Source organism: Amycolatopsis sp. NPDC039088, from assembly GCF_055598845.1.
Genome location: NZ_JBVKAE010000030.1, coordinates 1 through 111,032 on the forward strand (window position 1 = coordinate 1; position 111,032 = coordinate 111,032).

111 protein-coding genes (1 of these 111 running past the window's edge) are annotated in these 111,032 nt (G+C 69.1%); 64 read left to right on the forward strand and 47 right to left on the reverse strand.

Annotation, left to right across the window (positions count from 1 at the left end):
- Positions 1–137 precede the first annotated feature (137 nt).
- The 8 genes from ACZ7KI_RS31655 to lpdA form a co-directional block, all read right to left on the reverse strand.
- Positions 138–434: a hypothetical protein gene (locus ACZ7KI_RS31655; RefSeq protein ID WP_470276703.1), complete on the reverse strand. Its 297-nt coding sequence runs from the start codon at positions 432–434 to the stop codon at positions 138–140.
- 61 nt (positions 435–495) lie between these two features.
- On the reverse strand, positions 496–1,239 hold the full coding sequence (lipB, locus tag ACZ7KI_RS31660; protein WP_470276704.1) for a lipoyl(octanoyl) transferase LipB: 744 nt from the start codon (positions 1,237–1,239) through the stop codon (positions 496–498).
- Between the two features lie 10 nt (positions 1,240–1,249).
- Positions 1,250–1,864, reverse strand: coding sequence for a phosphatase PAP2 family protein (locus ACZ7KI_RS31665; protein WP_470276705.1), 615 nt, complete (start codon positions 1,862–1,864; stop codon positions 1,250–1,252).
- Complete coding sequence (locus tag ACZ7KI_RS31670; protein WP_470276706.1) at positions 1,861–2,745, reverse strand: TIGR01777 family oxidoreductase; 885 nt, start codon at positions 2,743–2,745, stop codon at positions 1,861–1,863. The genes ACZ7KI_RS31665 and ACZ7KI_RS31670 overlap by 4 nt, the downstream gene beginning before the upstream one ends.
- Before the next feature lie 37 nt (positions 2,746–2,782).
- The gene (locus tag ACZ7KI_RS31675; RefSeq protein WP_470276707.1) at positions 2,783–3,253 is read right to left on the reverse strand and encodes an ArsR/SmtB family transcription factor; all 471 of its coding nucleotides are present in this window, start codon (positions 3,251–3,253) and stop codon (positions 2,783–2,785) included.
- 22 nt (positions 3,254–3,275) lie between these two features.
- The gene (locus ACZ7KI_RS31680; protein ID WP_470276708.1) at positions 3,276–4,370 is read right to left on the reverse strand and encodes a serine hydrolase; all 1,095 of its coding nucleotides are present in this window, start codon (positions 4,368–4,370) and stop codon (positions 3,276–3,278) included.
- A gap of 192 nt (positions 4,371–4,562) precedes the next feature.
- Entirely contained in the window at positions 4,563–6,347 is a 1,785-nt protein-coding gene (sucB, locus tag ACZ7KI_RS31685; protein WP_470276709.1) for a 2-oxoglutarate dehydrogenase, E2 component, dihydrolipoamide succinyltransferase, read from the reverse strand.
- Between the two features lie 56 nt (positions 6,348–6,403).
- A complete protein-coding gene (gene lpdA, locus ACZ7KI_RS31690; protein WP_465505534.1) occupies positions 6,404–7,777 on the reverse strand; it encodes a dihydrolipoyl dehydrogenase in 1,374 nt (457 codons plus the stop codon).
- Positions 7,778–7,991: 214 nt separating this feature from the next.
- Between lpdA and ACZ7KI_RS31695 the strand changes: the two genes are divergently transcribed.
- Positions 7,992–8,336, forward strand: coding sequence for an oxidoreductase (locus tag ACZ7KI_RS31695; protein ID WP_465462883.1), 345 nt, complete (start codon positions 7,992–7,994; stop codon positions 8,334–8,336).
- A 7-nt stretch (positions 8,337–8,343) separates the two neighbouring features.
- Here ACZ7KI_RS31695 and ACZ7KI_RS31700 read toward each other — a convergent pair whose 3' ends face one another.
- Together ACZ7KI_RS31700 and ACZ7KI_RS31705 are read right to left on the reverse strand one after the other, a co-directional pair.
- A complete protein-coding gene (locus tag ACZ7KI_RS31700; protein ID WP_470276710.1) occupies positions 8,344–9,327 on the reverse strand; it encodes an SMI1/KNR4 family protein in 984 nt (327 codons plus the stop codon).
- Between the two features lie 82 nt (positions 9,328–9,409).
- Positions 9,410–10,912: a leucyl aminopeptidase gene (locus tag ACZ7KI_RS31705; protein ID WP_470276711.1), complete on the reverse strand. Its 1,503-nt coding sequence runs from the start codon at positions 10,910–10,912 to the stop codon at positions 9,410–9,412.
- Between the two features lie 112 nt (positions 10,913–11,024).
- Between ACZ7KI_RS31705 and ACZ7KI_RS31710 the strand changes: the two genes are divergently transcribed.
- Positions 11,025–11,900 (forward strand): hypothetical protein, encoded by an 876-nt coding sequence (locus ACZ7KI_RS31710; RefSeq protein WP_470276712.1) that lies wholly within the window; start codon positions 11,025–11,027, stop codon positions 11,898–11,900.
- Positions 11,893–12,519, forward strand: coding sequence for a DUF402 domain-containing protein (locus tag ACZ7KI_RS31715; protein ID WP_470276713.1), 627 nt, complete (start codon positions 11,893–11,895; stop codon positions 12,517–12,519). The genes ACZ7KI_RS31710 and ACZ7KI_RS31715 overlap by 8 nt, the downstream gene beginning before the upstream one ends.
- Here ACZ7KI_RS31715 and ACZ7KI_RS31720 read toward each other — a convergent pair.
- Entirely contained in the window at positions 12,516–12,827 is a 312-nt protein-coding gene (locus tag ACZ7KI_RS31720; RefSeq protein WP_470276714.1) for a hypothetical protein, read from the reverse strand. The two genes, ACZ7KI_RS31715 and ACZ7KI_RS31720, sit on opposite strands and share 4 nt — an antisense overlap.
- 117 nt (positions 12,828–12,944) lie before the next feature.
- Here ACZ7KI_RS31720 and ACZ7KI_RS31725 point away from each other — a divergent pair, with 117 nt between their 5' ends.
- A complete protein-coding gene (locus ACZ7KI_RS31725; protein ID WP_470276715.1) occupies positions 12,945–14,048 on the forward strand; it encodes a branched-chain amino acid aminotransferase in 1,104 nt (367 codons plus the stop codon).
- 143 nt (positions 14,049–14,191) lie between these two features.
- Here the strand turns inward: ACZ7KI_RS31725 and cobT are convergent, their stop codons facing one another.
- Positions 14,192–15,268, reverse strand: a complete 1,077-nt coding sequence (gene cobT, locus ACZ7KI_RS31730) for a nicotinate-nucleotide--dimethylbenzimidazole phosphoribosyltransferase (RefSeq protein WP_470276716.1) — start codon at positions 15,266–15,268, stop codon at positions 14,192–14,194.
- Positions 15,269–15,361: 93 nt separating this feature from the next.
- Between cobT and ACZ7KI_RS31735 the strand changes: the two genes are divergently transcribed.
- Entirely contained in the window at positions 15,362–16,042 is a 681-nt protein-coding gene (locus tag ACZ7KI_RS31735; protein WP_470276796.1) for an IspD/TarI family cytidylyltransferase, read from the forward strand.
- On the opposite strand, the gene ACZ7KI_RS31740 is transcribed toward ACZ7KI_RS31735, so the two are convergent.
- Positions 16,027–16,431, reverse strand: coding sequence for a hypothetical protein (locus tag ACZ7KI_RS31740; protein ID WP_470276717.1), 405 nt, complete (start codon positions 16,429–16,431; stop codon positions 16,027–16,029). The two genes, ACZ7KI_RS31735 and ACZ7KI_RS31740, sit on opposite strands and share 16 nt — an antisense overlap.
- A 170-nt stretch (positions 16,432–16,601) precedes the next feature.
- On the opposite strand from ACZ7KI_RS31740, the gene ACZ7KI_RS31745 reads away from it, so the two are divergent.
- The 3 genes from ACZ7KI_RS31745 to ACZ7KI_RS31755 are packed head-to-tail and all read left to right on the forward strand — an operon-like array spanning position 16,602 to position 18,419.
- Entirely contained in the window at positions 16,602–17,351 is a 750-nt protein-coding gene (locus tag ACZ7KI_RS31745; RefSeq protein WP_470276718.1) for a GntR family transcriptional regulator, read from the forward strand.
- Complete coding sequence (locus ACZ7KI_RS31750; RefSeq protein ID WP_470276719.1) at positions 17,348–18,199, forward strand: phosphoribosylaminoimidazolesuccinocarboxamide synthase; 852 nt, start codon at positions 17,348–17,350, stop codon at positions 18,197–18,199. The genes ACZ7KI_RS31745 and ACZ7KI_RS31750 overlap by 4 nt, the downstream gene beginning before the upstream one ends.
- On the forward strand, positions 18,192–18,419 hold the full coding sequence (locus ACZ7KI_RS31755) for a hypothetical protein (protein WP_470276720.1): 228 nt from the start codon (positions 18,192–18,194) through the stop codon (positions 18,417–18,419). Before ACZ7KI_RS31750 ends, ACZ7KI_RS31755 begins: the two co-directional genes overlap by 8 nt.
- Positions 18,420–18,474: 55 nt before the next feature.
- Here ACZ7KI_RS31755 and ACZ7KI_RS31760 read toward each other — a convergent pair whose 3' ends face one another.
- Positions 18,475–19,464, reverse strand: a complete 990-nt coding sequence (locus tag ACZ7KI_RS31760; RefSeq protein WP_470276721.1) for an aldo/keto reductase family protein — start codon at positions 19,462–19,464, stop codon at positions 18,475–18,477.
- Between the two features lie 55 nt (positions 19,465–19,519).
- Positions 19,520–20,176 carry a DUF3043 domain-containing protein gene (locus ACZ7KI_RS31765; RefSeq protein ID WP_470276722.1) on the reverse strand — a complete coding sequence of 219 codons (657 nt, stop codon included), beginning with the start codon at positions 20,174–20,176 and terminating at the stop codon, positions 19,520–19,522.
- A 143-nt stretch (positions 20,177–20,319) separates the two neighbouring features.
- On the opposite strand from ACZ7KI_RS31765, the gene ACZ7KI_RS31770 reads away from it, so the two are divergent.
- Positions 20,320–20,697 (forward strand): HesB/IscA family protein, encoded by a 378-nt coding sequence (locus ACZ7KI_RS31770; protein ID WP_465462869.1) that lies wholly within the window; start codon positions 20,320–20,322, stop codon positions 20,695–20,697.
- Positions 20,698–20,768: 71 nt separating this feature from the next.
- Here ACZ7KI_RS31770 and ACZ7KI_RS31775 read toward each other — a convergent pair whose 3' ends face one another.
- The gene (locus ACZ7KI_RS31775) at positions 20,769–20,957 is read right to left on the reverse strand and encodes a hypothetical protein (RefSeq protein ID WP_101609500.1); all 189 of its coding nucleotides are present in this window, start codon (positions 20,955–20,957) and stop codon (positions 20,769–20,771) included.
- Positions 20,958–21,097: 140 nt separating this feature from the next.
- Here ACZ7KI_RS31775 and ACZ7KI_RS31780 point away from each other — a divergent pair, with 140 nt between their 5' ends.
- Entirely contained in the window at positions 21,098–22,087 is a 990-nt protein-coding gene (locus ACZ7KI_RS31780; protein WP_470276723.1) for a carbohydrate kinase family protein, read from the forward strand.
- A gap of 168 nt (positions 22,088–22,255) precedes the next feature.
- Here ACZ7KI_RS31780 and ACZ7KI_RS31785 read toward each other — a convergent pair whose 3' ends face one another.
- Positions 22,256–22,909 carry an alpha/beta fold hydrolase gene (locus ACZ7KI_RS31785; protein ID WP_470276724.1) on the reverse strand — a complete coding sequence of 218 codons (654 nt, stop codon included), beginning with the start codon at positions 22,907–22,909 and terminating at the stop codon, positions 22,256–22,258.
- Positions 22,910–22,965: 56 nt separating this feature from the next.
- Positions 22,966–24,900, reverse strand: a complete 1,935-nt coding sequence (gene asnB, locus ACZ7KI_RS31790) for an asparagine synthase (glutamine-hydrolyzing) (RefSeq protein WP_470276725.1) — start codon at positions 24,898–24,900, stop codon at positions 22,966–22,968.
- A gap of 193 nt (positions 24,901–25,093) precedes the next feature.
- Here asnB and ctaC point away from each other — a divergent pair, with 193 nt between their 5' ends.
- Together ctaC and ACZ7KI_RS31800 are read left to right on the forward strand one after the other, a co-directional pair.
- A complete protein-coding gene (gene ctaC / locus ACZ7KI_RS31795) occupies positions 25,094–26,032 on the forward strand; it encodes an aa3-type cytochrome oxidase subunit II (RefSeq protein WP_470276726.1) in 939 nt (312 codons plus the stop codon).
- Between the two features lie 40 nt (positions 26,033–26,072).
- A complete protein-coding gene (locus ACZ7KI_RS31800; RefSeq protein WP_470276727.1) occupies positions 26,073–26,492 on the forward strand; it encodes a cytochrome c oxidase subunit 4 in 420 nt (139 codons plus the stop codon).
- A gap of 65 nt (positions 26,493–26,557) precedes the next feature.
- On the opposite strand, the gene ACZ7KI_RS31805 is transcribed toward ACZ7KI_RS31800, so the two are convergent.
- Positions 26,558–27,463 (reverse strand): DMT family transporter, encoded by a 906-nt coding sequence (locus ACZ7KI_RS31805; protein ID WP_470276728.1) that lies wholly within the window; start codon positions 27,461–27,463, stop codon positions 26,558–26,560.
- An 82-nt stretch (positions 27,464–27,545) separates the two neighbouring features.
- Here ACZ7KI_RS31805 and ACZ7KI_RS31810 point away from each other — a divergent pair, with 82 nt between their 5' ends.
- The gene (locus ACZ7KI_RS31810; RefSeq protein ID WP_470276729.1) at positions 27,546–28,508 is read left to right on the forward strand and encodes a GlxA family transcriptional regulator; all 963 of its coding nucleotides are present in this window, start codon (positions 27,546–27,548) and stop codon (positions 28,506–28,508) included.
- Here the strand turns inward: ACZ7KI_RS31810 and ACZ7KI_RS31815 are convergent.
- A complete protein-coding gene (locus ACZ7KI_RS31815; RefSeq protein WP_470276730.1) occupies positions 28,481–28,900 on the reverse strand; it encodes a cupin domain-containing protein in 420 nt (139 codons plus the stop codon). The two genes, ACZ7KI_RS31810 and ACZ7KI_RS31815, sit on opposite strands and share 28 nt — an antisense overlap.
- 53 nt (positions 28,901–28,953) lie before the next feature.
- Between ACZ7KI_RS31815 and ACZ7KI_RS31820 the strand changes: the two genes are divergently transcribed.
- Entirely contained in the window at positions 28,954–29,934 is a 981-nt protein-coding gene (locus ACZ7KI_RS31820) for a helix-turn-helix domain-containing protein (protein ID WP_470276731.1), read from the forward strand.
- A gap of 85 nt (positions 29,935–30,019) precedes the next feature.
- Here the strand turns inward: ACZ7KI_RS31820 and trpD are convergent, their stop codons facing one another.
- The 3 genes from trpD to ACZ7KI_RS31835 all read right to left on the reverse strand — a co-directional run bounded on the left by trpD (position 30,020) and on the right by ACZ7KI_RS31835 (position 31,945).
- Positions 30,020–31,051, reverse strand: a complete 1,032-nt coding sequence (gene trpD / locus ACZ7KI_RS31825; protein ID WP_470276732.1) for an anthranilate phosphoribosyltransferase — start codon at positions 31,049–31,051, stop codon at positions 30,020–30,022.
- 4 nt (positions 31,052–31,055) lie between these two features.
- Positions 31,056–31,466, reverse strand: a complete 411-nt coding sequence (locus ACZ7KI_RS31830) for a response regulator (protein ID WP_020630400.1) — start codon at positions 31,464–31,466, stop codon at positions 31,056–31,058.
- A 62-nt stretch (positions 31,467–31,528) separates the two neighbouring features.
- Positions 31,529–31,945: a hypothetical protein gene (locus ACZ7KI_RS31835; protein ID WP_470276733.1), complete on the reverse strand. Its 417-nt coding sequence runs from the start codon at positions 31,943–31,945 to the stop codon at positions 31,529–31,531.
- A 95-nt stretch (positions 31,946–32,040) separates the two neighbouring features.
- On the opposite strand from ACZ7KI_RS31835, the gene ctaE reads away from it, so the two are divergent.
- The 5 genes from ctaE (at position 32,041) to ACZ7KI_RS31860 (ending at position 36,711) form a co-directional block, all read left to right on the forward strand.
- Positions 32,041–32,664, forward strand: coding sequence for an aa3-type cytochrome oxidase subunit III (gene ctaE / locus ACZ7KI_RS31840; RefSeq protein ID WP_061983144.1), 624 nt, complete (start codon positions 32,041–32,043; stop codon positions 32,662–32,664).
- Between the two features lie 55 nt (positions 32,665–32,719).
- On the forward strand, positions 32,720–33,541 hold the full coding sequence (qcrC, locus tag ACZ7KI_RS31845) for a cytochrome bc1 complex diheme cytochrome c subunit (protein ID WP_470276734.1): 822 nt from the start codon (positions 32,720–32,722) through the stop codon (positions 33,539–33,541).
- Entirely contained in the window at positions 33,538–34,671 is a 1,134-nt protein-coding gene (gene qcrA, locus ACZ7KI_RS31850) for a cytochrome bc1 complex Rieske iron-sulfur subunit (RefSeq protein WP_470276735.1), read from the forward strand. Before qcrC ends, qcrA begins: the two co-directional genes overlap by 4 nt.
- A complete protein-coding gene (gene qcrB, locus ACZ7KI_RS31855) occupies positions 34,668–36,335 on the forward strand; it encodes a cytochrome bc1 complex cytochrome b subunit (RefSeq protein WP_470276736.1) in 1,668 nt (555 codons plus the stop codon). Before qcrA ends, qcrB begins: the two co-directional genes overlap by 4 nt.
- 85 nt (positions 36,336–36,420) lie before the next feature.
- Positions 36,421–36,711, forward strand: coding sequence for a DUF6086 family protein (locus ACZ7KI_RS31860; protein ID WP_470276737.1), 291 nt, complete (start codon positions 36,421–36,423; stop codon positions 36,709–36,711).
- A gap of 1,074 nt (positions 36,712–37,785) precedes the next feature.
- On the opposite strand, the gene ACZ7KI_RS31865 is transcribed toward ACZ7KI_RS31860, so the two are convergent.
- On the reverse strand, positions 37,786–38,070 hold the full coding sequence (locus ACZ7KI_RS31865) for an Lrp/AsnC family transcriptional regulator (RefSeq protein ID WP_470276738.1): 285 nt from the start codon (positions 38,068–38,070) through the stop codon (positions 37,786–37,788).
- 38 nt (positions 38,071–38,108) lie between these two features.
- Positions 38,109–39,830, reverse strand: a complete 1,722-nt coding sequence (locus ACZ7KI_RS31870) for a DEDD exonuclease domain-containing protein (protein ID WP_470276739.1) — start codon at positions 39,828–39,830, stop codon at positions 38,109–38,111.
- A gap of 96 nt (positions 39,831–39,926) precedes the next feature.
- On the opposite strand from ACZ7KI_RS31870, the gene ACZ7KI_RS31875 reads away from it, so the two are divergent.
- The 4 genes from ACZ7KI_RS31875 to ACZ7KI_RS31890 all read left to right on the forward strand — a co-directional run bounded on the left by ACZ7KI_RS31875 (position 39,927) and on the right by ACZ7KI_RS31890 (position 44,437).
- Complete coding sequence (locus ACZ7KI_RS31875) at positions 39,927–41,315, forward strand: NYN domain-containing protein (RefSeq protein ID WP_470276740.1); 1,389 nt, start codon at positions 39,927–39,929, stop codon at positions 41,313–41,315.
- Between the two features lie 123 nt (positions 41,316–41,438).
- Positions 41,439–41,681 carry a hypothetical protein gene (locus tag ACZ7KI_RS31880; protein WP_470276741.1) on the forward strand — a complete coding sequence of 81 codons (243 nt, stop codon included), beginning with the start codon at positions 41,439–41,441 and terminating at the stop codon, positions 41,679–41,681.
- A gap of 446 nt (positions 41,682–42,127) precedes the next feature.
- On the forward strand, positions 42,128–43,180 hold the full coding sequence (locus ACZ7KI_RS31885) for a C40 family peptidase (RefSeq protein WP_470276742.1): 1,053 nt from the start codon (positions 42,128–42,130) through the stop codon (positions 43,178–43,180).
- Positions 43,181–43,279: 99 nt separating this feature from the next.
- Entirely contained in the window at positions 43,280–44,437 is a 1,158-nt protein-coding gene (locus ACZ7KI_RS31890; protein ID WP_470276743.1) for a glycosyltransferase family 4 protein, read from the forward strand.
- A gap of 12 nt (positions 44,438–44,449) precedes the next feature.
- On the opposite strand, the gene ACZ7KI_RS31895 is transcribed toward ACZ7KI_RS31890, so the two are convergent.
- Positions 44,450–45,073: a nucleoside/nucleotide kinase family protein gene (locus ACZ7KI_RS31895; RefSeq protein ID WP_470276744.1), complete on the reverse strand. Its 624-nt coding sequence runs from the start codon at positions 45,071–45,073 to the stop codon at positions 44,450–44,452.
- A gap of 124 nt (positions 45,074–45,197) precedes the next feature.
- Between ACZ7KI_RS31895 and ACZ7KI_RS31900 the strand changes: the two genes are divergently transcribed.
- From ACZ7KI_RS31900 to ACZ7KI_RS31945, 10 genes are all read left to right on the forward strand, one after another.
- On the forward strand, positions 45,198–45,551 hold the full coding sequence (locus ACZ7KI_RS31900; protein WP_470276797.1) for an SRPBCC domain-containing protein: 354 nt from the start codon (positions 45,198–45,200) through the stop codon (positions 45,549–45,551).
- A 25-nt stretch (positions 45,552–45,576) separates the two neighbouring features.
- Positions 45,577–46,785 (forward strand): cytochrome P450 family protein, encoded by a 1,209-nt coding sequence (locus tag ACZ7KI_RS31905; RefSeq protein WP_470276745.1) that lies wholly within the window; start codon positions 45,577–45,579, stop codon positions 46,783–46,785.
- A 25-nt stretch (positions 46,786–46,810) separates the two neighbouring features.
- Positions 46,811–48,091, forward strand: coding sequence for an adenosylmethionine--8-amino-7-oxononanoate transaminase (locus ACZ7KI_RS31910; protein ID WP_470276746.1), 1,281 nt, complete (start codon positions 46,811–46,813; stop codon positions 48,089–48,091).
- A gap of 238 nt (positions 48,092–48,329) precedes the next feature.
- Positions 48,330–50,588, forward strand: a complete 2,259-nt coding sequence (locus ACZ7KI_RS31915) for a bifunctional SulP family inorganic anion transporter/carbonic anhydrase (protein WP_470276747.1) — start codon at positions 48,330–48,332, stop codon at positions 50,586–50,588.
- Between the two features lie 436 nt (positions 50,589–51,024).
- The gene (locus ACZ7KI_RS31920) at positions 51,025–53,238 is read left to right on the forward strand and encodes a SulP family inorganic anion transporter (protein WP_470276748.1); all 2,214 of its coding nucleotides are present in this window, start codon (positions 51,025–51,027) and stop codon (positions 53,236–53,238) included.
- 109 nt (positions 53,239–53,347) lie between these two features.
- Positions 53,348–54,070 carry a dethiobiotin synthase gene (gene bioD / locus ACZ7KI_RS31925; protein ID WP_470276749.1) on the forward strand — a complete coding sequence of 241 codons (723 nt, stop codon included), beginning with the start codon at positions 53,348–53,350 and terminating at the stop codon, positions 54,068–54,070.
- A gap of 84 nt (positions 54,071–54,154) precedes the next feature.
- On the forward strand, positions 54,155–55,171 hold the full coding sequence (bioB, locus tag ACZ7KI_RS31930; protein WP_470276750.1) for a biotin synthase BioB: 1,017 nt from the start codon (positions 54,155–54,157) through the stop codon (positions 55,169–55,171).
- Complete coding sequence (gene bsaP, locus ACZ7KI_RS31935; RefSeq protein WP_470276751.1) at positions 55,158–55,361, forward strand: biotin synthase auxiliary protein BsaP; 204 nt, start codon at positions 55,158–55,160, stop codon at positions 55,359–55,361. Before bioB ends, bsaP begins: the two co-directional genes overlap by 14 nt.
- Before the next feature lie 96 nt (positions 55,362–55,457).
- Positions 55,458–56,063 carry a DUF2567 domain-containing protein gene (locus ACZ7KI_RS31940; RefSeq protein WP_470276752.1) on the forward strand — a complete coding sequence of 202 codons (606 nt, stop codon included), beginning with the start codon at positions 55,458–55,460 and terminating at the stop codon, positions 56,061–56,063.
- A gap of 45 nt (positions 56,064–56,108) precedes the next feature.
- Positions 56,109–57,173 (forward strand): M48 family metallopeptidase, encoded by a 1,065-nt coding sequence (locus ACZ7KI_RS31945; protein ID WP_470276753.1) that lies wholly within the window; start codon positions 56,109–56,111, stop codon positions 57,171–57,173.
- A gap of 47 nt (positions 57,174–57,220) precedes the next feature.
- Here the strand turns inward: ACZ7KI_RS31945 and ACZ7KI_RS31950 are convergent, their stop codons facing one another.
- On the reverse strand, positions 57,221–57,937 hold the full coding sequence (locus tag ACZ7KI_RS31950) for an LON peptidase substrate-binding domain-containing protein (protein WP_470276754.1): 717 nt from the start codon (positions 57,935–57,937) through the stop codon (positions 57,221–57,223).
- A gap of 40 nt (positions 57,938–57,977) precedes the next feature.
- Complete coding sequence (locus ACZ7KI_RS31955) at positions 57,978–58,613, reverse strand: NUDIX hydrolase (protein WP_465505492.1); 636 nt, start codon at positions 58,611–58,613, stop codon at positions 57,978–57,980.
- Positions 58,614–58,735: 122 nt separating this feature from the next.
- On the opposite strand from ACZ7KI_RS31955, the gene nadA reads away from it, so the two are divergent.
- Genes nadA through ACZ7KI_RS31975 form a run of 4 tightly spaced genes read left to right on the forward strand, consistent with a single transcriptional unit; the run spans position 58,736 to position 63,501 of the window.
- Positions 58,736–59,746, forward strand: coding sequence for a quinolinate synthase NadA (gene nadA, locus ACZ7KI_RS31960; protein ID WP_470276755.1), 1,011 nt, complete (start codon positions 58,736–58,738; stop codon positions 59,744–59,746).
- The gene (locus ACZ7KI_RS31965) at positions 59,743–61,398 is read left to right on the forward strand and encodes an L-aspartate oxidase (RefSeq protein WP_470276756.1); all 1,656 of its coding nucleotides are present in this window, start codon (positions 59,743–59,745) and stop codon (positions 61,396–61,398) included. The genes nadA and ACZ7KI_RS31965 overlap by 4 nt, the downstream gene beginning before the upstream one ends.
- Positions 61,395–62,285 carry a carboxylating nicotinate-nucleotide diphosphorylase gene (gene nadC / locus ACZ7KI_RS31970; protein WP_470276757.1) on the forward strand — a complete coding sequence of 297 codons (891 nt, stop codon included), beginning with the start codon at positions 61,395–61,397 and terminating at the stop codon, positions 62,283–62,285. Before ACZ7KI_RS31965 ends, nadC begins: the two co-directional genes overlap by 4 nt.
- A 46-nt stretch (positions 62,286–62,331) precedes the next feature.
- Entirely contained in the window at positions 62,332–63,501 is a 1,170-nt protein-coding gene (locus tag ACZ7KI_RS31975; RefSeq protein ID WP_470276758.1) for a S8 family serine peptidase, read from the forward strand.
- A gap of 63 nt (positions 63,502–63,564) precedes the next feature.
- Here the strand turns inward: ACZ7KI_RS31975 and ACZ7KI_RS31980 are convergent, their stop codons facing one another.
- From ACZ7KI_RS31980 to ACZ7KI_RS32005, 6 genes are all read right to left on the reverse strand, one after another.
- A complete protein-coding gene (locus tag ACZ7KI_RS31980) occupies positions 63,565–63,942 on the reverse strand; it encodes a hypothetical protein (RefSeq protein ID WP_470276759.1) in 378 nt (125 codons plus the stop codon).
- 11 nt (positions 63,943–63,953) lie between these two features.
- Complete coding sequence (locus ACZ7KI_RS31985; RefSeq protein WP_470276798.1) at positions 63,954–65,300, reverse strand: alpha/beta hydrolase; 1,347 nt, start codon at positions 65,298–65,300, stop codon at positions 63,954–63,956.
- Positions 65,301–65,329: 29 nt separating this feature from the next.
- Entirely contained in the window at positions 65,330–66,640 is a 1,311-nt protein-coding gene (locus ACZ7KI_RS31990) for a WXG100 family type VII secretion target (protein WP_470276760.1), read from the reverse strand.
- Entirely contained in the window at positions 66,637–67,041 is a 405-nt protein-coding gene (locus tag ACZ7KI_RS31995; protein ID WP_465462828.1) for a hypothetical protein, read from the reverse strand. The genes ACZ7KI_RS31990 and ACZ7KI_RS31995 overlap by 4 nt, the downstream gene beginning before the upstream one ends.
- A gap of 110 nt (positions 67,042–67,151) precedes the next feature.
- Positions 67,152–67,454 (reverse strand): hypothetical protein, encoded by a 303-nt coding sequence (locus ACZ7KI_RS32000; RefSeq protein WP_470276761.1) that lies wholly within the window; start codon positions 67,452–67,454, stop codon positions 67,152–67,154.
- 21 nt (positions 67,455–67,475) lie between these two features.
- On the reverse strand, positions 67,476–67,817 hold the full coding sequence (locus ACZ7KI_RS32005) for a WXG100 family type VII secretion target (protein WP_073848466.1): 342 nt from the start codon (positions 67,815–67,817) through the stop codon (positions 67,476–67,478).
- A 229-nt stretch (positions 67,818–68,046) separates the two neighbouring features.
- Between ACZ7KI_RS32005 and ACZ7KI_RS32010 the strand changes: the two genes are divergently transcribed.
- Together ACZ7KI_RS32010 and ACZ7KI_RS32015 are read left to right on the forward strand one after the other, a co-directional pair.
- Positions 68,047–69,000, forward strand: a complete 954-nt coding sequence (locus tag ACZ7KI_RS32010; RefSeq protein WP_470276799.1) for a hypothetical protein — start codon at positions 68,047–68,049, stop codon at positions 68,998–69,000.
- A 79-nt stretch (positions 69,001–69,079) separates the two neighbouring features.
- Positions 69,080–69,853 (forward strand): hypothetical protein, encoded by a 774-nt coding sequence (locus ACZ7KI_RS32015; RefSeq protein ID WP_470276762.1) that lies wholly within the window; start codon positions 69,080–69,082, stop codon positions 69,851–69,853.
- A 68-nt stretch (positions 69,854–69,921) separates the two neighbouring features.
- Here ACZ7KI_RS32015 and ACZ7KI_RS32020 read toward each other — a convergent pair whose 3' ends face one another.
- Positions 69,922–70,620: a S1 family peptidase gene (locus ACZ7KI_RS32020; protein ID WP_470276800.1), complete on the reverse strand. Its 699-nt coding sequence runs from the start codon at positions 70,618–70,620 to the stop codon at positions 69,922–69,924.
- Between the two features lie 295 nt (positions 70,621–70,915).
- Here ACZ7KI_RS32020 and cpt point away from each other — a divergent pair, with 295 nt between their 5' ends.
- Positions 70,916–71,503, forward strand: coding sequence for a chloramphenicol phosphotransferase CPT (gene cpt, locus ACZ7KI_RS32025; protein WP_470276763.1), 588 nt, complete (start codon positions 70,916–70,918; stop codon positions 71,501–71,503).
- A gap of 148 nt (positions 71,504–71,651) precedes the next feature.
- Here cpt and ACZ7KI_RS32030 read toward each other — a convergent pair whose 3' ends face one another.
- From ACZ7KI_RS32030 to ACZ7KI_RS32040, 3 genes are all read right to left on the reverse strand, one after another.
- Positions 71,652–72,734, reverse strand: a complete 1,083-nt coding sequence (locus tag ACZ7KI_RS32030) for an HNH endonuclease signature motif containing protein (RefSeq protein ID WP_470276764.1) — start codon at positions 72,732–72,734, stop codon at positions 71,652–71,654.
- 826 nt (positions 72,735–73,560) lie between these two features.
- Complete coding sequence (locus ACZ7KI_RS32035; RefSeq protein ID WP_470276765.1) at positions 73,561–73,911, reverse strand: hypothetical protein; 351 nt, start codon at positions 73,909–73,911, stop codon at positions 73,561–73,563.
- A gap of 111 nt (positions 73,912–74,022) precedes the next feature.
- Entirely contained in the window at positions 74,023–74,487 is a 465-nt protein-coding gene (locus ACZ7KI_RS32040) for a hypothetical protein (RefSeq protein WP_470276766.1), read from the reverse strand.
- 193 nt (positions 74,488–74,680) lie between these two features.
- Here ACZ7KI_RS32040 and ACZ7KI_RS32045 point away from each other — a divergent pair, with 193 nt between their 5' ends.
- The 3 genes from ACZ7KI_RS32045 to ACZ7KI_RS32055 all read left to right on the forward strand — a co-directional run bounded on the left by ACZ7KI_RS32045 (position 74,681) and on the right by ACZ7KI_RS32055 (position 77,825).
- On the forward strand, positions 74,681–74,881 hold the full coding sequence (locus ACZ7KI_RS32045) for a hypothetical protein (RefSeq protein WP_470276767.1): 201 nt from the start codon (positions 74,681–74,683) through the stop codon (positions 74,879–74,881).
- Between the two features lie 661 nt (positions 74,882–75,542).
- Positions 75,543–76,496, forward strand: a complete 954-nt coding sequence (locus ACZ7KI_RS32050) for an erythromycin esterase family protein (protein ID WP_470276768.1) — start codon at positions 75,543–75,545, stop codon at positions 76,494–76,496.
- Between the two features lie 273 nt (positions 76,497–76,769).
- Positions 76,770–77,825: an aminoglycoside phosphotransferase family protein gene (locus ACZ7KI_RS32055; protein ID WP_470276769.1), complete on the forward strand. Its 1,056-nt coding sequence runs from the start codon at positions 76,770–76,772 to the stop codon at positions 77,823–77,825.
- Between the two features lie 2 nt (positions 77,826–77,827).
- Here the strand turns inward: ACZ7KI_RS32055 and eccCa are convergent, their stop codons facing one another.
- Complete coding sequence (eccCa, locus tag ACZ7KI_RS32060; RefSeq protein ID WP_470276770.1) at positions 77,828–81,769, reverse strand: type VII secretion protein EccCa; 3,942 nt, start codon at positions 81,767–81,769, stop codon at positions 77,828–77,830.
- A 155-nt stretch (positions 81,770–81,924) separates the two neighbouring features.
- On the opposite strand from eccCa, the gene ACZ7KI_RS32065 reads away from it, so the two are divergent.
- The 6 genes from ACZ7KI_RS32065 to eccD are packed head-to-tail and all read left to right on the forward strand — an operon-like array spanning position 81,925 to position 87,369.
- Positions 81,925–82,701, forward strand: a complete 777-nt coding sequence (locus ACZ7KI_RS32065; RefSeq protein WP_470276771.1) for a WXG100 family type VII secretion target — start codon at positions 81,925–81,927, stop codon at positions 82,699–82,701.
- A 25-nt stretch (positions 82,702–82,726) separates the two neighbouring features.
- Positions 82,727–83,779 (forward strand): hypothetical protein, encoded by a 1,053-nt coding sequence (locus ACZ7KI_RS32070; protein ID WP_470276772.1) that lies wholly within the window; start codon positions 82,727–82,729, stop codon positions 83,777–83,779.
- A 17-nt stretch (positions 83,780–83,796) separates the two neighbouring features.
- Positions 83,797–85,146 carry a WXG100 family type VII secretion target gene (locus tag ACZ7KI_RS32075; protein ID WP_470276773.1) on the forward strand — a complete coding sequence of 450 codons (1,350 nt, stop codon included), beginning with the start codon at positions 83,797–83,799 and terminating at the stop codon, positions 85,144–85,146.
- Positions 85,147–85,151: 5 nt separating this feature from the next.
- Positions 85,152–85,670, forward strand: a complete 519-nt coding sequence (locus tag ACZ7KI_RS32080; RefSeq protein WP_470276774.1) for a hypothetical protein — start codon at positions 85,152–85,154, stop codon at positions 85,668–85,670.
- Positions 85,667–85,996 (forward strand): YbaB/EbfC family nucleoid-associated protein, encoded by a 330-nt coding sequence (locus tag ACZ7KI_RS32085; protein WP_470276775.1) that lies wholly within the window; start codon positions 85,667–85,669, stop codon positions 85,994–85,996. Before ACZ7KI_RS32080 ends, ACZ7KI_RS32085 begins: the two co-directional genes overlap by 4 nt.
- Positions 85,993–87,369, forward strand: coding sequence for a type VII secretion integral membrane protein EccD (gene eccD, locus ACZ7KI_RS32090; RefSeq protein ID WP_470276776.1), 1,377 nt, complete (start codon positions 85,993–85,995; stop codon positions 87,367–87,369). The genes ACZ7KI_RS32085 and eccD overlap by 4 nt, the downstream gene beginning before the upstream one ends.
- A gap of 155 nt (positions 87,370–87,524) precedes the next feature.
- Here eccD and ACZ7KI_RS32095 read toward each other — a convergent pair whose 3' ends face one another.
- The gene (locus tag ACZ7KI_RS32095; protein ID WP_470276777.1) at positions 87,525–88,598 is read right to left on the reverse strand and encodes a type VII secretion protein EccE; all 1,074 of its coding nucleotides are present in this window, start codon (positions 88,596–88,598) and stop codon (positions 87,525–87,527) included.
- 148 nt (positions 88,599–88,746) lie between these two features.
- Here ACZ7KI_RS32095 and eccB point away from each other — a divergent pair, with 148 nt between their 5' ends.
- Genes eccB through ACZ7KI_RS32110 form a run of 3 tightly spaced genes read left to right on the forward strand, consistent with a single transcriptional unit; the run spans position 88,747 to position 91,561 of the window.
- Positions 88,747–90,171 carry a type VII secretion protein EccB gene (gene eccB, locus ACZ7KI_RS32100; protein ID WP_470276778.1) on the forward strand — a complete coding sequence of 475 codons (1,425 nt, stop codon included), beginning with the start codon at positions 88,747–88,749 and terminating at the stop codon, positions 90,169–90,171.
- Positions 90,172–90,185: 14 nt separating this feature from the next.
- The gene (locus tag ACZ7KI_RS32105) at positions 90,186–90,908 is read left to right on the forward strand and encodes a response regulator transcription factor (protein ID WP_465505467.1); all 723 of its coding nucleotides are present in this window, start codon (positions 90,186–90,188) and stop codon (positions 90,906–90,908) included.
- Complete coding sequence (locus ACZ7KI_RS32110) at positions 90,905–91,561, forward strand: response regulator (protein WP_465505466.1); 657 nt, start codon at positions 90,905–90,907, stop codon at positions 91,559–91,561. The genes ACZ7KI_RS32105 and ACZ7KI_RS32110 overlap by 4 nt, the downstream gene beginning before the upstream one ends.
- On the opposite strand, the gene ACZ7KI_RS32115 is transcribed toward ACZ7KI_RS32110, so the two are convergent.
- Positions 91,558–92,451 (reverse strand): SMP-30/gluconolactonase/LRE family protein, encoded by an 894-nt coding sequence (locus tag ACZ7KI_RS32115; protein ID WP_470276779.1) that lies wholly within the window; start codon positions 92,449–92,451, stop codon positions 91,558–91,560. The two genes, ACZ7KI_RS32110 and ACZ7KI_RS32115, sit on opposite strands and share 4 nt — an antisense overlap.
- A 68-nt stretch (positions 92,452–92,519) precedes the next feature.
- On the opposite strand from ACZ7KI_RS32115, the gene ACZ7KI_RS32120 reads away from it, so the two are divergent.
- Positions 92,520–93,008 carry an Lrp/AsnC family transcriptional regulator gene (locus tag ACZ7KI_RS32120; protein ID WP_470276780.1) on the forward strand — a complete coding sequence of 163 codons (489 nt, stop codon included), beginning with the start codon at positions 92,520–92,522 and terminating at the stop codon, positions 93,006–93,008.
- On the opposite strand, the gene ACZ7KI_RS32125 is transcribed toward ACZ7KI_RS32120, so the two are convergent.
- The gene (locus tag ACZ7KI_RS32125; RefSeq protein WP_470276801.1) at positions 92,956–93,750 is read right to left on the reverse strand and encodes a carbon-nitrogen hydrolase family protein; all 795 of its coding nucleotides are present in this window, start codon (positions 93,748–93,750) and stop codon (positions 92,956–92,958) included. The two genes, ACZ7KI_RS32120 and ACZ7KI_RS32125, sit on opposite strands and share 53 nt — an antisense overlap.
- A gap of 84 nt (positions 93,751–93,834) precedes the next feature.
- Here ACZ7KI_RS32125 and hisD point away from each other — a divergent pair, with 84 nt between their 5' ends.
- The 6 genes from hisD (at position 93,835) to ACZ7KI_RS32155 (ending at position 103,308) form a co-directional block, all read left to right on the forward strand.
- Complete coding sequence (gene hisD, locus ACZ7KI_RS32130; RefSeq protein ID WP_470276781.1) at positions 93,835–95,160, forward strand: histidinol dehydrogenase; 1,326 nt, start codon at positions 93,835–93,837, stop codon at positions 95,158–95,160.
- A complete protein-coding gene (locus tag ACZ7KI_RS32135) occupies positions 95,157–96,257 on the forward strand; it encodes a histidinol-phosphate transaminase (protein WP_470276782.1) in 1,101 nt (366 codons plus the stop codon). The genes hisD and ACZ7KI_RS32135 overlap by 4 nt, the downstream gene beginning before the upstream one ends.
- Positions 96,254–96,853, forward strand: coding sequence for an imidazoleglycerol-phosphate dehydratase HisB (hisB, locus tag ACZ7KI_RS32140; protein WP_007029930.1), 600 nt, complete (start codon positions 96,254–96,256; stop codon positions 96,851–96,853). Before ACZ7KI_RS32135 ends, hisB begins: the two co-directional genes overlap by 4 nt.
- A 117-nt stretch (positions 96,854–96,970) precedes the next feature.
- Positions 96,971–97,126: a hypothetical protein gene (locus ACZ7KI_RS32145; protein WP_465505461.1), complete on the forward strand. Its 156-nt coding sequence runs from the start codon at positions 96,971–96,973 to the stop codon at positions 97,124–97,126.
- A gap of 57 nt (positions 97,127–97,183) precedes the next feature.
- Positions 97,184–97,765, forward strand: a complete 582-nt coding sequence (locus tag ACZ7KI_RS32150; RefSeq protein ID WP_470276783.1) for an NADAR family protein — start codon at positions 97,184–97,186, stop codon at positions 97,763–97,765.
- Positions 97,766–97,830: 65 nt separating this feature from the next.
- Complete coding sequence (locus ACZ7KI_RS32155; RefSeq protein WP_470276784.1) at positions 97,831–103,308, forward strand: WD40 repeat domain-containing protein; 5,478 nt, start codon at positions 97,831–97,833, stop codon at positions 103,306–103,308.
- Positions 103,309–103,359: 51 nt separating this feature from the next.
- On the opposite strand, the gene ACZ7KI_RS32160 is transcribed toward ACZ7KI_RS32155, so the two are convergent.
- Entirely contained in the window at positions 103,360–105,534 is a 2,175-nt protein-coding gene (locus ACZ7KI_RS32160; protein ID WP_470276785.1) for an MMPL family transporter, read from the reverse strand.
- A gap of 159 nt (positions 105,535–105,693) precedes the next feature.
- Here ACZ7KI_RS32160 and ACZ7KI_RS32165 point away from each other — a divergent pair, with 159 nt between their 5' ends.
- Both ACZ7KI_RS32165 and ACZ7KI_RS32170 read left to right on the forward strand, forming a co-directional pair.
- Positions 105,694–106,263, forward strand: a complete 570-nt coding sequence (locus ACZ7KI_RS32165) for a TetR/AcrR family transcriptional regulator (protein ID WP_470276786.1) — start codon at positions 105,694–105,696, stop codon at positions 106,261–106,263.
- 46 nt (positions 106,264–106,309) lie between these two features.
- Positions 106,310–107,221, forward strand: a complete 912-nt coding sequence (locus ACZ7KI_RS32170) for a prenyltransferase/squalene oxidase repeat-containing protein (protein WP_470276787.1) — start codon at positions 106,310–106,312, stop codon at positions 107,219–107,221.
- Here ACZ7KI_RS32170 and ACZ7KI_RS32175 read toward each other — a convergent pair.
- Together ACZ7KI_RS32175 and soxR are read right to left on the reverse strand one after the other, a co-directional pair.
- Complete coding sequence (locus ACZ7KI_RS32175; protein ID WP_470276788.1) at positions 107,178–107,726, reverse strand: RNA 2'-phosphotransferase; 549 nt, start codon at positions 107,724–107,726, stop codon at positions 107,178–107,180. The genes ACZ7KI_RS32170 and ACZ7KI_RS32175 overlap by 44 nt on opposite strands.
- 61 nt (positions 107,727–107,787) lie before the next feature.
- Positions 107,788–108,249 carry a redox-sensitive transcriptional activator SoxR gene (gene soxR, locus ACZ7KI_RS32180; protein ID WP_465505454.1) on the reverse strand — a complete coding sequence of 154 codons (462 nt, stop codon included), beginning with the start codon at positions 108,247–108,249 and terminating at the stop codon, positions 107,788–107,790.
- A 53-nt stretch (positions 108,250–108,302) separates the two neighbouring features.
- On the opposite strand from soxR, the gene ACZ7KI_RS32185 reads away from it, so the two are divergent.
- The 3 genes from ACZ7KI_RS32185 to ACZ7KI_RS32195 are packed head-to-tail and all read left to right on the forward strand — an operon-like array spanning position 108,303 to position 110,328.
- Positions 108,303–108,995, forward strand: a complete 693-nt coding sequence (locus ACZ7KI_RS32185) for a transketolase (protein ID WP_470276789.1) — start codon at positions 108,303–108,305, stop codon at positions 108,993–108,995.
- Between the two features lie 4 nt (positions 108,996–108,999).
- Positions 109,000–109,890 carry a transketolase family protein gene (locus ACZ7KI_RS32190; RefSeq protein ID WP_470276790.1) on the forward strand — a complete coding sequence of 297 codons (891 nt, stop codon included), beginning with the start codon at positions 109,000–109,002 and terminating at the stop codon, positions 109,888–109,890.
- Between the two features lie 9 nt (positions 109,891–109,899).
- Positions 109,900–110,328 (forward strand): NUDIX domain-containing protein, encoded by a 429-nt coding sequence (locus ACZ7KI_RS32195; protein WP_470276791.1) that lies wholly within the window; start codon positions 109,900–109,902, stop codon positions 110,326–110,328.
- Here ACZ7KI_RS32195 and ACZ7KI_RS32200 read toward each other — a convergent pair.
- Both ACZ7KI_RS32200 and ACZ7KI_RS32205 read right to left on the reverse strand, forming a co-directional pair.
- Positions 110,314–110,982: an NIPSNAP family protein gene (locus ACZ7KI_RS32200; RefSeq protein ID WP_470276792.1), complete on the reverse strand. Its 669-nt coding sequence runs from the start codon at positions 110,980–110,982 to the stop codon at positions 110,314–110,316. The two genes, ACZ7KI_RS32195 and ACZ7KI_RS32200, sit on opposite strands and share 15 nt — an antisense overlap.
- A gap of 42 nt (positions 110,983–111,024) precedes the next feature.
- A protein-coding gene (locus tag ACZ7KI_RS32205) for an acyl-CoA dehydrogenase family protein (protein WP_470276793.1) crosses the window boundary here: on the reverse strand, positions 111,025–111,032 show its final stretch. Its footprint extends 1,165 nt past the window's final position; the window shows 8 of its 1,173 coding nt (coding positions 1,166–1,173); the start codon falls outside the window, past its right edge — the gene reads right to left on this strand; its stop codon occupies positions 111,025–111,027.

The window sequence follows — 111,032 nt, forward strand, 5'->3', positions numbered from 1 at the left end:
TCCTCCACACTCGGACCCCGCAGGCATCAGCGATGCCACATCCGGACCACCAAGAACAGTGCCGACCAGCAACTCTGCGACTTTGCCGGGACCCTTGGGGTTCAACCGAGGAAAGAGGGCCTTCACGCGCTTACAGGTCACTCGATGTCGACGCCGATGTCCAGGATCTTCGCCGGCCAGCTGATGGTGAGGTGGGACTCCGCCCCGTGGACGGCCCATTCGCCCAGCGCGTTGCCGCAGACCGGGCTGCAGTTGTACGCGGTGACCCGGTACCTGTGGTCGCCGTACGCGGTGCAGGTCGCCCAGGCGTACTTCGCCCCGTCGTGTCCGCCGGTACAGCCTGGCGGCGGTGTGGCCGACGCCGCCACGGGCAGGCTCACCGAAGTGGCGACCGCGATACCGGCCGCCGCGAGAACGCGCGAAAACTTGCGCATGACTTCCTCCCAGTACGACCACCGGCCTGTCCGGCGGTCGTACCGGTGATCTTTGCAGAGATCAGTTCTGCAGCGCGAAAGTGACGCCAGGAGCGGCCGGCGCTTCGGGGCGCGGCAGCCAGCGCTCGTCGCTCACCGGGAGATCGCCTTCCAGCGCCGCGAGTACGGCTTCGCGCGCCATCGGCAGCACCGACGCCACGGTGACGTCGCGGTCGAGTTCGTAGGAGAGCGACGTCACGCCGGCGTCCCGGATGCCGCACGGGACGATCTTGTCGAAGGCGCCCAGATCCGGGTTGCAGTTCAGCTCGAAGCCGTGCATGGTCACGCCGCGCTGCACGCGGATGCCGATGGCGGCGATCTTCCGCTCGACGCCGCGGTCGTCGGCCGGGATCCAGACGCCGCTGCGGCCCTCGACCCGGCCGGTGTGCACGCCGAGCTGGTCGCAGACGGTGATCAAGGCCTCTTCGAGACGCCGCACGTAGTGGACGACGTCGATCGGGTCGGCGAGTTTGACGATCGGGTAGCCGACCAGCTGGCCGGGCCCGTGCCAGGTGATCTTGCCGCCGCGGTCGACGTCGATCACCGGGGTGCCGTCGGTCGGCCTGTCCTCGGCTTCGGTGCGCTTGCCCGCGGTGTACACCGACGGGTGCTCCAGCAGCAGCATGGTGTCGGGACCTTCGCCGTCGGCACGGGCGGTCACGTGTCGGCGCTGGAGTTCCCAGGCCTCGGTGTACTCGATCGTCCCGATCTCACGGACGTCGACGGGCTCGGTGGCGGCACGGCATGACGTGGTCGAAGAGCTCACGCCAGCGACACTACGCCGGGTCCCGTGGCAGCGGCAGCAGGCCCAGCCCGGCCGCCGCGATCAGGCCGACGCCGCCCACCGCCAGTACGGATCCCGCGGTGTCGGTCAGCCAGTGCACCCCCAGTACGACGCGGCAGAGCGCGCCCACGACCGTGGCCGCGACGGCGATCGCGATCGCCAGGCGCACCAGATGCGGGCGGGTCCACGCGCAGAGCAGGACGGCGACGAAGCCGGTGCAGGCGACGGCGACGACATGCCCGCTCGGGTAGCTCAGATCGGGGAATTCCCGAGGTCGCTCCCGGTAGAACACCGGTTTGGCGATCAAGCTGGTCATTCGGCACAGCAGCAGGACGACGGCGAGTTTGACGCACAACGTCGTCAGTTCCCGCCGTCGCCAGGCGAGTACCGCCAGCACCGCGCCCAGCGCGAAGGGCAGGACCGGGCCGAGCACGTTCGTGACCAGGCCTGCCACCTGTCCCGCCGGCCGGGCGTACTGCCCGTGGAACGCGTCGGCGAGTGCGACGTCCACCGGCGGCGGGCGGTCGTCGACGAACAGGCCGAGCACGATGAAGCCGATCAGCAGCAGGGCTCCGGCGAGGGTGTACAGACCGCGCCGCAGGGTCATGTCGCGGCGGCCAACGCGTCCTCGAGGGTCGGGTGACGGAACTGGTATCCCGCCTCCTCCAGCGCCCGTGGCATGGCGCGCTGTCCGAACAGCGCCATCTCCTCGGCCGCCTGCCCGAGCGCGATCTTCATGGCGAACCCCGGGACTTGCCAGAACGCCGGGCGGTGCACGGCGCGGGCCAGCGCCTTCGTGAAGGCGGCGTTCGTGGCGGGCTGCGGTCCGCTGAGGTTCACCGGACCGGAGAGCGATTCGTGCTCCAGCGCGAAAACGATCGCCCCGACCTCGTCGTCGAGCGAGATCCACGGCATGTACTGCTTGCCGTCACCGAGTTTCCCGCCGAGTCCGAGCCGGAACAGTGGCCGCAGGACGTCGAGGAGCCCACCCTTGCGGGCGAGCACCAGCCCGGTGCGGATGCGCACGACGCGGGCGCCCGCGGTGGTCGCGGTCTCGGTCGCGCCTTCCCACGCGGTGCAGAGCCCGGCGAGGAAACCTCGCCCCGCCGGACTCGATTCGTCCACAACGGACGGTCCGGGGTCGCCGTAGTAACCGACGGCGGAGGCGTTGACCAGAACGGGGATCCCGTGTTCGGCGACCGCTTCCGCGAGCACCTCCGTCGGTTCGACCCGGCTGTCGAGCAGTACCTGTTTGCGGGCCGCGCTCCAGCGTCCCGGCAGCAGCGGAGCACCCGCCAGGTTCACCACGGCGTCGATTCCGTCGAGCGCGCCGTCGGCGATCTCCCCGGCAGGGGGATCCCAGCGGCGTTCGTCGTCGGCCCGCTCCTCCCGGCGGACGAGCCGGACCACTTCGTGCCCGGACCCGCGCAGCCGCGCCGTCAGTGAGGTGCCGATCAGTCCGCTCGCGCCCGCGATCAGAACTCGCATGATTCGATCGTGTCGTATCGCCGATCCGGCCGCACGTTCAGGTCTTCAGTTGCCCGGCGACGTCGGACGCGGCGGTGAGCAGCACCAGCACCGGGATCGTCGCGGTCGGGCGCAGGCGGTAGCTTCCGCGTTTGTCCTGCTCGACGATCCCGGCTCCGGTCAACGCTTTGAGGTGGTGGTAGAGCTGGCCGGGGGAGCCGAGGTCGGCGGCCTCCTGCAGGGCGGGCGCGGTCTGCGCGCCCTGTTCGGCCAGCGTCCGCACGAGCGCCACCCGCGCGGTGCTGGACAGGGCCGCGAGCACTTCGACCCGCGGCCCGTCCGCCTTCGCCAGCACCACGCCCGGCGGCACCTGGATGGACCAGGCCAGCTCGACGGGTTCGGTCAGCTCGCCGTGGTAGGCCACGACGCCGCCCGCCCGGGCGGGCGGCGTCGTGGCCTCCTGCTGTCCTTCGAGCGCGGCGACCCGTTCTTCGAGTGCTGCTATCCGGTCGGCGAGCTCAGCGTTCATACCGGTTTATCTACACTGTCGGTCAGCCGAGTGCGCGCCGCAGGGCGGCGAACCGCTCAGGGACGGACAGTGCCGAGATGAGGATGTCGATGAGCGGCGAAGCGTTCACCTGGTCCTGATCGCTCACGTCGGTGAGGAGTACGGCCGCGGTGCCTGCCCGGCCGCCGGGCCAGCGCACGGACAGTCCGACGGTGAGGGTGCGCGGCAGGCTTCCGGCCTTGAAGAGCACTTCGCTCGCTCCGGGCGGCACGCGATCGGAGAGCGGCAGCGCGAGGATTTCGCGGGCCAGCGTTCCGCCGGGGTGGTACCTGCCGAGTGCGAGACTCCGGTGGAGCGAGAACAGCTCCGAAGCCGATCCTTGGCCGTGCCCCTTGACCCACGGCCACTGCTCCTCGGCGGTCTGGGGCATGCTCGGCCAGCGCTCGAACGCCTCGGCGCGGAAGGCGGGATCGCGGACGAACCGGCGCGCGACCGCGTCGCCCATCGCCCGCCGGACCACGACCGGGCTGCCGGGCGGGGGCGCGTATTCGGGCATCATCAGCATCAGGACCTCGCCGCCGAGCGAGCGGGTGTCCGGCCTCGTCCAGCCGCCGCGCGCCGCCGCGAACCGGAGGGCGGGATCGCCGAGCCGGGTGCGGAGGTAGTCCGCGGCGGCGTTGTCGCTGAACAGGATCATCGCTTCGGGGATTCTCGCCAGCGGGACACGCTGCTCGGGATCCTTCGCGATCCCGTAGTCGTCGCAGGGGATACCCAGCCAGTTGAGCGCCTGGAAATGCGCGCGGCCGTCGGCGACGAAGGGGTGGTGGGCGTCCCAGTCGCCGACCCTGATCTGTTCTCGCGGAGCGAGCCTGCCCTCGGCGACCGCGATGGCGTACGCGCTGACGTGGACGACCTTGACCGACGAAGCCAGCAGCCGCCGGACGTCGGCGTTGAGGGCGGCCCGGCGGCCCGCGCCGTCGTCGATCGCGACTGAGACCGAGTTCCGGTGGGCGGCGATCCAGTCGAGCCAGCCTTGTTCCGTCGTCGTGTCCGGGACGGCGGCGCTCGCGGTTCCCGGCAGCAGCAACGCCGCCGATCCCGCCGCGGCGCCCGTCAGCAGATGGCGTCTGGTCAGCATGGGTGATCCTCCCTCTTGTTTTCCGTAATTCCGGAATACTAGAGTCGGAGGTGGCTGTCAAACCCGCGCGTTTAGTCCTCTGAACGCGGTCTTTGCGCGCGCAAGTACGGCGTTCAGAGGACTAAACGCGGGAAAAGGAGAAGGCCCCCGCCCCGCCGAAGCGGGACGAGGGCCTTCAGGGACTACCGGAGATCAGAGACCGAGCTCGTCCTCGAAGTTGCCCTCTTCCAGACGCTGCTTGATCGTCGTGACGAAGCGGCCCGCGTCGGCCCCGTCCACCAGGCGGTGGTCGTAGGTCAGCGGCAGGAACGCCATCGACCGGACGGCGATCGTGTCGTTGCCGTCGGCGTCCGCGATCACGACCGGACGCTTCACGACCGCGCCGGTGCCGAGCATGCCGGACTGCGGCTGCACGATGATCGGCGTGTCGAACAGGGCGCCGTTGGAGCCGATGTTCGTGATCGTGAAGGTGCCGCCCGACAGCTCGTCCGGCTTGATCTGGCCCGAACGCGCGCGGCCTGCCAGGTCGGCGATGCGGTGCGCGAGACCGGCGAGGCTGAGCTCACCCGCGTCGTGGATGACCACCGACAGCAGACCCTTTTCGGTGTCCACCGCGATCCCCAGGTGCACCGCACCGTGGTAGGTGATCTCCTTCGTGTCCTCGTTGTAGGACGCGTTGACGTTCGGGTGCTGCTTGAGCGCCTCGACGGTGGCCTTCGCGAAGAACGGCAGGAACGTCAGGTTGACGCCCTCGCGCTCCTTGAAGGCCGCCTTCGCCCGCTGACGAAGCTTGGCGATCTTCGTGACGTCCACCTCGTGGACCTGCGTGAGCTGCGCGGAAACCTGCAGCGACTCGCGGGTCTTCGTGGCGGTGATCTGCCGGATCCGGCTGGCCTTCTGCACGGTGCCGCGCAGTGCCGCGAGCTCCGGCGAAACCGCGGCCTTGCGCGGAGCCGACGGCGCCGCGGCAGCCGGGGCGGCGGCGGGCTGAGCGGCGGGAGCCGGGGCTTCCTTCTGCTTGGCCTCCGCCGCCGCGAGCACGTCCTGCTTGCGGATGCGGCCACCGACACCGCTACCGGTCAGCGACGACAGGTCGATGCCGTGCTCCGAAGCGAGCTTGCGGACCAGCGGCGTCACGTACGGTCCACCGTCCGAACCGTTGCTCGCCGCGGCGGCCTTGGGTGCCTCGGCCTTGGGGGCCGGGGCGGCCTGCGGAGCCGGGGCGGGCTTCGGCGCGGGAGCGGCTTCGGCCTTGGGCTCGGGCTTCGGTTCCGGCTTGGGTTCCGGCTTCGGCTCGGGCTTGGGCTCCGGCTTGGGTTCGGGCTTGGGCTCCTCGGCCTTCGGCGCCGGGGCGGAACCGGCCGCGCCGATCACCGCGAGCACGCCGCCGACCTCGACGGTCTCGTCCTCACCGGCGCGGATCTCCAGCACGGTGCCGGCGACCGGGGACGGGACCTCGGTGTCGACCTTGTCCGTGGAGATCTCGAGCAGCGGCTCGTCGACCTCGACGCTCTCGCCGACCTGCTTGAGCCACCGGGTGACGGTGCCCTCGGTGACGCTCTCGCCCAGCTCGGGCAGCTTCACCTCGGTGCCTTCGCCGCCGGCAGCCGGCGCGGTGTCCGGCTGGGACGGCGCGGAGGCCTGCTCCTGCGCGGGCTCCGGCTCAGGCTCGGGCTCGGGTTCCGGCTGCGCTTCGGAGGTGTCCTCCGAGGAACCGGACGACTCCGGCACCCCGCCGGTCCCGTCGTCGATGACGGCGAGCTCGCCGCCGACCTCGACGGTCTCGTCCTCCTGAGCGCTGATCTTCACGACCTTGCCGGCGACCGGGGACGGGACCTCGGTGTCGACCTTGTCCGTGGAGATCTCGAGCAACGGCTCGTCGACCTCGACGGTGTCGCCCTCCTGCTTCAACCACCGGGTGACGGTGCCCTCGGTGACGCTCTCACCGAGCTCCGGCAACGTGACGGAGTAGGCCATCGTTCGCTGACTCCCTTGATATGTCTTGCTTGGTCTGGTTCTTCGACGGTGAGACGTCAGCTGTGGACGTGCAGCGGCTTGCCCGCCAGGGCGAGGAACGCTTCACCGAGGGCCTCGGTCTGGGTGGGGTGCGCGTGGATCAGCGGGGCCACGTCCTCGGGGAACGCCTCCCAGCTGTAGATCAGCTGCGCTTCGCCGATCAGCTCGCCGACGCGGTCGCCCACCATGTGCACGCCGACGACCGGCCCTTCCGGGGCCTTGATCAGCTTGACCCCGCCGGAGGTCTTGAGGATCTGGCTCTTGCCGTTGCCACCGAGGTCGTAGGTGAAGGTGGTGACGTCGGAGCCGTACTTCTCCTTCGCCTGCGACTCGGTGAGACCGACCGAAGCGACCTCGGGGTGCGAGTAGGTGACGCGCGGGATTCCGCTCTCGTCGATCACGCGCGGCTCCTGGCCCGCGATCTCCTCGGCGACGAAGATGCCCTGCTGGAACCCGCGGTGCGCGAGCTGCAGGCCGGGGACGATGTCGCCGACGGCGTAGACGTTCGGCAGGTTGGTGCGGAGACGGTCGTCGGTGAGGACGAAACCGCGGTCCATCTTGACCCCGGCCTCTTCGTACCCGTGCCCGGCCGAGTTCGGGCCGCGGCCGACGGCGACCAGCAGAAGGTCGCCTTCGAGCGTCTCGCCGGATTCCAGCGACACGCTGACGCCGTTGTCGTCCTGCTTGGCGCCGGTGAACCGCACGCCGGTCTTGAAGGCGATCTTGCGGCGGCGGAAAGCGCGCTCGAGCTGCTTGGACGCGTACTCATCCTCGTTCGGGACCAGGCGGGGCAGCGCCTCCACGATGGTGACGTCGACGCCGAAGGACGCCCACACGGACGCGAATTCGACACCGATGACACCACCGCCGAGGACGATGACCTTCTTCGGGATGTAGTCCAGCGAAAGCGCCTGCTCGCTCGCGATGATGCGGCCGCCCAGCTCCAGGCCCGGCAGCGTCTTCGAGTACGAACCGGTGGCGAGGATGACGTTCTTGCCCGTGTAGCGGGTGCCGTCGACCTCGACGGTCGTGCCGCCGACGAACGTCCCGGTGCCCTCGACGAGGTTCACCTTGTGCGCTTTGGCCAGGCCCTGGAGGCCCTTGTACAGGCGGGCGACGATGCCGTCCTTGTACTTGTTGACCCCGGCGATGTCGATGCCTTCCAGCACGGCCTTGACACCGAAGGTCTCGGCGTCGCGGGTCTCGTCGGCGACCTCCGCCGCGTGCAGGAGGGCCTTGGTCGGGATGCAGCCTCGGTGGAGGCACGTCCCGCCAAGCTTGTCCTTTTCGATCAGGGTGACGGAAAGGCCCAGCTCGGCCGCGCGGAACGCGGCGGCGTAGCCGCCCGATCCGCCACCCAGGATCACAAGGTCGGCGGAGGTGTCGGTCACTTCAATAACTCCTCGGCAAGCGGTAGGGGTGGTGCTCTGGCGCCGCTCCGCGCGGTATACGCGCGCGCGGACACTTGCCATCTTGTCACTACGCGCGGCGGCCCTGCGACCTAGGCCGCGTCCTGTGACCCACGGGACACGGCGGGCCGGGGTCACCACGGTGACCACACGTCCGAGTCGGGATAATGGACATTGGACGCGAGTGGGAAGTGAGGTGGTCGGAGTGGGTCTGTTCGACTCGCTGCGCCGGCGCTCTAAAGGCGGGCAAAAGCCCGGTACGCTGCGGAAAGCCTCTTCAAACGACTTCAAGCACCTGGAAGAGTGGTCCGCCTCCCGGACCGGTGTCGAGGCGTATGTGGAGCCCAAGACCAACGTCACCGAGACCACAGTCGTCCTCATCGCGCACGACGGTGAGTGGACGCGGCGCCGGATCGACAGCTTGGACGCGGCGCAGCAGTTCGGCCGCAAACGATCGATCCCCGTGTACGAGGTGGCACGGGTCGGCTACCCGAAGCGGATGCGGGAGTACACCGAGCGGAAGAAGCGCGGCGAAGTCTAAGCGGGGCTCAAGCCGACTGCGCCAGCAGAAGCAGGTGCCGCTCCATCAGCGCCTGGAACGTCGGATGCACCGTCGTGCCCAGCGCCGGATCGATCTCGACCGTGCGCCACTGCTCATCGGCGGCGGTGAGCAGTACCACGGCCGGGTCGGAGATCACGACGACCGTGCCCTCCGCGCGCAGTTCGGCCGTCCCGAGCAAACGCGGGAAGACGACGTCGGCGGGGAGGCCGTCGCAGGTCAGCAGGAACTCCCGGTAGTCGGCGGGCAGCCGGAGCCCGAGGCGTGCTTCGGCCGCGTCGACGTTCCTGGCCGACGCCGCCGGGGGCGCGGTGCCGACGCCGCGCAGCCGGAGGATGCCCGCGACCGTCTCGCGCCAGCCGCCGGTATCCGGTGGGTAGCGCTGATACAGCGCCGCGACCAGGGACCCGGCGCACACTCCCGGCCAGTCGCCGAGCCCGAGCGGGTCGGCTCCGGCGAGGAGGCGCGGCGCGAGCCGCCGTGACGCGGCGAGCATGGCGACGTCCGGGCGCGCCTGTCGTGAGGCGATCTCCGCCCAGGTGTCGAGGTCGTCTCGCGCGACGGCCTCCCGCAACCGGTCCGGCCGGGACGGTCCGAGGTGCGACACCGCCTCACCGATCGGGGAGCCACTGAAGAGACCGTCCAAATCGGACACGCGCCGGGCCAGGTGCGTTTCGTGCGCGCGCTCCTCGGCATCGAGGTCGAGCGGGGTCAGCGCCGCGGCCCACTCCGGCCGCCCGCCGTTCGCTTCGAAGAGCATCGCCCACGCGCGCGCCTGGACGGCTCCGGGGACGAGGGCGGTGACGGGACGTTCGGTGAGTGCGTGCCAATGCGTGATCAGCCTGTCGGCCTCCGCCATCGCCCCGGACGCGGCGAACAACAACGCGGCGTGTCCGATCCGGTCGTCGAGCGTCGCCTCGTCGCCGCTGAGTACATCCCTGATCGCGCCTTCGAGATACGCGTCCCTGTCCACGGAACCGACCCTGCCATGCGCGTGAAGGCCCCCTTCCCTCGGCCGAGGGAAGGGGGCCTTCACGCGCGTTCGGGGTGAGAGATCAGCCGTTGGCGGCGATGTCCGCGAGGACCGCGGCGATGGTGCGGACCGGGACGCCGGTGCCGCCCTTGCCGGTGTAACCCCACGGCCCGGCGGTGTTGAACGACGGGCCCGCGATGTCGATGTGCGCCCAGGGCAGGCCGTCGGCGACGAACTCGCGCAGGAAGATGCCCGCGGCGAGCATGCCGCCCCAGCGGTGCCCGGTGACGTTGGCCAGGTCCGCGAGGCGCGAGTCGAGGTCGGCGCGCAGCTCCTCCGGCAGCGGCATCGCCCAGCCGCCCTCACCGGTCGCCTGCGCGATCGCGGCGATCCGGTCGCGGAACTCGTCCGAGCCCATGACACCGGCGGTGCGGTTGCCGAGCGCGACGACCTGCGCGCCGGTCAGCGTCGAGGTCTCGATCAGGTAGTCGGGGTTCTCCTCGCCCGCGCGCACGATCGCGTCGGCCAGCACGAGGCGGCCTTCGGCGTCGGTGTTGAGCACCTCGACGGTCTTGCCGCCGTACATGCTGAGCACGTCACCCGGCCGGTACGAGGTGGCCGAGGGCAGGTTCTCCGCCAGCGGGATGTGCGCGACGACCTCGAGCGGGTACTTCAGCTTCGCGGCGAGCACCACGGAGGCGAGCACGGCGGCCGCGCCCGACATGTCCGAGGTCATGTGGTCCATGTTCGCGGCGGGCTTGATCGAGATGCCGCCCGAGTCGAAGGTGATGCCCTTGCCGACGAGCGCGACCTTCTTCGCCGCCTTCGACGGCTTGTAGGCGAGACGCAGCAGGCGCGGCTGGCGCGAGGAACCGCCGCCGACACCGAGGATGCCGCCGAAGCCCTTGCGCTTGAGCGCCTTCTCGTCGAGCACCTCGAACTCGAGGTTGTTCGCCTCGGCCAGCGTCTTCGCGCGGTCGGCGAAGGAGGCGGGGAACAGGTCGTTCGGCGGGGTGTTGATCAGGTCGCGGGCGATGATCACCGACTCCGCGATGAGGGTGGCGGCCTTCAACGTCGCCTTGTGGTCCTTGGCGGTGCCCTCTTCGGGACTCACGAAGTCGACCTTGGCGACCGGGCCGTCGCCCTTCTCGGAGCGGTATTCGGTGAAGTTGTACGCGCCGAGCGCGGTGCCCTCGACCGCGGCCTGCAGATCGATCGCCGACAGCGTGACGAACGCGCGCTCGGTGCCGCTCAGCGCCCGCGCGGCGGCACCGGCTCCCCGGCGGACCTGCTCGGCGGTGACGCCGTCCGCGCCCGCCTTGCCGAGCCCGACGGCCAGCACGACACCGGCGGACAGCTTGCCCAGCGTCGGGACCTTGACGACCTCGTCGGCCTTGCCGGACGCGCCCAGCGTGCCGAGGACGTCGGCGAGCTTGCCGTCGAAGGCGGCATCGGCGACGGAGGAGCCGGCGGCGAGCGCCAGACCGTCCTCGCCCTGGAGGGTGCCGATGACGACGACGTCGGCTCGCGTCTTGGCAAGCGCCGCTTCGGCGTTCTCGGTCAGGGCAAGCTTCGGCACGGTCACTTCTGGCTCCTCGCGCGTTCGCGGTGGGTACCGGGCGGCCGCCCGGTCGGATCGTGAGCCATGCTAATGACAGTCGGACCTGGGGTAACAGCGGGGCCGACCGGATAACTGGATGTTCTGGAAGGGAGACGGCGTGCGGCTGGCCGGCGGTCTGCTCATCGCGCTCGCGGTGGGCACGTCCGGAGCGGACTATTGGGTACTTCTCGCCGCCGTCGTCGCGGCCGTGCTCGCCGTCTCGGCGGAGGCGCTGTTGCCGCCGCCGGGGGATACCCGGCCCGACCGGATCGCGGCCGCTGTTTCGCGGCTGGGCCTGGTGCCGGTCTTCGCCACGACGTTCGGGCACTACCTCTTTCCCACGGCGCCGGGAGCCGCCGCCGCGGCGTTCGCCGTCGTGGTCGCCGTCGCCGATCTCGCCGGGGTCCGCCTCGGTGACTACGCCGCCCGGTGGGTCACCGGCCTGCTGCTGGCCGCGGCCGCCGCCCTGCTCGCGATCTGCCTCGGGATCCCGCCCTTGGCCCAGTTCATCGCGCCGGACCCGCCGTCGGTGTCCGGCCTCGGCCTCGCCGTGCTGGTGCTGCTGCCGTTCCTGCTGCCCCGCCGTCCCGGCGCGGGCCGGGCGGCCGCGGTGGGTGCCGTGGCCGTCGCGATCGTCGCCGTCGCGCTCTACCAGCTGGGACCGATCCGGCTCGGGCTCTCGGTGACGTCGTTCCGCGAACTCCTCGCCGCGGCCGACGCGGTCTCGCTGCTGCCGGTGCTGACCGTGGTGGTCGCCGTGGCGACCGTGCCCGTCGCGGTGGACGCCTTCACCGACGGCCGGGAACGGCTTTCCCCGGAACGTCCTAAGGCGACACTCGCTTGTGGACTGATCGTGGCCGTCGCCTCGGCCTTCGCTGGGCCGGTCGTGGCCCTCGGGCTCGCGGGAGTGGGAACGCTCGCCGAACTGGTTCTGCGGGTCCGCGCCCGTGGGTACCGTTCAAGGCGTGCGTGATCCCCACTGGACCCCGGGTGACACGGTCGTCGAACGGTTCCTGCGACCGGACGGTTCGATCGGCCAGCATCATCCGCTGCGCGTCGTCGCCGACGACGGCACCGTGCTGCTCGGCTGGCTGCCCGCGGACACCCCGATCATCGGCAGCAGACTCGCCGACGGGCGGCTCTTCCGAGAGGCGCCGCTCGAGGAGCGGTTCCGGGTGCCGAGGGTGCGCGTGGCCGACCTCTGGCGCGACACCTCGACGCTGCGCCGGATCGCCGACGACGAATGGTCGTCGGTCTGGTGGTTCTTCGACGCGGACGGGCATTTCTTGAACTGGTACGTCAACCTCGAGGTCCCGCTGGGGCGCACGTCGTCCGGGCCGGACCGGATCGACGGCATCCTCGACGTCGCCGTCGAGCCCGGCGGACGCTGGCGGTGGAAGGACGAGGCCGAGGCCGAAGAGGCCGTCCTCGCCGGCCGGATCACCGCCGGGCAGCTCGAGCGGCTGCGGGCCGAGGGCGAACGGATCGGGGCGCTCGCGGACGCCGGCCGGTTCCCCTTCGACGGGACGTGGACCGACTTCCGGCCGGAGCCGGACTGGCCCGCGCCCGGCCTGCCGGACGGGTTGCTCTAGCTCACCTGCAGGAGCAGTAGCAGCATCAGCACGACGTTGAGCACCGTCAGGATGACCACCGACTTGGTGGACAGCTCGCGCGGGAACACCTTGCCGTGGATGCTCTTCCACCAGAAGATGCCGAAACCGGCGGCGACCAGGCCGAGGAACGCACCGAAGCCGCTGTCCAGCAGGGCCCAGCCGTCCATCATCAGCACGCCGGTTCCGAAGGTCAGCAGTACCGCCGTCGCGAACGTCTTGATGTCGGCCCCCGTGCCGGAGGCGGCGGGCTTGGCCGGGTGAGCGGGCTGCATGGGGTTTAACGTCACTCCGCCATCCTAGGGGCGTGAGGCCTCGCGTGTTCGTCGCGACGGACAGATAGCGGGAGGTAAAGATATGCGGACGTCCGACTAACGTGGGTCCGACCAAGCGTTATCGTCATAGTCATGACGACCTCGACGCAGTTCACCCACCTCCCGCACCCGAGCCCCGCGAGCCCGGAACGCGTCGCGGACGTATTGGCCGCACCCGGCTTCGGCCTGCACTTCACCGACCACATGGTGACCGTGAAGTGGAGCGCCGAGCAGGGCTGGCACGACGCGACCGTCGGTCCGTACGCGCCCTTCACGCTGGACCCGGCGACCTCCGTGCTGCACTACGGCCAGGCGATCTTCGAAGGTCTCAAAGCGTACCGCCAGCCGGACGGGACGATCGCCGCGTTCCGGCCCGACGCGAACGCGATCCGCTTCCGCAACTCGGCCGAGCGTCTCGCCATGCCGCAGCTGCCGGTGGAGGTCTTCCTCGACTCGATCCGCGAGCTCATCGCGGTCGACTCCCGTTGGGTCCCGACGAAGCCGGGCGAGTCGCTGTACCTGCGGCCCTTCATGATCTCCACCGAAGCCGGGCTCGGCGTCAACCGGCCCGCGAACGAGTACCTCTACGCGCTGATCGGCTCGCCGGCGGGCTCGTACTTCTCCGGCGGCGTCAAGCCGGTGAGCGTGTGGCTCTCGACCGAGTACGTGCGCGCGGTCCCTGGCGGCACCGGCGAGGCCAAATGCGCCGGTAACTACGCGGCGTCGTTCGTGGCGCAGGCGCAGGCCGTGGAAAAGGGCTGCGACCAGGTCGTGTGGCTCGACGCGGTCGAGCGGCGCTGGGTCGAGGAGATGGGCGGGATGAACCTGTTCTTCGTCTTCGGCTCCGGCGAGGAGGCCCGCGTCGTGACCCCCGAACTGACCGGTTCGCTGCTGCCGGGGGTGACCCGGAAGTCGCTGCTGGAGCTGGCGAAGTCGTTCGGTCACCAGGTCGAGGAGCGGCGGATCTCCACCGACGAGTGGGAGAAGGCCGCCGCTTCGGGTGAGCTGACCGAGGTGTTCGCCTGCGGGACCGCGGCGGTCATCACACCGGTCGGGCACGTGAAGCACGCGGGCGGCGAGTTCTCCGTGGCGGGCGGCCAGCCCGGTGAACTGACGATGAAGCTGCGCGGCGCGCTGACCGGAATCCAGGAGGGCACCCGGCCCGCTCCGGAAGGCTGGATGTACCCGCTGGGCTGACCTGCCGCCTTCGAGCCCCCGCGCGCGCCATGAAAGGTCCTTTCCTTGCAATTTTGCAAGGAAAGGACCTTTCATGGCACTTGAGGGGTGGGGCGAACCCGCATTTAGAGGACTAAACGCGGAAGACGATGTGCCGAAGAGCGTCAGGAAGCGGGCGCCTCGATCAGCGGCCCGCTCACCCCCGCCTGCTCGTGCGTGGCCATCTCCGCGAGCACCCGCGTCGCCATGAACACCAGCGGCAGCGCCGCGACCGCGCCCGTCCCCTCACCGAGACGTACGTCCAGGTCCAGGATCGGGTCCAGGTCGAGGTGCTCCAGCGCCAGCGCGTGCGCGGGTTCGCCGCCGCGCTGGCCGGCGGTCCACCATTGCCGCGCGCCGGGGACGAGCTCCTCCGCGACCAGCGCGGCCGCGGCGGCGACCAGGCCGTCCAGGATCACCGGCGTCTTCCGGAGCGAGGCCTGCGCGAGGAACCCCGCCATCGCGGCGATGTCGGCGCCGGCGGCGGTGCGCAGCAGCGCGACCGGGTCGGCCAGTACCGTCCTGGCCCGCCGCAGCGCGTCTCGGACCGCGGCGGCCTTGCGCATCCAGGCGTTGTCGTCGATCCCCGAACCGCGGCCCACGACGGCCACCGGTTCGCTGCCGGTCAGCGCCGCGACCAGTACCGAGGCCGGGGTGCTGTTCCCGATTCCGAGGTCGCCCGCGATGAGCAGGTCGGCCCCGCCGTCGACCTCGGCGTCGGCGATCGCCCGGCCCGCGCGGACGGCGGCGCGTGCTTCGGCGTCGGTCAGCGCGTCTTCGACGTCGATCGAGCCGGATCCGCGCCTGACCTTGAACTCGCCGATCGACCGCGTCGCGGGGGCGTCGCTGTCGACGGCCATGTCGATGACGCGGACGCTCGCTCCCGCCGAGGCGGCCAGCACGTTGATGGCCGCGCCGCCGGTCAGCATGCTGCCGACGAGTTGCGCGGTGACCTCGCTCGGATAGGCCGACACACCTTTCGCGGCGATGCCGTGGTCTCCGGCGAACACCACGACCCGCGGCCGGGTGAAGGGGCGCGGCGGCGACTGGCCCTGGCAGGCCGCGACCCACACGCCCAGCTCTTCCAGCCTGCCCAGCGACCCCGCCGGCTTGATCAGTTTCGAGTGCAGGGCGATCGCCGCCGAGCGCGCGTGTTCATCAGGCTGCTCGACTTCGGCGAATTCGAGGATATCGTCGTCCAACGCCCTGCCCCTTCGGATCGCTTCGGTGGCCGCGCCCAACCTACCGACCCGCCTGTGCCAGAGTTGCCTGTGGCTCAAACGAAGGCCGCCGGAGTGGTGCTCGCGAGCGGAGCGGGCACCCGGGTCGGCGCCAAGCTCAACAAGGTTTACCTGCCCGTGGCGGGCAGGCGGGTGGTCGCGTGGTCTCTCGACGCCTTCGCCCGCGTGCCCGGTATCGACGTGCTCGTGCTGGTCATCCGGCCGCAGGACACGGAACTCGCGCGGGAAGTGCTGGCCGAGCATCCAGGTGAGGTCGAACTCGTCCACGGCGGTGCCACGCGTCGGGATTCGGAGCTGAACGCCTTGCGCCACTTGGCTTCCCGGATCGAGAGCGGAGAGATCGACGCGGTACTGCTGCACGACGCGGCCCGCCCGCTCGTCACCTCGGAGCTGATCGCGGACGTCCTCGCCGACACGCGGCGGTACGGGGGAGCGGTGCCGGGGGTCGCGGCCGACGACATCGTGCGCGTGGACGGCGACACCGTTTCCGGTGCGCTGCCCGGCGCGATCCGGGTGCAGACGCCGCAGGGTTTCCGCGCAGCGCCGTTGCTCGAGGCCTACGAAACGGCCGAGCGTGAGGGTTTCGTCGGCACGGACACGTCTTCGTGCATGGAAAGGTTCTCCGCGCTACCGGTGCGGTGGGTTCCCGGCAGCGCGGAGAACCTCAAGATCACCTACCCGCACGACCTCGTTGTCGCCGAGCAGGTGATCGGCCGAGGTCAGGGATCGCCCTGATCGGCGGTGGCTCCGTTCGCTGGCAGGACGGTGGCCGGGTGGCGCGCGTCCTTGGGGATCACGCAGTCCGGATGTGGTTGCAGCAACTGGATCGGCGCGCCGGGATCGCCGGGCGGTGGGATGGTGAGCACCGCGCGCAGCGTCCAATCGGCCGTCGAGTGGTATTGCCACGAAACGAGCGCGGGCTGGAAGACGTCGGTGTCCGGGAGGGTCGTGACCCGGAAGGCGCTCGCCCGTTCCTCACCGCGCAGGATGAGGACGTCGGCACAGGTGTCCCACTGGAAGACCGCGGCACAGACCTCGGGTTCCTCCCGGGGGCCGAAGATGTAGACGACCCACCGGCGTCTTCGAAGCTCTTCGAGCAGTTCGTCGATGCTCAGGTGGTTCATCGAGCCCCCTAACGGGTTTCGGGAACTCTGCGGAGAGTAACAGGTGTACTAGAGCACCGTCCAGAATGTGTACTAGTACGTAATAATGGGGTGTGAGCAGGATCCTTGGTGCTCGCCCATTGGTGTGCTAGAACGCTTGTGCGCACCGCGCGACCTTGTGAGGAGTCACCTTGCCCGCCGTCGACCGACCTGAACCGCCGTATCTCCAGATCGCGGGAAACATTCGCGACGACATCGTTTCGGGCAGGCTCAAGGAAGGCGACGCGGTCCCGTCCGCGCGTGAGATCGCCAGAAACTGGAACGTCGCCATGGCGACGGCGATGAAGGTCCTCTCGACGCTCCGCGCCGAAGGTCTGGTCCGCGCGGTCCGCGGCGTCGGGACAGTGGTGCAGACCAGAGCGCTGCACCGCTCCGCGCACGACCGGACGATCTCGATCGCGAGAACCGGCAAGGTCTATCCGCCGGGCCACTACGCGAAAATCCGTGAGGCCGGGCTGCTCCCGGCGCCGGAGCGGGTGGCGGGCGCGCTCGGCATCGAAGAGGGCGCGCCCGCGATCCGGCGGCGGAGGACGACCTACGCGGGCAACGAGTCGCCGGTGTCGACGTCGGTCTCCTGGTTCGACGGCGCGCTCGCGGCCAAGACGCCGTTGCTGTTCGAGACCGAACGGATCGTCGAAGGCACGGTGAAATACGTCGCGGACCGGACGGGCCGGCGCCTCTCCGCCACCCGCACCCAGCACGCCGCGGGACTCGCGGGTGCCGAGGAGGCGGCGGAGCTCGGCGTGCCCGAAGGCTCGGCGATCTTGTTGAGCCGCAACAGTTTTCTCTCCGCGGAAGGCGACGTACTCGAGTACGGCGAATCGGCGGCCTTGCCGAACCACTGGGTTTTCTACGAATACAACATCGAGGACGGGGCATGAAGCACATTCACGCGGGTAAGGTCCGGGACCTTTACGAAATCGACGGCGACATTCTGCTCGTCGCGTCGGATCGCGTTTCGGTCTACGACGTCTCGCTCCCGACCCCGATCCCGGACAAGGGCTCGCTGCTGAACCAGCTTTCCGCCTGGTGGTTCGAAAAGATGGCCGACGTGGTGCCGAACCACGTCATCTCCACGACCGACGTCCCCGCCGAATTCGCCGGCCGCGCCATGCGGTGCAAGCCGCTGAAGATGATCCAGGTCGAATGCATCGCGCGCGGTTACCTCACCGGTCTCGGCATGCGCGAATACCGGCGTGACGGCAAGGTTTCCGGCGTCGAACTGCCGGCAGGGCTCGTCGAGGCGGACAAGCTGCCCGAGCCGATCTTCACGCCCACGACGAAGATCTCCGACACCGGCCACGACGAGTTCATGACCTTCGCCGAGGTCGTGAACGACATCGGCAAGGAGACCGCGGACCGCATCCGCGATCTCACGCTCGAGGTCTACACCAAGGGCGCGGAACACGCGGCGAAGAACGGCATCATCATCGCCGACACCAAGCTCGAATTCGGGTTCGACGCCGACGGTGTGCTGACGCTCGGGGACGAGGTCCTCACCTCGGACTCGTCCCGTTTCTGGCCTGCCGACGACTACGAGCCAGGCCGCACGCAGCACGCGTTCGACAAGCAGTTCGTCCGCGACTGGTCCGCGAGCACCGGCTGGGACAAGACACCGCCGGGGCCCGCCATCCCGGACGAGATCGTCAAGGCCACCCGCGAGCGCTACACCGAGGTCTACGAGAGGATCACCGGGAAGACCTGGGTGCCCGGCGGTGGCCATGCCTGACCAGCAGGTCTACGACCCGTACCGGCTGATCGACGACGTCGAGGGACTGCTGATCCAGCGGGGTCACCGGCCGGAGCGGGTCGACGGCCGGGCGGGCGACCGCGTCGCCGGTGCGAGCAGGTTGTTGCGGGGCTTGGGAATCGAGCCGCTCCGCGCCCCCGGTGACGCGCTCGACCTCGACGGTCAAAGGGCGTACCAGACGCGCGTCCACGGCGACTGACGCGTTCAGCCGGCCAAGTGCGGGAAAAGGCACTTGGCCGGCTGAGCACGGGGGATCAGGGGCTGCGGGTCAGCGTCGGGTCGGTCTCGACGACGCCGTCGAGGGCCTCGTCGATGGCGGCGAGCAGATCCGCGTCCAGCTTCACGCCGGCCGCCTTCACGTTCTCGTGCACCTGCTCCGGCCGCGAAGCGCCGATGATCGCCGAAGCGACGTTCGGGTTCTGCAGCACCCACGCCACGGACAGCTGGGCCAGCGTGAGACCCGCCTTGTCCGCGATCGGCTGCAGCCGCTGCACGCGTTCGAGGACGTCGTCGTTGAGGAAGCGGGCGACCATGTTGGCGCCGCCCTTCTCGTCGGTCGCGCGGGAGCCCTCGGGCAGCGGCTGACCGGGCTTGTACTTGCCGGTGAGCACGCCCTGCGCGATCGGCGACCAGACGATCTGGCTGAGACCCTCGCGCTCGGACGCCGGGACGACCTGCGCCTCGATGACCCGCCACAGCGCGTTGTACTGCGGCTGATTCGAGACGAACGGCACCTTCAGCTCACGCGCGATCGCGGCGCCCTGCGTGATCTGCTCGGCGGTCCACTCCGAGACACCGACGTAGAGAACCTTGCCCTGGCGGACGAGGTCGGCGAAGGCGAGGAAGGTCTCTTCGAGCGGAACGGTCCGGTCGAACCGGTGCGCCTGGTAGAGGTCGACGTAGTCGGTGCCGAGCCGCTTCAGCGAAGCGTTCGCCGACTCCATGATGTGCTTGCGGCCGAGGCCCTGGTCGTTGGGGCCCTTGGGGCCGGTCGGCCAGTAGACCTTGGTGAAGATCTCCAGGCTTTCCCGGCGCAGGCCCTTCAGGCCGCGGCCGAGTACCGATTCGGCGGCCGTGTTGGCGTAAACATCGGCGGTGTCGAAGGTGGTGATGCCGACGTCGAGCGCCGCCTTGATACAGGCCTGGGCCTGGTCTTCTTCCACCTGGGACCCGTGGGTGAGCCAGTTGCCGTACGAGATCTCGCTGACATTGAGGCCGCTGCGGCCGAGGCGTCGGAACTCCATGGGCGCGACTCTACCCCAAGCCGTTAGTCACGCTAACGACCTGGGATTCGCCTGCTCAGACCTTGTCGCCGGGCTTGACGCGCGGCTTCGGGACACGCAGCTTGCGGATCTGGCTCGCGCGGATGAACGAGTACCAGCCGACCGAAACGCCCTTGACCGTCTCGTCCGGGAACTTCAGGCGGACCATCTTCGCGATCCGGCGTCCGCTGAGCACGCCCTCGACGATCATGCCGAGCAGCATCACAGTGCACAGCAGCGTCGCGTAGCGCTGCACCTCCGGGTACGGGAGGATCAGGGCGACGAACACCAGGATCGCGAGCGGCATGAAGAGGCCGAGCAGGTTGCGCCGGGAGTCGACGAGGTCACGGATGTAGGCCTTGACCGGGCCGCGGTCGCGCGGGAGCAGGTACTTGTCATCGCCCGCCATCATCTTCTCGCGGCGTTCCTTGGCGGCGTTGCGCTGCTTCGCCTTGTACTCCGGGTCGGACTTCGCGGACTTGCGGAGTTCCTTGTTGCGCTTCATCGCCTCCCGCATGGTGGTCGGCGGCGGCGCCACCGGACCACGGCGCTTGGCCTCGGCCTCACGCCGCTTGGGCGTGGCCTTGCCCTTTCCGGGCGTATAGGCCTTGGCCTGGACCTCGACGGCCTCGTTGTCGAGGGTCTCGGTGTCGGTCGTGGCGGAGTCTGTGGTGCTACGGCGCAGGAACCTCACCTCACCAGGGTAGTTGCAGGCGTCACGGTGCCACGCACCAGGCCGAGCGATATGTCACCATGGAGGGGAACAGATCGGGACTCCGAAGTGTTGGACCATGTGCAAGACGAGTACCCGCAGCGAGTTCGACCAGAGGGAGAACCATGACGACCGCTGAGCAGGCAGCAGCAGCTCAGGCCGAAACCGCCGAGGAGACCCACGGCGTCACGTTGACCGATGCCGCCGCCGCCAAGGCGAAGGCCCTGCTCGAGCAGGAGGGCCGTGACGACATGCACCTGCGCATCGCCGTCCAGCCCGGCGGGTGCGCGGGCTTGCGCTACCAGCTGTTCTTCGACGAGCGCACGCTCGACGGCGACCTGTTCCGTGACTTCGACGGCCTCCGCGTCGCCGTCGACCGGATGAGCGCGCCGTACGTGTCGACCGCCGTGATCGACTTCGTCGACTCGATCGAGAAGCAGGGCTTCACCATCGACAACCCGAACGCGACGGGTAGCTGCGCCTGCGGCGACAGCTTCCACTGACCGGCGTCGAGCATGAAGAAGGGCCGCGAACCTCACCCAGGTCGCGGCCCTTCTTCATGCCTGGATCGGGATCAGACGTAGGCGTCCAGATCGGCGACCTGGGCGAGACACCGCTCGTCGACGGTCCAGGGCGGAGCGATCTGCCGGGGCAGTGGCAGGTTCTCGGCCTGGAGGGACGAAGGGATGCCGGCACAGTCGGCGATGAGTTCGCCGATGGATTCCGGTTCGAGGTGATACGCGGAAGTGGTCACGAACGACAAGTTAATGACTCTCGTTCGAGTAGGACACCAATACCAACCGGTAGTGTTCATGGCCGTGCCTGAAGCAACCCGTATGGGGCATGACCTGCGGGTAACTTAGCCGTCCTCGTCTCACGAGGCCGACAAAACAAGGAGAACCGGTGGCAGACAGCGCCAGGATCGCAGTATCCGGCAGTATCGCAACCGACCATCTCATGCACTTCCCGGGCAGGTTCGCCGAGCAGCTCGTCGCCGAACAGTTGCACCGCGTGTCCCTGAGCTTCCTGGCCGACGACCTCGTCGTCCGGCGAGGCGGGATCGGCGCGAACATCGCCTTCGGCCTCGGTGTGCTGGGTCAGCGTCCCATCCTGGTCGGCGCCGTGGGCTCCGACTTCGCCGACTACCGGTCGTGGCTCGAGCGGCACGGCGTCGACACCGCCGGTGTGCTGGTGTCCGAGGTCGCGCACACCGCCCGCTTCGTCTGCACCACCGACGAGGACCTCTGCCAGATCGCCACCTTCTACGCCGGTGCGATGGCCGAATCCCGCAACATCGAACTGGAGCCGGTCGCCGCGCACGCCGGTGCGCTTTCACTCGTACTGATCAGCCCGGACGACCCCGAAGGCATGGTCCGGCACGCCGAGGAGTGCCGCCAGCGCGGTTACACCTTCGCCGTCGACCCCTCGCAGCAGCTGGCCCGGATGGACGGCGAGCAGGTGCGCGCCTTCGTCGAGGGCGCGAAGTACCTGTTCAGCAACGACTACGAATGGGAGCTGCTGCTCCAGAAGACCGGCTGGGCCGAGGCCGACGTCCTCGACCGTGTCGGCATGCGGATCACGACGCTCGGGGAGAAGGGCGTCGAGATCATCGGCAAGGACGGCCTCGCGCTGCAGATCGGCGCCGTCCCGGAGCGCGGCAAGGTCGACCCGACCGGTGTCGGCGACGGCTTCCGCGCCGGGTTCATCGCCGGTATCGAGGGCGGTCTGAGCCTGGAGCGCGCGGCGCAGCTGGGGTCGCTGATCGCCGTTCTGGTGCTGGAGACCGTCGGCACGCAGGAGTGGACCTTCCACCGCGACGACGCGCTGGGCCGCCTCAAGGAGGCCTTCGGTCCGGAATCCGCCGAGGAGATCGCCGCGGTCCTGCCCGCTTGACCTGATTCGACGCGCGTGAAGGCCCTCTTACCTCGGCTCAGCCGCGGGAAGGGGCCTTCACGCGCTCCGGGGTGAGTGGGGAGAATCTGGCGACGATGGAGGAATGGGGACGTTGAGTGTCCCGAATCCTCCATCGTCGATCCCGACATCTGCCGGGATCGGGAGCCTTCACGCGCGTCCGGTCAGGATTCCGGCGATCTCGGCGGGACGGGACACGTGCGGACAGTGCCCGGCGTCGACCTCGACGGCGGTGACGCCGAGCCGTTCCCGCGCCGCTCGCCGCATCCACTCGGGCCTGAGGGTGCGATCCCGGGTGGGGACGATCACCGTCGAGGGGATCTCCGGCGCGGGCCCGGCCGGGTGCACGGCGAGAACAGCGGGGTTGAACAGCCGCAAACTGTCCAATGCCAGGTGTTCGGTCTCGGCATCGCAGTCGTGGAAAAGGAACTCGGACGCCTTCGCGGGATCGGCCGTCGGATCCACGCCGATCCAGTCCGGTTGGAGCACGGTCCTCGCCTCGTCGCGCAGGCTCTTCCCGCCCGCGAAATCGGGGATGTAGGCGGCGAGCCACACCAGCGCCCGCGCGCCGAGCGCTTCGGCGATCGCGGGAAGCAGGACCCCGGAACCGGAATGGGCGACCACGACCGGCCGCTCGCCGACGTACTGTTCGCGCACGTGCTGCGCGTAACCCTCGACGGGCAGATCTTCCGGGGCCAGCAGGTCGACCGCGATCGCGTGGTGGCCTGCCGCGGTGAGCAACATGGCCACCCGGTCCCAGCTCGCGGGGCTCTGCGTCGTGCCGTGCACGAGGACGAAGTCCATGACTCCATGCTGGCCTCCACCGCGCGAACGGTGAAGGCCGGCATGGAGAGTCGTGACTAGAGTTTCACCGGGTAGACCGGCTCCGGCACCTCGGGCTTGATGCGGTTCTCGACGAAGATGCCGTGCCACAGCATGAACACCAGCAGCGCCCACAGCTGGCGGCTGCGGTCGAGCTGCCCGGCCTTGTGCTCGTCGAGCAGGGCCAGGACGGCCTTCTTGTCGAGCAGCTCGTCGGTCCGGGAGTCCGAGATGATGCCCTTGGCCCAGTCGTACATCTCGTTGCGCAGCCACAGGCGGATCGGCACCGGGAAGCCGAGCTTGCGCCGGTTCAGCACGTGCGCCGGGATGATCTTCGCCAGCGCCTGGCGCAGCGCGTACTTCGTGGTGCCGTGCGCGAGCTTCTGGTCGAGCGGGATGCTCGCGGCGACCTTGAACACCTCGGCGTCGAGGAACGGCACCCGCAGTTCCAGCGAGTTCGCCATGGTCACCTTGTCGGCCTTGACCAGGATGTCGCCGCGCAACCAGGTGTAGAGGTCGACATGCTGCATCCGCGCGACCGGGTCCCAGCCCTCGGAGATCTTGTACCAAGGAGCGGTGACGTCCTTGAACCCGACGCCTTCCTCATAAGTGCGCAGCACGTTGCGGAGCTGGTCGTCGCGGAAGTTGCGGGCGTTGCCGTAGTAGCGGTCCTCCAGCGGCAGCGCCCCGCGCCGCAGCAGGTCCTTGCCTCGGGTGCCCTCGGGGATCTTCGTGGAGACCTTGCCGATGATCTTCCGCATTCCGCCGGGGATCTTTTCGAACGGCGCCAGCGAGATCGGCTCGTTGTAGATCGTGTAGCCGCAGAAGAGCTCGTCGGCGCCTTCGCCGGACAGCACGGCCTTGACGTGTTTACGCGCCTCGCGGGCGATGAACCACAGCGGCACGAGCGCCGGGTCGGCCACCGGGTCGTCGAGGTACCAGACGATGAGCGGCAGCGCCTCCATCATCTCGTCCGCCGACACCGTGCGGACCACGTGCTTCACCCCGATCGCGGCTGCCGTTTCGGCGGCGACGTCGACCTCGGAGTAGCCCTCGCGCTCGAACCCGGTGGTGAACGCGATCAGGTTCGGGTTGTGCTCCTTGGCCAGCGTCGCGGTCGCTGTCGAGTCGATGCCGCCGGAGAGGAACGCGCCGACCGTGACGTCGGGGTCGGAGATCATGTGCTTGCCGACCGAGTCGCGCATCACATCGGCGATGCGCTCGTACAGCGCCTCCGCCTCGGCCTCGCTGTTGACCGGCTTCGCGGCGAACTGCGGGTGGAAGTAGCGGGTGAACTCGACCTCGCCGCCCGGGACGACCCGGAACGACGTGCCGGACTCGACGCGGCGGATCCCGGTGTGCAGCGACTCGGGCTCCGGCACGTACTGCAGCACCAGGTAGTGCTGCAGGGCCGTGCGGTCCAGCTTCTCCTCGACGCCGAGGACGCTCGAAAGCTCCAGCAGGCTCTTCTTCTCACTCGAGAAGGCGATCTTGCCGGGACCGGCGGAGTAGAACAGCGGCTTGATGCCGAAGGGGTCGCGCGCGCCGAAGACGACCTTCTCCTGGGAGTCCCAGATCATGAAGGCGAACATGCCGCGCAGCTTCTTCACCGCGTCGTCGCCGAGGTAGTGGTACGCCGCGACGATCGCCTCACCGTCGCCCTCTGTGGCGAACTTCGCACCGTGCTCGGCGGCCAGTTCGTCGCGCAGCTCGCGGTAGTTGTAGATCTCGCCGTTGAAGTTCAGCGTGTAGCGCTCAGGAGCCTCCGGCGGGCCCCAGATCAGCGGCTGGTGGGCGTGGTCGACGTCGATGAAGGCCAGCCGGTTGAAGCCGTACACCACTTCGGCGTCGGCCCAGGTGTCGTGCTCGTCGGGACCGCGGTGGCGCTGGCAGCGCATGGCGGCGTCGACCGCCTCGCGGGCGCCGGCCGCGTCGGCTTCGGTCGAACAGATCAGTCCAAGCAGGCCGCACACGTCTAGTTCACACACCTCTTGTTGGCCGAGCGGGGAGAAGGGCCCAGTATGCCCGGGTGGACGTACACCCGGATGTGGTGGGGGATACGCGTGTTGGGGTCACCCCTTAGTCAGCGCGGTGCCACAACTCGGCTAGGCTCCGCCATGTCACGAAGATCGGTCGAGGAGGCTCTGGGTGAAAGGGCAAGGCGCAGTGGGAAATCCAGAGCGCATCCCGGTTAAGCGGGCTGGTCGCGTCGCAGCGCTCGCCGCGCTGGTGATGCTGACCGCGACGGGCTGTTCCGGGGACGAGATCCTTCGCTTCGGCTGGCCTGTCGGGGTGACCCCGCAGGCGCACGACATGCGCACCCTGTGGACGTGGACGGTCGTCGCCGCGCTGGTCGTCGGTGTCATCGTCTGGGCGCTGATCTTCTGGACCGCGATCTTCCACCGCAAGAAGAAGACCGCCGACGGCGCGGAGGAGGAACTGCCCCGCCAGTTCCAGTACAACATCCCGCTGGAGATCTTCACGGTCGTCGTCCCGACGATCATGGTCTGCGTGCTGTTCGTCTTCACCGCGTCCACCGAGAACCGCGTGCTCGCCGAGACGGACAACCCGGACGTCACGGTCGACATCGTCGCGTTCCAGTGGAACTGGGAGTTCAAGTACAAGAGCGACTCCAAGAACCACGACGACCCCGAGATCACCACGGTCGGCAGCTCGACCGAGATCCCGCTGCTCGTCCTGCCGACGAACAAGACGATCCAGTACAACCTGCGGTCGGCCGACGTCATCCACTCGTTCTGGGTGCCGGAGTTCCACTTCAAGCGGGACGTCATGCCGGACCCGGAGAAGAACAACCAGGACTTCACCTTCCAGAACTCGATCGACCGGGAAGGTTCGTTCGTCGGCCGCTGTGCCGAGCTGTGCGGTACCTACCACTCGGGAATGAACTTCGAGGTCAGGGCCCTGTCGCCGGACAAGTACGCGCAGTACATCCAGCTGCGCGGCACGGTGAACCCGAAGAGCGGCAAGCCGAACACCGCGTCCGAGGCGCTGACGGCGATGAACTGCGGCGACCTGTGCGCGCCCTACGCCGTCACCACCACCCCGTTCAACACCGACCGCACCGCGCGGGTCGCGTCCAACTGACCCGGCTGTTCGAGCCCGAAACAGGAGTGAGGCAACGTCCATGAAGGTCGAAGGACGGATTTTCTTCCTCGTCGCGGTCTTCTCCGTCCTCGTGGCGGGTATCTACGCGTACATGACCGGAACGATGACCCGGGACGGCGTCGAGCCGGTCGGTGTGGTGGCCCTGATCCTCACCGGTGGCCTGGCCTTCCTGGCCGGGAGCTACCTGCAGTTCGTGGCGCGGCGCATCGAGCCGCGGCCGGAGGACCGGGAAGACGCCGAGATCAGCGACGGTGCCGGTGAACTGGGCTTCTTCAGCCCCGGCAGCTACTGGCCGATCGGTCTCGCGGCGGCCGCCGCGCTGACCGGTGTCGCGCTCGCGTTCTTCCACGTCTGGCTGCTGATCATCGCGCTCGGCCTGGTGATCGTCGCCATCGGCGGACTGGTGTTCGAGTACCACACCGGCCCGAACCACGAGTGACGTTCTGACGCCGAAAGCGGCGCCTGGGTCTTCGGACCGGGGCGCCGCTTTTCGCATTCAGAGGACTAAACGCGGGCTGTGGGGGTGTGGCCCACCTCGGGCTTTCCCACCTCGGGCTTGGCCGCTCGCTTCGGCGCGAGCGCCGCCGCCAAGACCGCCAGCATCCCCACGATCTCCGGCCACGTCGGCCGGTGGCCGTAGGCGAGGACGTCCACCACCACCGCGACCACGGGATAGACGTAGGACAGCAGCGCCACCGTCGTGGTCGGCAGCTTGCCGATGCTCGCGTACATCAGGACGTACATCAGCGCCGTGTGCACGGTTCCCAGCAGCACCAGCCACAGCAGGCCCGACGTGTCCGTGGGCAGCGGCGTGACGAGCAGCGCGGGGGCGAGCACGATCGTCCCGGTCACCAGCTGGATAGCCGCCAGAACGTGCGGACGCAGGTGCTTGAGCTGCTTCGCGACGAACGAGGCGCCGGCGTAGAGCGCGGCCGCGCCGAGCGCGAGGGCGATTCCCGCCAGCTCCACGGGTTTGCCGTCGGCACCGTGCGCGGACAGTGAGATAAGTGCCACCCCGCCGAACGCGATCAGCGCCCGGACCAGCTGGCTCTTCGCCATCTTCTCGCCGAGGAACGCCGCTGCGAGACCGACCAGCATCAGCGGCTGCGTGTGGTAGACGACGGTGCTCACCGAGATCGACGAAAGCGTGTAGGAGGCGAAGAGCAGCACCCAGTTCCCGACCAGGAACAGCCCGCCGAGGACGGCGAGCCACAGGTCGCGGCGGGTGAGCGTCCAGGGCCGGAGCCAGCCGCGCGCGGCGCTCCACACCAGGAGCAGCAGGCCGCCGACGAGGCTCCTCGCGAACGCCACAGCGGGCGCGTCGGCGCCGCTTTCGAGGACGACGGCGCCGATGGTGCCGGACAGCGCCATCGCGGCCGTCCACTGGAGGAGGGGGTTGTTCTTGTTCATGGGGACCACTTTCGACCCCGGGCGGCCGGTCGACCAGTGTCAGAGATGACATCGACCGCAAAACTTATGACACACTGCCGGAATGGATGTGAAGAAGGTCGCGGTGGTGCTCGCCGACCAGGTCTCGCCGTTCGAACTCGGTGTCGCGTGCGAGGTCTTCGGCACCGATCGCAGTGCCGACGGCATCGAGGGCTGGGACTTCGCCGTCTGCTCGCCCGGCGGTGAGAACGTCCTGAGCTGGTCCGGTTTCGGGCTGAACAGCCTGGAGACCCTGGACTTCGCCGCGTCCGCCGATCTGCTGATCGTCCCGACCTGCGCGCCGCGCAGTGCGAGCCCGCCGGAGCCGGTGCTGGAAGTCCTGCGCGACGCGGCGAGCCGGGGAGCGTGGGTCGCGGGCTTCTGCGCGGGTGTCTTCTCGCTCGGGTACGCGGGGCTCCTCGACGGGCGCAACTGCACCGTGCACTGGGTCTACGAGCAGGAGTTCCGGTCGCGTTTCCCGACGGCGAAGGTCGACCCGAAGGCGTTGTACGTCGACGACGGCGGCGTCCTCACCAGCGCCGGGACCGTCGCCGCCGTCGATCTCTGCCTGCATCTGGTGCGTGAACTGCGGGGCGTCACCGCGGCCACCACACTGGCGAGGCGGATGGTCGCGGCTCCGCACCGTGTCGGCGGGCAGGCGCAGTTCGTGCAGGCGCCCGTGCCCGAGACCGCCGCGCCGGATGACACCGTGCTCGCCGAGGCACTCGAATGGATCGAGCGACGGCTGGATCAGCCGTTCACCGTCGCGGAACTCGCCCGCCGCAGCGGTTTGGGGGAGCGCACGTTCCTGCGCCGCTTCTCGGCGGCCACCGGCACGACCCCGCACCGGTGGCTCACCGAACGCCGTCTCGATCGCGCGCAGGCGTTGCTCGAAGAAGGACGTCTGTCCATTGAGGACATCGCGGTCGCCTGCGGATACGCCTCCGCCGCGGCGCTGCGGCATCAGTTCGGCAAGCTCCGCGGCACCAGTCCCAGTGCCTATCGCAAGACGTTTTCCGTTGGCTGAGCGGAAATGTCGTGTCCGACGGTGACGTCGACGTACTCGGGGACCTCTTCGTGCGCATCGCCGACGGTCAGCGTCCCGGTCGGCTCGAACAGCAGCAACGACGCACCGTCCACTGAGGACGGTTTGTGGTAGGTGCCGCGCGGGACGACGAACACCGAGCCGCGAGGCAACGTGACGACGCGTTCGCCGTCCTCCTCGCGCAACGCGATGTCCAACGTGCCGTCGAGGACGAGGAAGAACTCGTCGGTGTTCTCGTGGACGTGCCAGACGTGCACGCCCGAGACCTTGGCGAGGCGGACGTCGTAGTCGTTGACGTGGGCGACGATCCGCGGGCTCCAGATCTCGTCGAATCCGGCCAGTGCGGTCGCCAGGTCGATCGGCTGCTTGCTCATGAGCTCGATCCTGGCCGCTGGACCGGCAGGGGAGTGAGTGCTAGGAATCGCATATGTCGCATCATTCCTCGCACAGGGCTTTTTCACACAAGGTCGCTCTCCTGGTCGACGAAGGGTCCAACCCCTTCGAAATGGGTGTCGCGACCGAACTTTTCGGCCTGCGGCGGCCCGAGCTGGAGCGGCCTTGGTACGACCTCACGCTGTGCGCCGCCGAGCCGTCCGTGCGCATGCATCTGGGGATGTTCACCCTCACCGGGGTTTCCGGGCTCGAAGCCGTGGCGTCCGCCGACACGGTGATCGTGCCCAACCGGCCCGATCCGGAGAACCCGGCCCGGGAGTCGGTGCTGACGGCCATCCGCGACGCTGCCGCGCGGGGCGCCCGGCTGGTGAGCTTCTGCACCGGAGCCTTCACCCTCGCGCAGGCGGGTGTGCTGGCCGGACGGCGCGCGACGACGCACTGGAAATGGGCCGGCCTGTTCCGAGCCCGGTTTCCCGAGGTGCGGCTGGAGCCGGACGTCCTGTTCGTCGACGACGGGGACGTCCTGACGGCGGCGGGCAGCGCGGCCGCGCTGGACCTGGGCCTGCACCTGATCAGCCGCGACCACGGCGCCGAGATCGCCAACGCGGTGAGCCGCCGCCTGGTGTTCGCCGGCCATCGCGATGGTGGTCAGCGGCAATTCGTCGAACGTCCGGTGCCGTCGGTGCCGGACACCTCGCTGGCGCCGGTGCTCGAATGGGCCCGCGAACGGCTGGACCGGCCGCTCACCGTCGCCGACCTCGCCACGCGGGCGGCGGCCAGCCAGGCGACGCTGCACCGGCGATTCCGGGCCGAACTGGGGACGACGCCGCTGGCGTGGCTCACGACGGAACGGATCGCGCTGGCGTGCCGGCTGATCGAACGCGGGGAGCAGCGGCTGGACCGGGTGGCGCGGGCGTCGGGTTTCGGTACCGCGGCGAACCTGCGTACCCAGCTTCGGCGGGCTACGGGGCTGACGCCTACGGCTTACCGGGCGCGGTTCAGTACCGCTTCTTGACCGACGCGTTTCGTCCTCTGGATGCGGTAGTTGCACGCGCAACTACCGCATCCAGAGGACAAAACGCGTGCCGTGACAGGCGGGGTCAGGCGAAGGCGATCCACCGGTTCAGCAGATCGGCCGCCGCACCCGAGTCGATCGCCGAGGCCGCCCGCGCGAGCCCGGTCGTCAGGTCGTCTTCCAGCGATCCCGAGAAACCGGTGAAAGCCGCCAGCGCGGCCGCCGAGTTGAGCAGCACCGCGTCCCGCACCGGCCCGGTTTTCCCGGCCATCACCTGGCGGAAGACCTCGGCGTTGTGCGCCGCGTCGCCGCCGCGCAGGTCGTCGGCGGTCGCCCGCGCGATGCCCAGCGCCGAAGGGTCGAAGCTGCGTTCGGTGATCTCGCCGCCGGAGACCACCCATACCGAACTGGTGGTCGTGGTGGTGATCTCGTCGAGCCCGTCGTCGCCGCGGACGAGCAGCACGGTCATCCCGCGGCGCGCGAACACCTCCGCCAGCACGCGGGTCTTGTCCTCGTACGCGCAGCCGATCAGCGAACTGCGCGGTTGCGCCGGGTTGGTCAGCGGGCCCAGCAGGTTGAACGTCGTCGGCACGCCGAGTTCACCGCGGGTCGGGCCGGCGTGCCGCAGCGCGGGGTGGAACTTGGGCGCGAAGCAGAAGCCGATGCCCAGTTCGTTCACGCTCCGCTGGACCGTCTCCGGCGGCAGGTCGATGGTGACACCCAGCTCTTCCAGCACGTCGGCCGCGCCGGACTTCGACGACGCGCTCCGGTTGCCGTGTTTCGCCACCGGCGCGCCCGCCGCGGCCGTCACCACCGTGGCCATGGTGGAGATGTTGACCGAGTTGGACCGGTCGCCACCGGTGCCGACGATGTCCACCGAAGGCCGGTCGATCGTCACCCGTCTGGCGTGCGCCAGCATGGCGTCGGCCATACCGGAGATCTCCGCCGGTGTCTCACCCTTCGCCCGCAGCGCGACGGCGAATCCGGCGATCTGGGAGGGCGTCGCCGTCCCGCTCATGATCTGGTCCATCGCCCACGCGGTGTCCTCTTCGGACAGGTCCGTCCGCGCGATGAGCTGGTTGAGCAGGGACGGCCAGGTCTTGGCTGCCGCGCTCATCGGGTCAGCCGTGCACGACCGGCACCCGCCGGGCGCGCAATACGTCGGCGACCGTCTCCGCGGCCGTCAGCGGGTCGAGCGGGTGGACCAGCACCGCGTCGGCCTGCGACCAGGTCGCGAGCCACCGGTCGTCCTTGCGCCGTACCGACACCACGATGGGCGGGCAATCCTCGATCTCGTTCTTGAGCTGGCGGGTCAGCCCGATGCCGCCGGTCGGCTGCGCCTCGCCGTCGAGGATGGCCAGGTCCACGTTGCCCGCGTCCATCTCGACGAGCACCTCGGAGATACCGGACGCCTCGGTGTAGTCCACCCGGCCGAGGTCGGCGGCGGGCCGGCGGCCGATGGCGTTGATGATCGCCTCGCGCACCTCCGCCTTGTGGCTGAACACCAGGATCCGCATCGCCTGCTCGCCCATGAGCGCGCCTCCGCCTCGTCTAGTCATCTCGACACCGGCGATGTTATCCGCCATGACCGACATCACGTGGACGCACCCGACGGCTGGAGCGCGTCCCAGCCCAGCGAATCGCCGCCGAGCCGCTGCGCGAGTCCCGCCATCCGTGACCGTTCCTGCGCGCAGTGCAGCGCGTCGAGGGTCTGGACGCGCAACGCGTGCGCCAGCCTGAAGCCGCCCTCCGGTCCCTGTTCCCGCAGCTCCCAGCCGTCCTGGGCGAGGATCGACGTCGCCTCCGCCACCTTTTCGGGCGGCAGTTTCAAGTGGTGGCGCAGGATCGCCGGTGCTTCGGCGACCCAAGCGGGTGATCTCGCCAGCACCGCGGAGTCCGCCTCGGCCGGGTCGAAAGCCGTCACGACGATCTCCACGCCGGGCGTGTCGACGGTCAGATCCGGGAGCTTCGGCTTCTTGACCAGGTCACGAAGCCGATCTAGTAAACCCATGAGTAGCCCTGTTCCCGCTTTCGTTCAGATGTGACCCGACACGCACGCGACTTGCCGTGGACCCACCCGGCGGGCCCCGTGCGTGAGAGGACATAATGCGACGCGTGACAACGGCAGCTCCCACCATCAGCCAGCGGGTCCACTCGCTGAACCGGCCGAACATGGTCAGTGTCGGCACCATCGTGTGGCTGTCCAGCGAACTGATGTTCTTCGCCGGACTGTTCGCCATGTTCTTCACCGTGAAGGCGCAGAACGCCTCCGGTCAGTGGCCGCCGCCGCTGCACGGTGAGCCCTTCCATCTGAACGTCGCGCTGGCGATCCCGTTCACGGTGATCCTCGTGGCCTCGTCGTTCACCTGTCAGTTCGGCGTGTTCGCCGCCGAAAAGGGTGACGTCTTCGGTCTGCGCCGCTGGTACATCATCACGTTGATCATGGGCGCGATCTTCGTCGGCGGCCAGGGTTACGAGTACCTCCACCTGATCGACGAGGGGATGACCATCCCGTCCGGCCCGTTCGGCACGGTGTTCTTCCTCGCGACCGGGTTCCACGGCCTGCACGTCATCGGCGGGCTCATCGCGTTCGTGTACCTGCTCATCCGCACCAAGCTGAGCAAGTTCACCCCGGCTCAAGCCACCTCGGCGATCGTCGTGTCCTACTACTGGCACTTCGTCGACATCGTGTGGGTGGGCCTGTTCGCGGTGATCTACATCCTTCCGTGAACGAAGCCGCCACCACGACCTATCGGCCTGAACTGACAGCAAGGGTTGCCGCAAGATGACCTCCAGCAAGGACAAGACGGATCGCCGCCGCTTCCGCGCGCGGTCCAAGCTGCACCGGCGGTTCGCCGGTGCGCTGGCGCTCGGGATCGCGCTGCTGAGCGTGGGCGGGCTGTACGCCGTCTTCGCCCCGGAGCCGCAGACCGCGCAGGCGCAGGGCGAATCCGCCCTCCTGCGCGAGGGCGAGAAGCTCTACAACAACACGTGTATCGAATGTCACGGGCCGAAGCTCGAGGGCGTCCCCGACCGTGGCCCGAGCCTCATCGGCATCGGCGACGCGGCCGTGTACTTCCAGACTTCGACCGGCCGCATGCCCGCGGTGCGCCAGGAAGCACAGGCGCAGCGGAAGCCGCCGAAGCTGAACGAGGCCGAGATCAACGCGCTGGGCGCCTACATCCAGGCCAACGGCGGCGGCGCGCAGCGTCCCGCCGAGAAGGGTGACGCGCTGCGTGGCGAAGACGTCGCGCGCGGCAGCGAGCTCTTCCGCCTCAACTGCGCCTCGTGCCACGGCTTCACCGGCCGCGGTGGCGCGCTCTCGTCGGGCAAGTTCGCCCCGAACCTGGACCCGGCCACGGAAGAGCAGATCTACACCGCGATGCTCACCGGGCCGCAGAACATGCCCAAGTTCTCCGACCGGCAGCTGTCGCCGGAGGAGAAGAAGGACATCATCGCGTTCGTGAAGTCCGTGAGTCACGGGAACAACTCACCCGGCGGTAGCTCGCTCGGCGGACTTGGCCCGGCTTCGGAGGGCGCGATCGCGTGGATCGTCGGGATCGCCGCGCTGATCGGCGTGACGTTGTGGATTGGATCGAAGGCATGAGCGCCGAAGGGCCGAAGCCGCCGACAGAGGCGGAGTTGGCGGACATGGATCGCGACCAGCTCGTCAAGCTGGGTACCGCGCTCGACGGGGTCGAGATCGTCGAATACCCGACGCCGTGGCCGGTCGAAGGGACCAAGGCGGAGAAGCGCGCCGAGCGCGCTGTCGCCCTCTGGTTCGTGCTGGCCGCGCTGTCCGGCCTCGCGTTCGTGGTCCTCGTCGCCTGGCCGCACTGGTTCGAGTACAAGGAACCGGGTACGACCGGTTACACCAAGTACACGCTGTACACGCCGCTGCTCGGGGTCTCCCTCGGGCTCGCCGTGCTCAGCCTCGGTATCGGCGTGATCCTCTACACCAAGAAGTTCGTCCCGGCCGAGGTCTCGGTGCAGGAGCGCGGTGACGGCGGGTCGAAAGAGGTCGACAAGGCCACGATCCTCGCCCAGCTGGCCGACTCGGGTAACCGCATGACCATCGCGCGTCGTTCGATGATCAAGCGGTCCGCGGGCGCCGGCGCCGGTGTGCTCGGCCTCGCCGTCGCGGCGCTGCCGATCGCGTCCTTCATCAAGGACCCGTGGAAGGACACCGAGAACCGCGACTCCCTGTGGCACTCGGGCTGGAAGAAGAACTTCCCGGAAGAGAAGGTCTACCTGCGCCGCAACACCGGCCGTCCGCACGAGGTCTCCCTGGTCAGGGTCGAGGACCTCGACGCGGGCGCCATGGAGACGGTCTTCCCGTTCCGCGAGTCCGAGCGTGAAGACGAGCACGCGCTCTCGGCCGCCTTCAAGCGGGTCGACAACCCGGTCATGTTGATCCGCCTCCGCCCGACCGACGCCGCCAAGGTCGTCAAGCGTCAGGGCCAGGAGGACTACAACTTCGGGGACTACTTCGCGTACACGAAGATCTGCAGCCACGTCGGCTGCCCGACCTCCCTGTACGAGCAGCGGACCAACCGCATCCTCTGCCCATGTCACCAGTCGCAGTTCGACGCGCTCCACTACGCCAAGCCGATTTTCGGGCCTGCTACGCGGCCGTTGGCCCAGCTTCCGATTACAGTGGACGAAGAGGGCTTCCTGATCGCGCGCGGAGACTTCAACGAGGCCGTCGGACCGGCCTTTTGGGAGCGTAAGTCATGAGTTCACTCACCACCCCGACGAAGGGGACGAACCCGGTCGAGAAGGCCGCGGGCGCTGGTGCGAAGTGGGCCGACGACCGGTATCACCTGGCCAAGGGCATGCGGCACCAGCTCAACAAGGTGTTCCCGACGCACTGGTCGTTCCTGCTCGGCGAGATCGCGCTCTACAGCTTCATCATCCTGTTGCTGTCGGGTGTCTATCTCACGCTGTTCTTCGACCCCTCCATGGAGGAGGTCGTCTACAACGGCAGCTACACCGGCCTGCAGGGCGTCGAGATGTCGCGGGCCTTCGCGACCACACTGGACATCTCGTTCGACGTCCGCGGCGGTCTGTTCGTCCGGCAGCTGCACCACTGGGCCGCGCTGATCTTCGTGGCCTCGATGATGGTGCACATGTTCCGGATCTTCTTCACCGGCGCGTTCCGGCGCCCGCGTGAGGCGAACTGGGTCATCGGTGCGCTGCTGCTGGTCCTGGGCATGTTCGAAGGCTTCTTCGGCTACTCGCTCCCGGACGACCTGCTCTCCGGTACCGGTATCCGCGCGACCCTGTCGGGCATCGTGCTTTCGGTGCCGGTCATGGGCACCTGGATCCACTGGGCGCTGTTCGGCGGGGAGTTCCCCGGCAACGAGATCATCCCGCGCCTGTACACGATCCACATCCTGCTGCTGCCGGGCATCATGCTCGGTCTGGTGGCCGCGCACCTCGCGCTGGTCTGGTACCAGAAGCACACGCAGTTCCCCGGCGTGCGCCGCAAGGAGACCAACGTCGTCGGCGTCCGCATCATGCCGGTCTTCGCGCTCAAGGGCGGTGCGTTCTTCGCGCTGGTCACCGGCGTCATCGCGCTGATGTCGGGTCTCTTCCAGATCAACCCGATCTGGAACATCGGCCCCTACAACGCGGCGCAGGTCTCGGCGGGTTCACAGCCGGACTGGTACATGGCCTGGGCCGACGGCATGCTGCGGATCTGGCCCGCGTGGGAGCTCTACCTCGGGAACTACACGGTCCCGGCGGTGTTCTTCCCCGGCGCGGTCGGGATGCCGCTGCTGATCGGTCTGCTGGTGATGTACCCCTGGATCGAGCGAAAGCTGTCCAAGGACACCGCGCACCACAACCTGCTGCAGCGTCCGCGCGACGTCCCGGTCCGGACCTCGCTGGGCATCATGGCCCTGACGTTCTTCGCGGTCATCATGCTCTCGGGTTTCAACGACATCATCGCGTTCGCCTTCGACATCTCGCTGAACGCGACGACGTGGGCAGGCCGGATCGGTGTCCTGCTGCTGCCGCCGATCGCCTACTACATCACCTACCGGATCTGCCTCGGCTTGCAGCGGGCCGACCGCGAGGTGCTGGAGCACGGTGTCGAAACCGGCATCATCAAGCGCCTGCCGCACGGTGAGTTCATCGAAATCCACCAGCCGCTCGGCCCGGTGGACGACCACGGCCACCCGTTGCCGCTCGAGTACCAGGGCGCGTCGGTGCCGAAGAAGATGAACAAGCTCGGCTCGGCCGGGCACGCCGTCGCGGGTTCGGTCTGGTCTCCGGACCCGGTCGAGGAGACGATCGCGCTGGAGCGCGCCCGGGCCAACGGGCACGGCAACGGCAAGGTCGACGACATCGGCGGCGAGCCCTCGCAGGAGCGCAAGGAGATCACCTCCGGGCACTAGCCCCGGGAGACACGCGTGAAGGCCCCCTTCCCTCGGTTCAGCCGAGGGAAGGGGGCCTTCACGCGTGGTGGGGACAAGGGGAGCGATGAGCTACATCTTCGAAGCGTCCGGCAAGACCGTGTGGAGCCCGGCGTTGCGGGTCGGCAAGCTGTTCGTGGACATGGCGGACAGCCTGTCCGGCAGCCACGGCGTGCCGCACGGGCTGTCGTTCATGGCGAGCGACTTCGTCATCCTCGACGTTCCGGTGTTCGCCGAGTTCACGCGGTCACTGGAAACCAGTTCGGTGCTGACCCATCAGGAGTACCGCGCGCTGGCGGGTGGGTTCGTGGAGATCTGCCGGACCATGCTGGCGGAAAGCCCCGGCAAAGTCGGGTAACTGCTGGTCGGTGCCGTTGCTAGCGCGGCTCAAGGCGAACGTGGCGATTCGGGTCAGAGCCAAGAGTGTTTTAGGTACCTACCGGGGGCGAGTTCGGTAGCGGCCGCGCCGTGAAGGCACCCTTTCCCAATACATGATGGCCCCCTTCCTTGCGCTAGGCGCAGGGTCCCGGCGAAGTCGCATAATTGCTGGTCGGCTCCGTTACTAGAGTGGGTCAAGGCGAACGTGTCGTGGCGTACCCGGCGGGAGCGGATTCACCCAAAAGGGGCCTCACCTGGCTCCCGACTGTCCATAAGGGACACTTCTCGGGACAAACGTGCCCGATTTGGGCGAGTTGCGGGGTGTGGCGAGGGGTCGTGAGTGATGTGGTCGTTCTATTGAGAGGTCACCCAAACGTGGCGTGCCCCGGCGTGGGTCCGGACCGGCTGACGGGAGCGGGGACGGCGACTGGTCTGTCCACAAAGGACCCTATTTGCACGGGTAAGTGTCCAACTTGGGCGGTATGCGTGGTTTCGCGGAGCGGGTCGTGAGTGCGAAGTAGGGTTCTAACCCTAACTAACACTCACGACCCCCTTCGAAACCGTAAATATAGGCATTAATCGGACATGAAGTCGTCCAATGGTGTCCCCTGTGGACAGTCAAGGAGGCCCCACTGTCTCAGTGGGGAGTCCTTGATTGCGACCAGTCCGCGAAGGCCTCCTTCGCTACCTTCAGGGTAGGGAAGGGGGCCTTCACGTCAGCGAGGCGATCACGCCATGTTTGCCTTACCCCTCAATAACCCTCATTAACACTCACGACCCCGCACGGAAACGTATAGAGCGGCATCAATCGGACAGTCGATCGGCTGGCGGTGTCCCTTGTGGACACTGAAGCCCACTGGCGTCCAGAATCAGGCCTGCCCTACCCCGGCTCGACCTTGATCAACGGAGGATCGGGGACGTTGAGTGTCCCTGATCTTCCGTTGATCAAGCTCCGCCACTGGTGCACGGCCCGTGACAATGCAGGAATAGCCGCCTGACCTGCAAGATCGCGACTTTGCCGGGCCCTGTTGCCGGCGGAGAGCCCCTGAGGGGTTCAGGCGCCTTCGACGCCGATGTCGAACGCGGACTCGCTGTCGGCCTTCGAGTACGAGCGGAACGCGATATGCGTGACGGTGCTCAGCACACCGGGGATCTTGCCGATCTTCGCCGGGATCAGATCCGCGAGGTCCTCGTGGGCCGAAACCCGGATCGAAGCGATCAGGTCGACGTCGCCCGCGCAGGAGTACACCTCGCGGACCCCGGCGATGTCCGCGATCGCCTGGGCCGCTTCGGGGATCGCATCGGCTTCGACCTGGATCAGCACGATCGCGGTGATCACGGGGGTCCTCCTACGTTGATGATTCCGTCGCCGCGATCCTAGCCCGCCACCTGTTCCAACGCCGTCGCGCTCGCCGCGAGATCCAGCCATTCCTGCCAGCCGCCCGCCACGGCGGCCGGTTCCGCCCAGGGGTGCGTGGTGCGCACGAGCCGGACGCCGGGGCGGGTCAGCCAGCGCAACAGGATGCGGACCTCCTCGGGAAACGCGCCGAAGAGCGGGCCGGGGCCGGGGAGCACCGTTTCCGCCGAGGCCACCAGCATCTCGACCACCGGCATCGGCGGCACCCCGCGCCGCGCGACCCCCGCCGACGCAAGCCTGCCGTGCCGGATCACCGCCAGTTCCCAGCCACCGTTGCCGTCCGGCCCCGCCGCGATCAGTTCCGGGATACCCGCCAGCGCCGACTGCCGGTGCGCCCGGCCGACCGCGCGGATCAGCCCGGCCAGCTGATCGCGGTGCTGGGCGGCTTGTTCGTAGTGTTCGGCCGCGGCGAGCCTGGCCAGCTGATCGGCGGCGGCCCGCAGCGGCCGCCCGTCCGTCCCGGCGATGAGCCCGGACACCGCCAGTACGCCGGGCCGGTACTCCTCGACCGTCTGGAGCCCCGCGCAGGGCGCGCCGCAGCGCCCTAATTCGGCGAGAACGCAGGGTTTGCCGTTCGGCGCGGTCGCGGAGATGCGCTGGGTGCACGTCCGCAGCCCGGAGGCGCCGGCGAGGGTGTCCGCGGCTGACCGGGCGTCCGTCTGGCTGCGAAAGGGCCCCAGCATCCCGTCTCGCGGCATGCGGACCACCGACAGGCGGGGGAACGCCTCCTCGGTCAGCGCGACCCACCAGGCGTTGCGTGGGTTCTTGGAACGGCGGTTGTACATCGGGCGGTGGGCGGCGATCAGCCGGAGCTCCCGGACCGCGGCCTCCAGCGCGTGCGCGCATTCGACCGCGTCGACCCGTTCGGCCAGCGCGACCATCTCCCGGATCCGCCCCCGGCTCTCCGAGCCGGTGAAGTACTGCCGGACCCGGCGGCGCAGGTCGGACGACGTCCCGACGTAGAGGACCTCGTCGCTGGGGCCGCGGAACAGGTAGACGCCGGGCCGCGACGGCAGGTGTTCGGCCAGCGAACGTTTGCGGCGCTGGGCCGGGGTCACCTCGGGCAGGTAGTCCAGTAGTTCTTCGAGGGTGTGAACACCGAGGTTGCCGACGCGTTCGAGCAACGCGTGCAGGACGTCCACTGTGGCCCGTGCGTCCGCGAGGGCACGGTGGTTGGGCGTCGTCCGCGCGCCGAACAGCGCGGCCAGCGCGGAAAGCCGGTAGCTGGGCGTCTCGTCGCGGGAGATGACCCGGCGGGCGAGCCGGACCGTGCAGACGACGGCCGTCTTCGGCCAGCGGTACCCGTGGCCTTCGCAGGCCGCGCGCATGAAGCCGGTGTCGAAGGGGGCGTTGTGCGCCACGAGTACGGCCCCCGAGATGAACTCGAGGAACGCCGGCAGCACGCGATCGATCCGGGGAGCGTCGTAGACCATCGCGCCGGTGATGCCGGTGAGCTCCACGATCTGCGGCGGGATCGGCATCCCCGGGTTGACGAAGGTGGCGAACTCGCCGAGGATCTCGCCGGCGCGGACCTTGACCGCGCCGATCTCGGTGATCCCGTCCGGACCGGGTTTCGTACCGGTGGTCTCCAGGTCGAAAACGACGAAAGTGGTGTCCCGCAAGGGGGTTCCGAGTTCGTCGAAGGCGAGTTGCGCCGCGCCGGGCCGCCGTCCGGTGTCCATGATCGGGCACAGTAGGGGCGGGCACCGACAATCCCGGGATCGTCGCACGCCGTCCCATCCAGCGCGCCCCGAGCCCGTGGGGCCTACGCTGGAGCGATGCAGCCGCAGCCCGCAGTGCCCGAACTGCCCGAGGACGCCACCGGCGGACCCTCGGGTGTCGTGGCGTCGGCAGGTGGGCACGAGGAGTCCGAAGAGGTCCCGGCCGACGGCTGGACGGCCTTGCCGGAGCCCGTACGCGAGCGGATCGCCGAGCTCGCCGCGGCCGCCGTCGGCAAACTGCCGGTCGCCGACGTGCCGAGGCAACTGCGCCCGGTCGCGAAGTTCGCCCCCGCGAAACGCGCGAAACTCGGCGGGACGGCGTTGCTCGCCGCGCTGGGGGAGTCGTCGCAGTTCCGGGTCGCGGTCACCGAATGGCTGCGCGACCACCGCAAGGACGCCCTCGACCCGAACGCCCCCGAATCCGTCGCCGCCGCGGCCGCCGCCGTGCTCCTCGGCGAGGCGGGCGCTGCCGGACGTGTCCGGCTGGTGGCGAAGAACGCCGACGAGACGGCGTTACGCGCCGAACGTGATGCCGCGCTGGCCCGCAACCAGCGGCTCGAGGCCGAACTGGCCCAGCTGCGCGAAGAGTTGCGCGAGGCCAAGGAGACCGCGGGTAACGCCAGGGGTGAACGCGAAGCCGAGGTCGAGAAACTGCTGAAACGCCTGCGAGAGCAAGGAGTCCAGCTGCGTCAGGCCAAGGACGCGGTCGCGGAGGCCCGCGCCGAACTGGAGAGCGGCGGAGCCGAGCGCGCCGAGGAGGTCAAGGCGCTGAAGGCCCAGCTGGACCGTGAGAGGCAGCGAGTCGCGGCAGAGAAGGCGCGGGCGGAGAAGGCCGTCACGGACGCCGAGATCGCCCGCCAGTCCGCTCGCGAGGCGCGTCAGGCCGACGAGGTCAGGCTCGGGCTGCTGCTGGACACGATCGAAGGCGCCGTCGGCGGGTTGCGCCGGGAACTTTCGGTGAGCGCGAGGGGTCAGCGCCCGGCGGACATGGTCCGCGGCGCGACGTCGGGGCTGGGCGCGGGCGGCAAGATCCAGGACGTCACCGCGCTCGACCGGCATCTCGCGCTGCCCAACGTGCACCTGATCGTCGACGGCTACAACGTCACGAAGACCGGCTATCCGGAATTGGCGCTTTCCGACCAGCGCGACCGATTGATCCACCAGCTTTCCGCGCTGGCCGCGCGGACCAGCGCCGAGGTGACCGTCGTATTCGACGGCGCCGGGGTGCTTTCCGTACCCGCGGCGGTGCCGCGCGGCGTGCGGGTGCTGTTCTCCGAACGCGGCGTGCTCGCGGACGACGTCATCCGGTCCCTGGTCGCGGCCGAGCCGCCAGGGCGGCCGATGGTGGTCGCGAGCACCGACCGGGCGGTGGCGGACTCGGTGCGGCGGAAGGGCGCGCATCCGGTGCCGTCGGCGGTACTGGTGTCGAGGCTCAGCCGGGTTTAGAACCGGTCGAGTACCTGAAGGCCTCCTTCATGTACCGCGGACGGCGGCCCACGTCGCGGCAGCCGAAACTGTCGGTGGTCGCTCTTAATGTGCACCTCACCACTGAATGTGAGGGAGCCCGATATGGACGACAAGGCTGTCGCCGATATAGCGGATATAGAGACGTTCGTCATCGATTGCGATCGCTGCGCGGTCCGGGGTGACGCATGTCATGACTGTGTCGTCAGCGTCCTCCTCGGCGCGCCCCCGTCGCTCGAATGGGACGCCGACGAGCGAAAAGCGGTCGACGTGCTCGCGGAAGCGGGGATGATCCCGCGTCTCCGGATGGTCCGGACGGTCGAGCGAGAGCGGCGGATGACGGCCTGAGACACGCCGCGACCGGGGCATTCGACGAGTGGTCGATCCGAGCGGGCGAACGGTAGGTAGTCGTAATGGTCCCCAGGATGTAACGCCCGTCACAACTTTCCGCTCATGCTGGTCCGAAGGTGTTTCGGCGCATCACGGAGAGTTTTTGCGGTCGGCGTGGTGGACGTGGTGCCTGTGGTTTCGTAACCTGTCCGAGATCTCGTGGCCGGAAGTCGTCGCCAGACGGCGACACGGGATCGCCACTGAAGCAGCTTTGTCGGGGAGTTGCACCAGAACCAGCCGGGCGCCAAACCTGTTGCGATAGCAGTCGGCCAGGTGCCGGGTGGGAACGCGGAGAACCGCGCGGGCCTCACGGCCGGCGACGCGGCTCCACGGAAGAGGGCCCCCGACCTCTTCGTCCCGGGTTCCGGAGTCAGTGGCCGACAGCAAAGGAGACACGCGCGACCGTGCAGTCGCATCCAGTCAAGCGCGTGGTGTCAGGAGCTTTGGCCGCGGCCGCGGTGATCACCGCAGTAACGGTCGCTCAGCCTTCCGCCACCGCTGCCCCAGTCCCCGCCCAACAACAGCCCCCGTCCGGTTCGGACGCGCTCGCCAAGTACCGCGACCTCGCGGCGCAGGCGGAGAAGGCGAACGAGGACCTCCTGAAGGCGAAGGACGATCTCGCCGCTAAGCAGGGCGAGCTCGACAAGGCCACCGCGGACGCCGCGGCGGCCAAGGACGCCGGAGTCAAGGCCGCCGGTGACGAGAAGACGTTCCAGGCCGAGGTCAACAAGTTCGCCGGTGCGTCGTTCACCAGCGGTGTGCAGCTGAACAAGCTGTCGTCGCTGCTGTCGGGCGCGTCGACCCAGGACTTCCTGGACCGCTCCTCGGCGCTCGAGGTCCTTGCCGCGAACAAGAACACCGCTCTGAACAACCTGAGCGGCGCCGTGGCCCAGGCCGCGGCTTCCGCGCAGAAGGCCGCGGACGCGCAGGCGGCGGCCACCGCCGCCCGTGACGCCGCCGCCAAGCTGACGACGGACATCGAGGCGCGGCAGAAGACGCTGAACGACCAGCTCAAGGAAATCGAGCGGGCCGGCGGCAACCTGAGCGCCGCGGACAAGGCCGCCCAGAAGGACAAGGGTGGCGCGTTCCCCAACCTGCCCGCTCCCGGCCCCGCTGCCGCGGCGGCGCTCTCCGCCGCGAAGAGCAAGCTCGGCAGCCCGTACGTGTGGGGTGCGACAGGTCCGTCGCAGTTCGACTGCTCGGGTCTGATGCAGTGGGCCTACAAGCAGGCCGGTCTTTCGCTGCCGCGGTCGAGCCGTCAGCAGTCCACCTTCGGCGCTCCGGTCGAGAAGTCGCAGCTTCAGCCGGGCGACCTGGTGTTCTACTACTCGCCCGTCTCGCACGTGGGCATGTACGTCGGCAACGGCATGATGGTGCACGCGCCGACCTCCGGTGACGTCGTCAAGGTGTCGCCGCTGCAGAACAACTACGTCGGGGCCCGTCGCCCGACGGCCTGACGAAGGAACCTTCGTCCCGTCACAGGGACTGTGAAAGGGGCGGTACCGCGCGGGCGGTGCCGCCCCTTTCGCGTGCCGGGGGCCAAGTAGCCTGCAGGGGTGCTGAGGACGCTGCTGGTGACCAACGACTTCCCGCCCCGGCCAGGCGGTATCCAGAACTACCTGAACTCGCTGGCCACCCGCCTGCCAGCGGACGATCTCGTCGTGTACGCGCCGTCCTGGGAATCGAGTACCGGCTCGCACACCGAGTTCGACGCCGCCGGCCCGTTCGAGGTGGTGCGTCATCCGACGTCCCTCATGCTGCCGACACCGGACGTGCTCAAGCGGGCCAAGGAGATCATGCGGGCCCGCGACTGCGAGGCCGTCTGGTTCGGCGCGGCCGCGCCGCTGGCGTTGCTGGGGCATCCGCTGCGCGCGGCGGGTGCCCGCCGCGTCCTGGCCTCGACGCACGGTCACGAGGTCGGCTGGTCGATGCTTCCGGGGTCACGGCAGGCGTTGCGGCGGATCGGCGACACCGTCGACGTGATCACCTATGTCAGCAAGTACACCCGGTCCCGGTTCTCGGCCGCTTTCGGCCCGATGGCGGGGCTGGAGATGCTCCCGTGCGGCGTCGACACCGCCCTGTACCGTCCCGATCCCGCCGCGGGCAAGGAGATCCGCGATCGGCACGGTCTCGGCGACCGTCCGACGATCGTGTGCGTTTCGCGGCTCGTGCCGCGCAAGGGCCAGGACATGCTGATCAAGATCCTGCCCGAACTCCGCAGGCGGCTCCCGGACGTGGCGCTGCTGCTCGTCGGCGGCGGCCCGTACCGCAAGACGCTCACCGGGCTGGTCGAGGCGCTGGGTGTCGAAGACAACGTGGTCATCACCGGATCGGTGCCGTGGAAGGAGTTGCCGGCGCACTACAACGCCGGTGACGTCTTCGCGATGCCGGCCAGGACGCGGGGGAAGGGCCTCGACGTCGAAGGACTCGGCATCGTCTACCTGGAGGCTTCGGCGACCGGGCTGCCGGTCGTCGCCGGGAATTCCGGCGGGGCACCGGAAACGGTGCTGGACGAGGTCACCGGGCACGTCGTCGACGGCCGTGACGAACAGCAGTTGCGGGAGACGCTGGCCGCGTTGCTGGCCGATCCGGTGCGGGCGCGGCGGATGGGGGCCGCCGGCCGTGAATGGGTCGCCGAACACTGGCGGTGGGACACCATGGCGAGCAGGCTTTCCGGCCTGCTCGACGGCGATCCGGTCGCGGCGGTGCGGTGACGGCGAGCGCCGTCAGGGTTCGTAGCGTGCCGGGTGGTTCGGGTCGTCGACGCGGATCACCATGTCGGCCAACGCCACCGGGTCGACTTCGGCTTCGTAGCGCTCGTAGGCGGGCAGTGCCCATTCGTCGGGCACCCGCCGCTTGAGCGCGGCGGGTGAAAGCCACAGGTGCACGCTCAGATCGAACGCGAGCCCCGCGCCGAACAGGAACTCACCGTCCAGCAGGACGACGCCGCCTTCGGGAAGTTCGACGCGTTCGGCGCGAGTGGCGCGGTCGCGCACCGGATCCCACAGCGACGGGAGGACCCGTCCGCTGCCGCCCTCGGCGAGCGGGTCGAGCACCTCGCGGCGCAGGGCGCCGAGGTCCAGCCAGTCGGTGTAGCGCGCGTCGGGGTCCTCCTTGCCGCGTTCGAAGCGCAGGGACGCGGGGCGGAGGAAGTCGTTCGCCGAGACCCGCAACGCCGCGTGACCGGCGACCCGCAGGGGATCGACCAGGGCGTCCGCGAGTTCTGTGGTGTTGGTCGCACCGGCCGCGCCGTCGACGGCGACCGCGATCCGGCGGCGGCCCGTGATCGCCGTGATGCGTTCGGTCAGTTCGGAGACCAGCAGAGCGGGAGAAATCGGACGGTAGCGCACAGAAAGAGATCCTCCACCCGGACCGGTGAACCTCGCACGGTACACCCGGTGGGAGGATGGGCCGGTGACGAGAGCAGTGGCCAAAACAGCCGGAAGTGGTTGGCAGGTAGGCGTTTCCCAAACCGTGCCGTACAGCGGCGCACAGGTGTGGGACTTCCTGGTCGGACGCGAGGGTGTGGAGATCTGGCTCGGCCCGGGTGCCGACCTCGGCCGTGAACTGGGCGCGCCCTACGAGACGGCCAACGGGACGACCGGCGAGATCCGCGGCCGTTCCGAGGGCGACAAGCTCCGGCTGACCTGGCGGCCGAAGGACTGGGATCACGACTCCACCCTGCAGATCACGGTGAGTGGCACCGAGCAGAAGACCACGCTCCGCTTCCACCAGGAATGGCTCGCGGGCGCCGACGAGCGGGAAGAACAGCGGGCATACTGGACCGAAGTGACCGAGCGAGTGGTGGCCGCGCTGGCCGAACGCTGACCGGCGCGCCGGGGGAGGCGTACCGATGCAGTCAGCCGGAGAACCGAAGCACCTGAACGAGGATCTTCTCCAGGACCCACACCGGATCTCCGCGCTGCTGCGGGAGGAGGGCCCGGCCCGCAAGGTCCGGCTGCCACGCGGCCTGGAAGCCTGGATCGTCACCGGTTACGCCGAGGCCCGCGCCGTGCTCGCCGATCCCCGCGTGCGCAAGGACACCGCCCAGGTGAGGCGGCTCTTCGAACGTGACGGCTTCGAATCCGGCGGTGACGACGCCATGCGCGCCCTGAACGGGCACATGCTCAACCTGGATCCGCCGGATCACACGCGGCTGCGCAAACTGGTCAACCAGGCCTTCACCTCGCGCACCGTCTCCCGGCTGAGGCCGAGGATCGAGCAGATCACCGCGGAACTGCTGGACGGGATCGGCGACGCGGAGCGCGTCGACCTGCTGCCCGCTTTCGCCGTTCCGCTGCCGATCCGGGTGATCTGCGAACTGCTCGGCGTGCGCGCGGGCGACCAGCCGGCGTTCGCGACGTGGTCGAATACGATGCTCGCCTGGTCGACGCCGGAGGAACTCCAAGCCGCGGCGGCGAAGATGCACGCGTATCTCGTCGACCTCATCGACGAGAAGCGCGCGAAGCCAGCCGAAGATCTCCTTTCGGGCCTGATCCACGCCAGTGACGAGGGCGATTCGCTCTCCGGGGACGAACTGCTGTCGATGGCGTTCCTTCTGCTGGTCGCCGGATTCGAGACGACGGTCAACCTGATCGCGAACAGCGCCCTCGCCCTCCTGCGCGAACCCGATCAGCTGGCCGCGCTCCGCGCCGATCCCGCGCTGCTGCCGGGCGCTGTCGAGGAGTTCCTCCGCTACGACGGCGCGATCCACCTGGCGACCATCCGGTTCACCAGCGAGCCCGTCACGGTCGGCGGCGTCGAGATCCCGGCGGACGAGTTCGTGCTGGTCTCCCTGCTCGGCGCCAACCGGGACGCCGAGCGGTTCGAAGACCCGGACCGGCTGGACGTCAAACGATCGGCGAACGGGCATCTCGCCTTCGGCCACGGCATCCACTACTGCGTCGGTGCCCCGCTGGCCCGGCTGGAGGCCGAGATCGCCTTGCGCGGTCTGCTGGAGAGGTTCCCGCGGCTGAGCCTGGACGCCGAGCCGGAAACCTTGCGGTGGCGGGAAAGCGCCCTGGTCCACGGGCTGAAGACCCTCCCTGTGCTGCTGCGCTGAGCAGGGCGTGTCGTAGGGTCGCGGGATGGACGCCGCAGAACTCCTCGCCCTCGACGCGGAACACGTCTGGCACCCGTACGGGCCGATGCCCAGCCCGATCGAGTCCCTGCTGGTCCGCGAGGCGAGCGGGGTGCGGCTCACCCTCGACGACGGCCGTGAGCTGATCGACGGCATGTCGTCCTGGTGGGCGGCCATCCACGGCTACCGGAACCCGGTGCTGGACGCGGCGCTGGCCGACCAGGCCGGCCGGATGAGTCACGTCATGTTCGGCGGGCTCACCCACGAACCGGCCATCACCCTGGCCAAGACCCTGGTGGACCTCGCCCCGGACGGACTGCGGCACGTCTTCCTGTGCGACTCCGGTTCGGTGTCGGTCGAGGTCGCCGTCAAGATGTGCTTGCAGTACTGGCAGTCGTTGGGGCACAAGGAAAAGCGGCGCCTGATGACCTGGCGCGGCGGGTACCACGGCGACACGTTCACGCCGATGAGCGTGTGCGACCCCGATGGCGGGATGCATTCGCTGTGGCGCGGGATCCTGCCGGACCAGCTCTTCCTGCCCAAGCCACCGGGCGCGTTCGACGACGAACCGGATCCGGCGTACCTCGAGCTGCTCGCGGACGAGGTCGAACGGCACGCGGGCGAACTGGCCGCGATCATCGTCGAGCCGGTCGTGCAGGGTGCCGGCGGAATGCGGTTCCACCCGCCCGCGTACCTGCGCGCGTTGCGGGAGATCACCGAGGCCAACGACGTCCTGCTGATCTTCGACGAGATCGCCACCGGATTCGGCCGCACCGGCCGGATGTTCGCCGCCGAACACGCCGGGGTGACCCCCGATGTCCTGTGTCTCGGCAAGGCGCTGACGGGCGGTTACCTGACGATGGCGGCGGCACTGTGCACGCCGCGGATCGCCGACGGCATCTCGCGCGGCGAACTGCCGGTGCTCGCGCACGGGCCGACGTTCATGGGCAACCCGCTGGCCTCGGCGGTGGCCAACGCCTCGCTGGGGATCTTGGCCGGAGGCGGGTGGAAATCCGACGTCCCGAGGATCGAGGCCGCGCTGAAAGCCGGGCTCGAACCCGCTCGCGAGCTGTCTTCGGTCGCCGACGTCCGGGTGCTCGGCGCCATCGGCGTGGTGGAACTGGACCATCCGGTGGACATGGCGGTGGCGACCGAGGTCCTGACCGCCAACGGGGTCTGGCTGCGGCCGTTCCGGAACCTGATCTACGCGATGCCGCCCTACGTTTCCGACGCCGACGACCTCGCGGCGATCACTTCCGCAATGGTGGCGGCCGCACAAAAAGCGTAAAAACGGCAAATTCAGCCCAAAGAGTGTGACGGCAGCCACAGGAAACCGGGAAGGCCACGCTCGGTACAGTGCGTGATCATCGGTTGATCTTGGTCAGGCGAACGGGCGAGTCCGATCGGGAGCGTCCGTGGGCGGTTTGTCGCAAAACGCCGCTACGTCCTAGTTCTTCGGTGCGCAAGCAAACCTGAGAATCCTTTGCATAGCAGACTTTTGCGCGTCGATCCGGTTTCCTGCCCCCATGATCGACATCGTTGGTGACGAGCACGACACCGGGCCTCCGGGCCGCCGCAACCCCACATCGACCCTCCTGAAGAACCTGCGCCACGACATCCCGGCTTCGGTCGTCGTCTTCCTCGTGGCCGTCCCTCTCTCGCTCGGCGTCGCACACGCCGCCGGAGCTCCCTTGCTCGCCGGACTCGTCTCCGCCGTCGTCGGCGGACTCGTCGCGAGCCTCTTCGGTGGTTCCGCCCTTCAGGTCAGCGGCCCGTCCGCCGCGCTGACCGTCGTCCTCGCGGAGACCATCGCCACCTTCGGCTGGGCCGCCACCTGCGCCATCACCGCCGCGGCGGGCGTGGTCCAGATCCTCTTCGGCGTCAGCCGGGTCGCCAGGGCCGCGCTGGCGATCTCGCCGGCGATCGTGCACGGCCTGCTCGCCGGAATCGGCCTGATCATCGTCCTCGGCCAGCTGCACGTCGTACTCGGCGGAGCGGCGCAGGGTTCCGCGATCGCGAACGTCCTCGCGCTGCCCGGTCAGCTCGTCGGCCACCACGACCAGGCCGCGCTGGTCGGCGTGGTCACTGTCGGTGTCCTGCTGGCGTGGACCCGGATGCCGGCTTCGGTGCGCCGCGTCCCCGGTCCGCTCGCCGCCGTCGCGGTGGCCACCGGCCTTTCCGTCGCGGCGGGGATGGACCTGCCGCGCGTCGACCTCCCGAACGGCCTGCCAGGGCTGGGTTTCGTCCCCGAAGCGCCGTCCGGTTCCTGGGTGGCGATCGCCGCCGCCGTGCTCAGCATCGCGCTCATCGCCAGCCTGGAAAGCCTGCTGTCGGCCCTCGCCGTCGACAAACTGCGCGACGGGCCGCGCACCGACCTCAACCGCGAACTGATCGGACAGGGACTGGCGAACGTCGCGGCCGGCTCGTTCGGCGGCTTCCCGGTCACCGGCGTCGTCGTGCGCACCATGACCAACTTCGAAGCGGGCGCCCGCACCCGGATGTCGGCGATCCTGCACAGTGCCTGGATCCTCGGCTGCTGCCTGTTCCTGACCGGCGCGCTGCGGCTGATCCCGCTCGCCGCCCTCGCCGGGCTCCTCGTCTACGTCGGCGCCAAACTCGTCAACGTCACCAGCCTTCGCGAAGTCCGCCGTCACGGCGACCTGCCGGTCTACCTCGCGACGCTGACCGGCGCGGTCGCCGTCAACCTGCTCACCGGCGTCGTGGCGGGGATCGCGGTGGGGCTCGTGCTCATGCTGCGCCGGATGCTGTTCTCCGGCATCCACGTCGAACCGGACGGCGCGCGGACCCGTGTCGTCATCGAGGGCGCGCTCACTTTCCTTTCCGTGCCGAGGCTCACGACCGTCCTCGCCGGAGTCCCCGAGCGTTCCGAAGTCACACTCGAACTCTTCGTCGACTACCTCGACCACGCTGCTTTCGACTGCCTGCGCGGCTGGCAGCGCGCGTACGAGCGCGCCGGGGGAGTCGTGATCGTCGATGAGATCGGGCATCCGTGGTTCGAACGGGGCAAGGCGGGCGTGCCGACCGTGCGGCGCGGCGTCGCGTCACGGGTGGTGCCGCGCTGGCTCGCGCCGTGGTCGGAATGGCAGGCGGAGCATCTCGAACTGCCGGGTCAGCGCGGCGGCAGTGTCCCGTTGTGCCGCGGTACTTCGGAGTTCCAGCGGCGGACGGCGCCGCTGCTGCGGCGAACCTGGGACGGACTGGCCAACGGGCAACGGCCGCATACGCTGTTCGTCACCTGTGGTGACGCGCGGATCGTGCCGAACCTGATCACCACCAGCGGGCCAGGGGACCTGTTCACCGTGCGGAACATCGGAAACCTCGTCCCGCACGCCAGTACCGAAGCGGATTTCTCGGTGGGGGCGGCGATCGAGTACGCCGTCGGGTTGCTGCGAGTGCGGGAAGTGGTGGTGTGCGGGCATTCCGGCTGCGGTGCGATGAAGGCGCTGCTCGGGGACGCGCCCGCCGGATTGGTGCGGCTGGGCGGCTGGCTGCGGCACGGCGAACAAACGTTGCGGCGCAGGGAAAGCGAAGGGCCGGTGCTGCTCGACGGCGCCCGTCCCGATCGCGAGGCCGATCAGCTCGCCCTGCACAACGTGGTGCAGCAACTGGAGAACCTGCGCTCGTATCCGGTCGTCGACGCCGCGCTGGCGCGCGGTGAACTCCGGCTCACGGGGATGTACTTCGACGTCGGGAAGGCGAACGTGTACCTGCTCGACGCGGCGCACAGGTCGTTCACTTCGGCTGCTTCGCCGGTGAGTTCGTAAGTACCCGAACTCCACACGGTCCCGCGCGACAGTCCCTGTGACGACCAGGTCCAGAGGGGATGTGTGGAGATAGGGACGTTGAGTGTCCCTATCTCCACATACCCCTCACCCCACCCTCTTTAGGGGCCTGATTCCTTCATCGTCGATCTTCGGCCTGGATGAGCGGGGAAGATTCCGGCCGTTGGACGTCCGGATTCCTCCCCGCTCGGGATCTGTCGAAGGCCATGGCCGACCTGGCGCTGATCAACGGAGGATCAGGGACCCCCAACCCTCCGTCATCGATCCCAGCACGTGAGAGCCCGGAGGTCGTTCGAAACGCCGGGGACATCTCGGGGTAACAATGCAGCCCGAAAGTGGGCCACACCACCCCTCTGCGGGACGATATTCACTCGATCAGGTGGTGCATAGCGGACAAATCACCAGTTTCCTGGTGATCATGCTGGCCACGTTAAAGAACTTCCAACCTCGCGCCGTCCTTCGGCACGACCTGCCCGCATCGCTGGTGGTATTCCTTGTCGCCGTCCCGCTCTCACTGGGGATCGCGCTCGCTTCGGGGGCGCCCATCGTCGCGGGGCTGATCGCGGCCGTCGTGGGCGGTGTGGTCGCCGGTGCGCTCGGCGGCTCCCCGCTCCAGGTCAGTGGTCCGGCCGCCGGACTGACGGTGATCATGGTCGAAACGATCGCGACCTTCGGATGGGCGACCACCTGCGCCATCACCGTCGCCGCCGGCGCGCTGCAGATCCTGCTCGGGCTGAGCCGGATCGCCCGCGCGGCACTCGCGATTTCGCCTGCCATCGTGCACGGCATGCTCGCCGGCATCGGCGTCACCATCGTCCTCGGTCAGCTCCACGTAGTGCTGGGCGGATCGGCGCAGAGTTCCGCGCTCGCGAACATCGCCCAGCTGCCCGCGCAGATCATCGGCCACCACGACACCGCCGCGCTGATCGGCGTGCTCACCATCGTCATCCTGCTGGTGTGGCCGCGGCTGCCCGCATCCGTCCGGAAGATCCCCGGCCCACTGGCCGCCATCGCGCTGACGACCGTGCTGTCCGTCGTCGCCGGGATGACCCTGCCCCGCGTCGAACTGCCCGGCGACCTGCTCAACATCCGTTTCGCCCCCGAATTCCCGGATACCGGCTGGGGCGCGTTCACCCTCGCGGTCATCACCATCGCGCTGATCGCCAGCGTGGAAAGCCTGCTGTCGGCCGTCGCGGTCGACAAGATGCACACCGGGCCGCGCTCGAACCTCGACCGCGAACTGATCGGCCAGGGTGCCGCGAACATGACCTCCGGCGCGCTGGGCGGCCTCCCCGTCACCGGCGTGATCGTCCGCAGCTCGACCAACGTCGCCACCGGTGCCCGCACCCGCGCTTCCGCGATCCTGCACGGCGTCTGGATCCTGGTGTTCGTCGCCGCGTTCGCCGGACTCATCCAGAACATCCCCCTCGCGGCGCTGGCCGGGCTGCTCGTCCACGTCGGCGCGAAGCTGGTGAACCCCGGGCACATCAAGGTGGTCCTCAAACACGGGGATCTGGGCCTGTACCTGGTGACACTCGCCGGTGTCGTCGTCTTCGACCTGCTCACCGGTGTGCTGCTCGGTATCGCGTTGTCGGTGCTGCTGATGCTGCGCCGCACGGTGTGGTCCGGGATCCACGCCGAACGCGACGGTGACGAGTGGCGCGTCGTCGTCGAGGGCGTCCTGACGTTCCTTTCGGTGCCGAGGCTCAGCCGGGTGCTCGCGACCGTGCCCAACGGCGCGAAGGTGACGTTGGAGCTTGTCGTCGATTACCTCGATCACGCCGCCTTCGAGAGCCTTTCGAACTGGCAGCACGGACACGAGCGCGCCGGCGGCGAGGTGATCGTCGACGAGGTCGGGCATCCGTGGTTCGCCAACGGCAAGTCCGGTGATCCCACGTTGTCCAGGACGGCCGCGGTGCGTTCGGTGCCCCGGTTCCTCGCGCCCTGGTCGGACTGGCAGGCCAAGGACGTCGAGGTGCCCGGCCAGCGCGGCGGTCCGACGCTGCGCGGCGCGACCGAGTTCCAGCGGCGCACCGCCGCGCTCATGCAGCCCGCGCTCAGCAAGCTGGCGGGCGGCCAGTCGCCGCACACCCTGTTCATCACCTGTGGCGACGCCCGGATCGTGCCGAACATGATCACCACCAGTGGTCCCGGCGACCTGTTCACCGTCCGCAACATCGGGAACCTGGTGCCCGCCCGCCAGGCCGATCCGTCGATGGGTGCCACCGTCGAGTTCGCCGTCGGCGTGCTGAAGGTGCGCGAGATCGTGGTCTGCGGGCACTCCGGCTGCGGAGCGATGCAGGCGCTGGCCACCGGTGCCCCCGACGGCGCGCCGATGCTGGCCTCCTGGCTGCGGCACGCCGAACCGAGCGCCGAGAGCAAGGTCTCGGTGACCCTCGACGGTGAGCGTCCGGAGTCCGAGGTCAACCAGCTGGCCCTGCAGAACGTGCTGCAGCAGCTGGACCACCTGCGTGACTACCCGCTGATCGCCGAGGCGGAGGCACGGGGCGAACTGCACCTGACCGGGATGTACTTCGACGTCGGGGCCGCCCAGGTCTATCTGTCCGACGACGGTGGCCCGTCGTTCTCGCCCGTCGGCGCCGTCGCCGCCGTGCCCCGGCAGAAAAGCTGAAGGACGGCTTTCCCCGCATGCCACGAGGTGAAGACGCCCTTCACCCGATCGCATGCGGGGAAGGTCCCCTTCAGCCTCCCTCCATCCCGACCCACTAAGTTCTCGGTACGTGAGCATGCTGGTCATGACCGGCACCGGTACCGGTGTCGGCAAGACGATCTCCACCGCCGCCATCGCCGCACTGGCCGCCGGTCAGGGCCGGCGTGTCGCTGTACTGAAACCGGCGCAGACCGGGGTGGGCCCGGACGAACCGGGCGACCTCGCCGACGTCCTGCGCCTCGCCGGCCCGGTCACCACCCGCGAGCTGCGGCGATACCCGGACCCGCTGTCGCCGGAAGCGGCCGCGCGGCTGTCCGGGCTGCCGACTCTTACCCCGAGCGAGATAGCCGCCGCCGCGAGTGAGCTCGACGGCGACCACGACCTCACCCTCATCGAAGGCGCGGGCGGTCTGCTGGTCCGGTTCGACGCCGACGGCGCCTCGCTGGCCGACGTCGCCTGGTCGCTCGGCGCGCTGGTCATCATCGTGGCCGAGGCCGGGCTGGGCACGCTCAACGCGACCGCGCTGACCGCCGAGGTCGCGACCAAACGCGGGCTCACCGTGGCCGGGGTGATCGTCGGCGCCTGGCCCGACGAGCCCGATCTGGCGGCGGTGTCGAATCTCGAGGACCTGCCGGTCGCCGCCGGTGCCCCGCTGCTGGGCGTACTGCCCGCAGGGATGGGCACGGCCGAGCCCGCGGAGTTCACCGCGCTGGCCAGGGCGGGTCTCTCGCCGTGGTTCGGCGGGGAATTCGACCCCGAACGCTTCGTCGGCCGCGCGTCGGCCCAGAAGTGACCTGCGTCGCTGTGTGCGAGGCGTCCGGTCGTGCACGATGATGTGCCTTTGCTTTGCCGCCCCACCCCGAACAGGAGCCGCCTCGTGACCACAGCCCCGGAGACCGTCGACATCCTCGCCGTGGCGCGTGACCAGGTCCTCGAGCGTGGCGTCGGGCTCAACGAGGAGCAGATCCTCGAAGTGCTGCGGCTCGACGACGACCACCTCACCGATCTGCTGGCGCTGGCCCACGAGGTCCGGATGCGCTGGTGCGGCCCCGAGGTCGAGGTCGAGGGCATCATCAGCCTCAAGACCGGCGGCTGCCCCGAAGACTGCCACTTCTGCTCGCAGTCCGGCCGGTTCCCGACGCCGGTGCGGTCGGCGTGGCTGGACATCCCCGGCCTGGTCAAGGCCGCCCGCCAGACCGCCGAGACCGGCGCGACCGAATTCTGCATCGTCGCCGCCGTCCGCGGCCCCGACAAGCGGCTGCTCTCGCAGGTCCGCGAAGGGATCAAGGCGATCCGCGAGGACGGCAACGACATCCAGATCGCCTGCTCGCTCGGCATGCTCACCCAGGAGCAGGTCGACGAACTCGTCGAGATGGGCGTGCACCGCTACAACCACAACCTGGAGACCGCGCGCTCGCATTTCGCGAACGTCGTCACCACGCACACGTGGGAAGAGCGCTGGGAGACCCTGCGCATGATCCGCGAGGCGGGCATGGAGGTCTGCTGCGGCGGCATCATCGGCATGGGGGAGAGCATCGAGCAGCGCGCCGAGTTCGCCGCGCAGCTGGCCGAGCTGAACCCCGACGAGTGCACGATGAACTTCCTCATCCCGCAGCCGGGCACGCCGTACGAGGGATACGAGGTCGTCGAGGGCAAGGACGCGCTGCGCACCGTGGCCGCGTTCCGGCTGGCGATGCCGCGGCCGCTGCTCCGGTTCTCCGGCGGCCGTGAGCTGACCTTCGGCGATCTGGGCACCAAACAGGGCATGCTCGGCGGGATCAACGCGATCATCGTCGGCAACTACCTGACCAACCTCGGCCGCCCGGCCACCGCGGATCTGGAGATGCTCGAAGAGCTGAAGATGCCGGTGAAGGCGATCAGTGACGTCCTCTGACCAACCGGCGTTCTGCGTCCATTGTGGACAACCGTCCGAGGGCGGCGCCGAACATCCCGCTTGCCACAACCCGAGAACGGCACTCGAACCGCCGCGCTACTGCACCTTCTGCGCGCGGCGGATGGTCGTCCAGATCACGCCGGTCGGCTGGACCGCGCGGTGCAGCCGTCACGGCGAGCTCGCGGGCTGACTTCGCGGGAGATGGGCGCGACTCGGTGCCGGGTTGCGTGCGCTGGGGCCGTCATTGGTTACGCTCTGCACAAGCAGCGTGAGGGAGGGGTCCGGGTTGGGCGAGACGTCGGGCAAACCGGCACACCTGTCTTCCAGCGTGCCCGACCCCTGGTCGGTCCCCATGCTGCCGAGGCCGCGCCGTCCGTACCCCAAGGTCGTCGTCAAGGCCGATCTGCTGCCCGCGATCAGCGTGCTGTCCACGGCCGGACTGCTCGGCTTCCCGCTGGCGTGGCTGTGGGCACGGCTCGCGCCGCCGCAGCGCATGCGGGTGATCAACGCCGAAGGCGGCCTCGCGTCACTGGAACTGGAGAGCTGGCACCGCTTCGACGACCTCGCCATCTACGGTTTCCTCGCGCTCGGCGCCGGGCTGCTGATCGGCGTCGTGACCTGGCTCCTGCGGGAGCGCCGCGGCCCGGTCGTGCTGATCGCCGCGACCGGGGGCGCGACCCTCGCGGGCTGGCTCGGCACGACGATGGGCGTCTCGTTCGCCAACGGCCGCTACGAGATCGGAGCGGCACCCGCCGTCGGCGACGTCATCATGAAGGCGCCGCAGATCGAATCGCCCTGGATCATGCTCGCCGCCCCGTTGATGACCACACTGGCCTACACACTGCTGACCGCGTGGAACGGCCGGGAAGACCTGGGTCGTCGCCTCGGCTGACGTTTTTCCTCTAGGGTGGGCCGGGACTTCTCTAGGGGGCTTTTCTTGACTGACGACATCGAGGTTTCCCGGCACAACGCCGTCCGCTTCCCCGGCATCAGCCCGCGGGCCTACGAACACCCCGTCGACCGCGGGGCACTGGCCACCCTGCGCGCGGTACCCGGATTCGCGCAGGTCGTGAAGGCGATTTCGGGTTTCTACAGCGAACGCGGCGAGCGGCTCATGGCGCTGGCGTCCGCGATCCGGGTCGGCCCGACGCAATATCCGGAACTGGACAGGCTGCGCAACGAATGCGCCGAGACACTGGACCTCGACCGGGTGCCGAACCTGTTCGTCGCCCGCAGTCCCGAGGTCAACGCGCAGACGATCGGGATGGACGAGCCGTTCATCGTGCTCAACACCGCGGCCGTCGAAGCGATGGACCTCGCGTCGCTGCGGTTCGTGATCGGGCACGAGATGGGGCACGTGCTGTCCGGGCACGCGGTGTACCGCACGATCATGATCCGGCTGATCGGCCTGCAGATGTCGATGTCGTGGACGCCGGTGAGCGCGATCGGCATCCGCGTCGTCATCGCCGCGCTGCGCGAGTGGTACCGCAAGGCCGAACTGTCCTGCGACCGCGCCGGGCTGCTGTGCTCGCAGGACCCCACCGCGGCGCTGCGGTCGCAGATCCTGGTCGCGGGCGGCATCGACCCGGCGAAGATCGACATCCCGGCGTTCCTGCAGCAGGCGGCGGAGTACGAGTCGGTCGACGACATCCGCGACAGCTACCTGAAACTGCGCTACGTCGAGACGATGTCGCATCCGCTGGCCGTCGTGCGCGCCGCGCAGCTGCAGAAGTGGGCCGCTTCGGAGGAGTACCGGGCGATCCTGGCCGGCGAATACCCGCGCCGCGACGAGGACGCGCCGTCCTCCAACTGGACTGACGACCTGAAGTCGGCCGCGAAGTCGTACAAGGACTCCTGGAACAGCTCGGCCGATCCGCTGACGAAGGTGTTCAGCGACGTCGGCGAGGCGGTGTCCGGAGCGGCGGGCAAGGTGTGGAGCAAGTTCGGCGGCGGCAACGGATCTGAAGAGGGCTCTGAAGGGGCTTCGAAGACCGAGAAGTAGGGGCTCGCGCGTGCTATGAAAGGACCTTTCATAGCGCTTGAGGGGCCTCAGTTCAGGTTCGAAGGGCGCGTGAACTCGCCGAGTTCCCCCGGCGGCATCGGCACCGCGCCGAGGGTGTTCAGGAACCCGGCCTCGCGCGTCAGCAGGCGGCACGCGATCCGCAGCCGCCGCAGCGGATTGGTCTCCTCCAGCAGGCGCTGCCGGTCCTCCAGCGGGAGCAGGCAATCCGCGGTGAGCCGGTAGGCGAGCGCGGCGAGGTCGCCGTCGTCGGGCGGGGTGGTCCAGTCGTCGGCGTGCCAGGCGGATTCGCAGTAGCGCCGGTGCGCGGCCTTGGCGACGTCGGCGAGCCTGGTCGCGGTGTCGCCGTGCACCGTGGAGACCCGGTCGTCGGGCACCCATTCGACCGAGCCGATCAGGTACGGCGCGGAAACGCGGTCGATCTCCAGCAGCCGGAACCGCCGCCGCGCGGTGGTGACGACGTCGAATCTGCCGTCCGGCAGCCGTTTCGCCTCGCGTAACACCGTGCTGCAGCCGACCTCGTGGACGTGCTCGGTTCCGCTGACTTCCCTGTTCATCGTCGTGCGCAGGGCGATGACACCGAATTCGCGGTCGGGGATGACGTCGCCGACGAGATCCGTCATCAGCTGCCGGTACCGCGGTTCGAAGATGTGCAGTGGAAGGTGTGTTCCAGGCAGAAGCACGGTCTGTAGCGGGAACAGCGGCAAGATCGCCTTCCCGGTGGACTCCTCGCTCGGCTCGGTCACCCGTTCAAGGTACGGGGACCGAGAGGACTTCGCAGGACGGTCACTTTCGGGCAGGCGGGCGGAACACCGCGAACGGGTCGGTGATCTGCATCCCCTTGCCCGCGAAGGAGAACAGTGCCGCCGGACGACCACCGCTGCGGCCCGGTGGCGCGGTGTGCCCGGTGGGGACGAGCAGCCCGCGCCGGGACAGGACGCGCTGCAGATTCGTCGCGGACACCCGGTAACCCAGCGCAGCCGAGTACAGCCCCCGTAACGCCGATACGGTGAACTCTTCCGGGGCGAGCGCGAACCCGAGGTTCGTGTAGCAGAGCTTCGAACGGAGCCGGTCCCGTGCGCGCAGCACGATGGACTCGTGGTCGAACGCCGTTCGCGGTAACTCGGAGACGTCGTGCCATTCGGTGTCTTCCGGGATTTCGGGGTCCACATCGGACGGTACGAGACCGAGGAACGCCGTCGCCACGACGCGCGGACCCGGCACCCGGTCCGGCGCGCTGAACACCGCCAGCTGCTCCACATGCTTCAACTGCCGTACGTCGACCTTCTCGGCGAGCTGCCGCCGGATGGACGCCTCGACGTCCTCATCCGGCCGCAGCCTCCCGCCGGGAAGGGACCAGCGGCCCAGATGCGGATCGAGCGCGCGCCGCCACAGCAGGACCCGGAGTGTGTCCGAGCGCACTTGCAGGACCGCTCCCAAAACCTCGTGGGCGAGGGGGGTCTGGGTGTTAAGATGACTTCGCACGGTTTTCGATTGTAAGGCGAAAACCGGGAGTGGACAAATCGGTCCGGAGGGCCAGAACCATGACGAGCACGCTGCAGAACGACCTGACCCCGTACGGTGGCGTCGTCGCCGACGCCGCATGGGCGGAGGAGGTGCGGAGCCTCGCTCGCAAACGCGACGCCGTCCTGCTCGCGCACAACTACCAGGTCCCCGAGATCCAGGACATCGCCGATTTCACCGGCGATTCCCTCGCGCTCAGCCGCATCGCGGCGAGCAGCGACGCGTCCACCATCGTCTTCTGCGGCGTGCACTTCATGGCCGAGACGGCGAAGATCCTGGCGCCCGAGAAGACGGTCCTGATCCCGGACGCGCGGGCAGGCTGCTCGCTCGCGGACTCGATCACCGGCGAGCAGCTGCGCGCCTGGAAGGCCGAGCACCCCGGTGCCGTCGTCGTCTCGTACGTGAACACCACGGCCGAGGTCAAGGCGGAGACCGACATCTGCTGCACGTCGTCGAACGCCGTCGACGTGGTCGCCTCGATCCCCGCTGACCAGGAGGTTCTGTTCCTGCCGGACCAGTTCCTCGGCGCGCACGTCAAGCGGGTGACCGGCCGCGAGAACATGCACATCTGGGCCGGGGAGTGCCACGTGCACGCCGGCATCAACGGGGCCGAGCTGGCCGAGCGGGCCGCGGAAAACCCCGACGCCGACCTGTTCATCCACCCGGAATGCGGCTGCGCGACCTCGGCGCTGTACCTGGCGGGAGAGGGCGCTGTCGCCCCGGAGCGGGTCAAGATCCTCTCCACCGGCGACATGGTCCACGCCGCTCGCGACACCAAGGCGAAGTCGGTCCTCGTGGCCACCGAGATCGGGATGATCCACCAGCTGCGCAAGGCCGCGCCGGAGATCGACTTCCGCGCGGTGAACGACCGGGCGTCCTGCCGGTACATGAAGATGATCACGCCCGCCGCCCTGCTGCGGTCGCTGCGCGAGGGTGCCGACGAGGTCCATGTCGACATCGAGACCGCCGCCCGCGCCCGCGCTTCGGTACGGCGCATGATCGAGATCGGCCAGCCTGGCGGCGGAGAATGACCGACCCGGTTACCGCCCTTCAGGCGAAAACTGATCCGGTGTGGGAGGCCGCCGCCGATCTCGTGGTGATCGGCAGCGGGGTCGCCGGGCTCACCGCCGCGCTGCGCGCGCGGGAACTCGGACTGCATGTCCTGGTGGTCACCAAGGCCGCGGTTTCCGACGGGAACACCCGCTGGGCGCAAGGCGGGATCGCCGTCGTGCTGGAGGGTGAGCACGAGCAGGGCGATTCGGTGGGCAAGCACGCCGCGGACACGCTCACCGCGGGTGCCGGGCTCTGCGACGAGGACGCCGTCCGTTCGATCATCGCCGGTGGCCCGGCCGCGGTGGCCAGGCTGCGGGCCGATGGCGCGCGTTTCGACCCGGCCGTCGAGGGCCGTGACGAACTCGCGCGCACGCGGGAAGGCGGGCACAGCGCGTTCCGCGTCATCCACGCCGGAGGCGACGCGACCGGCGCGGAGGTCGAACGGACCCTGGTCGCGAAGGCCGGTGATCGGCGGATCCCGGTGCTGGAGCACCACATCGCCGTCGACGCGATCCGCACCCCCGCCGGGGAGGTGGTGGGCGTGACCGTCATGGACCGCAACGGTGTTCCCGGTGTCGTCCGGGCACCGGCGGTGCTGCTGGCCAGCGGCGGACTGGGGCAGCTCTACCAGGCGACATCGAATCCGGAGATCGCCACGGGGGACGGGCTCGCGCTCGCGTTGCGCGCGGGAGCGCAGCTCGCGGACGTCGAGTTCGTCCAGTTCCACCCGACGGTCCTGTTCACTCCCGGCGCACGAGGCCGCCTGCCGCTGGTCACCGAGGCGGTGCGCGGCGAGGGCGCCACTCTGCACGACGCGACGGGCGCTTCGGTCATGCGAGGCGTGCATCCGCTCGGCGATCTCGCGCCGCGGGACGTCGTGTCGGCGGCCATCACCCGCCGGATGACGCAGGCGCCCGGCGGCATCGACGACCACGTTTTCCTTGACGCTACAGGGATCACTGGCTTCGCGAAGCGGTTCCCGACCGTGCACGCGGCGTGCGCGGCGATCGGCCTCGACCCCGCGAAGGACCCGATCCCGGTCACGCCGGCGGCGCATTTCGCCTGCGGTGGTGTGGTGACCACTGTGGACGGACGCTCCAGCGTGCGTGGCCTCTACGCGGCGGGCGAGGTCGCGAGGACCGGTCTGCACGGCGCGAACCGCTTGGCATCCAACAGTTTGCTCGAAGGCCTCGTCGTCGGGCAGCGGGTCGCGGAGGCGGTCGCCATCGATCTCGCCGCCGGGCTGCTGGCCGACCCGCGCCGAGGTGTGCTCACGCCGCCGCCGACGGTCGCGGTGGCCGACCGCGACGCGCTGCAGCGGGCGATGAGCCGGTACGCGGCGATCGGCCGGGACGCCGACGGTCTCGCGGTCGTCGGTTCGGTGCTGGATCTCTCGGTGATCGAAAGTCCGTTGTGGACTCCGAGGATCGTCGAGGACGCGGCGCTCACTTTGGTGGCGGAGGCGTTGGTCGCGGCGGCGGCGCGGCGGACGGAGTCCCGCGGCTGCCACGTGCGGACCGATTTCCCCGAACGTGACGAGAGCGTCTGGCAACGCGGTCAGCTCATCCGGCTCAGCCCGTCGGGCCAGCCGGTGCTGGCCGATCCGATCGCTTTGGAGGGTGTGGCATGAGCGAATTCTCCCCATGGGTGACCAAGGCGCTGGCCGATCACGGCCTCGACGTCCCCGATGTGCACCGCGTCGTCACGACGGCCTTGACCGAGGACCTGCGTTACGGGCCCGACGCGACGACGAACGCCACCGTGCCCGAGTCCGCCAACGCGCTGGCCGAACTCACGCCGAGGACGGCGGGCGTGGTCGCCGGGATCCCGGTGGCGCTGGCGGTGTTCGACCTGGTCCTCGGCTCCGGACTGGAGATCATGGCCGCCCGCGACGACGGTGACCGGCTGACCGCCGGGGAACCGGCGCTGGTCGTGCGCGGTCCGGTGCGCGGCCTGCTCACCGCCGAACGCACCGCGCTGAACCTGTTGTGCCACCTGTCCGGCATCGCCACCGCGACCGCGGCCTGGGTGTCCGAAGTGGACGGTACCGGCTGCCGGATCCGGGATTCCCGCAAGACCCTGCCCGGGCTGCGGTTGCTGGAGAAGTACGCCGTCCGCGCGGGCGGCGGGGTCAACCACCGGCTCGGCCTCGGTGACGCGGTACTGATCAAGGACAACCACGTCGTCGCCGCCGGTTCGGTGACCGCGGCGCTCACCGCGGCCCGTGAGCACGCGCCAGAACTGCACTGCGAGGTCGAGGTCGACGACCTGGCCCAGCTGGAGGAGGCGCTCGCCGTCGGCGCCGACGAGGTGCTGCTCGACAACTTCACGCCAGGGGAATGCGCGAAGGCCGTCGACAGGCGCGACGAGGTCTCCCCGAAGACCCGGCTGGAGTCCTCCGGTGGATTGCGGTTGGACGTCGCGCGGGCCTACGCGGAGTCCGGTGTGGACTTCCTCGCGGTCGGGGCGCTCACCCATTCCTCGCCCGCGCTCGACCTCGGGATGGACCTCCGCTGAGGTGGAGCACTAGAATTCCCTTGTGTGACAAGGGAATTCTGGAGGAATGGTGGGCTTTGCCGGTAAAAGTGCCGTCGCGGGAAGCGTCGCTTTCGTGGCACTGCTGGGCGCACCCGTCCCGGCGACGGCGGTCGCCGAGCAGTGCGCGAACCCGACGGGCACCTACACCGCCGCCGTTCCGTGGGGCCAACGGCTGATCGATCCCGCGCGGATCTGGCCGCTTTCGCGCGGCACCGGCCAGCTGGTCGCGGTGATCGGCACCGGTGTGGACGGCGGCAACCGCCAGTTCGCCGACGGCCAGCTCGTCGGAGGACAAGGCACCGAGACCGGCGACTGCGACGGCCGGGGCACCATCGCCGCCGGGATCGTCGGCGCGCAACCGGATCCGTCCACGACGTTCGCCGGGATCGCGCCCGGGGTGAAGCTCCTGCCGCTCCGCTACACACAGGTGAACGGCGGTGGCGATCCCGGCCAGCTCGCGTCCGCCATCGAAACCGCGCTGAATCGCGGCGCCGGGATCATCCTGATCGCCGTCCCGGCCGCTTCGGACAGCCCCGCGCTGACCGGCGCGGTGTCGCGCGCCAGGGAGAAAGGCGCGCTGATCGTGTCTCCCGCGGCGGGCACGCAACAGGGGCAGACGTCCTACCCGACCGCGACGCCCGGCGTGCTCGCGGTGGGGTCGACCAACCAGGCGGGCGAGGCGGTGCAGACGGAATCCGGCTCCTATCTGGGGATTTCCGCTCCCGGCGCCGAGCTGGTCAGCACGTCGGCCGGAGCGGGCGGGACGGTGGCGCACCGGTGGCCGGTGAGCGACCCCAGCCTGGCCGCCGCGCACGTCGCGGGCGTCGCCGCGCTCGTGCGCGCTTATCACCCGGAGTTGTCACCGGAGCAGGTCGTCGCCCGGCTGACCCTGACCGCGCACCGCGGCCCGAGCGGCGGCCACGATCCGCGCCGGGGCTGGGGTTCGATCGACGCCTACGCCGCAGTTTCCGCCGTCATCCCGGCCGGTACGCCGGGGCCGGGAGGTCCGCCGAGTGTCGGTCCGGAGACCGTCGTCGTCCCCGCGGCCGCCCCGGCTCACGGAGGCACGGACAAGGTTTCCGGTGTACTCGCCATCGCCGGGGTGGCCGCCGCCGTCGCGGCCGGCGTGGTGGTGGCGGCGGTCCGGCGTGGCAAGCGCCGGGGCTGGCGGCCTTCGCGGTTCCGCGCCTCGTGAGCGGCAGCGGCGTACTGGGGGACACCACTGCCGCTCACGAGGTCTTTCGCGACCCCCGGGGTTCTAGGGGACGGATACGCAGGCTGTCGAGCCCACGATGGTCACGCCGTCGCCGACGCGGGAGACGTGCACGTTGAAGTCGGCGCCGTCGCGACTGAACTGGGCGATCAGCTCACGCGGGTTGCTGCGGTCGCGCGTCCGCCAGCCCTGGCTTTCCAGCAGAGGCAGGACGACGTCGACGAGTTTGCGGACCGAGTCGGCGGCGTCGTCCACGCGAAGGCCGTATTGACGGCAGAAAAGACGGCCCGGCTGGGTCGGATCGCAGTCCAGTTCGCCTTCCACGGTGCGCTCCGCGCTGGTGCCGAAGGTGCCCGCGACACCGTCGATGACCGCTGCCAGATCCTCGGCCAGCCGGTCGAGTTCGGTGTTACTGGTGATCATGCTTCGCCCCCTCACAGGCCTCGGCCGACGCCTTCGATGGCCATCTCGCGTAGCGAGCCACCCGTGAAGCCCTCGTGCGTGACCGGTCCGCCGGTGAGCACACCGTAGATGTTGTTCCACGAATCCGAACCGGGTTTCAGCACCCCGCTGTGGGAATCCATGCCCCACTGCAGATCGCCGTTCGCGTCCCGGCCGGTTTCCAGTTCGACGACGCCGGGGAAGCGGTCGGGGTCCGCTCCGTGCCCGGCGCCGAGCCATTCGATCAGTCCCGCGTTGCCCTGCGCGACCACGATCGGATCGAGGGGAGCCGTCATGGAATACCGCTGGACCCCGGCCTGGCTCGCCGGAAGGTCGGCAGGGCTCCAGATCCCGTGGCCCATCCCCGCGGATTCGACGTGCAGCACCTGGTCCGCCCTGAGCCCGAGCTGCTCCGCGAGTCCCACGGTGGCGCCGCCGTAACTGTGCCCGATGGCGGTGACGACGACGCCGGGACCGGCGTGGCCGTCGATCTGCCCGCGCAGTTCGTCACCGAACGCCTTGAGTTCGGGGGCCATCGTCTGGGCGTAATGCGCGGCCGGTCCTTCGGTGATGACGTTCTGGGGGAAGACGCCGTCGGCCCAGACCACCATCGCGGTCCGGCCGGTGGCGTCCGCGGCGACCAGGCTCTTGCCGAGGTCGGCGTAGCTCTGGAAGTTGCCGAACGAGGTGTTGACGCCGGGGACGAACAGTCCGACGTTGCGGGTGCCCGGCTCGATCCTGCCGACCAGTTCGGCGATGCGCCCGTTGCCCGCCGGGTCGAACCGCAGGATCTGCCGGTCGTTGGCGAGGATGTCTTCGTACAGCGCGATCCTGGTGCGCGCGTTCGCGATGTCGTCGGCTTTGCCGCCGTGCGCCAAGAGGTTCGCGAGCCGGTCGCGTTCCGCCGTCAGCGCGTCGGAGACCTTGACGCGGTTCTGGGCGATCGCCGTCGCCCACTGCCCGGTGTCGGCCGCGCCACCGACGCCCGCCGGATTCCCGGCCTTGGGCAAGGGGCTCTCCGGCATCAGCGCCCGGTAGGAGGCGGCGACCTGGACATCGGCGCGCCGATAGCCGCCCGCCGCCGCGGTGAGGCCCTGGTGGATCACCGTCGCCTTGGTGAGCTGCCCGTCCAGTTTGCCCGCGACGTCCTTGATCGTCTTGGTGAACGTCGCCGAAGCCGCGTTGGACGCCGAAACCTTGCCGAACGCGGCGGCGGGGACGTTCTCACCCGCCAGCGCGGCCTGCGCGGTCTTGAGCACGCCGGCGCGCTGTTCGAGTTCGGCCGCCGCCGCTTCGAGCCTGGCGGGGGCGACCCGGTAACCGCCCGCACTGGATGCCATCACCGAGCCGCCTCTCCTGCTTCAGGGAATCAGTACTGTTCGGGTTCTTCGCCGAGCACGGCCGGAGCGACCGGGGCCGACTGGCCCCAGACGTTCTCGGTCTCCACGAGCCACGGCGGGATCCGCCGTCCGGAGCCGAGGTCGCCGCCCGCGCCCATGCCCATCGGCATCATGGGCATCATGGGCATCGCGCCCTTGGCCGCCGCCGCGCCCGCGGCACCGGCGGCCCCGCCCGCCAGACCGCTCAGCGCGCTGCCCGAGCCGCCATCGCCGGCCAGCCCGGAGAACGCGGCCGGTGCCTCGCCGGGGCCGGAGAACCCGCCGCCGGCGCCGATCGCGCCACCGTCCAGCGAAGGCGCACCGCCACCGCCGATCGGGATGCCACCCCCGGCGCCGCCGGCGGTCGCGCCCGCACCGGCACCGGCGCCGCCTCCGACGACCTCGCCGTTTTTCTTGTCCTCTTTGGGATTCTTGCCGGTCGCCCACCCGGGTACGCGCGGCATGATCGAGCCGAACCGGCCGAACGCGGCGGCCGAGGCCGCGGCGAGACCGGCGGTGAACATGTCGCCGAACAACGGGTTCGACTTGACGGGCTGGCCAGGCTGCCCCGTGGTGGGTGGCGTCGCGCCGTCCGACGGCAGCGGGTGCGTGTTGTCGCCCGGCACGACACCGACACCGGGCGTCCCGCCGATGTCGTTGCCGACCGCACCGCCGCCAGGAGCGGTGCCGCCACCGGTGACCGGGGGCGCGGACACGGCGTTCGGCGAGGCCGGAATGGACTCCTCCGCCGAGGAGTACTCGCCGGCGAGCTGGGTCATCACCACGATCGCCTTGCTGTGCGCCGCGCTGGCCGCCCCCGCGGCTTGCTGCTGGGCTTCGACGTTCGCGATCGCCTGCTGCCGCTGCTGCGCGGCGTTGATGATCGTCGCCGGTGACGAATCCGGGGGCAGCAGCGGCGGATTGACCGCGAGCGCGACGTCGGCCGGGGAAACGTCCGGCACCGCGACCGGCGGCGGCATCTCCTTCTTGGCCTTCACCAGCGCGTCCGCCGCGTCCTCGAGAAGGTTGTTCATCGCGAGCGCGGTCTGCGCGACCTTGCGGATCCCGCCGACCAGATCGGTGATCATCGTGTGGTACTTGTCGGCGGCGCCGCCGGTCCAGCTGCCGGAGAACTCCTTGAGCTCACCGGTGAGGTTATCGGCCTGTTCGAACAGGCCGGAGCCGGTCGACTGCCATTTGTGCGCCGCGTGGCGCGCCGTGTTGGGGTCGCCCGCCTGCAGCATCGCGTAGAGCTGCTGGTGGGAGTAAGCGGCGAAGTTCGTGTGCGCGGTGTCGGTCATCCCTTGTTCCCCCCGCCCTGAGAGCCGCCGGTGCCGCCGAGGACCCCGCCGAGCACGTTGAGCAGCGGATCGAGCAAGCCGGTCTGCTGGCCGGCGTGGTTCATGTCGCCGGCCACCGACTCGTCGGCGGCCGCGTAGCCGTCGGCGACGGTCGTGGTGACCTCCTGCGCGAAGGTGATCGCGCCCTTGACCTGATCCAGCAGGCCCTGCATCTCGGCGACCGCCGCCTGATGCGCCTTGGTGAGTGAGCCCGCCTCCCCGAACTCGCCGAACAACAGCGGCTGTTCACTCAGGGTCAGCAGGAAGTCGTTCGGCTTCGACATCGCGTGGATCTGGGTCTCCAGTTCCCGCACGAAGTCCTTCAGAGATTCCAAATGGACGTAGTACGACTGGTCTTGCATTGATCCCGGCTCTCTCGTGATCGGCCATGCCATCGAAGGACGACTACGCGCAAAGCCGGCCGGCCGGTGCCGAGGGGGGTGAAAGCACCGGCCGGCCGACGGATGGGGAATCAACCGGAGAACAGACCCTGGTTACGGTTCTCCAGGCTGTGCTGGAGATCGTGGGCGTCGCCGACCTTGCCACCGAACTGCGCGATGATCGCCACGATGTCCGCGGTGGCCTGGCGCAGGCGGGTTTCGGACGCGCGGGCCGCCTCACCGGCGGAGCTGCCGGAGGCGTACCAGGTCTGGGTGATCGGCTGCAGGTTCGTGTGCAGCTGTTCGAGCTGTGAGGTGAGCGCCTTGGCCTTGGCGGCCAGCGAGGCCGAGCTGTGCTGCAGCGCGGCGAAGTTGATTTCGACGACGTCAGCCATGATTGGTGGTCCTCTCGCGGATCAGGGGTTCAGCCGGTGGATCACGGTCTGGTCGACGGTTCCGCTGACCCCGGTCAGGCTTTCCCGGACCTGCTCGTCACCCGAGTTGTAGTTCCGGTTGCTCTCGTGGACAAGGCGCGACATCGTGTTGAGCTCGTTCACGGCGATGGTCATCTTCTCCTGCAGACGGCGCTGCAGATCCCAGAACGCGACCGCCTGGTCACCCTTGTAGTTGTGCAGGGTCTGGGTCAGCTCGCTCTCCAAGCTGGCCATCGTGGTCTTGGCGTTCGACGCGGTTTCCTCGAACCCCTGGACGGCGCGCGCCATCGCAGCTGCGTCTGCCTGATATCCCGTACCGGTCATTGATGGGCCACCTCCTCTCATCTCGCTGGAAATCCCGGTGAGCACCAGGGCGCCCCTGTCTGCTCTTGTGAAGGACACGCTAGAAAAGAGGGGAGTGTGGTCAAACGGCACAACTGCCGGTCGGGGTGACGGCACTATTACCCACAGGTCGGCGGTAGGGCTTTCCCCACCCCCGATCCGGGGGAGTACGCCAGTGTCCACGGAAGGTCTCAACGGCACCCTCGAATCCATGGTGGACAAGGGTTCCAGGACAGTACTGCATCGGCCGCTGATGATCTTGGCGGCGGCGATGGCGGTACTCGGGGTGATCGCGCTCGGCGGTCTCCTTTTCGACGATCGCAGCCTCGTCAACGCGCCCATCTGGCTCAAACCGCTCAAGTTCACGATTTCCGTGGGCCTCTACGCGGTGACGCTGGCCTGGCTGATCGGGCAGCTGACCCGCGGTCGCCGGATCGGCTGGTGGCTCGGCACGGTGTTCGCGGTCGGCCTCGGCATGGACATGGCGTTGCTGTTCTGGCAGATCATCGTCCGCGGCCGGACACTGCACTTCAACCAGGCGACGCCGACCGACCAGTGGATCAACAACATGGTCGCGAACGGCGCCTTCACCGGGTGGGGAGCGACCGCGGCGATCGCGATTCTCCTGCTGTTCCAGCGTCTTCCCGACCGGGCGATGAACTCCGCGTTACGCGCGGGCGCCGCGTTGTCGGTGGTGGGCATCGGGATCGCGTTGCTGATGTTCGGCCCGAACGAGCAGCAGAAGACTCAGTTCCGGGCAGGGGAGCGGCCGTCGATCGTCGGTGCCCACGCGGTCGGGGTACCCGATGGCGGGCCGGGGCTGCCGGTGGTCGGCTGGAGCACCGTGGGCGGGGACATGCGGATCCCGCATTTCGTCGGGATCCACGCGATCCAGGTGCTGCCTCTGGTCGCTTTCGGACTTCTCGTGCTCGCCAGGAGGCATCCGGTGCTCGAATCGGAATTCGTGCGGCGGAACCTGGTCAGGACCGCGTCCGTGGGGTTCGCCGGGCTCCTGACGCTGCTCACCTGGCAGGCGCAGCGGGGGCAGTCCATCGTCCACCCCGACTTCTGGACACTGGTCGCGGGCGCCGGGATCGTCGTCGCCGTGGCGGCCGGTTCGATGCTTTCGCTCCGGGTCCGACGGCCGATGCACCAGCTGGCGTGATCTTCACCGTACCTCCACGAAATCCACTCGGGACTTTCATCGGGGTCCGATAGCTTTCGGTGCGATGAAGGGGGTATGCGTGCACAAGACACGTACTTTTCGGCGGATTTCGGGCAGACGCGCGGGCGTCGTGCTCACCGCCGTGGCGGTGCTGACCGGTGGGGTGGCGTGCTCGTCGTCGCCTGGTTCTCCCGACGGAGCCAAGCCGGCGGCGCCCGAGGTGTTCGGCCCGGCGGGATACCGCGGTCTGACCCTGGGCATGGCCAAGGACGCCGCGTTGGCGGGCGGAAAGCTCGCCTCGGAGCCGACGTCTACTTTGGACGGTTGTATCGATTTCTCCTATACCGGTGGTCCGGCACCCGACCCGGCACGGATGAAGGCGGAGGCCGACGTCGAGGCCAAAGCCAAGGAGCTGAACAAGAAGGCCGACGAGCTGCAGGCGAATCCGGACTCCAAGCCGGGCTCGTCCGCGGCGGACAGCGCCAAGGCCGCGGAGAAGGACGCCGCGGACGCCAAGCTGTACGCCGACGCCGCTCTGGCGTCCGCCGATCTCGCGGGCAAGCGGGAGGAGCGGGACAAGGCGTTCGTCGCCGCCGGGGGTGCGTCGTTTGGCAAGGACGGGTTGCGTGAACTCGCGGCTCCTTCGGACGCCAAGACGGCCGAGGGGATCGGCGCCGGTTCGTCGTTGAACGAACTGAAGGCTGCCTATGACGCCAAGGGGATGAAGGCGGGCGGCAACGGCCGGTTCCAGGTTCCTGTCGACGGGAAGCCGGACTGGGTCTACGAGTTCACCGTCAACGGGGACAAGGTCGGCTCGGTATCGATGGTCAACCCGAAGTCGAAGTGCGCCTGAATTTCATGCGCGAGGAAAGGGCCGTTCGTTCCTGAACGGCCCTTTCCCGCGTTTCGGACTCGTTTGTATCAGACTCCCGCGGTGGTGCGGATCCAGCTGCGGCTGGCCGCGACGCTGGCGTAGTTCTGGGTGCCCTGCGGGTTCGTACCGGAGTTTTCGCCGGTCGAGCAGACGCCCACCTGGACCCCGCCCGAGAGCTGCGGGCCGCCCGAATCGCCGTGCCACGCAGAACCGTTGACGCCGACGCTCGCGATGGCCTGACCGCCGTAGGCGTCACTGCTGGTTCCGGTGATGCGGACGTTGGCCGTCTTCAGGACGCTCGACGGCGGGTTGGTGCCCTGCGTGCGGCCCCAGCCGTAGATCTGGTTGGTGGTGCCGGTCGCCGGGTTGGCGGTGCCGAGCTTCATGTACGTCGTGTTGACCGCCGTCTTGAGATGCAGCAACGCGATGTCGCCGCTCGGGGCGGCCTTCTGCTGGTCGACGTCGGCCGCGGTGCCCTGGCCCAGGTTCACGTTTCCGACCTTCACGTGCATGCCGGGCTTGTTGAGGCAATGCTTCGCGGTGAGGACCCACTGCGGGGCGATGATGGTGCCGGAGCAGTTGAAACCGCCGAACGCGGTGGCGTCGTCCCAGTAGATCTGGGCGCCCCACGGCGCGGAACTCACGGTACCGCCGCCGATGATGTCCTGGCCCGCGTTCGCGGCGGGGGTTGCGGCAAGGGTCAACGCCGCGGCGGCACCGGCCACCGCTGCGACAATCTTGGACATACGCATGAATACGCCCTTCGGCCTGCTTCGGGGAGCTCGTTTCGACTTGAAACGGTTTCACCAAGTTATGGGGCGGTAAGGGTTTTTGTAACCTACCGAAGTCGGTAACCGGTGCGAGGAAAGTATTGGGCCGTCCGTGTGGGGCAGCGGCTTTGACAGCGGGATTCTGGAATGGACGGTCCCGGGGCCTTTGGTGTGGACGTGCGTTGTGTCCGTTTCATCGTGACCGTACATTCGCGCCTCTGGGGCCAGGGGGTTGGGGGTCGGAAGTGGGTTATCGCTCTAGGGTGTCCGGGTGACGACTTGGGTGATCGTGCTGAACGGTGGTTCCAGTTCGGGCAAGTCCGGGATCGCCAGGTGCCTGCAGAAGGTGCTGCCGGATCCTTGGCTCACGCTCGGGGTGGACACACTGATCGACGCGATGCCTCCTTTGACCGACGGGATCTCTTTCGCCGCGGATGGCGGGGTGGGTGTCGGGGCTGGTTTCCGGCGTCTCGAGGACGCGTGGATGACCGGTGTCGCGGCCATGGTCCGGGCGGGTGCGCGGATCATCATCGATGACGCGTTCCTGGGCGGTGCGGAGTCGCAGCGCCGGTGGCGGCTGGCGTTGGACGGGCTCGAGGTGCTCTGGGTCGGGGTCCGGTGCGACGGTGCGGTGGCCGCCGGCCGGGAGCTGGCGCGGGGGGATCGGGTCGAGGGGATGGCCGAGTCGCAGGCCGAGGTCGTCCACCGCGGTGTGGTTTACGACCTCGAAGTGGACACAGGGACGGCTGAGGCGTTGGTCTGCGCTCGGGAGATCGCCCTACGGGTGAGTGGGGACGACGACGGGAACCCGACCACGACCGAACCGGTTGCCGACGACGGGTTCGGACACGCGACGTGACCTACTCGCTGGCCGTAGCGCATGACGACGGTGAGGTATTTCATTTATCTCTCGACGAGATACGGCCCGGCCGGCCTCCGGCGGCCTGGTGGAATGGGTCGAGCGGTAGCTAAGTCCTTTTTGGACGCTGTGGCCGTGGAGGGCCGGGTCAGTCCGGCCTGTCGTCTTCGGGTGGACGGCGCGGCTCGTGGAGCGGTTCCGGCGCCGCTTCGTAGGTGTGTCCACAGGGGGTGGTGATGGTCATGCCGCCGTTGCCGGTGGGGTCGATCGACCAGCCGGGTTCCTCTTTGAGCATGTTGTGGACCTTGCAGGCGCCGTGGCAGTTGTGGTGATCGGTCTTCCCGCCGCGAGCCCAGTTGACGATGTGGTCGATTTCGGAGAACTCGGCGGGACGGTGACAGCCGGGGTGGGTGCATTCCCGGTCCCGTGCCTTGATCAACCGCGCCAGCGAGGCCGGTGATCGGTACTTGTCGGCGCCTGCTTCGAGGAGCTGCCCGGTGGCAGGGTTGGTGATCAGACGCGACCAGGTCGAGTTCGGGTCTGAGGCGATCTCCCGCACCAGCCAGTCCGGGACCGGCCCATACCCGGCCAGGAACGCGGGATCCTTGCGCGCACCGATCAGGGTCAGGAAGTCCACGTAGACGTGGATGTGCGCACGAGGCTTTCCATGGCCGTCCTCGGCGAGCAATCGCTCGGCGAAGACATCGGCACGATGCTGCTCCAGGGTGCGGGACTTGTCCTTCGCCCGGCGTGCTCGTGCGGTGCGGACCAACGAGGCGTATATGGAACTGGCGACCTCGGCGGGAAGATGGCCGGACAGCGTGGACATGGTCTCGTCGTCATGTTTCAGGGAGACATGCCGTAAGGCGCGTTTCTTCGCCGCTCGTTCCCGATAGCCGTCGGGATCGAACTTCTGCACCGCGTAACTCACCGAACCGCGGATCGCCATCGGATCACGATCGGCCAGACGTTTGACCAACCATTCGTCCACCTGCGCGGCGACCTCGTCCGACACTTCCCTGGTCAGCTGTGTGACCTTGGAAGCCTTGTACAGGTCGATATCGCCTTTCTCCAGTGCTGCCAACGTGTTCGGCAACCGCGCTACCAGGGCGCAGGAGGTTTCGACGAGCAGGAACGCTTGATTGCGGGAGACCGAGAAGCACAATGCCACCTCCTCGGTCACCGATCTTCGCGAACCGCCCGCGGCGGCGAACTCGGCTAACGCGCGCACTTGACGACCCTGCGCCTGACGAAGCAAAACCTCTTCGTCGAACGCGGTGTCAAGAAAGCGAGCGGCTTTCGGGTTATAGACAAGAGTTTGGGTCATGCCCATGATCATACTCGAACGTGAGTTCGATCACCACTGTGTTCCGTGACCGGATTTACGCGGAGAGTGAACGGTGATTTATCGCGCTATCTGTCACTTGATCACGCTATCTGCCGCTTCGGGGGGCGTTCTGTGGCCGTGTGACTGAGCGCTTCGATTGGCCAGTCGAGCACGGTAGTTGGCCCGCTTGGTACTCACCCGGCGTCGATGGGCCCTGCGGGGCGCCCTGATCGGGATCCGCACCGAGGGGCTGCGGAGGTGGCGCTGTGAGCGCGGTCAATTGCCGCGATGAGTGCGCTCTTCTGCTTGAGCGGATGTCGCCGGGTCGGGTCGTCCACCTGCTTTCGGTCGGGGCGACATGATCAGCTGGTGGTTGCGGATCTGCGGGTCTCCTTTGTCGCTGGAGTCGGGTGACCCGGAACATCTCGGCTGGGTAGGAAGGATCCTTGCCCGCGCCGAGCGCGCGGGTCGGTCGTTGGCCGCCTGCAGCCTCGGGATTCGCCGAGAAACCAGCGAAAAGTGCTTGCGCGCTGGCATGTCGAGTACACCCGCCGGCTGCACGTCATCGATAACGCGCAACCGGCGGACATCCGACCTGAACGAACGATTCGAGCAGGTCTGTGGCGGCGACGCCAGGTGTGTTACGTCGATGTGTTCGGCACGCTGCGGGAAAACACGACGTTGATGCACCAGGTCGAGAACGGTGACGGCACGCATCCACCTTCGCGAGCTACATCCCGGACTGCGACGCGTTCACCGGCGTGATGGCCCGCCGCGCGAAGGAGATCGCAGTAGTCGTCGGCGGCCTCATGGCCCCACTCGACGCCACCCAGCACTTCTTGGGGCGATCTGGCTTGAACTCTTTGACGAGGGAGTGCGCACGCGAACGCAGGTCATCGCTCACCATCACCGTGGCATCGATTTTTACCACAGCGGCGGAACGTACGCAGACTTCTTCATCCGGACCGACATCGGGTGGCGCATTGACCGGAATAACTCTCGCCGATGCGATCGAGCACGCCGTCGCCATGACCTCCTGATCGCGGCCGCGACGAACAACCTTCTCGATGTCGCTAGACACCGATGCCGGGCGCGCTACGCACCCGGCATCGGCAATTCTGGCGACTGATATTCGGATTCAGAACCAATGGCTACGTCCGCCGACCGTCGTCCCGCCGGTTCCGATCACCACTCAACAAGGCGCCGGGAAACCCCAACCAAGCCTTCCTCCCACCATGGTTGTGCCCACCTGGCGGGTGCCTCGATCGTAGGTGCGTGAGCCGCCGGCCGGGAAGCACACGAGATCCCTTCCGCCCCCCACGGCTTCTACGCGGAAGTAGGCGTCGTAGTTGTAGGTGCTGGACACCTTGATGAGCTGAATGTTGCCCGTCCACTGCCCAGAGGAGAAGCCGTTGTAACAGACCTTCTTGATGCTGGACTCGGCACGACAGGAGAAAGCCGCCGATGCTGGCGCCGCCGAGACCAAAGACATTCCGGTGGCCGCCATGACCACGGCCGCACTGGATGCCAGAATCTTTCGGACTTTCATGTGGATATCTCCCTTGCCAGGATCTCGCGCTCCCCCCGCCGAATCGATTCCGGTGGGCTCTCCTTGCACCGTAATCGTCGGCGCGAAGATCCAATGTAGGTCGTTCACACCACAAATGATCACGAACTGATTACGCTGGCCAGACCATTTCCTGTTCGACATCCTGACGACGACGGACGCGCCGAACCTGATCCGGCCTTCTCCGCCGAGATGCTGTAGCGACGGACGCTGTTCCCGACGACCTGCCCACTGGGAGCCAGCCGCATACCTGCTTTCATAAGGACGAAAAGGAAATACTGCGATGAGCTTCGTCGAAGAGTACGAAGTGGACACAGCGATGCCGATCCGGCGTCGTCGACTGTGCCACGTCCGGTGGGGTCAAGCTCTCGTCGACGGTGAGTATCGCGCCGGGTCCACCAAGGTCGGTTTGCACCCAGCCGGGTTGATCAGAAGCAAGGTTCGGGTGCCGGTGACGGGATCGGCGGCGTGGCTGGCGGCGTAGCTGCGCATCAACTGGTTGAGCGCGGACTTGCTGGTCCGGTTGGCCAGCTCGTGCAACTCGGCACGGTGCTCGCCGCGGACGGCCCCGATGACCTTCCCGTCGCGCCTCAGGAGCTCGGCGGCCAGTGCCAGGCCCCGCGGTGCGGGACGCGCCGACGACGAAGGCGGTCTTGGTGTGGTTGGACTCGCTCACGGGCGTGAACTCCTCTTCGATTTCCCCCTGACTTACGGGACGGCGTGTCGCTGCACGCGGGCGCGGCTGGCGCGCATCATCGGCCGATGGCGTGTTCGAGTTGGGTTCGGCAGGGAGTGAGCGCGTCGAGCAGGTCGAAGACGTGCTTATTGCACTCCCTGTCTTTACTTACTCAGGAACTCGAACATCAGTCGGTGTCAGGGTTGCGAACCGGTCTTCTTGCGGCCTGATCCGTTGTGGAACAGGGAGTCGCCCGGTAGTCGTCGTTGGTGATCACGGTTCAGAGCGGCAGTGAGGTGATGTGGCGTTTGCGGGGGCCGAAGTCCTTCACTGGGGTAGAGCGGCCCTTGCCCGTGCTCTGTCATGCCGAATGGCGGGCGTTCTTACGCGGAGAAGGCGACGAGAGTCAATCCACTGGCAGCAGCGTTTGGCTTGACCTCTACCAAGGTGTAGGTATGAGGGTGGTCACATGACGACCTCGACGACCGACACCGCGGCGCAGTGGATCAAACAGCACGCTCACCCACTGGCCACCTCTGATTCGAAAGGACCGATCGACGACCTTCTACCGTTGCGCGACATGGTGCGCGACGCGAGTCTTGTCGCGCTCGGTGCCTCGACCCGTGACACGCACGAGCTTTGCGTCCTTTCCCATCGAATACTGAGGTTCCTCGTCGAGGAGCTCGGATTCCGCTCTCTAGTACTCGAAGGTGACGACGCGACGAGCGTCGCGCTCGACGAGTACGTGCGAACCGGAATCGGTGACCCACGAGCGTTGCTGGCCAACGCCAGGTCATTCTGGCGGACCACGGAACTCCTCGATGTCGTTGACTGGCTGCGTCGCCGCAACCAGCGGTATCCGGCCGATCCGGTCCGCATCGCCAACACAGCCGAGGATGCCCGGCCCATCGAGCCCCTGCCCGCCGATCTCGGCGACATCGAACGGCTGTTGGCGCAGGACGCGATCCGGTGGCACGAGAGCACCGGACACAAGGTCGTCTACTGGGGTGGCATGGCGCATATGGTCAACGGCGCGTCACGCACCATTCCCGGGAGGCCGCCTGCCGTCCACCGCAGCGCCGGTAGCTACCTTCGTGAGCACTTCGGCTCCGGCTACCTTTCTGTGGGGCTGACCTTCCATCACGGCTTGACATCTCACCCCATCCCCGCGCCACCGGCAGAGTTCGCTGATGCCGTACTCGGCAGTACCGACGTGGACGCCTATCTGCTGGATCTGCGTGTCGCGAGCCCCGCACCGGTCCGGGGGTGGCTGGACCGGCCGGCGAAGATCCGGCTGATCGGCCCCGTTTACGATCCCGGCGATGACGCCGCCCACCACCTGACCGGCGGTTCACTCGGCGAGTGGTTCGACGTCATCGCCCACTGCCAGGAGGTAACGCCGGTCCACCTGCTCAAGGCTTGAGACGTACTCGCTGACACCCACATGCGGCCGGTGCTGCTGACGGTCGGCGAATGTTAGGTCTCATCGGTACCTGTCGGCCAGGCCACCGAAGCGCGGCGCCCCGTGCTCTCGCTTCACCGGGTCGGGACGGCGATCGAGACCTCGCGGATCAGTTCTTCGACGCGGTCGCCCCAGCGGGAGGCGATGACGAGCTCGCGGGCCGGGTCGATCCAGAGCACGTGCCGTCCGCCGTTGCCGCGGGCGCATCGCCTCCCGGTGCGAACTGTCCTTCACTTGACGCACCAGGTAGGCGTCCATGTCCTCGATGCCCGGTGTGAAGCGCTGATACTGCGCGGCCGTGGCGGCGTGGACAGCGGGCAGATCCAAGCTCATGACTCCACCAAGATAACGGTCGGCGTCGCGCGGGCCGAGATGCCCGAACGGGAGAGCGGAAGGCAAGCTGGCGCGGTGAACAGGGAAGAAGTCAGCGCGAGGTTGGTGAGTCGCTTCGGTCCCGATGCCGAGGGCTGGCTCGCCGAAGTCCCCGGTCTCGGCGCGAGACTGGCCTCACGATGGGGTTTCGCGCTCGGTGAGATGTTCGACAGCGGAGCCTCCTCCGTCGTCCTGCGTTGTCGATGGCAGGACGGGACCCCGGCTGTCCTCAAGCTCAGCCTGGATCGGGAACTGGTGGCCAGACAGGAGGAGATGCTGCGGATCTTCGCGCCCTCGCGACGGGTGCCCGCAGTCTTGGCCGCCGACGCGGACGCCGGGGCGATGGTGCTGGAGGAGGTCTTGCCCGGCACCACCGCCGAAGACCTGCCGCGGGAATCCTTGCCACAGCGCTGGGGCGAACTGCTCACCGCACTGCACACCGTGCCCGCGCCCGAGGATTGGCCGTGGGATTTGCGTGGCCGGTTCGACGAGGCCTTCGCCCGGATCGGCGGAAGGCTGTCCGAACCGGCCATCGGTGCGAGGATCGGCAAAGCCGACTGGCAGCGGTCGATCCAGCGCTGCGAAAGCCTGCTGGACACTCAGACGACCCGGGTGTTGCTGCACGGCGATCTGCACCTCGGCAACGTGCTGGACGGCGGGCCGGAACGCGGGCTGATCGCGATCGACCCGAAGGCATGCGTGGGGGATCCGTGCTTCGACGCCGTCGACTACGTGGTCGCCGGTGCCGGGTACGAAGGAGTCGAGGTCCGATGCCACCAGGTGGCGACGGCCTGCGGACTCGACGGCGACCGGTTGTACGCCTGGAGCCGGGTGATCGCACCGATGTTCGCCATCGCGCACCTCACCTACGGCGGTCCGGCGGAGGCGCTCGACGAACTGCTCGCGCTGATCCGGTGAACTCAGTCCTCCACGGGCTTCGTCCACGCCACCTGGACCAGCCCCGTCCCGTGCCGCCGTGAGACCAGCACGCCGCGCCCGGCGGGCTGAGGCTCCGGTTTGACGTCGCCGAGTAGCGCGCCCTCCTCACGCGACCCGGACATCACGATCCCCGGCGACCCCAGTTCGCGGATCCGTTGCAGCACAGGCTCGAACAGTGAACGCCCGGCGCCGCCGCTGCCGCGCGCGATGACGAGGTGGAGACCGATGTCCCGTGCCTGCGGCAGGAATTCCAGCAGCGGTTGCAACGGGTTCCGGCCCACCGTCGCGACCATCTCGTAGTCGTCGACGAGGACGAACAGCTCCGGTCCCCGCCACCACGACCGGTTCCGCAACTGCTCCGGTGTGACGTCCTGGCCGGGAAGCCGGTTCCGCATGGCCTGCTGGCACTGGTCGATCAGCCCGGTCAACGCGGTCTCGGAACCCGCGTAACCCAGCAGATGCGATTCCGCCACCGCACCGAGCATCCCTCGCCGGTAGTCGGCGACCACGATCGCGGCCTCCTCCGGCGAATACTTCGCGGTGATGCCGTGCGCGATCGCGCGCAGGAGCGAACTCTTGCCGGATTCCACGTCGCCGAACGCCACGAAATGCGGTTCGGTCGCGAAATCGAGGTACACCGGCCGCAGATTCGATTCCGCGATGCCGAGCGTGACCTGCTTGCGCGGCCCCGCCTCCAGTGAGTCGAGCGGGATCTCGGGCGGCAGCAGCCGCACGGACGGCGCGGGCTGTCCCTTCCACGCGGCGGAAATCCGCCGGTTCAGCTCGAGCCCGCCCGCGCCGACGGTTTCCGGCCGCTGATCCGAGTCGATCCGCGGGAGCGCTGCGAGGAAGTGCAGTTTGTCCGCCGTCAGCCCACGTCCCGGCTTGTCCGACGGCACGTTCTGTGCGATCTTGCGGTCGATCAGCGAGTCCGCCGATTCACCGAGCCGCAGCTCGAACTTGGTGCCGATGGCGTCACGCAGCGGCGCCCGCATGCCCATCCACTGGTTGATCGAGACGACGACGTGGATCCCGAAACCGAGCCCTCGTGAGGCCAGGCCGGTGATCTGCTCCTCCAGCTGTTCGTATTCCTGCCGGATCGTGGTCCAGTTGTCCACGAAGAGGAAGACGTCGCCGAATTCCCTGCCTTCGGTGCTTTCGCGGAACTCGGAGCGTCGCTGACGGAACGCCGTGATCGACTCGATCCCGTTGGCGGAGAAGAACTCTTCACGTTGTTCGAGCAAGGTCGTCAGTTCCGCGACGACCCGGCGGCAGCGCTGGGCGTCGCGCCGGGTCGCGTAGCCGGACACGTGGGGCAGCCCGGCGATCGGCGCCAGCGCGCCACCGCTCATGTCCAGGACGAACAGCTGGACCTCTTCCGGTGTATGGGTGAGCGCGAGCATCGCGGCGATGTCACGCATCAGCGTGCTCTTGCCGCTCTGCGGCGCCCCGACGATCAGCGCGTGCCCGGCGGCACCGGAGAAATCAGCCCACAGCATGTCGCGCCGCTGTTCGAAAGGCTTGTCCACCAAGGCGACCGGGATCATCAGCTTGCCGTTGCCGCCCCAGCCCAGCGGACACAGACCGCGTTCGGGATCCTCGCCGAGCGGCGGCAGCAACTGGTCCAGCGTGGGAGGCTCGGCCAGCGGCGGAAGCCAGATCTGATGCGCTTCCGGGCCTTTGCCTTCGAGCCGGGAGAGCATCGCGCCGATGATCGTCTCGCCGGTGCCTTTTTCTGCCGGTTCTTCCGCCTCGACGGTCACCGGGATCTCCACCGGCGCCAGCGTGAACGGCATCAAGCCCAGGCTTTGGCCGTCCTTGCGCACGATCTTGCTGCGCGGCGGGAGCTCACCCGACACGTACGCGGCCTTGAGCCGGATGAGGGTGTCGTTGTCGGACTTCAGATACGCCGACCCCGGCACGGGCGGAAGCTGGTAGGCGTCCGCGACACCGAGCACCGCGCGACTTTCCGAAGCGGAGAACGTCCGCAGGCCGATCCGGTACGACAGGTGGGAATCCAGCCCGCGCAGGCGTCCTTCCTCCAGCCGCTGCGACGCCAGCAGCAGATGGATCCCGAGACTCCGCCCCAGCCGCCCGATCGCGACGAACAGATCGATGAACTCCGGCCGCGAGGACAGCAGTTCGCTGAATTCGTCGATGATCACCAGCAACGACGGCAGCGGCCGCAGGTTGACACCGGATTCCCTGGCTTTTTCGTAGTCCCGCACCGACGCGTAGTTCCCCGCCGCGTGCAGTAGCTCCTGACGCCGCAACAGTTCGCCGTTCAGCGCGTCCGCCATGCGGTCGACCAGCGCGAGATCGTCGGACAGGTTGGTGATGACGGCGCAGGTGTGCGGCAGCCCGGTCATCCCCGCGAAGGTCGCGCCACCCTTGAAGTCGATCAGCGCGAGGTTGAGCTTTTCCGAGGAATGCGTGACGGCGAGCGCGGTGACCAGCGTCCGCAGCACTTCGCTCTTCCCGGATCCGGTCGCGCCGATGACCAGCCCGTGCGGACCCATCCCGCCTTCCGCCGACTCCTTGAGGTCCAGGTCGACGGGCCTGCCTTCGGGGTTGACGCCGAGCGGGATCCGCAACCGGTCGCGCGCCGAACGCGGTGCCCAGGTGACCGCGGTGTCGGTGTCGCGTGGGTCGCCGATACCGAGCAGCCCGGCCAGCCCGAACGTGGCCGACATCGGCGCCTCGCTGACCACCGCCGCCCCTTGGAAGAGCGGGGTGAGCATCCGGGCCAGCGCTTCGGCGGCCCCGCGGTCCAAAGTGTCCGGTGTGCCGAGGAAACCGAGCCGCTGCTCGGTGCCGTCGCCGACGACCATCCCCAGTTGCTCCGGGCTCATGTGCAGGCTGAGAAGCCGTTCGGACGACGCCGAGCGCGGCTGCTCCGTGCCGATCTCCACCACCGTGACGCCGAGCCTGCCCTCCTCGGCGACGAGCCGGGTGTCCCCGAGGGTGTGCCCGCCGTCCACGATCACGACGACCTGCGGCAGGTCGAGCCGGGCGTCCGGCCGCCGGGTGAACGCGGGCCGGTCGCCGAGGTCGGGGCCGAGCAGGTCGGCGAGCCTGCCGGAGTCGGCGTCGACGAGCCGTCGCGGACCGGCGGCGTCGGCGGCGGTGGAGGCGACGTGCGGCAGCCACTTCGCCCATTCCCAGTCGTGCAGCCGGTCGTCCTTGACGCACAGCGCGATCCGCAGGTCGCCGGGTGAGTGGAAGGTCGCGAGCTGGGTCAGCAGCGCCCGCGCGGTGCCGAGCGTGTCCGGGCGGCGGCCGGACAGCGTGACCTGCGCGAATGACCGCAGCGAGACCGCGACCGGGAGTCCGTCGACCGTCGAGTAGGTGCGGATGAAGTGCTTGAGGTTCGTCGAGCACACCGGGTCGAGGTCTTCGAGCGGCACGGTCTGTGGCGCCTTCAACGGCGTCGCGAGCCGCTGCGGCCCCGTCCCGACGCGCACCTGCCCGAACTGCGAATCCGACCGGCGGCGATCCCACAGCCTGCCCGTTTCGATGTACGCCCAGAGATCGGCCGGATCGGGCTGCAACGCCGTCATGGCCGCGCGCTGGTTGTCCGCGATGTCGCGGACCTGGCCGCGCAGACCGGTCAGATACCGCTGGTAGTCCCGGCGTTCCTCGTTGATCTGCGCCTTCTTCGCCGCGCCGCCGCGCCCGAGCGACATCACGACCATGCCCGCCATCGCGGTGAGGAACAGCGCGCCGAAGATGTAGGTCATCACGCCGCCGTCGCGTCCGATGTAGACGAACGACATGGCACCCATGCCGAGCATCATCGGCATGAACATCAGCAGCTGCATGGCTCCGCCGCCACCGCCCTTCGGCAGCATCGGCGGGGATTGCAGGACGATTTCACCGGGCTGCTCGCCCAGGGCCGGCAGGCGGTCGCGAGTGGCGCTCATCAGGGTCTTTCTGGCCGCTTGTGGGTAATCCTGCCGATCATTCTGGCCACTCGTGCCGCCCTCGCGGTGGGTACTTTTGCCGTCCGCTCGCGTCTCGTGACGAACTTACGCTGCTGGCACAGGCGCAGACGTGGGGGAACGAGAGAAGGAGAACCATGGTCGGCACGGGCGAGTACCGGGCGGAGCCCGAGGCCATGCGCTCGGCGGTCGGGAACCTGGGCGGCATCATCATGCAGGGCATCAACGTCGTCGCCGATCTCGAGCGCACGGTACTGCAGCCGACGTCGTTCGCCACGTTCGGCAGCGCGGTGGCGGCGGCCAACACGGCCATGCAGAGCCAGCAGGTGGTCGCCGTCCGCACCCTCCTGCAACTGCTGCAGCAGATCAACGGCTTCATCAAGAGCAGCGCCGACGCCTACCAGGCCGCCGACGAGGCGGTCGCGGGCGGGTATGGCGGCCGTCCGGCGGGCGGGGCCGGGTCGGGGTCGTCGATCTGGGGGAATTCGCACGCGTCCGAACTGGCGACGCTGGCCATCAACGACAGCGCCGGCGCGAACGGTGAGCCGTCCTCGGTCGGCAACGTTTTGCGCTACCTGGGGGACGCGCGGCTCGGGCAGCTCGGCGACCACCCGATCACCGACGCGCGGTTCCAGGGTGTCTCGGATTTCAACGACTGGCTGGCCGGTGACGCCGACAACCAGGCGCGGGTCGGGGTCATCGAGGTCTACGCGGGTACGGCCCGCAACTTCGGCGACGTCCCCGGTGGGGTGCACAGCGGCGACGTCGTCGTGGTCGAACCGCTCCTGTTCTCCGACAGCAAGCCGATCATCGCCATCGCCGGAGAAGGCGGGCTGCTCTACAACCACGGAATCGTCGAAGCGGACATCAACGGCCTGGCGAAGGTCAGCGTGTACCGCCCGGCGTCCGTCTGACTTCCGGCCTGAGGAGCGAGGTTCCATGCTGACTTACCCGAATTCCAGCGCGATGGACGCCACGGCGTCCTCGGGCGGGCCGATCACCATCCTGCCGCAGATCCTCACCGGGCAGCCGGAGCAGATCGCGAAGCACGTGCTCGAGGTGCTCAAGAAGGCCAACGAGTTCCTCACCATGTACAACGAGGTGACGAAGGCCGCCGAGCAGCTGGGCAAGGTCTGGTCCGGTGGCGCGTCCGACTCGGCGCTGAAGAAGATCACCGACTCCCTGAACTCGCTCAACAAGATCATCCAGGTCGTGCAGAGGGGCGCCGAGCTGCTCGGTGTCGCCGGGACGCTGGTCAAGACCGCCCAGACAGCCTACAAAGCGGTGGTCTCGGCGGTGAACCCGACGGTCGCGGGCCTGATGTCGAATCCGTGGACCTACGGCGCCGCGGTCGCGCTTTCCACCGCCACCAGTGCCTCGTTGCGCGCGTTCATCACCGCGATCGGCGCGCTGCTGAAGGCGCTCGGTGTCGTCGACCTCGCCAACCAGATCACCCAGATCGCCACCATCATCGGCGAAGTCCAGAAACTGTTCGGGCACAACGACTCCGGCAATCCCTCCGCCGGCAACGCGGCCGTCTCCGGCACGCCGGTCAGCAGCCCGCAGGCGCCGGGTTCGGTCGCCAGCGGCGCGGGGCAGGCCGCGATCGGCGGCACCGGCGGCGGCGCGGGCGGCGCTTCCGGCGGTGGTTCGACGCCGGGTGAGACGCCCCCGTTCACCCAGTACCGGCCACCGGCGCTGGGTGGCAACGGCTCCCAGGGCAACTGGCCAGGGGGCGCCGACGCGTGGATCCCGGTGGACAGACCCTCTGGCGGCGGTGCGGGTTCCGGTTCGACCGGCGGATCGCTGCCGGGCGCGGGCAACGGCAACCAGGTCACCATCACCACCGACCTGAGCACCGGGAAGTCCACCGTGCAGGCGCCGGGCGGGCAGGACATCGATATCGACATCGACATGAACTACGGCGGCAAGCACTTCGAGCAGCACATCGACATCGATGCGGGAGCTGACTCACCGGCGAAGGGCAGGTAGCCGTGTGGGGGAGCGGTGTGGTCGACGCGTCGGGCGTCGTCGGTTCGATCCTGTCGAATTATCGGCGCCTCGTGGTCGAGTACCAGCAGCGGGTCACCGGTGACCCTTCGGCGCTGAACGCGTCGGCGCGGCGTTGCGGCGAGCGGGCCTCGACGGTTTCGGGCCGGGCGGACGAGATCGGCAAGGCGGCCAAGGCGCTGAACGCGTCCTGGGAGGGTGACGCCTACCTCGCGTTCGCCACCTCGGCGGCGAAACTGAGCCAGGAACTCGCCGAACTCGGCGCCAAACTGAGCGACCAGTCGAGCAGGCTCCGCGCGGGCGCGCAAGCGCTGCAGGGCGCACGGTCCTGTGTGGACTCGATCCTCGCGCAGTTCGACCAGTACGCCGCCCAGCTCACCAGTCAGGCGCGGACGGCGAACGCGGGCGCGGTCAACGCGTTCATCTCCGCCGCCCGGCAGCTCGGCGAACGCGCCGCACAGGCGGCACAGGAGATCGCCGACGAGCTGAGCGACGAACTCGCGCGGCTGTTCCCGCCGGAAGGTGTCGGCCGGATCGAGCACGAACTCGGCAAATGGGGCCGCGGCCCGCTGTATTGGCTCAACGGCGAAACCCTCGACGGGCGCAAACGGCCGCGGTCGCATCCGTCCTGGTTCGGCAACTCCGGCTGGAAGAAGCTCACCTGGGACGGTCTCGAAGGTACGCGCGCCCCGCGCGCCGCCGACACCCCGTTCGGCAGGCCGAAGCCGGAAGGCCTGCGGGACAAGGCCTGGAACAGCACCGAGATCACCTATCTCAAGTGGAAGCAGGAGCAGGACGGTCTCTCCCCGGGCTGGGACGCCAAGGTCTCCTCGCAGGGCTGGGACGTCAAGGCTTCCGGGCACGCCGAACTGGCGGCGTTCAAGGAAGAACTCGAAGGCAAGAAGGAATGGGGCGTCGCCTCGGGCAGCGCCAAGGGAACCGCGTTCGTCGGCGGTGAGGTCAACGGTTCGGTCCAGGCGGGCGCGCACGGTGTCGGCTTGCACGCCAACGCTTTCGTCGGCGGCAAGCTCGAAGGCGAACTCGCCGCCGATGTGGCCGGAGTCGGTGTCGGCGCGAGCGGCACCCTCCAATATGGACTCGGCGCGCAGCTCGACGGCCAGGCCGTCTACGACGCCGGGCATGTCAAGGTCAACTTCAAGGCGGGTGTCGCGCTCGGCCTCGGCGCCGGGATCGGCGCGAAGATCGACATCGACCTGCCGAAGATCGCGGACACCGTGGGCGAGTACGGCGGCGCGGCCGTCGACGCGGTCAGCGGTGCCGCGGGCCAGGCGGCGGACGCCGTCGGCGAGGCGTGGGACGACGCTGTCTCCTACGTGGGCACGTGGTGACCGGGATGAGCGAAACCATGCCGCAGGACCGGGTTTCCCTCCCGCTCGGTTTCGACATCCCCGAAGGCTGGGCGCCGGTCGAGCCCGCGTCGGTCGGCGCCGAGGGCGCGGTCTTCGTGGCCGTGCACTCCGCACCGGACGGGGAGTTCACCCCGAACATCACCCTGAGCGTCGGGCAGCGGCCCGACCAGACGGGGGTCACCGACATCGCCGACGAGGCCGTCGAACGCCTCGGCCGGACCATGGCCGCGCTCGAAGTGCTGCGGCGCAAGGTGATCGGCGCTCCGGACGCTCCCGGCGTGACGCAGGTACTGCGCGTCCGCACCGGCGAGGGACAGGAACTCGTGCAGACCCAGGTCCTGCTGACCGTGCCCGGCACGACCCCGGCCGACCGGCTGATCCTCGAGATCGCCTGTACCGCACCGCCCGAGACGGCACGCCGGCTCGGCGACGACTTCCGCCGGTTCGTGGGCAGTGTCCACGTCCGGCGGGATTTCCCCGCAGACGAAGGAGAAGACTCGTGACCACCGACCCCTACGCCATGCCGGACATGGACGAGTTGCTGGACCAGGTCCGCAAGCAGACCGAACAGGTGCAGCGCATCCAGCGTTCGGTCGAGGCGATGGAGGTCAAGGCGCACTCGCGGCAGAACGAGGTCACCGTCGTGCTGCGCGGTGACGGCCGGTTCACCTCGATCGACATCGACCCGCGCGCGTTGCGCCAGTACGACGCGCGCAACCTTTCGGAGATCGTGCTGGAGGCGGTCAACAACGGGCTGCAGAAACTGGCCGAGGCCAGCAGCGCCAAATTCGCCCCGGTCATCGAGTCCGCCAAGTCGATCGAAGCATGACCGCCGCGATCGCGGGCTCCACCCGGCGCGTCACGGTGGTGACACCGCGGGCGCGCGTCGATGTGGCGCTGCCGCAGCAGAGCACGTTCGCCGAACTGGTACCGCAGCTCGTCCGGCTCGCGGGTGCTTCGGGGCAGGCGTCGGCCGAGCATCCGGGCTGGGTGCTGTCGCGGCTCGGCGGCGCCCCGCTGGCACTCGGGCTCACGGTCGCCGCGGCGCAGGTGCGTGACGGTGAAGTGCTGCACCTGACCCCGCGGGAACGCCCGCGGGGTCCGCTGCTGTTCGACGACGTCGTCGACTCGATCGCCAGCGTCGCCGAGTCGGGCACCGGCCGTTGGGGGCCGTCGGTGGCGCGTAAGGCGGGCATCGTCGCGTCGGTGGTACTGCTGCTCGCCGGTGGCCTGCTCGTGCAGGCGGCCGCGTCCGGCAGTGTGCTGGCACCGATCGGGACCGGGTTGCTCGCCCTGGTCCTCGTGCTCGGCGGTGGCGCACTGAGCCGCGCGTACGGTGACGCGGAGGCCGGTGCCGCCGGCGCGCTCGCCGGGGTCGGCGCCGCGCTGCTGGCCGGGATGTCGATCCTGCCGCCGCATCCACTGTTCTCGCTGTCTGCCGGGCCGCTGGCCGCCGGACTCGCCGTGGTGACCGTGTACGGCGTGATCGCGGCCGTTTCGGTGGCGGACCGGCTGCCGTGGTTCGTCGCGGTGACGGTTTCCGCCGGGCTCGGCGCGATCACCACCGCCATCACCCTCCTGGCCGACGTCCGCGCGGTTTCGGCGGCCGCGGTCGTCGCCGTCGTGGCGACGGCGCTGGCCGCGGTGGCGCCGATGCTGGCGCTGCGGCTCGGCAGGCTGCCGTTGCCCCGGGTTCCTGACGACATGGACGCCTTCCGCGCCGACGAGAACCCCTCGCTCGGCGAGGACATGCTCGGTGGGACGACCTACGCGCAGGCGTTGCTGACCGGGCTGCTCGTCGCGCTCGGACTTGTCGTGGTCTCGGCTTCGGTGGTTCTGTCGTCTTCCGGCGGCGCTTGGGAAGCGGGCCTGTGCGCGCTGCTGGGGCTGGCGCTGATGTTGCGCTCGCGCGCGTTCGCCGGCCGCTCGCAGCGGGTCGTGCTCATCGGGTTCGGCGCGGCGGCCCTGGCGGCCGCCGGTTTCTGGCTCGCCGCCGGCGGGCCGCGTTCGTTCGTGTTCGGCGCGGGCTGCGCCGTCGTCGTCGCGGCGGGCGTCTGCCTCACCTACGCGACCCGCGTCGCGAAGGGACGCCGTTCTCCTTACTGGGCAAGGACTCTCGACATCATCGAGTTCCTGGTGCTGCTCTCGCTGATCCCGTTCGTCGGCATGATCGCCGGGGTCTACGAAGCCGTGCGCGGCTGACGGCCCCTCGTCCCCTCTATGCGTTTAGTCCTCTGAACGCGGTACTTGCGACGCGCAACTACCGCGTTCAGAGGACGAAACGCGGTGGTTTTACGTCCGTGGAGGGCTCCTTCCCTACCCTCAGAGAGGAAAGGTGCCCTCCACGAACCGTCCCCTCAGTCCTCCAGCGCCAGCGGCAGGGTCCGCCGGACCGCCGCCGCGTGCCGTCCGTGCAGCGGGGTCACCGCGATCCCGCTCGGCCGCATCGGCTCCGCTCCCGGCCGTCCGCCGACCCGGATGGTCACCTCGGACGTCTCGCGCCCGCCAGGAGAACGGCGCAGCGTGTACGAAGTCGCGGTGAACGCCGAGCCGGGTACGTGAAGATCCAGTGTGCGCGCGAGATCCCGCTCCGACCGCGGCCGGTAGCAGACCTGCGAAGCGCCGCCCCAGTCCCAGGACCGCCAGCCGTGCACCGGCGCGTCCTGGCCGCTGCCGAGCGCCACGCGCAGTTCGCGCGCCACCTCGCCGGCTTCGAGCACGGTGCTCTCGAATCCGGCCTCCGCCAACGAACCCATCAGCGCCAGCGCCGCGCAGGCGGTGCTCCGCAGCGCGCCGAGTTCGCCACCGCCGCGGGCGAGCGCCGCGATCGGCGCGTCCTCGGGCCGGTACCGGACGGCGAGCCAGCGGACCCGGAGCACCGATTGTCCATTGGGGACGGTCCAGGTCAGCAGTTGCGCGCTGGACAACGGGATCCCGGTGCCCGCGTAAGCCTCGCGCAGAATGCCGACCAGCGCGTCCGGCCCGGGCGACATCGCGCCGGGAGTGAGCCGCACGATGGCACTCCAGCCGTCGCCGACCTCGGCGACGCCGAACCGGTTGCCCGCGCGGTCGACGTGCTGACGCACCCGGACGGGACCGGCGAGCCGGTGCAGCGGATCGGGAACCTCGCTCTTGTCACGACGCTTCAGCCGGTAACCGGCCCAGGTGAGCAGCCAGCCGGCGGCGTGGCGTCCGGCGAAGCGGACCGACGTCGTCAGCACGAGGATGCCTGCCGCGACAGCGATGCCGATCCGCGCGGGTTGCGCGATCCCGTCGACGGTGAAGGCCAGCAGGACGGCGATCCCGGCGATCTCCCAGAGCGCCGCCTGCAGCGGACGGATCGGCAGCAGCCAGGGCAGCGGTGCCGTGCCCGCGGTGCGGCGAGCGGGCGCCTCTTCCGGGGCCGAGCGGGCCGGGGCTTCAACCGACAAGGACTTCCCCTCCTCCGTGCACGCGCCCCGACGGTAGTGCCCGCTCGCGCGCGGGAGGGCGTAAAAATTACCCTCACCGCGAATCGCGGTCGGAACCTAACGTGAACACCCTCGATCGGGGCGGGTACGAACGGCGGGGGACGGGAGCGTGTGGACGCAGCGGGACCAGATCCAGGCCTACCAATTCCTCCGCAGGAGACTGGTTTCGGCATTGGTCTCGGCGGACGCCAACCATCCCGTCGCCCCGAGCCGCAGACTGGTCATCGGGACGTTGTGCGGCCTCGGCGTCGCCCTGCTGATCACCGCCGTGTTCGGCGTGATCGGCCTGCTGAACCCTTCCGGCGGTAAGGACTGGCTGGCTGGCGGCAAGGTGATCGTCGAGGAGGAAACCGGCGCGCGGTACATCCTCGGGCAGGACGGCGCGCTGCATCCGGTGCTCAATTACGCCTCCGCGCGGCTGATGGCGGGCGGCAACGGCGAGGCGACCGTGACCGTCCCTTCGGAAAAGCTCGCGAAGGTGCCGCGCGGCGCGCAGATCGGCATCCCCGGTGCCCCCGACTCGCTGCCCGCGGCCGCCGCGCTGGTGAACACGCCGTGGACGAGCTGTTCACGCACGACGCAGGACGCGCCCGCGTCGGCCGAACCGGCGACGACGGTGCTCCTCGGCGCTCCCGCCGCCGGAATCGACCTTCCGAGGGACCAGGCCGTCGTGGTCCGCGTCCCCGAGGGGGAGCGCTATCTCGTGACGGCGGGCCGCCGCTACAAGCTCACCCCGGAGGCCGCCGCGACGTTGCAGTTCGACACCTATCCGCCGATCGCGGTGTCCTCCCGGTGGATCGGCACCGTCGCCGCCGGACGCGATCTGGCCTACCGCGCGGTCGAGGACGCCGGGCGGACCGGTCCCCGGGTCGGTGACACCGCGACGAAGGTCGGTTCGGTGCTCGGCGTGATCGACGCGATGGCGTCACCGGGCGACGCGACTTCGTACTACCTCGTCCACGCCGACGGTCTCGAACCGATCGGCCAGACCGAGGCGAGCCTGCTGATCAACACACCGCGGAACGCGGACGCCTACACCGGCGTCCCGGCGCCCGTCGCGGTGCGCGCGGCCGACGTCGCCGCGGTGCCGAAGGTCGGCACGGCGAGGGCGGGCGGGGCCGATCCCGCGGAGTATCCGGACCGGATCCCGCGAAAAGCGCCCGTTACCGGACAGTCCGTGACGTTATGCGCGCAGGGTTCTCGAATCGTTATCTCCGCACAGGTCCCGTTGCCGCAAGGTGCGAAGGCGATCTCGGTGACGGCGCGCACGGACGCGTTGGTCGCCGACGAGGTTTTCGTGCCTCCCTCGGGAGGTGCGGTGGTGACGGAATCCGGTTCCGGCACGGTGTACGTCGTGACCGACACAGGGTCGAAGTACCCGGTGGCGAGTGCCGAGGCACTCGCTTCGCTCGGTTACGGCCAAGCCGAACGGCAACCGGTTCCGAATGGGTTGCTGGCATTGGTGCCGAGGGGGCCCGCGCTGGATCCGGCGCGAGCGGGCCGCACGGTGTCGTCGGCGGGTGGGACGGGGTGAGCGGGAACGTGCAGATGACTGAAGACAGGCCGGAGACCGACCGGGTCGACGTCGCGGTGATCGAAGACCATCCGTTGTACCGGCATGCCGTGGTCCGGGTCCTCACCGAGGCGGAAGGGATCGAACTCGGCGCGGTGGTCGATTCGGTCGCCAAGTTCCACGTGCACCCGCAACCGCCCGGCAGTGTGGTGCTGCTCGATCTCGGCCTGCCGGGGATCGCCGGGGCGGCCGCCGTGCTGCAGGTGTGCGAACTGGGGCATCACGTGCTCGTGGTGTCCGCGCAGGCGGAATCCGAACAGGTGCTCGGCGCGATCGCCGCCGGTGCCAAGGGATTCCTGTCCAAGGACGTCGACGTCGACGAACTGCTGATCGCGATCAGGACGGTCGCGCAGGGCCGTGCCTACGTTTCCGCGGTGGTGGCCGGAATGATCATCAAGGACAACGCCGACCGGCCCGTGTCGGCTCCCGACGTCGCGCTCTCCGCTCGGGAGAAGCAGGTGCTGCGGCTGGTCGCCGCGGGCGAACGCGACGTCGACATCGCCCGCATCCTCGGTATCGGAGTCCGGACGGTCCGGGGTTATCTGGACCGGATCCGTGACAAACTCGGAGAGAGAAGGCGGGCCGGCCTGGTCCGCAAGGCCATCCAGCTCGGGCTCGCGTCTCCGTCGGAGGTGCCCGGCCCGTCTCGGCCGGTCGCGCCTCGCGACGACGCGGGCGGATTCGAAGGACGCCGGTGAACGCAGAAGAGCAGCAGCCGAAACGCACCACCCCGATCAACGTCGGGGTGATCGAAGATCATCCGCTGTACCGGGACGCCGTCGCACGTGTCCTCACCGAAGCGCCCGACATCGCGCTGGGCGCCGTCGCCGACTCGGTCGCGCGGTTCGCCGTCCAGCAACAGCCTCCGGGCAGTGTCGTCGTCCTCGATCTGAAGCTGCGCGGTGTCCAGGACGCCGCGGCGGTCCTCGAGGTGGGGCAGATGGGGCACAAGGTGCTCGTGGTGTCCGCGCACGCCGAACAGCCCGAAGTCCTGGGCGCGATGCAGGCCGGGGCGAAGGGCTTCCTCTCCAAGGACGTCGACGGTGACGAACTCCTGCGCGCCATCCGCACCATCGCCGACGACAACGCGTACGTGTCGCCGACGCTGGCCGGGATGATCATCCAGGACAGCGAAGACCGCCACGCCGGTCCGAAGATCGTGCTGTCCGAACGGGAGAAGCAGGTCCTGCGGCTGGTCGCGGCCGGGGAACGGGACGTCGACGTGGCGGAGATCCTGAACATCAGCGTGCGGACGGTGCGGTCCTATCTCGACCGGATCCGGGACAAGACCGGCGAACGGCGGCGGGCCGGGTTCGTGCGGGTGGCGATCCGGGAAGGCCTGCTGCGCTAGCGAGGGCCGGAGAAGTTCACCCGCAGCGTGTAGACCGAACTGGACGCGGTGATGAACAGGTCGTTCCGGCGCGGCCCGCCGAAGGTCAGGTTCGAGCACACCTCGGGGACGAGCAGCTTCCCGATCCGCGTGCCGTCGGGCGCGAAGCAGTGCAGACCGTCGTGCGCGGCGGCCCACACCCGGCCGGCGGCGTCCACGCGAACGCCGTCGAAGCCACCGGCGTCGCTGGTCGCGAAGATCGCGCCGCCGGAAAGCCGTCCGTTGTCCACTGAGAAAACCCTGATGTGACTGGGGTTCTGCCGGGTGTCGGCGATGTAGAGCAGCGACTCGTCGAGGGAGAAGGCGAGCCCGTTGGGGCGGCTGAAGTCGTCCGCGACGATGCGCACCGAGCCGTCCGCCGGGTCGGCGCGGTAGACGTGGCAGGCGCCGATCTCGCTTTCGGCCTGATGGCCCTCGTAGTCGCTGTCGATTCCGTAACTGGGGTCGGTGAACCAGATCGCGCCGTCCGAGGCCTCGACGACATCGTTGGGGCTGTTGAACTTCTTCCCCTGATACGTCTCCGCGAGCACGGTGGTGGTGCCGTCGTGCTCGGTGCGCGTCACCCGGCGGTTGCCCTGTTCGCAGCTGACGAGCCTGCCCTGACGGTCGACCGTGTGCCCGTTGTGGAATCCGGCCGGTTCGCGGAAAACGCCGACCGCGGCCGTCGTCTCGTCCCAGCGCAGCACGCGGTCGTTCGGGATGTCGCTGAAGACCAGGTACCGGCCGGCGGGGAAGTAAGCGGGGCCCTCGGTCCAGCGGCAGCCGGTGTGCAGACGTCGCATCCACTCGTCCCCGTTGACGCGGGCGAACCGTTCGTCGAGAACCTCGAAGCGTGCCTTGACCATGTCCATGAAAACCCCAGATGTCTGAATGAAATACTGCGTTCATCATGAACCGCTGAACTTGATATGGTCAACACATGGATGACGTAGATCGCATGCTGTTGACCGAACTGCAGCGGGACGCGACTCAGGCGTACGCCGCGCTCGGGAAGACGGTCGGGTTGTCCGCGGGCGCCGCGCACGAACGGGTCCGCAAACTGCGGGAGCAGGGCGTCATCCGGCGCACCACCGTCGACGTCGACCCGGCCGCGGTCGGCCGGGGGGTGATGGCGTTCGTGCTGGTCGAGGCCAACTCGTGGATGGGCGATTCGCCGACCAAGGCCGCGCTGGAGGCGCTGCCGGAGGTGGTGGAGGCGCACGTCATCGCGGGTCCGGCTTCGGTGCTGGTGAAGGTGCGCACGCCGACCACCGAGGAACTGCAGGCTTCGCTGCGCCGGCTGTACGCCATCGAAGGCGTCACCGGTACGCAGACGATCGTGGTGCTCGAATCCTTCTTCGAGCGATCAGTCGACGCTAAAGGCGACGGTTCGCCAGCGCCCCTGTCGCCGCCCGCGCCTTCCCGCTGACCGCCGGATCGATGTCGACGACCACCGTCTCCGGCCCGGCCCCCAGTTGCGCGTGGACGCGCCCGAAACCGTCGGACACCGTCGAGTAGCCGATCCCGGTCGGCGCCTTCGGGTTCACCCGGGTCCCGCTCGCGGCCGGATCGGCCTGCCCGCAGCCGAGGACCCAGCAGCCGGAGTCGAGCGCGCGGGCGCGCACCAGTACTTCCCACTGCTCGCGCTTGCCTTCGCCGGCGCCCCAGGACGTCGGCACGAGGACGATGTCGGCCCCGTCGTCGGCCAGCTTCCGGAACAGCTCGGGAAAGCGGACGTCGTAGCAGGTCGCCACACCGAACGTGACCCCGTCGACCTCGAACGTGACCGGCGCCGTCCCCGGCGCGACCGTGTCGGATTCGGCGAACCCGAACGCGTCGTACAGGTGGATCTTGTCGTAGCCGAAGTGCTGCCCGCCGCCGGTGATGAGCAGCGTGTTGCTCACGCGCCCATCGGGCGACGGCGTGAACATGCCGGCCACGATCACCACACCGTGCTCTTCGGCGATGGACGCCACAGTGGACGCCCATGGCCCGTCCAGCGGCTCCGCCAGTGGTTTCAACGGGACGCCGAAGCGCGCCATCGTCGCTTCGGGGAAGACCACGATCCGCGCGCCGTCGGCCGCCGTGGCTGCCACGCCTTCGCGAATCAGCTTCAGGTTCGTTTCGGGATCCTCGGCCGCGGTGAGCTGGCACAACGCGATCCGCGGCACGGCGGCCTCCCTCATCGTGGGATCACTGGTCACCACCCCAGTGTGCCTGCTCGGGGCGATCCGGCCACCTCGTACCCTTGAGCCATGTTGAACCGTACCGACCTGCGTGGACAGGTCCCGTCCGTTGCCGAGCTCAGGAGCACGCTTCCGCGTGCCGAGTACGACGTGGACGCGGCGCTGCATCACGTACGGCCGATCGTCGAGGCGGTCCGCGATCGCGGCGTCGAGGCGGTTCTCGAGTACAACGAGCGGTTCGACGGTGTCCGTTCCACCGGCGTCCGGGTGGCGGCGGCGGAGCTCTCCAGCGCGCTGGAGAACCTGGATCCGGCCGTCCGCGAGGCGCTGGAAGAGTCCATTGTCCGCGCCAGGAAGGTCCACGGCGATCAGCGCCGCCAGGACGTCACGACCGAGGTCGTCGACGGCGGCACCGTCACCGAGCGCTGGATCCCGGTGGAGCGGGTCGGGCTGTACGCGCCGGGCGGGCTCGCGGTCTACCCCTCGACCGTGGTGATGAACGTCGTCCCGGCGCAGATCGCCGATGTCGGCACGCTGGTGCTGTGCTCGCCGCCGCAGGCCGCGTTCGGCGGTCTCCCGCACCCGACGATCCTCGCGGCCGCGGAGCTGCTGGGTGTCGACGAGGTGTGGGCCGTCGGCGGGGCGCAGGCCGTCGCGCTGCTGGCCTACGGCGGTACCGACACCGACGGCACGACGCTGGAGCCGGTCGACACCGTCACCGGACCCGGCAACATCTACCTCACCGCGGCCAAGCGGCTGCTGCGCGGGATCATCGGCATCGACTCCGAGGCGGGGCCGACCGAGATCGCGATCCTCGCCGACGAGACCGCCGATCCGGTGCACGTCGCCGCCGACCTGATCAGCCAGGCCGAGCACGACCCGCTCGCCGCGAGCGTGCTGGTCACCACGTCCGAGGAACTCGCGGACGCGGTCGACAAGGAACTGACCGGGCGCGTCGCCGCGACCAAACACGCCGAGCGGGTGACGGAGGCGTTGAGCGGCAAGCAGTCCGGCATCATCCTGGTGTCCACTATGGACGACGGTATCCGCGTCGTGGACGCCTACGCGGCCGAGCACCTGGAGATCCAGACCGCGAACGCGCGGGAGGTCGCCGCCCGCGTGCGTAACGCCGGCGCGATCTTCGTCGGTGCCTACGCGCCGGTCTCGCTCGGCGACTACTGCGCCGGGTCGAACCACGTCCTGCCCACCGGCGGGTTCGCGCGGCACTCGTCCGGGCTTTCGGTGCAGAGCTTCCTCAAGGGTGTGCACGTCGTCGACTACAGCCAGGACGCGCTGCGTGAGATCGCCGGCCGCGTCGTCGCGCTGGCCAACGCCGAGGACCTGCCCGCGCACGGCGAGGCCATCACGGCGCGGTTCGAGGGAGAGCGGGCATGACCATCGGCGAGGAGATCACGCTCGACTCGCTCCCGTTGCGGGAGGACCTGCGGGGCAAGACCCCGTACGGCGCGCCGCAGCTGGACGTGCCGATCCGGCTCAACACCAACGAAAACCCGTACCCGCCGCCGGACGCGCTGGTGGCCGACGTCGCCGAGGCCGTCCGCGCCGAGGCCGCTTCACTGCACCGCTACCCCGATCGCGACGCCGTCGCGCTGCGGCAGGATCTCGCGGATTACCTCGCGGTCTCCACCCGCGTGCTGCTGTCGGAGTCGAACGTGTGGGCCGCCAACGGGTCCAACGAGATCCTGCAGCAGATCCTGCAGGCCTTCGGCGGCCCCGGCCGCTCGGCGCTGGGCTTCGAGCCGTCGTACTCGATGCACCCGATCATCTCGGCGGGCACCCGCACCGACTGGCTGCCGGTGCCGCGCCGCGACGATTTCACCCTCGACACCGAGAAGGCGGCCGCGCTGGTGCGCGAACGCCGCCCGGACATCGTCTTCGTGACCAGCCCGAACAACCCGACGGGCGGATCGATCCCGTTCGGCGAGCTGCGCGGGCTGCTCGAAGCGGCGCCCGGCATCGTCGTGGTCGACGAGGCGTACGCGGAGTTCTCGTCGCAGCCGAGCGCCGTCGAGCTGATCGAGGAGTACCCGGCGAAGCTGATCGTGTCGCGCACCATGAGCAAGGCGTTCGCCTTCGCGGGCGGACGGCTCGGCTATCTCGCGGCCGCACCCGCGATCGTCGACGCCTTGCAGCTGGTGCGCCTGCCGTATCACCTTTCGAAGCTCACGCAGGCCGCGGCTCGCGCGGCGCTGCGGCACGCGGACGCCACCCTCGCCTCGGTCGCCAAACTCGCGGCCGAACGCGACCGCGTGGTGGAATCGTTGCTGGGCTTGGGATTCACGCCGGTCCCGAGCGACGCGAACTTCGTCCTCTTCGGACGCTTCGCGGACGCGCCCGCGACGTGGAAGTCCTATTTGGACAACGGTGTGCTGATCAGGGACGTCGGCATCGAAGGGCATCTGCGGGTGACCATCGGGACGCCGGAAGAGAACGACGCCTTTCTCGAGGCCAGCAAGGAGGTGCCGCGATGAGTCGCGTCGGCAAGGTGGATCGCACCACCAAGGAATCGTCCATTTCGGTCCAGCTGGACCTGGACGGCACGGGGCAGGTGGAGATCGACACCGGTGTCCCGTTCTACGACCACATGCTCACCGCGTTCGGGGTGCACGGCTCGCTCGACCTGAAGGTGCAGGCGACCGGTGACGTGCACATCGACGCGCACCACACCGTCGAGGACACCGCGATCGTGCTCGGCCAGGCGCTGCGGCAGGCGCTCGGCGACAAGAGCGGCATCCGCCGGTTCGGCGACGCCTGGATCCCGATGGACGAAACCCTCGCGCACGCCGCGATCGACGTCTCCGGGCGCCCGTACTGCGTTCACCTCGGCGAGCCGGAGCAGTTCAACAGCTTCACCATCGGCGGGAACTACCCGTTCGTGCTGACGCGGCACGTGTTCGACTCGCTGTCGTTCCACGCCCAGATCGCGTTGCACGTGCGTGTCCTGCACGGCCGGGATCCGCACCACATCGCCGAAGCCGAGTACAAGGCCGTCGCGCGCGCCCTGCGTGCCGCCACCGAGCCGGACCCGCGGGCGGGCGGCATTCCCTCCACGAAGGGCGTCCTCTAAGCACGCGTTTAGTCCTCTAAGTGCGGTTCTTGTGTGTGCAACTACCGCATTGAGAGGACGAAAACGCGGCGGTACCCGGGGGCCGGGCGTGGGCGGCCGTGTGGCAGGGTGGCCGACGTGAGTAACTCGACCATCGCCGTGCTGCTGCTCGCGCTCGGCGGCTTCCTGATCGGCGGCGTCTACGCGACCTGGAAGAGCGTCAAGTTCCTGGCCGTGATCCTGGGCATCGGCGCGCTGCTGGCGATCGGCGGCGCCATCGCCTGGCTGGCCTAGGGCCGCCGACCGGTAAATCGCGTGCGCGCCGGATCGACGGCGAGCATGCTTTCCGGCATGTCCACGAACCCGCGCTCGGTCGCCGAGGTCGTCCGGCTCCAGCGAGCGGGGCGCCGCGTCAAGTTCCTGTTCTTCTGGGGCCACCGGCCTCGGCGTGACGGCACGATCGGTCCGGAGTGCTTCAGCCAGTGGTGGCCTGCCAGGTTCACCGCGGACGGTGAAACCTTCCCGACGGCCGAGCACTACATGATGTGGCGCAAGGCTGTCCTCTTCGACGACGTCGAGAGCGCCGCACGAATCCTGAAGGCCCGGCATCCGCGCGAAGCGAAGGCGCTGGGGCGTGAGGTACGCGGATTCGACCAGTCGGTGTGGGAGGCCGAACGCTATCGCATCGTTCTCGCCGCATCGATCGCCAAATTCGACCAGAACCCGGCGCTTCGTGAGTTCTTGCTCGGTACCGCCAACCGCGTCCTCGTCGAAGCCAGCCCGCTCGACGCGATTTGGGGGATCGGTCTCGCCGCCGACCATCCACGGGCCGGGAACGCAGAGCACTGGCGCGGCCTGAACCTGCTCGGCTTCGCCCTCTGCGACGCCAGGACGACGCTCGCACCCGAGACGGCCCCGTCTCCTGCCCTTTAGTACACCGCTCCGCCACCCCGCCGCTGTCAGGATCCGGGCACGGATCCGCGGCGGAGGGGTGCAGGATGATCTCGGAGCAGGTGGTTTCACGCTACGACCCGGGTTTCGACGTCGTCGGCGCACAGCTGGGCCTCGGCCGTGACGGGCAGGCCTACCTCGTCTACGCGGGCCGCGTGCTGAGGACGGGGCTCGACGGTTCGTCGCCGTACGCCGGGGAGGTGGGGTATTCCGCGCTCGCCGTCACGGCGAACGCGGCCGGGACGATCGCGACGGCGGAGGCGCATTTTCCGCACCGGGTCGCGTTCTGGGACGCGGAGTTCGGCGCCCTCGGCCATATCGACGACTTCACCACCAACGACGAGCAGGGCTGGAACGCGCCGTCCGCGGTCGAGGCGGGGGAGTCGGGCGACTTCTACGCGATCGACCAGTACGAGAACCGCGCTCTCCGGCTGAACCCAGGTGGTGTGGTCGCGGTGTACGACCTGCCACCGCTGGGTGCGACGGTGAAGCACGGCCTCGCGGGTATGCGCGTCTGGGAGCGCCTCTCCCGGCTGTACACGTCTTGGCCGTCCGGCGTCTTCGTCACCGGCTTCGACGGTACGCAGCTGTGGAACGTTCCCGTCCGGGCGGCAGGCCCGCACCTCGGCGGGTTCGACCTCGCCGACGACGGCAAGCTCTACGTCCTCGCCTCCGGGAACGAGGTCCGGATCTTCGGCGAGAACGGCGGCCCGGCCGGAACGCTCACCCTGCAGCTGCCCGACACCCGGTACCCCGTGTCGAATCTTCGCGTCCGCGGAGGTGAGATCTTCCTGAAACGTGCCGATCCCACGACGTTGTTCGAGGTGTACGACCGCACGACCGGCAAGCAGCTCCGGCGGGTCGCCGCCGACGTCGAACGGCTGACGGTCGGTTTCGCGGAACCCGTCTGGACTGCGGGGAAACCTGTCCCGCTGAGCATCACCCACGACAGCGGACGCTGGAAGGCGGCGCCGCGGTTCCGGGTCTGGACTCGTCCGCTCGGTGTCCCGGAGTTCACCGAACTCCGGGTCGACGGCGGCGCCGTGACCCCGCCCGCCGCCGCTCGCGGTCTCTATCAGCTGCGGGTCTCGCCCGATGTGGCCGGCAGGTACTCGGAGTGCACAGTGGACACGGTGGTCGAGGTCCGTGCTCCCGGCTCGACCGGAACGGTATCCGTGATGACCCCGCTCAACCGGTTCTACTACGGCTGTGGCGAACCGGTCCCGGTCACCGTGCTCGCGCGGGCGAAGCCCGGCACGCCGCTCCCCACGACCGTCAAGCTCCGGATTCTGCGGGCGGGCAAGGAAATCGGCTTCCGTGACGTCACGCTCACGAACGGCGAGGGGGAGGTGAGTCTCGACGGTACCTGGGAGCCGGACCGCTACACGCTCGACGCGGACGTCCCCGGTTTCACCGTCGCGCCCCAGTATCTCGAGATCGGCCCCGGGCTCACCGACCGGCCGGACTTCCACATCGTCCAGCACGGCGACTATGCCCAGAGTTTCCCGGAAGACCCTCGCGGGAAGGCGCAGATCCCGCGCTTCGCCGATGTCCCGGAGATCACCGCCGCGCATCTGGACCGGGCGGGGAAACTCGGCTTCAACCTGTTCGTCGACCGCGTCGGGCACGGTCCGGAAGGCCGGTTCCAGAGGATTCCCGCCGACGTCGAAACGGTCGCCAGGCTGGTGAAGGACCCCGAGGCCGTGTCGCCGGAGAAGGCCCATTTCGAGGACTGGAGCCGCCGCGCCATCGCCGGCTACGGGGCGCGGTCCATGGAGGAACAGGGAATCCTGCTCTACATGGACGCCGGGTTGCCGCTCGGTAAGCCGTACGACACCCGCAGCCCGGAGAAAATGGTGGCGGATCTCAAGACCGTCACCGGCTTGCTGGCCGCGTATCCGGCTTTCCGCGGCTGGAGCTGGGCGGCCAACTGGTGGCTGACGAAGCTCGGCGCGGACGCGGCCGCCGACGAGGCAGAGAAGGCCCAGTACCTCGCCGCGTGGAAGGTGGCGGACGAGACCGGGAAGTGGTCGCCGGTGCTCGACACGGTGTCGGATCGCGCGTTCGCCCACAAGGTCGACGCCGAGAAACTGTTCCGCGCCGCGATGGACTCCGTGGTCCCCGGCCGGATCAGCGCGATGACCGCGCCGTACCGGGCGGTGCAGAGCCCGCCGCAGATCCTGTTCGAGAACGCCGACGAGGTCGACCTGCAGTACCAGTCCGAGCAGATCCAGCCGCCGCAGGTCACCGGGCACGCGGTCGACTTCTACCGGCGCCCGGGAAAGCCGGTGTGGGGCCACCCCGAACTGTTCAACGACGACGGTACCGGCGGCATGTTCCTGCCGACCCTGCTGCAGCAGGTGATGCGCGGCGCCAAGGGGACCGGCACGGTCGGCGACGCCGGACGTCAGCATGTGGGCCCGACCGCCGCCGACCCCCGGACCGGTGGGACCGGCACCCGGCTCGGCGGCCCGAGGGCCGGTGGCGCCGGCAAGACCTCCGTCCTGCGGGCGGCGTTCGGCCTCGCCGCCGAAGTGGGGCCCGCGATCGCCAAGGCGCGCAGTGGTGACCGCGTCGCGATCGTGGTCTCCACCCGCATGCAGCGGGCCGAGGGCAGGGAAGGCGGCATCAGCGGCTGGAACGGGAAGATCGGCGGCAAGTACTTCGACGCCCTTTACGAGGCCTACAACGCCTGCCTGTACGCGCACCGGCCCGCGTCGTTCGTGTTCACCGAGGACGTCAGCGCCGAGGTGCTGAGCGGGTACGACGCGGTGTTGCTGGTCGGACAGCGGATGGAGTTGGATCCGCCGCTGGCCGCGGCCTTGCGGGACAGCGGGGTGCCGGTCTACTTCGACGACACCTGCCGCCCGGAACTGGTCGTCGGGTTCACGCCACTGGGCGTCGGATTCGACAAGGTCGGCCAGGACCCCCTGGCGTACAACGACGACTCGGCATACCCGCGTTTCCGGCGTTATTTCCTGGAGCACGCCGAAACCGTGCGCAAGGCGCTGGCGGACGTCCGGCCGGTCGCCCGCTGCGACAACCCCGAGGTGCTGTTGTCCGAGTGGGTCGACGGCGACGTCCGGTACGTCTGGGCGGTCAACAACACCCTCCTCGACTGGGACCCCGGGCAGATGTGGCGGGTGGGCCTGTCGATCGGGCATCGGGTGCCCGTGATGGCCGCGTTGGACGTCGACGTGCCACTGCTGCACCGGGTCGTCGATGTCCTGACTGGCCAGGACGTCTCGCTGATCGGCGGCCGGTTCACCGCCGACCTGCGCAGCGCGCCCGCCCGGCTGTACGCGATCGTTCCCCTGCTGCACAAGGAACTCCCGAAGGTCACCCCGGACGCGTTCGGCCCGCACGTCCGCGACGTCGCGGTGTCCGCCGACGGGAAGTCGGCGATGCTCGGCTGCTTCAACTGGGATCACAACCTGTACGGGCTGGATCTCGGCACCGGGAAGACCACCTGGCGGCGGAAGATCGGGCACCACTTCGGGTTCGCGCCGTCCGTCCACAAGGGAGGCTTCTCCGCGCAGGGCTTCGACCTCGACACGGCGGAGGGACATCATCTCTACCTGCTGGACGGCACGGGGAAGCCGAGCCGCAGATTCGCCCTGTTCGGCCTGCCCAAACGCGCGACGGACTGGGCGCGCGGCGAGTGGCTCCACGACACGGGGCTGGACAATTTCGCGGTGGCCCCCGGTGGAACGTGGGTCGCGACCTCGGGTGATCTCGGCCTGGTGGTGTGGGACAGCTCGGGAAAGCAGCTGTGGACGCGGGAATGGTGGACGACAAGCCGGACACCGCACCGGCTGCTGCCGGTGGACGACACGACCCTGGTCGCGTTCGACGCCGGAAAGATCACCGGTCTGTCCACTGTGGACGGACGAGAGCTCTTCTCGGTTCAGGTGGCTCGCACGGGAGTGTTCCTCGGCGGCGCCGTCAGCGCCGACGGCAGGACCATCGTGATCTGGTCCGACACCGACGGGGGCAGGATCTTCGTGCTGCGGGGCGGCGCTCTGGTCAACACTCTCCCGATCGCCGCGGAAGAGGTGTCCGTTTCGGCCAACGGAGAGCTGATCGTGGTCACCGAAGGAGAGCGGCTCAACGCTTTCGCCGCGACCGGCGGTCTACTGTGGACGTTCACCGGCGACGATCTGATGCGCCGCCCCCGGATCTCTCCGGACGGCACCAGGATCGCCGCCGGGAGCGAACTCGGCACGCTGTACGTCCTGGATCCGGCGGGAGCGGTGCTGACGCGGCAGGATCTGCGCGCCTTGCCGGTGCCGTCGTGGCTGCCCGGCGGCGACCTGCTGGTCGCGACCTGGATGGGCACCGTCCTCCGCTACGGACCGAACCTCCGGCCGCGGTGGCGGAGCCGGATCGCCCCGGTCGAGACCGACGCGCGGTCGAAGCTGCGGGCACCCGATCCGACGCCGACCACCCGAAAAACCGGCTGGGGGAACGCTTCGGCCGAGCCACTTCCGTTGGTGCCCAACCTCATCGCGGACACGAACGCGTTCGTGACCGCGGAGTCCGTGCGGCCGAAGCAGGTACTCGAAGGTCAGTATTCCGCGGAGATCCTGCGTGACGGCAAGGCGGATCCGCCACCGGGGCCCTGGCTGCGCTGGCACGACATCGGGTTCGTCAACAGCGGCTGGCGTGACGAACTGGTGCTCAAGGTCGACACGTTCCGCACGCGGGTGCGGCTGACCGGGGTCACCTTCGCCGAGGATCCGGCGCATCCCGAGTCGTGGCTGCGTGACGTCCGGCTGCAGTGGTGGGACGGCGAGGGCGAGGTCTGGCACGACGGACCACTGCTGTTGTCCGACAAGGCCGTCCACAGCCATGTGTTCGACCGGCCGATCGAGGCCTCGCGGTTCCGTTTCGTCAGCACCGGCGGCGGAAGCTGGCCGAACGGCAACATCCGGCTCGGGGAGATGGTCTTCCACGGCGAGCAGCTGGGGAACTCGCACCGCGACGTCCTCGCGAAACGGCCGAGGGCCGTGCTCTTCGACGAGCGGGTCAAGGATCTCGACATGATGCTGTACCCGCCGACGTTCGCATTCCGTCAGGGTGACGCGTTCTCCGGCGGGACCAGCCTGGAACTGACGGCGGCGGGGGAGGCGCATCCGGCGTACCGGGCGCCGTTCGGGCACGCGGTCCCCGATTGGGACTTCAAGATCGCCGAGAACCCGGAACCGGGTCAGTACCGGTACTTCCAGTTCGCGTGGAAGGCGACCTCGCCGAGTACGACCGGGATCGGGCTGCGACTGGGCGGTCCGTGGCCGGGACTCGCCGTCTGCGCGTCCGTCGGCGATTCGAACTGGCTCGACCACACGGTGCTCGCGGAACACCGGGTGCCGGGTCCGCCGCCTGCCGACTGGACGACCGTCCGGATCGACCTCTGGGCGATCACCGGGGGCAAACCGCCGGTGATCCAGGGGCTGGGGCTGCGGTCCAACGGCGGTGGCGCGCTGTTCGACCGGTTGGTCCTCGGCCGCACCGAAGCGGACCTGTGAACTGAAGGGCGCTTTTCCCGCGGGAAATCGCGGGAAAAGCGCCCTTCTCGTTCAGCTCCGCACCAGCTCCCGCTCGTCAGGAGCGTCGAGTTGCTTCGTGAGCTTCTCGCCTTCGACGTCGACATCGGGTAGCACCCGGTCGAGCCACTTCGGCAGCCACCAGGCACCGCGTCCGAGCAGCGACATCAGTGCCGGCACAATGGTCATCCGGATCACGAACGCGTCCACCAGCACACCGAAGGCCAGCGCGAACCCGATCGACTGGATCAGCGAGGACTCCGCGAGGACGAATCCGGCGAACACGCTGATCATGATCAGCGCGGCGGCGACCACGACCCGGGAGCCGTGCCGGAAGCCGGTGACCATCGCCTGCTGCGGGTCGGCGCCGTGGACGTACTCCTCTCGCATCCGCGTCACCAGAAACACCTGGTAGTCCATCGCGAGCCCGAACAGCACACCGATCAGCAGGATCGGCAGCATGCTCATGATCGGCCCGGTCGTCTTCACCCCGAGCAGGTCGGTGAGCCAGCCCCACTGGAACACCGCGACCACGGCACCGAACGTCGCGACCACGGAGCCGAGGAAGCCCAGCGTCGCCTTCAGCGGCACCACGACCGACCGGAACACCAGCATCAGCAACAGGAACGCCAGCCCGACGATCAGCGCGAGGTACGGCAGCATCGCGTCCGCGAGCTTCTCGGAGACGTCGATGTTGGCCGCGGTCTGGCCGGTCACCGCCAGCGAAGCGCCGGTGGCCGTGCCCAGTCCCGCGTTCAGGCCGCGGATGTCGCTGACGAGGTCTTCGGTCGCGGTGCTGCTCGGACCGCTCTTCGGGATGACGGTCAGCAGGGCGAGGTCGCCGTCCCGGTTGGTCTTCGGCGGCGTGACGATCGGACGCTCGGGCAAGCCGCCGATTCCGGCGGCGGCCTGCTGGAGCGCGGCCTGCCGGTCCTTGCTGCCCGCCAGGTCGACGACGATCACCAGCGGTCCGTTGGCGCCCTCGCCGAAGCTGCGGCTGACGGTTTCGTAGGCCTTGCGCTGGGTGGTGTCCGGTGCGGCGGTGCTGTCGTTCGGCAGGCCGAGCTGCATGCTCGCGGCCGGGATGGCGACGATCGCGAGTCCGGCGACAGCGGCGATCAGTACCGGGATCCGGTGGCGGGCGACGAAACGTGCCCAGCGCTCGCCATGTGTCGTCGCGCCTTCCTTGCGGCGCAGGCGGATCTTGCCGCCCCGCAGCTTGCCGCCCGCGAAACCGAGGATGGCGGGTAGCAGGGTGAGCGCGATGACGACGGCGATGGCGACGGTGATCGCCGCGGCGACGCCCATCTCGCCGAGGAACGGGATACCGACGACGGTCAGCCCCGCCAGCGCGATGATCACGGTCAGCCCGGCGAACACCACGGCGGAGCCCGCGGTGCCGGTGGCGCGCCCGGCCGCTTCTTCCGGATCGCGGCCGACCTCGAGTTCGTGCCGGTAGCGGGAAACGATGAAGAGCGCGTAGTCGATGCCGACGGCGAGGCCGATCATCAGCGCGAGTACCGGCGTGTTCGTGTTCAGTTCCAGGAAACCGGACGCCGTCGTGATGCCCGCCATGCCGATGCCGACCCCGATCAGCGCGGTCAGCAGCGGGATCCCGGCGGCGAGCAGTGAACCGAAGGTGATGATCAGGACGACGGCGGCGACGGCGACACCGATGCCTTCGGTGGCGTTCGTGGCGGGCATCGCCTGGACGGCGTCACCGCCGAATTCCACGGTGTACCCGGCGGCCTTGGCTGGGTCCGCGGCGGCCATCAGGCCCTCGCGGTCGGCGTCGGTGAGTTCGAAGCCGGGCACGCGGTAGCTGACCTGGGCCATCGCGACGTGCTTGTCCGGCGAAATGGCCTGGGCCTGCAGCGGGTCGAGCACCCCGGCGACCTTCGGCGCGTCCTTGAGTCCGGTGACGAGGCGCGTGATCGTCGCCTGCCCGGCGGCGTCGGTGATGTCGCCGGGCGTCGAGATGACCACACGCGCGGTCGCGCCGCCTGCCGCCGCCTCGGGGAAGCGGTCCGCGAGCTGGTCGATGGCCCGCTGCGATTCGGTCCCGGGGATGGTCACCGAGTTCGAAAGCTGGCCGGACAGGGTCAGCGCGCCCGCGCCGAGGGCGACCAGGACGGCGGCCCAGACCGCCGTCACCAGTGCCCGGCGCCGGAACGAGAACCGGCCGAGGCGGTACAGGAAGCTGGCCACAAGAGTCTCCCGTTCACTCGATCAGGTCATTCCAAGCTAGCCGATCGGCTAGGGTGCAACAAGCCGATCGGCAAGTATGTGACTAGCCGCACGGCTAGTACTGGTTTGGCCGGACGGCTACGCTTGACGTAACCTCCGACGGCTGAACGAGGAGGGATCATGGACGTCGTCCAGGCGGAGGACACCCGCACGCGACTGCTGAGCACGGCGTTGCGGCTGTTCACCGAGCACGGCGTGGAAGGCACCTCGCTGCAGATGATCGCGGACGCGTTGGGGGTCACCAAGGCGGCCGTCTACTACCACTTCAAGACGAAGGCGGAGATCACCGAATCCGTCGCCGAGCCCGTGCTGCGCGAGCTGGAGGGCATCGTCGACGACGCCCGCGCCCAGCGCACCCGCGGCGCGCAGATCGACCATCTGCTGGACGGTTTCGTCGATCTCGTGGTGCGGCACCGGGCGCTGGTCGCGCTGTTCTCCAGCGACCCCGGCATCGCGCGGGCGGTCGAAAAATCCGTCCACCGCTCGGAAAGCTTCAAGAACCGGTTGCTGGAGATCCTGGTCGGCCCGGAGCCGGACGTGCTGGCGATGGTCACCGCGCAGGTGCTCCTCGCCGGTATCGCCCTCGCCGGCGGCTCGCCCGAAGTCTCCGCTCTCGACGACGAGACGCTGCGCGAAACGCTCCTCAGCGTCGGTCGCAAGCTCTACAACCGTCCCCGCCGCCGCACGTGACCGATGTGTTCAAGACAGGCGTCGCGATCCGCGCGACCCTGTCGGTATGAACATCGATCTCAAAGCAGCGGCCGACTTCATGGCCACGCGGGCCCGGCTGCTCGACCGGCGGCGGTTCGAGGTCCTCTTCCGCGACGGCGACCCGGCGGCCGCCCTCGCCGCGCTGGAGGGGTACCGCAATCCCGACGGCGGTTACGGCCACGGCCTCGAACCGGACTGCCGCTCGGTCACCAGCCAGCCCGGGGGAGCACTGCACGCCTTCGAGGTCTTCGCCGACGTCGGCCCGGTGACCAGCCCGCGGGTGGTCGAACTCTGTGACTGGCTCGACTCGATCTCCCTGCCGGACGGCGGTGTCCCGTTCGCCTTGCCGATGCCGGATCCGTTCGGCAGCGCGCCGTTCTGGGCGAGCGCGGATCCGTCGGTCTCGTCGCTCCAGATCACCGCGATCGTCGCGGTCACCGCGCACCGGGTCGCCGCGCACGATCCCGCCGTCGCCGCGCATCCCTGGCTGGCGAAGGCCACCCGCTATTGCCTCGACGAGATCGAGAAGATCGACGAAGCACCGCACGCGCTCGTGCTCGCTTTCACGATGAAACTGGTGGACGTGCTCGGCGACACCCGCCTGGTCGGGAAACTCGGCCGGTTCATCCCGGACGATGGCGTGGTCGCGGTCGACGGCGGGATCGAGGGCGAGGCCATGCGCCCGCTCGACTTCGCCCCGGAACCCGGTGGCCCGGCGCGGAAGCTCTTCGAACCCGAAGTCATCGAGGCCGATCTGCGGCGGATCGCGGGCGGGCAGCACGAAGACGGCGGCTGGCGGGTCGACTACACCAGCTATTCGCCCGCGGCCGCGCTGGAGTGGAACGGGCTGTTCACCGTGAACACGCTGGGGCTTCTTCGGGCCAACGGCCTGATCACGGCAGACGGCGGAGGAACTCCGGCGGAACCGCGGCGGTGAGCCAGACACCGTTCGCGCTCACCTGGAATTCGTGCCCCGCCTCGGCCATGCCCCGCGCGTCGACGGCGAGCAGGACCGGGACCCCGCGCCGGGCACCGACGGCCCGCGCGGTCTCCGTGGTCGCCGAAAGGTGCACGGCGTGCCGCTTCATCGGCCGGAGGCCTTCACTCAGAATCGCGTCGAGGAACCGCGACACCGTCCCGTGATAGAGGACGCCGGGTGGGATGGCGGTGGGCAATTCGAGGTCGACTTCGACGCTGTGCCCTTGGCTGGCGCGGATCCGCTGCCCGCTTTCGTCGAAGGCGAAGCGCCGTTTGTCGTTGCCCTCCACCACTTCCTCGAGCTGGGCACGGCTGAGCCGCACTCCGTGCCGCGCCAAGGCAGCCAAGAGGGTCTCGACTTCGACCCAGCCGTCGGGGGTGAGGGTGATGCCGAGGTCGCCGGGTGCGTGCCGCAGGTGCCGGGAGAGTCGTTTCGAGACTCGGATGAGGTGTTTCTTTTCCATTTCGCGTCCAGTGACGCACATCCGGTACCCGCGTGGCAACGGGAATTCGGAAACCGGGAATTCAGATGCCGCCCTCGGAAGCCGGGCGCAGTTTGCCCGCACCGGGGCCGAACCGGGACATCTGGTCGTCGGCGTTGTACAGCCCGCAGCTGCGCAGAGACAGGCAACCGCAGCCGATGCAGCCGGTCAGCCTGTCCCGCAGCCGCTGCAGCGCGTCGATCCGCGCGTCCAGTTCGTCCTGCCAGCCGCGCGAAAGCCTCGCCCAGTCCGCCTTCGTGGGGGCGTGATCCTTGGGTAAGGTGTCCAGTGCCGAGCTGATGTCGTCGAGGCTGAGCCCGACCCGTTGCGCGGCCCGGATGAAGGCGATCCGGCGCAGCACCGAACGCGGATACCGCCGCTGGTTGCCCGCCGAACGCTCCGAGCTGATCAGCCCTTTGTCCTCGTAGAAGCGCAAAGCGGTGTGGGGAACGCCGCTGCGGTCGGCGACCTGTCCGATGCTCAGGTGTTCAGCCAATCTCGTCACGTCGCCAGGCTAGCCTTGACTTCGACTTAAGTCGAGGTTGCACGCTCGACGCCATGACCACCGACACGAAAACCGGTTACGCGGATCTGCCGAGGCTGATCTCGCTGATGACCGGGGACGAGAAACACCAGGCCGCCGCCGAGTCCACTGTGGACGTCCTGTGGGTGCTCTACGACCGCGTGCTCGACATCACGCCGGAGAACTTCCACGATCCGGGCCGCGACCGCTTCCTGCTGTCCAAGGGCCACGGCCCGATGGCCTACTACGCGGTGCTGACGAAGAAGGGCTTCATCCAGGAGGACGAACTCGCCGACTGGACGTCGGCGGAATCGAGGCTCGGGCACCATCCCGATCGCGCGCGGCTGCCGGGTGCCGAGATCTCCAGCGGCTCGCTCGGTCACGGCCTCCCGCTGGCCATCGGCACCGTGTTCGGGCTGCGCGCCAAGGGATTCCGTGACGCCAAGGTCGTCACACTAATCGGCGACGCGGAACTCGACGAAGGCTCCAACTCCGAGGCCATCGCGGTGGCGGGCCGGATCGGCATGCCGCAGCTGACCGCCGTCGTCGTCGACAACTCCTCGGCCACCCACGGCTGGCCGGGCGGGATCGGACGCCGGTTCGAGGTCGAGGGCTGGGCGGTCCGCACCGTCGACGGCCGGGATCACGACGCGCTCCACGAAGCCTTCACCACCCCTCATCCGGACCGGCCGCTCGCCGTGGTCGCGACCGTCGAGCGAAAGGGCTGAACCCGTGAACATGCGTGAAACCTTCCTCGACGCCACCGCCGAGGTACTCGACACCGATCCGAACGTCGCCGTCGTCCTCGCCGACATCTCCGCCGCGCAACTCGCCTTCGCCGCGCGAAAACATCCGGACCGCGTGCTCAACGTCGGTATCCGCGAGCAGCTGATGATGAGCACCGCCGGCGGTCTCGCGCTGGCGGGGATGCGGCCGATCGTCCACACCTTCTCGTCGTTCCTCGTGGAGCGGGCGTTCGAACAGGTCAAACTGGACCTCGGCCACCAGGACGTCGGCGCCGTGCTGGTGTCTTCGGGCGCGTCCTACGACATGCCGACCGCCGGGCGGACGCATCAGGCGCCCGGGGACGTCGCCCTCATCGACACGCTGCCGGGCTGGACCGTGCACGTGCCGGGTCACCCCGAGGAAGCACGGCGCCTGCTGCTGGAGTCCATTCCCGGCGACGGGCGCGTCTACCTCCGGCTCTCCGCGCAGGAGAACGCGAAACCGCATCTGGGCGCCGGCCTGCAGACACTGCGCGCGGGCAGCCGAGGTGTCGTGGTGGCCGTCGGGCCGATGCTCGACCGGACGCTGGAGGCGACCGCCGATCTCGACGTGACCGTGCTGTACACGTCGACGGTCAGGCCGTTCGACGCCGCCGGGCTGCGTTCGGCCGTCGAAGCCACCGGCGCGGCCGACGTCGTGCTGATCGAGCCCTACCTCGCGGGAACGTCGGCGCATACGGTGTCCGCCGCGCTGTCGGAGACGCCGCACCGGCTGCTCTCGCTCGGCGTCCGGCGCGCGGCCGAAGTGCGGATCTACGGCGAAATGGCCGACCACGACCTCGCGCACGGTCTCGACGCGGGATCCATCGCCCTGTCGGTCAAGGAATTCCTCCGCTAGTTTCGGGGGATGCCCACCATCCGCCCGCTCGCGCTCGCGGTCGTCCGCCGTGGCAACGACCTCCTGGTGTTCGAAGGCCGGGACGAAGCCAAGGGCGAGACCTACCATCGCCCGCTCGGGGGCGGGATCGAGTTCGGCGAGACCGCGGCGGAAGCGGTCCGCCGCGAGCTGCTGGAGGAACTCGCGGCGGAACTGACCTCGGTCGAGCAGATCGCGGTACTGGAGAACGTGTTCACCTACGAAGGCAGGTCGGGCCACGAAATCGTGTTCCTGTTCGCCGCCGAACTGGCCGACAAGGCGTTCTACGAGCGCGACGAGGTCGGGGTCGTCCTCGACGAGGGCGCACGCGTGCACTGGCTGCCGATGGCCGACGTGGCGAGCGGCAAGGCGATCCTCTATCCGGATGGGCTGGCGGAACTCCTTTCAGCGCAGACGTGACCGCGGGGTCGGTGTGAGTTCCAGCCGCCGCCAAGGACGTTCGAGCCGGTCGGCGAGCCCGGCGCCTGTCCGGTCGAGGAGTTCCCGGTGTTCTTCGGTGGCCTTGGCGAACCAGACGAAGACGGTCTCGTTCTCTCGTACGGGAAGGCGGGGGAAGGTGTTCTCGGCGGGTTCGGTCTCGAAGTGGCCGAAGGTGACCACGCCCGCTTCCCGCAGCGCCGGAGCCACGGTGTCGGCGAAGTACTCCGAGAATTCCTTCACCGGCCCGGTGGGATGGCAGATCGTCACCAGCACCCGGGAGCCGGGTGCGCCGTCCGGAGCGGGTAATCCCGGCCCGGACGGCCGCAGCAGCAGGACGTCGGAAGCGTCGATCATCGTCTCGTTCGCCGCCGGGCCGTGTTCGCGCCACACCGGCCCGAAGTAGAACGACTCCAGCGCGGCCCGCCTGGTCTCCATGTCCCGGAAACCGCGCAGCCACACGAACTTGTCCGGTTCGCCCGCCTCGCGGAACTGGCCGAACAAGCGCATGCCACAGGCTTCCTGTGTCTCCACGAACTCGCGCTCGAAGAGCTCGATCAGCTCGTCCCGGCGGCCGGGGTGCAGGGTGTACCGGCGCAGCTCGACGACGGACTGGAACTCGGCGGAATCGGTCATGCGGCGGACCCTAGAGCCCCGCACCGACAGTTTCGGAGCGGTCTAGCGGA

Bases quoted from the DNA above. Each gene is read 5' to 3' on its own strand.
- ACZ7KI_RS31655 (WP_470276703.1), bottom strand. From the start codon at position 434: ATGCGCAAGTTTTCGCGCGTTCTCGCGGCGGCCGGTATCGCGGTCGCC.
- ACZ7KI_RS31665 (WP_470276705.1), bottom strand. From the start codon at position 1,864: ATGACCCTGCGGCGCGGTCTGTACACCCTCGCCGGAGCCCTGCTGCTG.
- ACZ7KI_RS31670 (WP_470276706.1), bottom strand. From the start codon at position 2,745: ATGCGAGTTCTGATCGCGGGCGCGAGCGGACTGATCGGCACCTCACTG.
- ACZ7KI_RS31675 (WP_470276707.1), bottom strand. From the start codon at position 3,253: ATGAACGCTGAGCTCGCCGACCGGATAGCAGCACTCGAAGAACGGGTC.
- ACZ7KI_RS31680 (WP_470276708.1), bottom strand. From the start codon at position 4,370: ATGCTGACCAGACGCCATCTGCTGACGGGCGCCGCGGCGGGATCGGCG.
- sucB (WP_470276709.1), bottom strand. From the start codon at position 6,347: ATGGCCTACTCCGTCACGTTGCCGGAGCTCGGTGAGAGCGTCACCGAG.
- ACZ7KI_RS31710 (WP_470276712.1), top strand. From the start codon at position 11,025: ATGTTCTGGAAGGGAGACGGCGTGCGGCTGGCCGGCGGTCTGCTCATC.
- ACZ7KI_RS31725 (WP_470276715.1), top strand. From the start codon at position 12,945: ATGACGACCTCGACGCAGTTCACCCACCTCCCGCACCCGAGCCCCGCG.
- ACZ7KI_RS31740 (WP_470276717.1), bottom strand. From the start codon at position 16,431: ATGAACCACCTGAGCATCGACGAACTGCTCGAAGAGCTTCGAAGACGC.
- ACZ7KI_RS31750 (WP_470276719.1), top strand. From the start codon at position 17,348: ATGAAGCACATTCACGCGGGTAAGGTCCGGGACCTTTACGAAATCGAC.
- ACZ7KI_RS31755 (WP_470276720.1), top strand. From the start codon at position 18,192: ATGCCTGACCAGCAGGTCTACGACCCGTACCGGCTGATCGACGACGTC.
- ACZ7KI_RS31760 (WP_470276721.1), bottom strand. From the start codon at position 19,464: ATGGAGTTCCGACGCCTCGGCCGCAGCGGCCTCAATGTCAGCGAGATC.
- ACZ7KI_RS31770 (WP_465462869.1), top strand. From the start codon at position 20,320: ATGACGACCGCTGAGCAGGCAGCAGCAGCTCAGGCCGAAACCGCCGAG.
- ACZ7KI_RS31785 (WP_470276724.1), bottom strand. From the start codon at position 22,909: ATGGACTTCGTCCTCGTGCACGGCACGACGCAGAGCCCCGCGAGCTGG.
- ACZ7KI_RS31800 (WP_470276727.1), top strand. From the start codon at position 26,073: ATGAAGGTCGAAGGACGGATTTTCTTCCTCGTCGCGGTCTTCTCCGTC.
- ACZ7KI_RS31805 (WP_470276728.1), bottom strand. From the start codon at position 27,463: ATGAACAAGAACAACCCCCTCCTCCAGTGGACGGCCGCGATGGCGCTG.
- ACZ7KI_RS31810 (WP_470276729.1), top strand. From the start codon at position 27,546: ATGGATGTGAAGAAGGTCGCGGTGGTGCTCGCCGACCAGGTCTCGCCG.
- ACZ7KI_RS31815 (WP_470276730.1), bottom strand. From the start codon at position 28,900: ATGAGCAAGCAGCCGATCGACCTGGCGACCGCACTGGCCGGATTCGAC.
- ACZ7KI_RS31820 (WP_470276731.1), top strand. From the start codon at position 28,954: ATGTCGCATCATTCCTCGCACAGGGCTTTTTCACACAAGGTCGCTCTC.
- trpD (WP_470276732.1), bottom strand. From the start codon at position 31,051: ATGAGCGCGGCAGCCAAGACCTGGCCGTCCCTGCTCAACCAGCTCATC.
- ACZ7KI_RS31830 (WP_020630400.1), bottom strand. From the start codon at position 31,466: ATGGGCGAGCAGGCGATGCGGATCCTGGTGTTCAGCCACAAGGCGGAG.
- ACZ7KI_RS31835 (WP_470276733.1), bottom strand. From the start codon at position 31,945: ATGGGTTTACTAGATCGGCTTCGTGACCTGGTCAAGAAGCCGAAGCTC.
- ctaE (WP_061983144.1), top strand. From the start codon at position 32,041: ATGCGACGCGTGACAACGGCAGCTCCCACCATCAGCCAGCGGGTCCAC.
- qcrC (WP_470276734.1), top strand. From the start codon at position 32,720: ATGACCTCCAGCAAGGACAAGACGGATCGCCGCCGCTTCCGCGCGCGG.
- qcrA (WP_470276735.1), top strand. From the start codon at position 33,538: ATGAGCGCCGAAGGGCCGAAGCCGCCGACAGAGGCGGAGTTGGCGGAC.
- qcrB (WP_470276736.1), top strand. From the start codon at position 34,668: ATGAGTTCACTCACCACCCCGACGAAGGGGACGAACCCGGTCGAGAAG.
- ACZ7KI_RS31860 (WP_470276737.1), top strand. From the start codon at position 36,421: ATGAGCTACATCTTCGAAGCGTCCGGCAAGACCGTGTGGAGCCCGGCG.
- ACZ7KI_RS31870 (WP_470276739.1), bottom strand. From the start codon at position 39,830: ATGGACACCGGACGGCGGCCCGGCGCGGCGCAACTCGCCTTCGACGAA.
- ACZ7KI_RS31875 (WP_470276740.1), top strand. From the start codon at position 39,927: ATGCAGCCGCAGCCCGCAGTGCCCGAACTGCCCGAGGACGCCACCGGC.
- ACZ7KI_RS31880 (WP_470276741.1), top strand. From the start codon at position 41,439: ATGGACGACAAGGCTGTCGCCGATATAGCGGATATAGAGACGTTCGTC.
- ACZ7KI_RS31905 (WP_470276745.1), top strand. From the start codon at position 45,577: ATGCAGTCAGCCGGAGAACCGAAGCACCTGAACGAGGATCTTCTCCAG.
- ACZ7KI_RS31910 (WP_470276746.1), top strand. From the start codon at position 46,811: ATGGACGCCGCAGAACTCCTCGCCCTCGACGCGGAACACGTCTGGCAC.
- ACZ7KI_RS31915 (WP_470276747.1), top strand. From the start codon at position 48,330: ATGATCGACATCGTTGGTGACGAGCACGACACCGGGCCTCCGGGCCGC.
- ACZ7KI_RS31920 (WP_470276748.1), top strand. From the start codon at position 51,025: ATGCTGGCCACGTTAAAGAACTTCCAACCTCGCGCCGTCCTTCGGCAC.
- nadA (WP_470276755.1), top strand. From the start codon at position 58,736: ATGACGAGCACGCTGCAGAACGACCTGACCCCGTACGGTGGCGTCGTC.
- ACZ7KI_RS31965 (WP_470276756.1), top strand. From the start codon at position 59,743: ATGACCGACCCGGTTACCGCCCTTCAGGCGAAAACTGATCCGGTGTGG.
- nadC (WP_470276757.1), top strand. From the start codon at position 61,395: ATGAGCGAATTCTCCCCATGGGTGACCAAGGCGCTGGCCGATCACGGC.
- ACZ7KI_RS31975 (WP_470276758.1), top strand. From the start codon at position 62,332: ATGGTGGGCTTTGCCGGTAAAAGTGCCGTCGCGGGAAGCGTCGCTTTC.
- ACZ7KI_RS31980 (WP_470276759.1), bottom strand. From the start codon at position 63,942: ATGATCACCAGTAACACCGAACTCGACCGGCTGGCCGAGGATCTGGCA.
- ACZ7KI_RS31985 (WP_470276798.1), bottom strand. From the start codon at position 65,300: ATGGCATCCAGTGCGGGCGGTTACCGGGTCGCCCCCGCCAGGCTCGAA.
- ACZ7KI_RS31990 (WP_470276760.1), bottom strand. From the start codon at position 66,640: ATGACCGACACCGCGCACACGAACTTCGCCGCTTACTCCCACCAGCAG.
- ACZ7KI_RS31995 (WP_465462828.1), bottom strand. From the start codon at position 67,041: ATGCAAGACCAGTCGTACTACGTCCATTTGGAATCTCTGAAGGACTTC.
- ACZ7KI_RS32000 (WP_470276761.1), bottom strand. From the start codon at position 67,454: ATGGCTGACGTCGTCGAAATCAACTTCGCCGCGCTGCAGCACAGCTCG.
- ACZ7KI_RS32005 (WP_073848466.1), bottom strand. From the start codon at position 67,817: ATGACCGGTACGGGATATCAGGCAGACGCAGCTGCGATGGCGCGCGCC.
- ACZ7KI_RS32010 (WP_470276799.1), top strand. From the start codon at position 68,047: ATGGTGGACAAGGGTTCCAGGACAGTACTGCATCGGCCGCTGATGATC.
- ACZ7KI_RS32020 (WP_470276800.1), bottom strand. From the start codon at position 70,620: ATGTCCAAGATTGTCGCAGCGGTGGCCGGTGCCGCCGCGGCGTTGACC.
- ACZ7KI_RS32045 (WP_470276767.1), top strand. From the start codon at position 74,681: ATGAGCTTCGTCGAAGAGTACGAAGTGGACACAGCGATGCCGATCCGG.
- ACZ7KI_RS32050 (WP_470276768.1), top strand. From the start codon at position 75,543: ATGACGACCTCGACGACCGACACCGCGGCGCAGTGGATCAAACAGCAC.
- eccCa (WP_470276770.1), bottom strand. From the start codon at position 81,769: ATGAGCGCCACTCGCGACCGCCTGCCGGCCCTGGGCGAGCAGCCCGGT.
- ACZ7KI_RS32065 (WP_470276771.1), top strand. From the start codon at position 81,925: ATGGTCGGCACGGGCGAGTACCGGGCGGAGCCCGAGGCCATGCGCTCG.
- ACZ7KI_RS32070 (WP_470276772.1), top strand. From the start codon at position 82,727: ATGCTGACTTACCCGAATTCCAGCGCGATGGACGCCACGGCGTCCTCG.
- ACZ7KI_RS32080 (WP_470276774.1), top strand. From the start codon at position 85,152: ATGAGCGAAACCATGCCGCAGGACCGGGTTTCCCTCCCGCTCGGTTTC.
- eccD (WP_470276776.1), top strand. From the start codon at position 85,993: ATGACCGCCGCGATCGCGGGCTCCACCCGGCGCGTCACGGTGGTGACA.
- ACZ7KI_RS32105 (WP_465505467.1), top strand. From the start codon at position 90,186: ATGACTGAAGACAGGCCGGAGACCGACCGGGTCGACGTCGCGGTGATC.
- ACZ7KI_RS32115 (WP_470276779.1), bottom strand. From the start codon at position 92,451: ATGGACATGGTCAAGGCACGCTTCGAGGTTCTCGACGAACGGTTCGCC.
- ACZ7KI_RS32120 (WP_470276780.1), top strand. From the start codon at position 92,520: ATGGATGACGTAGATCGCATGCTGTTGACCGAACTGCAGCGGGACGCG.
- hisD (WP_470276781.1), top strand. From the start codon at position 93,835: ATGTTGAACCGTACCGACCTGCGTGGACAGGTCCCGTCCGTTGCCGAG.
- ACZ7KI_RS32135 (WP_470276782.1), top strand. From the start codon at position 95,157: ATGACCATCGGCGAGGAGATCACGCTCGACTCGCTCCCGTTGCGGGAG.
- hisB (WP_007029930.1), top strand. From the start codon at position 96,254: ATGAGTCGCGTCGGCAAGGTGGATCGCACCACCAAGGAATCGTCCATT.
- ACZ7KI_RS32150 (WP_470276783.1), top strand. From the start codon at position 97,184: ATGTCCACGAACCCGCGCTCGGTCGCCGAGGTCGTCCGGCTCCAGCGA.
- ACZ7KI_RS32155 (WP_470276784.1), top strand. From the start codon at position 97,831: ATGATCTCGGAGCAGGTGGTTTCACGCTACGACCCGGGTTTCGACGTC.
- ACZ7KI_RS32165 (WP_470276786.1), top strand. From the start codon at position 105,694: ATGGACGTCGTCCAGGCGGAGGACACCCGCACGCGACTGCTGAGCACG.
- ACZ7KI_RS32170 (WP_470276787.1), top strand. From the start codon at position 106,310: ATGAACATCGATCTCAAAGCAGCGGCCGACTTCATGGCCACGCGGGCC.
- ACZ7KI_RS32175 (WP_470276788.1), bottom strand. From the start codon at position 107,726: ATGGAAAAGAAACACCTCATCCGAGTCTCGAAACGACTCTCCCGGCAC.
- ACZ7KI_RS32185 (WP_470276789.1), top strand. From the start codon at position 108,303: ATGACCACCGACACGAAAACCGGTTACGCGGATCTGCCGAGGCTGATC.
- ACZ7KI_RS32195 (WP_470276791.1), top strand. From the start codon at position 109,900: ATGCCCACCATCCGCCCGCTCGCGCTCGCGGTCGTCCGCCGTGGCAAC.
- ACZ7KI_RS32200 (WP_470276792.1), bottom strand. From the start codon at position 110,982: ATGACCGATTCCGCCGAGTTCCAGTCCGTCGTCGAGCTGCGCCGGTAC.